The sequence below is a fragment of the Cupriavidus sp. 01L43 genome, assembly GCF_056399925.1.
This window is the reverse complement of the sequence record NZ_JBFTSH010000022.1, coordinates 1-84,358: the sequence shown is the minus strand read 5'-3', so window position 1 is coordinate 84,358 and position 84,358 is coordinate 1. Positions and strand designations below refer to the sequence as shown.

The following is an 84,358-nucleotide window of genomic DNA, read 5'->3' as shown; positions in this document are numbered from 1 at the left end:
CCCCTCATGCCTGGTGACCATAGCGAGTCGGAACCACCCCTTCCCATCCCGAACAGGACCGTGAAACGACTTTGCGCCGATGATAGTGCGGACTACCCGTGTGAAAGTAGGTCATCGCCAGGCTCTTATACCCAGAACCCCCAGCCCCAAAAGGCTGGGGGTTTTGCTTTTGCGGCGACGATTTCGTTCGCGCCGCGAAGCCCTCGTCATTTCAGCTTCGTATCGCTGTTGTATTCAGGGTACCGGAGTATTCCGGCGCGGATTTCGTTCTGTTATGTTTCCTACAAGCGCCGGGTCTAGGCGCGAAGCAGCGACGAGAAATTGGGTTTAGGGGGTTACATGGCGGCCACGAAGTTATGGCCCGCGCTTGCCAGCATGGCAGGCGTGTTGTTGTTGGCGGGATGTGCATCGAGCGGGGGAAATCCTCCCTTCGATCCGACGAAAATGGTCCCAGTGGCCGAAGTGGATTGCAAGACATTCGCGGCTAAAGCCGGCATGAAGTCGGCTGTTCACGTCGATGCGCTGGAGGCGGCGAATATCGCGACCGTGCTGGCCACGCAGCGGAATGCCGATGCTGAGGCTGGCGGCGACTCCGAAGGCGAAGGCGAAGGCAGTGCTGCCGCGCCCGTGGCATTGCCCGAACTCCCTCCATTTTCAGCGTCCGCGTCGCTCGCAAATCTTCCTGCGGGCTGGCAGCCGTGGACGATCAACCGCAACAAGACCCCCACACGCTACACGCTGACCGAAGTGGATCAGCGCCTGGTGCTGCATGCCCAGGCCGACAGTTCCGCATCGGGGCTCTATGTGCCACTGACGCAGCGCGACCCCGGCATGCTTCGCTGGATGTGGAAGACGCGCGACGTGATCCGTAGCGCCGACAACGCGATGGGCCAGCGGGAAGACGCGCCTTTGCGCATCTTCGTCGCCTTTGATGGCGATACGGCCAAGCTGTCGCTGCGCGACCAGCTCATGTACGAAATGGCCCGCATCACCACGGGCCGTGAGATGCCTTACGCCACGCTGATGTACATCTGGGGCGGTCGCCGTCCCGCCGGCGCGGTGTTGAACAACCCCCATACGGATCGCGTCCGCATGATCGTGGTCGATTCGGGCACGCGCCACGCCAATAGCTGGCGCTGCCATGAGCGCGATCTGCGCGCGGACTACCGCAAGGCGTTCGGGACCGATCCCGGCAAGGTCATCGCCGTGGGGCTGATGACCGATACCGACAATACCAAGAGCCGCGCGGAGTCCTGGTACGGGGACATCGTCCTCGATTGACCGGGGACTAGTCCTGGTCGAGTGAGCAGGCGGAGGCCTGGCTTGGCGCCGTGTCCTCGAGCGCGAGCAGGGCGAACGTCGCCAGCCAATGGGTGGCGACGTAGTGGCCGCCCACCGCCTGCGGCAGTGACGCCTCGAGGTGGTCGGACCACGCCCGCACCGCCAGCGGCTGGAGCGTCGGGGGCAGGGCGGGCCCCAGCAGCCGCCAGCACCATGCACGGGACAGGTTCAGGCCGTCCAGGTGCGACATCTTCGGGTCCGTGCGATCCGCCACCGTCACCGGCGTCAGCCAGGTCGCCAACTCGGCCTGCCCTGGCGAGAACATCTCCCACCAGTCCCCGAACGAGCAGTCGTCGTCGGTCACTTGCTGCATCAGGACCGCTTCGATCAATCCACCTGACAGGAACTCGTCGCCGCCCGGCTCGTAGCGGGCGGGATACCGTTGATCATGTCCGAACCAGCGGTGCGCGCGCCGGACAATGGCCTTGCGCAGCGCCAGATGCTGCGTGCTACGCGCGAAATGCAGCGCCATCACGAGCGCAAACGCGCTGTTGAAATGGGTGCCGGTCCGCACCGGGAAATCGGCGATTTCGATGGATTCGATCAGACGCAGCGCGAGGTGGTCGGCCAGGGGCGCACAAGCTGCTGCCCATTGCGCTGCCTGTGGGTCGTCTGCGCCCAGCAGCGTCAGTTCCGACTGGAGGCGCAGCACCCAAGCCCAGCCGTACGGCCGCTCGAACGTGCGCGAGCCCGGACGCTCGAAGTACGCCAACTCCGTCGCCAATGCCTCAGGGCGAAGTTGCGCGTCGAGCGTCTGCCGGATCTGCGGCGCGATCGGCAGGTCCGGGCGCGTCGCCAGCAGTCGCACCAGCAGCCAATGCATATGGACCGACGAATGCCAGTCGTAGCTGCCATAGAAGACCGGATGCGCCACCGCCGGCTCGGTGAGATCGCCGGCACGCGCCATCAGGTGGTCGAGCTTGTACGGATAGGGACGGACGATGTTGTCCAGCGCCACCCGGGCGAAGCCTTCCGCCGTGTTGTCGTCCAACAGCGTATGCGTCATCGCCGGCCTTTCCTATGAGCGGATTCTGAAAAGCTGCCCGCAATCAACGCCAAACTTAGGCGGCAGCGAGCCACTTCTCCACGAGTTTCACGAAGAACGTCGAGCCCACCGGCAGCAGTTCGTCATTGAAGTCGTAGCTGGGGTTGTGCAGCATGCACGGTCCCATGCCGTGGCCGGCCTCGCGGTGCGTGCCCTCGCCATTGCCGATGAACAGGTAGCAGCCCGGCTTTTCCTGGAGCATGAACGAGAAGTCCTCGGCGCCCATGGTCGGCTCGACGTTGCCGTCCACATGGTCCGCGCCCACCACCTCGCTGGCCACGCCCACCGCGAACTCCGCCTCGGCGGCGCTGTTGATCGTCGGCGGGTAGTTGCGGCGGAATTCGAATTCGATGGTGCAGTCGAACGCCGACGCCACCGCGCGCGACACCTCTTCCATGCGCCGCTCGATCAGGTCGAGCACCGGCACCGTGAACGTCCGCACCGTGCCGCCGATCCATGCCTGATCCGGCACGATGTTGGTGGCATCGCCGGCGTGGAACTGGGTCACGGAGATCACGGCCGTGTCGATCGGCCGCTTGTTGCGCGTGATGATGCCCTGCAGCGCCGAGACGATCTGCGTGCCGGTGAAGACTGGGTCGAAGCCGTTGTGCGGCATGGCCGCGTGGGCGCCCTTGCCCTTCACGACGATGCGGAATTCATTGCTCGATGCCATCAGCGGCCCGGCCGTGGTGCCGAACGAGCCCACCGGCATGCCCGGCCAGTTGTGCATGCCGAAGACGGCATCGCACGGAAAACGCTTGAACAGCCCGTCCTTGATCATCTCGCGCGCGCCGCCGCCGCCCTCTTCGGCCGGCTGGAAGATCAGGTTGACGGTACCGTCGAAATTACGGTGCTCGGCGAGGTAGCGCGCCGCGCCAAGCAGCATCGCCGTATGGCCGTCATGGCCGCAGGCGTGCATCTTGCCGTCGTGCTGCGAGCGATGGCCGAAGGTATTGGCTTCCTGCAGGGGCAGTGCGTCCATGTCGGCACGCAGGCCAATCGAACGGCCGCTGTTGCCGTTGCGGATCACGCCGACGAGCCCCGTCGTGCCAAGCCCGCGATGGACCTCGATGCCCCACGATTCCAAGCTTTTTGCGACCAGATCAGCGGTGCGCTGTTCTTCGAAGCAGAGTTCGGGATGGGCGTGGATGTCGCGGCGGAGGGTGCGGATTTCGGCTTGCGCCTGGAGGATTTCTGGGATGAGCTTCATGGTGCCGTACCGGGCAGTGGGATACCCCGATCATACCTGTCTGCCTGCAAAGCGCCAAAGACGGACCTTGGCGCCCCGACTTGGCGCACTGCAGCACGGCACCTCGCGCGCCCGCGCACCCCTCGCCGGGTGGGTTTCCCCGCATGGCGCTGCCGTTCCACTGCTGGAACAGTTCATGCTTGAAGTGCCTGGCCGGTCGCGCCCGGATCCGCGATGCAGAATGGGCCGCACCAAAATGCGGCGATTTCTTATTGCGCAGGCGACGACTGCTCCTTATTGTCATTTCAGACTTCCCACAGGGAGAAACGCGCGATGTCCCTTCGCACTGTCAACAAGGTCAAGATCGCCATGAGCAAGAGGGTCGGCAATACCGCCGCCGCCGTGCTGCTGGCGAGCGCCCTCGGCCTCGGCCTGGCCGCGCCCGCCCAGGCGGTCGACCTGAAGATCGCCATGAGTTCGCCGCCGACCTCGATGGATCCGCATTTCTATAACCTGTTCTCGAACATCAACGTGTCCGAACACGTGTTCGACTCCCTGGTGAAGCTCGACCCGGACAGCCGCATCATTCCGGGCCTGGCCGAGTCCTGGAAGCTCGTGAACAACCTCACGTGGGAATTCAAGATCCGCAAGGGCGTGAAGTGGCATGACGGCACAGAGCTGACGACCGAGGACGTGGTCTGGTCGCTCGACCGCCCCGCCACGATCCTGAACAGCCCGGGCAAGTTCGACGTCTATACCAAGGCGATCATCAACAAGAAGGTGATCGACAAGTACACGCTCCAGCTGACCACCAACCAGCCGTATCCGTTGATGCTGAACGACCTGACGTCGATCTTCATGGTGCAGAAGAAGGCCACGCAGGGCCTGACGTCCGACGACTTCGCGCAGGGCAAGGGCATGGTCGGCACCGGGCCGTTCAAGTTCGTGAGCTACGCCCGCGACGACCGGGTCGAACTGGTCAAGAACCCCGACTACTGGGGCCCGAAGCCGGCCTGGGACAAGGTCACGCTGCGCTTCATCCCGAACCCGGCCACGCGCCTCGCCGCGCTGCTGTCCGGTGACGTGCAGGCCATCGAGAACGTGCCGACGCCGGACCTGCCCAAGGTGCGCCAGGACCCGAAGCTGTCGTTCTTCAGCAAGATCTCGCACCGCGTGATCTACCTGTTTTTCGATGCCAAGCGCGACAAGTCGCCGTACGTCACCACCAAGGACGGCCAGCCGATGGATAAGAATCCGCTCAAGGATGCGCGCGTGCGGAACGCCATCAGCATGGCCATCAACCGGCAGGGCATCAAGGACCGGCTGATGGAAGGGCTTTCCGAGCCGACCAACAACCTCGTGCCGCCCACGCTGTTCGGCTACAACCCGGCCCTGAAGACGGTGAAATACGATCCCGAGGGCGCCAAGAAGCTGCTCGCGGAGGCGGGCTACCCCAACGGCTTCGGCGTCACGCTGCACACGCCGAATAACCGTTACGTGAACGATGAGAAGATTGCCCAGACCATCGCCCAGAACCTGACGCGGATTGGCATCGCCACCAAGGTGGAAGGCATGCCGATGGCCACCTATTCGTCGAAGGGTATCAAGCACGAGTGGTCGTTCGGCCTGCTCGGATGGGGCGCCCAGACCGGCGAGGTCAGCTCGCCGCTGCGTGCGCTGCTCGCCTGCGAGGACTCGAAGAAGGGCTTCGGCACGACCAACTGGGGCGAGTACTGCAATCCAAAAATGGACGTCGTACTAGAGAAGGCGCTGGCCACGGTGGAAGACGCTGAACGGTCGAAGCTGCTGCAGGAAGCCACGGCCATCGCCATCAACGACGGCGGCATCATCCCGATCCACCAGCAAGTCACCACGTGGGCCACGCAGAAGGGCATCACCTACGTACCGCGTACCGACGAGCGCACTTATGCGCATAACTTCAAGCCGCAATAAGTCGGCTGGGGTCAATCGGCTGCACTAAGCTAGCAGCGGATGCCGTCGTGCAACGGTCCCTGACCTGGGGACCGTTGCCGGCGAAAGGATAGTGTCTCCACCATGCTGGTTTTCATCATCCGGCGCCTGATGCAGAGCGTGGTCGTGCTCCTCGTCATGTCGCTGCTCGTCTTTCTTGGCGTTTTTGCGATCGGCAACCCGGTCGACATCCTCATCAGTCCGCAGGCGGACCAGGAGGACATCAAGCGCACCATCGCCGCGCTCGGGCTGGACAAGCCGCTCTGGGAACAGTACTGGATCTTTCTGCAGAACGCGCTGCACGGCAACCTCGGCACGTCGTTCGCCCATGGCACGCCCGCACTGAAGCTGATCTTCGAGCGCATGCCGGCGACCATGGAACTGGCCGTCACGGCCATCCTGCTGGCCATCGTTCTCGGCATTCCGCTAGGTCTCTGGGCCGGGCTCCGGCCCACCGGCGTGGCCGGCAAGTCGATCATGACGATATCGATCCTGGGCTTCTCGCTGCCCACGTTCTGGGTCGGCCTGATGCTGATCATGGTGTTCGCGGTGCAGCTTGGCTGGCTGCCGTCGAATGGCCGGGGCGAGACCGTGCGGGTGCTGGGCATCCCGCTCAGCTTCCTGACCGTGGACGGCATCCGCCACCTGATCCTGCCGGCGGTCACGCTGTCGCTGCTGAACATCGCCATGGTGATCCGGCTCACGCGCGCCGGCACGCAGGAGGCCATGCTGCAGGACTACGTGAAGTTCGCCCGGGCCAAGGGCTTGTCGAACTCCCGCATCGTCGGGGTGCACGTTCTTAAGAATATTCTGATCCCGATCGTGACCGTGATCGCGCTCCAGTTCGGCTCGATCATCGCGTTCGCCATCGTGACCGAGTCGATCTTCGCCTGGCCCGGCATGGGCAAGCTCATCATCGACTCGATCCAGTTGCTGGACCGCCCGGTGATCGTGGCCTACCTGATGGTGATCGTGACGCTGTTCATCCTGATCAACCTCGTGGTGGACATCGTCTACAGCATGCTCGATCCGCGCGTGCGCATTGCCGACAACAAGGGCTGAGCCATGAGCGCGAGCACCGTACCGAACCCAACCAAGGAAGTCGCGATCCCGGCCGTGCCGGCGAAGGAGCAGACGCCGTTCCGCCGCTTCGCCCGGCAGTTCCTGGAGAGCAAGCTGGCCGTGCTGGGGCTGGTGACGCTCGGCCTCATCATCCTGATTGCGATCTTCGCGCCATGGCTGGCACCGCAGAATCCGTACGACCTGGCCACGCTGGACGTGCTCGACGCACGGATGGCCCCGGGCGAACAGGCCGGCAGCGGCCTGACCTTCCTGCTGGGCTCGGACGAGCAGGGGCGCGACATCCTCTCCGCCGTGATGTACGGCCTGCGTATCAGCATCGGCGTGGGGGTGCTCAGCACGGTGATCGCGCTGCTGCTGGGGGCGACGCTCGGCCTGCTGGCCGGCTTCCTCGGTGGCCGCATCGAGGCGCTGATCATGCGCGTGGCCGATCTCCAGCTCTCGTTTCCGCCGATTCTGCTGGCGCTGATCCTGCTGGCCTTCCTGCGGCCGGGCCTCGGCAACATCGTTATCGCCCTGGTGGCGGTGCAATGGGCCTACTACGCGCGCACCACCCGCAGCGCGGCGCTGGTGGAGCGGCGCAAGGAGTACATCGAGGCCGCCACGTGCCTGGGCCTGCCGCCGGGGCGCATCATGTTCCGCCACCTGCTGCCGAACTGCCTGCCGCCGCTGATCGTGATCGCCGCGCTGCAGGTGGCATCGGCCATCACGCTGGAGGCCACGCTGTCGTTCCTCGGGCTCGGCGTGCCGGTCACGGAGCCGTCGCTCGGCTCGCTGATTTCGAACGGCCAGCAGTACATGCTGTCCGGCAAGTACTGGATCAGCTTCTTCCCGGGGATCGCGCTGGTGGTGACCATCGTGTCGATGAACCTCGTGGCCGACCAGTTGCGCGACGTGCTGAACCCGCGCCTGCAAACGCAATGACCGCCCAGGAGCGCGCATGAGCCAACCTACCCTGGTGGTCGAACACCTGAAAACGCAGTTCTTCACGCGCGCCGGCGTGGCCAAGGCCGTGGACGACGTGTCGTTCTCGGTCAACCGCGGCGAGATCATGGGCCTGGTCGGGGAGTCCGGCTCGGGCAAGTCGATGACCGGCTATTCGATCATGGGCCTGATCGATGCGCCCGGCAAAGTCGTCGACGGCCGGATCGCGCTGACCAGCCGCGACGGCGTGACGCGCGACCTCCGCGCGCTCACCCCCGCCCAGCAGCGCGACGTGCGCGGTAACCGCATCGCAATGATTTTCCAGGACCCGATGATGACGCTGAACCCGGTCCTGCGCATCGACACCCAGATGATCGAGGCCGTGCGCGCGCACGACAACGTCAGCAAGCCGGCCGCCCGCGAGCGGGCGCGCAACGCGCTGGCCCGGGTCGGCATTCCCTCGCCGGACGAGCGCCTGACCGCCTACCCGCATCAGTTCTCGGGCGGCATGCGCCAGCGCGTGGCGATTGCCATCGCGCTGCTCAACAAGCCGGACCTGATCATTGCCGATGAGCCGACCACGGCGCTGGACGTGACCATCCAGGGCCAGATCCTCTATGAGATGCAGACGCTGTGCCGGGAATCGGGCACCGCGCTGATCTGGATCACGCACGACCTGTCCGTGGTGGCCGGGCTCGCGGACAAGGTCTGCGTGATGTACGCCGGGAAAATCGTGGAATCGGGCGATGTGCGCCAGGTGCTGGAGCATCCCGAGCACCCGTACACGCACGGGCTGATCGGCTCGGCGCCGTCGCGCAACCCGCGCGGCACGCCGCTGCGGCAGATTCCGGGGATGACGCCATCGCTGCTGAATCTGCCCGGCGGCTGCTCGTTCCGCGAGCGCTGCCCCTACGCGACCGACATCTGCAAGACCGAACCGCCGCTCGGCACCTCGCCAGACGGCCGGGAGCTGCGCTGCTTCCACCCGGTACTTGCCCAGCAGGAGGCCGCATGAGCCAGTCCGTGATCGATACTCCGGCGAGTGCCGCCAACATCACGCCGACCGAGCCCGCGACGCCTCCCGCGCCGCTGCTGGAGCTGCGCGCGGTGTCCAAGCGCTTCGTCAAGACGCTCGACGTGGCGGCCAAGATCGCCAATGTCTTCGGCGCGAAGCAGCGCGTCGAGGTAGTGCACGCCGTAGATCGCGTGGACCTGGCGATCCGCGCGGGCGAGGTGGTGGGGCTGGTGGGCGAGTCGGGCTGCGGCAAGTCCACGCTGGGCCGGATGGCCGTGGGGCTCCATACGCTGACCGAGGGTGAACGGTTCTGGCGCGGCGTGGATCTGGACCGCCTGCCGCCCGACAAGCGCCGCGAGAAGCAGCTCGCCATCCAGATGATCTTCCAGGACCCGTACGCGTCCCTGAACCCCCGGCTGCGCGTGCTCGATATCGTCGGCGAGGCACCCGTGGTGCACGGCATGGTCGAGAAGGGCGCCCAGAAGACCTATGTGGAAGACATGCTCGTACGCGTGGGCATGGATCCCACCGTGCTGCGCCGCTTCCCGCACCAGTTCTCGGGCGGACAGCGGGCGCGCATCGGCATCGCCCGGGCCTTGGCCGTGAAGCCGGAGTTCCTGGTCTGCGACGAATCGGTGGCGGCGCTCGATGTCTCGATCCAGGCCCAGGTCCTGAACCTGTTCATGCGCCTGCGGGAAGACCTGAACCTGACCTACCTGTTCATCAGCCATGACCTGGGCGTGGTCAAGCACATCAGCGACCGCGTGGTGATCATGTATCTGGGGAGGGTGGTGGAGTCGGCGCCCACCGAGGACGTGTTCGCGGCGCCGAACCACCCGTACACGCAGGCGCTGCTGGCCGAGGCGCCCAAGCTAGAAGTGGGCAAGAAGACCTATGTGGCGATCCGGGGCGAGATCCCGTCGCCGCTGAACCCGCCGCTGGGCTGCCACTTCCACCCGCGCTGCCCGCACGCGATGCCGCGCTGCCGGGAGGAACAGCCGATGCTGAAGGAGATCGCGCCGCTACGCTTCTCGGCGTGCCATCTGAACGATATGGCTTGAAAGGGGCCCCTCCGCCCTAGGAGGGGCGCCACAGGTGCGTCAGCGAATCACCACGCCGCGCGAGTTGATGATCGTCATTTCGACGAATTTCGATCCCACGTGGTTCTCTGGCCCGTACTGGACGATGAAGCCGCCCAGATCCACGTTGCGCATGCTTTCCACGGCGGTGATGAACTTCTCGCGCGTGACCTCGCGCCCGGTGCGGCGCAGCCCTTCCACGAACGCCTTGGCGGCGATGAAGCCCTCGATACTGGCGTAGTCGAAGTCGTTCTGCTTGCCGGACGCCTGCAGCAGGCGCAGGTACTCGCGCACCACCGGCAGCGTGGCGTTGCCCGGGTGCGGCATCACCTGCGAGATGATCACGCCGCTGCCCAGCGGGCCCACTTCCTTGGCCAGCGCCTGGGTGCCGACGAAGGACACGTTATAGAACTGGCCGCTATAGCCGCGCCGCAGCGCTTCCTTTACGAACGCGCCCACGGTGCGGTAGGCGCTGATCAGCACGATGGCGTCCGGGCTGGCCTTCATGGCGCCCTGCATCGCGTCGCCGATCTCCACCGTGTTGCGGATCACCGACTCCTGGGCGACCAGCTTCACGCCGCTGTCGGCCGGGAGCGACTTGATCGCCTGCTCCACCCCGGCGATGCCGGCCTTGCCGTAGGCGTCGTCGTTATAGACCACGGCCACGCGCTTCAGGCCCGTGGTGCGGATCTGGCGCACGATGGCGGAAGTTTCCTCGTCGTAGCCGGCGCGCACGTGGAAGACGTAGCGGCTGCGCGGGTCGCGCAGCGACTGGGCGCCCGTGAACGGGGCGAAGAACGGCACGCGCGCCTGGTTGGCCAGTGGCACGGCGGCCTGGCTGGTCGGCGTGCCCACGTAGCCGAACAGCGCGAAGACGCGGTCTTCCTCGATCAGCTTTTTGGTGTTCTTGATGGCATCGTCCGGCTCGTAGGCATCGTCCAGCGCCTTGAGTTCGATCTTGCGGCCGAACACGCCGCCTTGCTGGTTGATGTAGTCGAAATACAGCCGCGCGCCCGAGTTCATCTGCTTGCCGAGCACCGCGGTGGAGCCGGTCAGCGCGGCGGACTGGCCGAGCAGGATGGTGTCGGCCGTAACGCCGGTCTCGGTGGCCGTAGTGTTGGCCGCGCTTGCCGCGCCGGATGCGACGACGGCGCACGCCGCCAGCAGGCCGGCAAAGCGCCGGCGCGTGACCCCAGAATGCAAAACCATGTGAATCCCCGTCAAAAAATCCAAAGTGTTCTTGTGCTTCTGTACCCCGCGGCCCCCGCCCGGTCTGTTGCTTGTGAGGGGGTTCCGGCACGGTGGCCGGACTGTCGGGCGGTTTGCCCGGCAGCGCCGGAACATCATAATCGAATACAATCGGAGCCAAACAATTTCTCCCGGTTCGGAACCCTCCGGCGAGGCGCTTGCGCCACAGTCATGCCCCCAGACATGACGGCCGCCTGGCCCGCTCCGTCGCCAGAAATCCATCGCCCCAGGCCCCAAGGCCCCCCAGCCGCCCCACGTCCGACATCACCATGGCCACCCGTATCGTCCGCGCCGCCTGCCCCCACGATTGCCCCGACACCTGTGCGCTGCTCGTCACCGTCGAGGACGGCCGGGCCATCAAGGTGGCCGGCGACCCCGACCACCCGGCCACCCAGGGCGTGCTGTGCACCAAGGTTTCCCGCTATACGGAACGCACCTACCACCCTGACCGGCTGCTGACGCCGCTGCGCCGCGTCGGCAAGAAGGGGGAGGGCAAGTTCGAGCCGATTTCCTGGGACGAGGCGCTCGACGAGGTGGCCCGCCGCCTCGGCGCCATTGCCGCGCGCGACCCGCAGGCCATCATCCCCTACAGCTACGCCGGCACCATGGGACTGGTGCAGGGCGAAAGCATGGCCGCGCGTTTCTTCCACAAGCTCGGGGCTTCGCTGCTGGACCGGACGATCTGCGCCAGCGCGGGCGCCACGGCGCTGCGCTATACCTATGGCGCCAGCGTGGGCATGGACATGGAATACGTGGCCGATGCCAAGCTGGTGATCATCTGGGGCGGCAACCCGATCGCCTCGAACCTCCATTTCTGGACTCGCGCGCAGGAAGCCAAGCGCCGTGGCGCCACGCTGGTCGCCATCGACCCGTATCGCTCCCTGACGGCCGAGAAGTGCCACCGCCACATCGCGCCGATGCCCGGCACCGACGGCGCGCTGGCGCTGGCGATCATGCACGTGCTGATCCGCGACGATTTGCTCGATCACGACTACATCGAACGGCACACGGTCGGCTTCGCCGCGCTGCGCGAGCGGGCGATGGAATTCTCGCCGGCCCGCGCCGCCGAGATCTGCGGCGTGCCGGTGGAAGACATCGAATGGATCGCCGGCCTCTACGGCCAACTCGCGGTGCGTGAGCGCCAGCCAGTGGCCATCCGCCTGAACTACGGCATGCAGCGCGCCCACGGCGGCGGCCAGGCCGTGCGCGCGGTGGCGAGCCTGCCGTCGCTGGTCGGCGCCTGGCGCCACCCGGCGGGCGGCTTGCAGCTATCGACCTCGGGTTTCTTCCCGATCGACCACGCGGCGCTCCAGCGGCCCGACCTGCTGCCAGACTGGCCGCAGGTGCCGCGCACCGTGAACATGAGCACGATTGGCGACGCGCTGCTCGACGACGGCACCGGCGCCCAGGGCCCGAAGATCGAAGCCGTGGTGGTCTACAACAGCAACCCGGTGGCCGTGGCGCCGGAATCGGCCAAGGTGGCGGCCGGCTTCGCGCGCGAGGATTTGTTTACCGTGGTGCTCGAGCATTTCCGCACCGATACGGCCGACTACGCCGATATCGTCCTGCCGGCCACGACCCAGCTCGAGCATGTGGACGTCCACAAGGCCTACGGCCACACCTACTTCCTGGCCAACAACCAGGCCGTGGCGCCGATGGGCCAGGCGCTGCCGAATACCGAGATTTTCCGCCGGCTGGCCGCGCGCATGGGCTTCACCGAGCCGTGTTTTGCCGATAGCGACGAGGCCATCGCCGCGCAGGCCATCCTGCGCGAGGACAAGCGGGCCGAGGGCATCAGCTGGGATTCGCTGCGCGAGCAGGGCTGGCAGAAGCTGAACCTGCCGGCTGCGCCGTTCGCCGAGGGCGGCTTCCCCACGGCATCGGGCAAATGCGAGTTTTACTCCGAGGCGATGGCCCGCGACGGCCTCGATCCGGTGCCGGCCTATGTCCCGCCTTACGAGGCGCCGGCCTCGGCGCCCGAGCTGGCGGCCCGCTATCCGCTGGCGATGATCTCGCCGCCGGCTCGCAATTTCCTCAATAGCTCCTTCGTCAACGTGGACAGCCTGCGCGCCACGGAGGGCGAGCCGCACCTGGACATCCATCCGCTGGACGCCGCCGCGCGCGGCATCGTCCACGGCGCCATGGTCCGTGCCTTCAACGACCGGGGCAGCATGCTGGCCCGCGCCCGCGTGACGGACCGCGCGCGGCAGGGCCTGGTGGTGGGTTTGTCGATCTGGTGGAAGAAGCTGGCGTCGGACGGCAAGAACGCCAACGAACTGACCAGCCAGCGCCTGACCGACCTGGGCCGCGCGCCGGTCTTCTACGACTGTCTGGTCGAGGTGGCGCCCGCGCCGGCCGAGGCGGAGAGGGAGGCCGTGGCGTCATGATGCGCTGGCCGGCCCGCTGGCGCGTGGCGGGCACCCTGGTGGTGCTGGCCGTCGCGGCGCTGGCGGCCGGCTGCGACACGCTCGGCTATTACTATCAGTCGGTCGGCGGCCATCTGGGCGTGATGGCCAAAGCGGAGTCGCTCGACGACGCCATCGACGCCGCCCGCAACGCCAACGACACCCGCCTGGCCCAGCGCCTCACGCTGGCGCGGCAGATGCGCGACTACGCCTCGCGCGAGCTGAAGCTGCCGGACAACGGCAGTTATCGCCGCTACGCCAACCTGCATCGGCCCTACGTGGTGTGGAGTGTGTTCGCCACGCCGGAATTGTCGATGGAGCTGCGCAAGTGGTGCTTCCCCATCGTGGGCTGCATCGCATATCGCGGTTATTACGATCCCCAGGACGCCGAACAGTACGCCAAGGATCTGCGCCGGGAAGGCTTCGAGGCCTACGTGGCCGGGATCCCGGCCTATTCGACGCTCGGATATTTCGACGATCCACTACTCAATACCTTCGTCTACCAGCCCGAGGGCGAACTGGCCCGGCTGATCTTCCACGAACTGGCCCACCAGGTGGTCTACGTGCGCAACGACACCGCGTTCAACGAGTCGTTCGCCACCGCCGTGGAGACGGCCGGGGTGGAGCAATGGCTGGCGCACGCTGCCTCAGCGGACGCCCGCGCCAGCTACCAGATCTACGACAGCCGCCGGCGCGACTTCCGCGCCATGCTGCTGCGCACGCGCGACAAGCTCGTGGCGCTGTACCGCGCCCCGCTGGACGATGAGGCCAAGCGCCAGGGCAAGGCGCGGATCTTCACCGAACTGCGCGAAGACTATGCACACAAGCGCGCCGAATGGGGCAACTACAGCGGCTACGACCGCTGGTTCGACCAGCCCCTGACCAATGCCCACCTGGCCGCCGTGGCCACCTACCAGCAATGGGTGCCCGCGTTCACCGCGCTGCTGGCCAAGTCGGGCGGCGACTGGACCCGGTTCTATGCCGAGGCGCGCCGCCTGGGCGACCTTCCGCCGGCCGAGCGCGACGCCGCGCTGCGCCGGCTGGCGCCGCCGGCCACGGAGGTCACGCCACCGTCGCCGCCGCAGCCTCCGCCACCCAAGCCCCTGTCGGCACAATCCCCAGACAAGGGCGATACCGGCCGGTAGAACCCGACGCCTTCCCGCCCAATCCGTCAAGCCGCGTGTTTCCCGATGGTGGAGCGCGCGCCGCATGAGAAAATTGCCCTATGCCACCCCCCTCCAGGAAAACCGGCGCCGTGCCGCGCGCCGATGAAGCCGCCACGCTGGCCGACGACGGTCCGGCGCGCTCGCACGTTGCCGAGCGCCAGGAAGCACGCCGCCGCCAGATCCTGGATGCCGCCGCCCAGCTCTTCTATACGAAGGGCTACCCCGGCATGACCATGAACGACCTGTGCCGGGCGCTCGGCGTCACCAAGCCGGCGGTCTATTACTACTTCGCCGACAAGTACGAGATCTTCGACATCCTGTGCCGCGAGTCGGCCCAGACCTGCCTGCCGGTGATCCGCGAGACGGCCGACCCGGCGCTGCCCGTGCGCGAGCGCCTGCACGCCTGCCTGCTGGAGATGGCGCGGCGCTGCGTGCGCTGCCACGTGGCAGCGGCACTGAGCTTCCGCGACAACCAGTACCTGAAGCCGGACACCGTGGCGTGGCTCAACACCATGGCGCGCGACTTCTACCGCGACCTCTACGTGCTGCTCGAGGAAGGGCGCGCCACCGGCGTGTTCGCCTTCGGGGATGCCCGCGTGACCGCGCATTCCATGGGCGGCGTGATCGGTTTCATGTACACCTGGCACGAGCCCGGGCGCATGGACGAGGAAACCCTTGCCCAGGAGCTGGCGTCCAACATGATGAAGCTGGTGCTGCCGAGCTGAGGCCAGGCGGGGAGCTAGGGGTATTCCCTCGCCGCCACCCCTGAGTGGCGCATAATTCACGATTTCACGATTCCGGTGGGTGGAGGACTTCGTCTAACGTGTTGTCTGGCGAGGCGTGCACGTTTAGCATTCCCAAAAAATCGAACGACCATTCAGAAATTCAGGAGACGGTATGGAAAAGCTGTGGCTGAAACATTATCCGGCGGGCGTACCGGCAGAGATCGACGCCAGTCAGTTCCGTTCGCTGGCCCAGTTGCTCGAGGAATCGTTCCGTACCTACGCCGACCGTCGCGCCTTCATCTGCATGGACCGCGCCATTACCTATGGCGAGCTGGACCAGCTGTCCGCGCACTTCGCGGCGTGGCTCCAGTCACGCGGCCTGCGCCCCGGCGCACGCGTGGCCATCATGATGCCGAACGTGCTTCAGTACCCGGTGGTGCTGGCCGCCGTGCTGCGCGCCGGCTACGTGGTGGTCAACGTCAACCCGCTCTACACGCCGCGTGAACTGGAACACCAGTTGAAGGACAGCGGCGCCGAGGCCATCGTCATCCTCGAAAACTTTGCCGCCACGCTCCAGGCCGTGCTGCCGGCCACGCCGGTCAAGCACGTGGTGGTGGCCAGCATGGGCGATATGCTCGGCACCGTGAAGGGCGCCGTGGTCAATTTCGTCGTGCGCAACGTCAAGAAGATGGTGCCGGCCTGGGAGCTGCCGCACTGCGTGCGCTTCAACGACGTGCTGGCCGAGGGCGCCAAAATGACGCTCAAGCCGGTGGACACTGGCCCGGACGACATCGCCTTCCTGCAATACACGGGCGGCACCACGGGGATCTCGAAGGGCGCCACGCTGCTGCACCGGAACATTGTGTCGAACGTGTTGCAATCTGAAGCCTGGATGCAGCCCGCGCTGGCCAAGGGCGCGCCCATCGACCAGGTCATCACGATCACCGCGCTGCCGCTGTATCACATCTTCGCGCTGACGGTCTGCTGCCTGCTGGGCATGCGCAGCGGCGGCCTGAGCATCCTGATTCCGAATCCGCGTGACATCCCCGGCTTCGTCAAGGAACTCCAGAAGTACAAGTTCAACATGTTCCCGGCGGTGAACACGCTCTACAACGCGCTGCTGAACAATCCGGACATCGGCAAGGTCGATTTCTCGGGCCTGCGCGTGGCCAACGGCGGTGGCATGGCGGTGCAGGAGGCGGTGGCCAAAAACTGGCTGGCCAAGACCGGCTGCCCGGTCATCGAGGGCTACGGGCTGTCGGAGACCTCGCCGTCGGCCACCTGCAACCCCACGGACACGGACACCTTCTCGGGCACCATCGGCCTGCCGCTGCCTTCCACCGAGGTCTCGATCCGCGACGACGACGGCAACGAACTGCCGCTCGGCCAGCCGGGCGAGATCTGCCTGCGCGGCCCGCAGGTGATGGCCGGCTACTGGAATCGCCCGGACGAGACGGCCAAGGTCATGACGCCGGACGGCTTCTTCAAGACCGGCGACATCGGCATCATGGACGAGCGCGGCTACACCAAGATCGTCGATCGCAAGAAGGACATGATCCTGGTGTCGGGCTTCAACGTGTATCCGAACGAGGTGGAAGGCGTGGTCGCGGAGTGCCCGGGCGTGTTGGAAGTGGCCGCTGTCGGCGTGCCGGACCAGCATTCGGGCGAGGTGGTGAAGCTGTTCGTGGTGAAGAAGGACCCGGCGCTGTCCGAGGCCGATGTCATCGCGTTCTGCAAGGAACGGCTGACCGGCTACAAGCGGCCGAAGTATGTCGAGTTCCGCACCGAGCTGCCCAAGACCAACGTCGGCAAGATCCTGCGCCGCGAACTGCGCGACAGCCGCAAGGCGGCGTAAGCCACTGCGTCATCCGCTTCCATCAGCCGGGCGCCCTCAGCACTCGTTCGAGGGCGCGATCAGCGGCTGGGGCGCGCCGTCCGGATAGATCACCCGCGCGCAGGCGCCTGGGTCCAGCCCGGCCAGCGCCGGCGCGTTGACGTTCACCACGGTCCCGTCCGCGGCCTGCACCTTGTACAGGAACAGGTCGATCTGCTGCGGCGGCCGGCGGTTGAACAGCTGCGTCAGGTCGATCGAAAATCCCACCCCCACGGCGCTGCCGCCGCGCCCGCCGCCTCCACCCACGCCAGCCGCCCCCACGCCCACGCCATAGCCCGGGTAGCTGCCCCCATCGGGCACCTCCACACGGGTCAGGTACGTTCGCTCGATCACGCGGCCCAGCTTGACCGTGGCATTCATCGGCGCCACCTGCGGGGCGGCTGGCGGCGTCTGGGCACAGCCAGACAGGCCAGCCATCACAGCGGCCGTGGCGAGGGTCAGGATCGGGCGGAACAGGGTTTTCATGGCATCTCAGCCGGCAAGGCTGGTCTTGAGCCGGCCCAGCAGGCGGAACAGCGCGCGGCGGTCCGTCTCGGCCAGTCCGGAAAACAGGTGTTCCACCCAGCTCTCGTGCGCGCGGGCCATGCGCGAGAATGCCTCGCGGCCGGCGGGGGTCAGGCGGATCAGGTAGGCGCGGCGGTCCGTGGGCAACGCCTCGCGCGTGACCAGGCCCTCTTGCTGGAGCTGGTCGGTGATGCCGGTAACGTTGCCGCCGGTCACCATCATCCGGCGGGACAACTCGCCCATCTTGAGGCCCTCGGGGTGGCGGTCGAGCTGGGACATCAGGTCGAAGCGCGGCAGCGTGACCGCGAACTCCTGGCGCAGCCGCGAGCGGATGTCGCCCTCCACGAGGTTGGTGCAGGTCAGCAGGCGCAGCCAGAGGCGCAAGGCCTCGTGGCTGGTCTCGCCGACGCGGGTCTCGAGATCTACCGGCGCAAGGTCGGCACTCGGGGGCGCCGCGTTGGCTGTGGGCGAAGTGGGCATTGCGATACCAGGGCAGGCAAAACGTTTGATACCTCAAGTATATGCGCTGGTCCGGTGCAATGCCCCGGAGATCCGCGTTCTGGATCGACGTCCTTAATCGACCTTGGCGCCCGAGTCCTTCACCACCTTCGCCCATTTGGCCGTCTCGGCCCGGATGAACGCCGCGAACTGCTCCGGCGTGTTGCCGACCGGATCGGCGCCCTGGGCCAGCATGCGCTCCCGCACGGCCGGCGTGGCCAGGCTCTTGGCCACTTCCTGCTGAATGCGATGGACGATGTCGGTCGGCGTGCCCGCCGGCGCCAGCAGGCCAAACCACGAGCTGGCCTCGAAGTTCGGCAGCTTGGCGGCGGCCGCCACGGTCGGCAGGTCGGGCAGGGCCGGCGAGGGCTTGGCGCTGGTCACCGCCAGTGCCTTCAGCTTGCCGCTCTTGATCAGTTGCATCGACGAAGGCAGGTTATCGAACATCAGCTGCATGGTGCCGCCGGACAGGTCGGTCAGCGCCGGGCCGCTGCCCCGGTACGGGAAGTGGACCATGAACGTCTTGGTCTGGGTCTTGAACAGCTCACCGGCCAGGTGGATGGACGTGCCGTTGCCGCTCGACGCCATGTTCAGCTTGCCCGGATTGGCGCGCGCATAGCCGATCAGGTCATTGACGCTGTTGATCTTGTTCTGCTGCGCGAAGGCCGGGTTCACCACCAGCACGTTCGGCACCGACGCCACCTCGGTGATCGGCACGAAATCCTTGATCGGATCGAACGGCAGCTTGGCGTAGAGCGACTGGTTGATGCCGTGCGTGCCGACGGTGCCCATCAGCAGGGTGTAGCCGTCCGGGGCGGACTTGGCGACGATGTCCGTGCCGATATTGCCGCCCGCGCCCGGTTTGTTGTCCACCACGACGTTCCAGCCGGGCAGCTTGGACAGCTCGGCGGCCACGGCGCGCGCGAGGATGTCGGTGGTGCCGCCGGCCGGGAAGGGCACCACGAGCCGGATCGGCTTGTTCGGGTACGGATCGGCGGCAAAGGCGGTGGACGCGGGCAGGGCGAGGGAAGCCAGGGCGGTGGACAGCAGCAGCGCAAGGGCGCGCCGGCGGGGGGGGTGCATGAGGGTCTCCTGTTGGCGGCCGGCTGTCTGGTCTTCCGGTCTCGGGGCCATTCTAGTCTCGCCAGCGCCACTTCGCGGATGAGGTGAAGCCCTTACCGACTGTGCCCGGGCGTGTCACGGAAACGAAAAAAGGCGCCCGAAGGCGCCTTTCTCCCAACCGGATGGCTTCAGGTCAGAACTTGTGGCGGATACCGAGTGCCACGCCGATCTGGCTGTTCTTGCCCTGTTGCATGAAGTAGCCGTTGGCGAAGCTCACGGCCGAGGTGTCGAAGTTCAGGCCCGAGTTCTTGGCGTAGCCGGCCGTCAGGTAGACGTCGGTGCGCTTCGAGAAGTTGTAGTCGGCGATGAAGCTGACCTGCCACGGGTTGGCCGGGTTGTCCTGGACGAATGCCGACGAGGCGCGCAGCGTCTTCAGATCGTCGTAGAAGTACGCAAGCGTCAGACCCAGCGGGGCAGTGACCTGGTAGTTCAGGCCAGCCCAGAAGTAGTCGTCGCGCTGGAGCGTGTTGCCGGCGTTGTCCTCGATCATGCCGTAGCGGTAGCCCACCATCGCCTTGAACGGGCCGAATGTGTAGCTGCCGGCCGTGCCGATCTTGCGCGACTTGCCCGCCGAGCCGATCGTGGTGGCCGGACGCCATTCGTCATAGGCCACCGTCAGGCCGAACGGGCCCGAGAGGTACAGCAGGCCGGCGCCGCCGCCCGCGTTGTTGTTGAAGTTGCCGGGGGCTTCGCCAGCCCCTGCGTTGGCCAGCGGCACGGGGCCGATGGCGGCCACGCCGGTGCCGAAGCTCCAGTGCGCTTCAGCCGTGACCGGGCCGAGCACGGCGGTGTACTTGACCGTGTTGTCCGAACGGAAGTTGGTACCCAGCTGGGCCACCACCGGTTCGTAGATCGTGGCGTAGCCGGTCGGCGAGAAGTTCGCGAACATGTCGAACATCGTCGTGTACTGGCGGCCGAAGGTCAGGCGGCCGAGCTTGTCGCTCTGCATACCCACGTAGGCTTGACGACCGAACAGGCGGCCGCCTTGCTGCGAGCGGCCATCGTCGAGGCCAAAACCGGATTCCAGCACGAACAGCGCCTTCAGGCCGCCACCGAGGTCTTCGGTGCCACGCAGGCCCCAACGCGAGCCGGACAGGCCGCCGCCGGTCTGCAGGCCGACGCGGCTGCCGCCACCGGGCAGCGACGGCGGGCGGCCATTCGGGCCCCACGTCGCCGGATTGGTATTGAAGCCCGGTGCCAGGTGGTTGTTATATTCGATCGGCACGTCCACGACGCCGTACAGCGTCACGCTCGTCTGGGCGTTTGCCGCGCTGGCAAACGCGCCCATCGCGGCAAGCGCGATTAGCGACTTTTTCATGCTGGGTTATCTCCACTTAAGAATTATTAGATGAAGCGCCGAAGAACCTCCTGAGCCCTCTCTCCACTCTTCTGCGCTTAACTTCCATGGAAGCTGTCGGTCACTCTAGCAAAAGCGCGCATTTTGTTGACCCTGAGGTAAACGTCTTGTCTTGTTTTCACAACTCAGGGTTTCTGGGTACGGAAAACCAGTCCAGGCGCAGCGTTCCGGGCTGCTCGCGGCTTGCCGCCGGGGGCGTGCGGATGGGCGCCGGGTACAATGCGGGGAAATCCCGAGGCGCTGCCGGCCCCGGCCTCCCCCGTTGGTGGGGGATTGGATCGGCCGCGTGAAATGCCGCTCAAACGGGTGCTTGAAGCTTGACGCATCACTGATTGACCGAAATCGACAAGACATCGCAGACATGGATACGCTGATCCGAGAATTCGACGTGGCGCTGCGCGCCATCGCGGGCGCGACCCGGGCCGGCCGGCCGAACCCGGCTGACCGCCTGGCGCCGGAGACGGATGAACTGAGCGCGGATGCACGCCGCCATGTGGCCGGGCTGATGCGCATCAACCATGTCGGCGAGGTCTGCGCCCAGGCCCTGTACCAGGCGCAGAAGATCACGGCGCGCACCGCGCCGGTGCGGGCGCAGATGGATGCCGCCGCGCGCGAGGAGGAAGACCACCTCGCCTGGTGTGCCGAGCGACTGCGCGAACTCGGCTCGCGGCCGAGCCTGCTGAACCCGGTCTGGTACGCGGGCGCGTTCGCCATCGGCTTCCTGGCCGGCCGCGCCGGTGACCGCGTGAGCCTGGGCTTCGTCGCCGAGACCGAGCGCCAGGTCGAGCATCACCTGACCGGCCACCTCGACCAGCTGCCGCCCGCCGATGGCCGCAGCCGCGCCATCCTCGAACAGATGCGCGACGACGAGATCCGCCACGGCGATGCCGCGCGCGACGCCGGCGGCCTGCCGCTGCCCGCCCCGGTACGCGCGCTGATGCGTGCCGCCTCGCGCGTGATGACCACCACCGCCTACCGCATCTGATTCCCACCGGCGGCCAGCCGGATCGGCTGCCCGCCCGACCTGTGGAAAAGTCCCGTGAGCCCTTGTGCAATCGGGGCTCGCGGCAAAACGTTGTATCCTTCGCGACAACGCGGAACGGAATTCGCCCAGCGTTGTCGGCCGTCCCTCCCTCGGCAGTTCTCAGGTGGTTTCTCTGCTTTGCTCCCTAAGATCTTCATTTCATTAAGGATTCACTTTCGTGGTGCGTGAAGTCAACGCGCTAAGTCTTTGTTCTGATTCAAAAAACCCCGTTTTTCGCCCGATGGCGAGCCTTGACCCGCTATACCGCTTCCTCTAAAGTGGGAAATAGTGTGAGGAAGTGTATTTTTGTGTGATAAAGCGGCCTGCGTCTGCGATGATTTGAACAGACCGGACAGGATGGTTCGACCTGCCGCACGGCGCGTAAGCCGTCGGCAACCGGGGGGCATAGCTTGTTTCAGGGAGCATCGGCGCTGTCGCTCGATGCCAAGGGTCGGATGTCGATTCCGGCCAGGCACCGCGAAGCGCTGCAACAGCAGGCCGAAGGCCGGGTGACGCTGACCAAGCACCCGGATGGATGCCTGTTGCTCTTTCCCCGCCCCGAGTGGGAGACCTTCCGTAGCCGTATCGCGGCGCTGCCGATGGATGCGCACTGGTGGAAGCGGATCTTCCTGGGCAACGCCGCCGACGTGGAAATGGATGGCGCGGGCCGCGTGCTGATTGCACCGGAGCTGCGCAGTGCCGCCATGCTCGACAAGGAAGTCATGCTGCTCGGTATGGGCAGCCATTTCGAAGTCTGGGACGCCGCCACCTACGCCGCGAAGGAATCGCAGGCGATGGCACAAGGCATGCCGGACGCATTGAAGAATTTCTCTTTCTGAAGAGGTCATGAGCCCTACCGGAACGCCGGGGTCCACCACCCTGCGCCATCGCACCGTGTTGCTGGACGAGGCCGTCGAGGCGCTCGTCTGGCGGCCCGACGGCGCCTACGTGGACGGCACGTTCGGCAGGGGCGGGCACAGCCGGGCGATCCTGGCCCGGCTGGGGCCAGCCGGCACCCTCGTCGCGTTCGACAAGGATCCGGCAGCAATCGCAGAAGCGGGCACCATCGGGGATGCCCGCTTCTCCATTGAGCACGCGAGCTTTGGCGACATGGCCGGGCGGCTGGCCGACCGTGGTCCGCTGGCTGGCGTGCTGCTCGACCTGGGAATCAGCTCGCCCCAGATCGACGAGGCGGCGAGGGGGTTTTCCTTTCGTTTCGAGGGCCCGCTGGACATGCGCATGGACACCACGCGCGGCATGACTGCCGCCGAGTGGCTTGCACAGGCGGACGAGCAAGACATTGCCAGGGTGATACGAGACTATGGGGAAGAACGGTTTGCTGTACAGATTGCAAAGGCGATTGTTGCTCGCCGGAGCGAACCCGGCGATGGCGGAGCACTCGCCACTACTTCAGACCTTGCCGCGCTCGTGGCGAAAGCCGTCAAAACACGCGAGAAGGGTCAGGACCCTGCGACCCGCACCTTTCAAGCTCTACGGATTCACATCAATCAAGAGCTTGCGGACCTCGAGGCCGGGCTGAAGGCGGCTTACGAGCTGTTGCAGGTGGGGGGCCGCCTCGTGGTGATCAGTTTCCATTCGCTCGAGGACCGCATCGTCAAGCGGTTCATGCAGGCGCACGCGCGTCCGCAGCAGGACGCCGATCCCGCGCTGCGCCGCGCGCCGCTGCGCGCCGCCGACCTGCCGCAGCCTACGCTCAAGCTGCTGGGCCGCTTCAAGCCCGGCGCCGATGAGGTGGCCGAGAACCCGCGCGCCCGCTCCGCCGTGATGCGCGTGGCCGAAAAGCTGCCGGAGGCCCGCCCGGCATGAATCGCCTCACCTTCTTCCTCCTGGCTGCCCTCCTGCTCTGCGCGCTGTCCCTGGTCAGCGCGCAGCACCAGGCACGCACGCTGTTCGTGGCGCTGGAGCGCGCGCAGTCCGAGGAGAAGCAGCTCGATATCGACTGGTCGCGCCTGCAGTACCAGCAGAGCGCGCTCGGCAAGAGCGCGCGCATTGCCGATGCCGCGCGCACCCAGCTCAAGATGGCGCCGGCGCTGGCCGGCCGTACCCAATACCTGCAGGGCGTGGTGCTACCCAACACGCCGCCGGATGCCGAGCAACCGGCCGAAAAACCCGCCGCCGGGGGAGCCGCCAAATGAGCATGGCTCGCCCCTCGCTGAACCGCGCCCGCACTGGCCGCCAGGCGGCTGGTGGCGCCGCGCGCCCGCGTACCGGCCAGTTCTCGGCCAGCCCGGTGCTGGGCCTGCGCCTGCCGATGTGGCGCTCCAAGCTGGTGGTGTTCCTGATGTTCGCGGCGTTCGCCGCGCTGGCCGCGCGCGCGCTGTGGATCCAGGGCCCCGGCAACCAGTTCTATGAGGCCGAGGGCAAGAAGCGCTTCCAGCGCACGCTCGAGCTGCCCGCCACGCGCGGCAAGATCCTGGACCGCAACGGGCTGGTGCTGGCCACCAGCCTGCCGGTCAAGGCGATCTGGGCTGTGCCCGAGGACGTCTCCAGCGACATCGAGCCGCAGCGCATCCGCCAGCTGGCGAAGCTGCTGGAGATGTCCGAGAAGGAACTCAAGGCCAAGCTGTCCGAGGACAAGAGCTTCGTCTACCTGAAGCGGCAGGTGCTGCCCGACGCCGCCGACAAGATCGCCGCGCTCAAGATCGAGGGCGTGCACCAGACGCGCGAGTACAAGCGGTTCTACCCGGAAGGCGAGGCGATGGCGCACATCGTCGGCTTCACCAACGTCGAGGACAAGGGCCAGGAAGGCGTGGAACTGGCGCGCGAAGGCGTGCTGGCCGGCCGCTCGGGCGCGCGCCAGGTCATCAAGGACCGGCTCGGCCGGGTGGTGGAGGACGTCGGCATCCTCAAGACCCCGCGCGACGGCGAGGACATGCAGTTGTCCATCGACGCCAAGATCCAGTACCTGGCCTACAACGAGGTCAAGGCCGTGGCCGAGCGCAGCAAGGCCAAGGCGGCCAGCGCCGTGGTGCTCGACGCCCAGACCGGCGAGGTGCTGGCGCTGGCCAACTGGCCCACCTACAACCCGAACGACCGCACGCGCCTCTCCGGCGAGCAGCTGCGCAACCGGGTGCTGACCGATACCTTCGAGCCCGGCTCGATGATGAAGCCGATCTCGATCGGGCTGGCGTTGCAACTGGGCCGCGTCACGCCGTCCACGGTGGTGACCACCACGGGCAAGTACCAGTTCGAGGGCGCCACGATCAGCGACACCCACAACTACGGCGCGCTGACGGTGTCGGGCGTGATCCAGAAGTCGAGCAACATCGGCACGACCAAGATCGCGATGCTGATGAAGCCGCAGGAAATGTGGGATATGTATACCAGCCTCGGCCTGGGGCAGGCGCCGAAGATCGGCTTCCCGGGCGCCGTGGCCGGCCGCGTGCGGCCCTGGAAGAGCTGGCGCCCGATCGAACAGGCGACGATGTCGTACGGCTACGGCCTGTCGGTGTCGCTGTTCCAGGTGGCGCACGCCTACACGATCTTCGCCCATGACGGCGAGCTGATCCCGGTATCGATCTTCAAGACCAACGGCCCGGCGACCGGCGAGCGCATCCTCAAGCCGCAGGTGGCGCGCGACGTGCGCGGCATGCTGGAAACCGTGACCGCGCCGGGCGGCACCGCGCCCGAAGCCCAGGTGATGGGCTATCGCGTGGGCGGCAAGACCGGCACGGCATACAAGCACGTGGGCCGCGGCTACGACCGCAGCAAGTACCGCGCGTCGTTCATCGGCCTGGCGCCGATGTCCAACCCGCGCGTGATCGTGGCGGTCAGCGTGGACGAGCCGACCGTCGGCAGCCACTACGGCGGCGCGGTGGCCGGTCCGGTCTTCGCGGCGATCACCGGCGGGGCATTGCGGGCGCTGAACGTGCAGCCCGATTCGCCGATCCGCCAGCTAATGGTGACGGACAAGGTGCAGGAGAGCGAGCCATGGGCCACGACGCCATGACGGCCAAGCCGCTGCTCCCCCTCGAAGTCTCCGCCCAGGCCAGCAACGCGCTGGCCTGGCTGCGTACGCACGCACCCGCCACGGCCCGCCTCACCGGCGATACGCGCCGCCTGCAGCCGGGCGATGTGTTCTTCGCCTACGTGCTCGGTAACGAACGGCTGGCCACGGACGGCCGGCCCCATATCGACAAGGCTATCGCCGCCGGCGCGTCGGCCATCCTCTATGAAGCCGATGGCTACGCCTGGACGCATGGCGATGCCGTGCCGTATCTGGCCGTCTCCCAGTTGCACGAGCTGGCCGGCCCGATTGCCGCCGGCTGGCATGGTGTGGCCGCGCGCGGCCTGTCCGTGACCGGCATCACCGGCACGAACGGCAAGACCTCGTGCGCGCAATGGCTGGCCCGCCTGCTCCAGGCCACTGGCACGCGCTGCGCGACCATCGGCACGCTCGGCACCGGCTTCCCTGATGCCCAGCAGGCCACCGGCTTTACCACGCCGGACGCCGTCCAGCTCCAGGCCAGCCTGGCCGACCTCCACGACGCCGGCGCGCGCGCCATCGCCATGGAAGTCTCGTCGCACGGCCTGGAACAGGGCCGCGTGGCCGGCACCGGGTTTGCCGTGGCCGTGCTGACCAACCTGACGCAGGACCACCTGGATTACCACGGCACGATGGCCGAGTACGAGGCCGCCAAGGCGCGCCTGTTCCAGTGGGAGGGCCTGCGCGCCGCCGTGATCAACCGCGATGACGCGATGGGCGGCCGCCTGCTGGCCAGCAACGCCGCCGCCGTGGCCGCGCCGCAGGTGATCGAATATGGGATCGACGGCGCCGCCGGCGCCTCGGCCGCCCGTGGCCAGTGGCTGCGGGCCACCGGCGTGCGCGCCACGGCCAGCGGCACCGCCTTCCACGTCGACGGCAGCTTTGGCAGCGCCGACGTGACCACGCCGATGATCGGCAATTTCAATGTCAGCAACCTGCTGGCCGTGCTCGGTGCCGCGCTGGCGCAGGGCGTGGCGTGGGATGCCGCGCTCGCCGCGCTGCGCAGCCTGACGCCGGTGGATGGCCGCATGGAGCTGTTCGGCGGGCAGGACGCCCCGCTGGCCGTGGTCGACTACGCCCACACGCCGGACGCGCTCGCGCAGACACTGGCCGCGCTGCGCCCGGTGGCGCAGGCCCGTCAGGGCCGGCTCTGGTGCGTATTCGGCTGCGGTGGCGACCGCGATGCCACCAAGCGCCCGCTGATGGGCGGCGTGGCCGAGCGTCTTGCCGACGACATCATCCTGACCAGCGACAACCCGCGCAGCGAAGATCCGCGCGACATCCTCGAAGCCATCGCCGACGGCATGCAGGACCGTGCCCGCGCCCGGCTGGTCGAGGATCGCGCCGCCGCCATCCTCTATGCCATCAAGCACGCGGCCACGGCCGATGTGGTGCTGGTGGCCGGCAAGGGCCACGAGGCCACGCAGGAGATCCAGGGCAAGAAGCGCCCGTTCTCCGATCGCGAGCACGTACGCCTGACGCTGGGCACGCGGGGGGTGTCGGCATGAACCAGACCACGATGACCAATTTGCAGCAAGCCGCCGGCTGGATGGCCGGCGCCCGCGTGGTGGGTGATGCCTCGTGCACGTTCACGCGCGTGCATACCGACAGCCGTACCGTCGAGCCCGGCGACCTGTTCGTCGCGCTCCAGGGCGAGCGCTTCGACGCCCATGATTTCCTGGCCGATGTGATCGCGCGTGGCGCGGCTGCCGTGCTGGTCAGCCGTGAGACCGGCCTCGATGTGCCGGCCATCGTGGTCCCGGACACGCGCATCGGCCTGGGTGAACTCGGCGCCGGCTGGCGCCGCCAGTTCACGCTGCCCACGGTGGCCGTGACCGGCAGCAACGGCAAGACCACGGTCAAGGAAATGATCGCGGCGATCTTCGCCGCCGCCGTGGGCGAGCCGGACCGGCTGGCCACGGGGGGCAATCTGAACAACGACATCGGCCTGCCGCTGACGGTGTTGCGCCTGCGCGCGTACCACAAGCTGGCGGTGCTGGAACTCGGCATGAACCATCCGGGCGAGACGGTCTATCTGGCCGGTATCGCCCAGCCGACCGTGGCCGTCATCACCAACGCCCAGCGCGAGCACCAGGAGTTCATGGTCAGCGTGGAGGCGGTGGCGCACGAGCACGCCAGCGCGCTGGCCGCGCTGCCGGCCGATGGCGTGGCCGTGTTCCCGGTGGATGCCGAGAGCGGCGGGGCGCATGCGCAGATCTGGCGCCAGGCGGCTGCCGGACGGCGCGTGATGGCGTTCGGGACCGATGCGTCGGCCGACGTGCGCGCCACGGTGTCGCTCGATGACGGCGTGCAGGTGCTCCATGTGACCGCGCCCGGCCAGACTTTCGACCTGCGCCTGCAGCTGCTCGGCGCTCACAACGTGCGCAACGCGCTGGCCGCCACGGCCTGCGCGCTGGCGGCGGGCGTGGACGTGGCCGCCATCCAGGCGGGCATCGCCGGCTTCACGGCCGTGAAGGGCCGCCTGCAGGTCAAGCACACGGCGGCCGGCACGGTCCTGATCGACGACACCTACAACGCCAATCCGGACTCCATGCGCGCCGCCATCGACGTGCTGGCCGGGTTTGCCGCGCCGCGCCTGCTGGTGCTGGGCGACATGGGCGAAGTCGGCAACCAGGGCCCGGCGTTCCATACCGAAATTGGCGACTACGCGCGCACGCGCGGCATCGAGGCGCTCTGGGCCACGGGCCAGTTGGCGCCGCACGCGGTGCAGGCCTACGGGCCGGCGGGCCGCCATTTCGACAAGGCGGAAGACCTGGCGCAGGCGCTGGGCGAAGACAAGGAGGGCACGGTAGCCGGGGCATCGGCCGTGCTGGTGAAGGGATCGCGCTTCATGCGCATGGAACGGATGGTCGATGCGCTGGTCGCAACACCTTCCGCTCACTAACTGAAGACACACGATGTTATTGGCTCTGGCCCAGTGGCTGCAAAACGATTACAGCTTCCTGCGGGTCGTCAACTACCTGACTTTCCGCGCGGTGGCGGCCAACCTCACCGCGCTGGTGATCGGCCTCGGCTTCGGGCCGTGGGTAATCCGTCGCCTGACCGAACTGAAGATCGGCCAGGCCGTGCGCACGATCGGCCCGCAGACCCACCTCGTGAAGTCGGGCACGCCGACCATGGGCGGGGTGCTGGTGCTGCTCTCGATCGGCATTTCCACGCTGCTCTGGTGCGACTGGGGCAACCGCTTCATCTGGGTGGTGCTGCTGGTGACGGTGGGCTACGGCGCCATCGGCTGGGTCGATGACTACCGCAAGGTGGTGTATCGCGACCCGCGCGGCATGTCCAGCCGCGAGAAGTTCTTCTGGCAGACGCTGATCGGGCTGGTGGCGGCGGTCTACCTGGCGTTCTCGGTTTCCGAGGCCAGCAATGTGCGCGTGTGGAGCCTGTTCCTGAGCTGGATCGAGGGTGGCATGTGGGCCGATGTGCCGTACAAGACCAACCTGATCGTGCCCTTCTTCAAGGAAGTGAGCTACCCGCTGGGCGTGATGGGCTTCATCGTGCTGACCTACCTCGTGATCGTCGGCTCGAGCAACGCCGTGAACCTGACCGATGGCCTCGACGGCCTGGTGATCATGCCGGTGGTGCTGGTGGGCGGTGGCCTGGGCGTGTTTGCCTACGTGATGGGTAACACGGTCTACAGCAAGTACCTGCTGTTCCCGCACATCCCGGGCGCCGGCGAGCTGCTGATCTTCTGCTCGGCGATGGCCGGGGCGGGGCTGGCGTTCCTCTGGTTCAACGCGCATCCGGCCAAGGTGTTCATGGGCGACGTGGGCGCGCTGGCGCTGGGCGGCGCGCTCGGCACCATCGCCGTGATCGTGCGGCAGGAAATCGTGCTGTTCGTGATGGGCGGCATCTTCGTGGTGGAAACGGTGTCGGTGATGCTCCAGGTGACCTGGTTCAAGTTCACCAAGCGCCGCTACGGCGAGGGCCGGCGGCTGTTCCGCATGGCGCCGCTGCACCACCATTTCGAGCTGAGCGGCTGGAAGGAAACGCAGGTCACCGTGCGGTTCTGGATTATCACGATGCTGCTGGTGCTGATCGGGCTGTCGACGCTGAAGCTGCGTTGACCGGATCCACTCTCTAATTAGTAAGGCGGGAAATCGAAGTGTTTGGCGTGTTGCAGAAACCTCATGTGCTGGTACTGGGCCTCGGCGAGTCGGGGCTGGCCATGTCACGCTGGTGCGGCCTGAACGGCTGCCGCGTGCGCGTGGCCGACACACGCGAGGCGCCCGCCAACCTGGCCTTCCTGCAGGCCGAGCTGACCACGGCCGAATTTGTTGCCGGTCCGTTTGCCGCGAACGTGGATGGCCTGCTGGACGACATCGGCCTCGTGGCGATCAGCCCGGGCCTGTCGCCGCTGGAAGCGGGCACGAAGGCCGTGCTCGACGCCGCCGCCGCGCGCGGCATCCCGGTCTGGGGCGAGATCGAACTGTTCGCCCAGGCGCTCGGCTATCTGGAAGGCGTGTCCGGCTACGCGCCGCGCGTGCTGGCCATCACCGGCACGAACGGCAAGACCACCACCACGGCGCTGACCGGGCGGCTGGTCGAGCGTGCCGGCAAGACCGTGGCCGTGGCGGGCAATATCAGCCCGTCGGCGCTGGACAAGCTGTCCGCCTGCATCGCCAGCGCCACGCTGCCGGACGTCTGGGTGCTCGAACTGTCGAGCTTCCAGCTGGAAACCACCCACACGCTGGCGCCGCACGCGGCCACCGTGCTCAACATCTCGCAAGACCACCTCGACTGGCACGGCAGCATGGAAGCCTATGCCGCATCCAAGGCGCGCATCTTCGGGCCTGCCGACAAGGCGTGCGTGCAGGTGTTGAACCGCAATGACCCCATGACGATGGCCATGGCGCGCGCCGGTACGGCGCTCGTCACTTCGGGTGCGCCGCTGGTCACCTTCGGCACCGATCTGCCCGAGACGGCTGGCAGCTACGGCGTGCTGCGCGAGGGCGGCATGCCCTGGCTGGTGCTGGCCGAGCCGGACACCGAGGCCGACGCCGAGCCGAAGCCGCGCCGCCGCAAGGGGGCGCAGGTCGTCGAGGAAGCCGTGCCGGTGCGCCACAAGCGCCTGATGCCGGCCGACGCGCTGCACATCCGCGGCATGCACAACGCCACCAACGCCATGGCCGCGCTGGCGCTGTGCCGTGCCATCGACCTGCCGATGAACGCGCTGCTGCACGGCCTGCGCGAGTATCGCGGCGAGCCGCACCGCGTGGAATGGGTGGCGACGATCGACGAGGTCGAGTATTTCGACGACAGCAAGGGCACCAACGTGGGCGCCACGGTGGCCGCGCTGTCCGGGCTGGACAAGCGCGTGGTCCTGATCGCCGGCGGCGAAGGCAAGGGCCAGGATTTCTCGCCGCTGGCGCAGCCGGTGGCGCAGTACGCGCGCGCCGTGGTGCTGATCGGCAAGGACGCCGGCGAGCTGCGCGCCGCGCTGGCTGACACCGGCACGCAGCTGGTGGACGCCGCCACGCTCGAGGAAGCGGTCGAGAAATCGTCCCATCTGGCCGAGAACGGCGACGTGGTGCTGCTCTCGCCCGCGTGCGCCAGTCTCGACATGTTCCGCAACTACGTGCATCGCGCCGAGGTGTTCCGTGGCGCGGTGGAAGAACTGGCCCTGTCCCGGGGGATCCTGCCATGAGCGACTCGCAGGTCAAGCGCAGCGGTTTCATCGGCGCCACCATCGGCAATGCCTGGGGTGGGCTGCGCGACGCCGTGTCCGGCGTCAAGCCCACTCGCTCCCGGATGATGGAGTATGACCAGCCGCTGCTCTGGGTGGCCATCGTGCTGCTGACGCTCGGGCTGGTGATGGTCTACTCGGCGTCCATCGCGCTGCCTGACTCGCCGCGCTACGCCAACTATCGCGAGAGCCACTTCCTGGTGCGCCACGCGTTCGCGCTGTTCATCGGGCTGTCGGCGGGGCTGGTGGCGTTCCAGATACCGGTCAAGGTCTGGGATAAATACGCGCCCAAGCTGTTCATCATCGCGCTGGTGCTGCTGGTGCTCGTGCTGGTGCCGTTCGTCGGCAAGGGCGTGAACGGCGCGCGGCGCTGGATTCCGCTCGGCGTGATGAATTTCCAGCCGTCGGAGCTGATGAAGCTGGCCGTGGTGCTGTACGCGGCCAACTACACGGTGCGCAAGCAGGAATGGATGCAGACCGTGTCCAAGGGTTTCCTGCCGATGGGCGTGGCCGTGGTGCTGGTGGGCATGCTGCTGCTGCTCGAGCCGGACATGGGCGCGTTCCTGGTGATCGCGGCCGTGGCGATGGGCATCCTGTTCCTCGGCGGCATCAACGGCAAGCTGTTCGCCGGGCTGGTCGGGGTGGCGATCGGCGCGTTCGCGCTGCTGATCACGGCCTCGCCATGGCGCCGCGAGCGGATTTTTGCCTATCTGAGCCCGTGGGAAGAGAGCAACGCGCTGGGCAAGGCGTACCAGCTCACGCACTCGCTGATCGCGTTCGGCCGGGGCGAGTGGACCGGCGTGGGCCTGGGCGGCAGCATCGAGAAGCTGCACTACCTGCCCGAAGCGCATACCGACTTCATCCTGGCCGTGATCGGCGAGGAATTCGGCTTTATCGGCGTGCTGGTGATGATCGTGCTGTTCTACTGGCTCGTGCGCCGCGCCTTCGACATCGGCCGCACGGCGCTCCAGCTCGACCGGACCTTCGCCGGGCTGGTCGCCAAGGGCATCGGCGTGTGGCTCGGCTGGCAGACCTTCATCAACATGGGCGTGAACCTGGGCCTGCTGCCGACCAAGGGGCTGACGCTGCCGCTGGTCAGCTATGGCGGCTCGGGCATCCTGATGAACTGCATCGGGCTGGCGATCGTGTTGCGGATCGACTACGAAAATCGGGTCTTGATGCGCGGAGGGAAGGTATGAGCGATCCGCGCACGCTGCTCGTGATGGCTGGCGGCACCGGGGGCCACGTGTTCCCGGGGCTGGCGGTCGCGCACGCGCTGCGCGACGCCGGCTGGCGCGTGGTCTGGCTCGGCAACCGTACCGGCATGGAAGCCACGCTGGTGCCGAAGCACGACATCCCGATGGAATTCATCCAGTTCGGCGGGCTGCGCGGCAAGGGGCTGATCACCAAGCTGCTGCTGCCGCTGAACCTGCTGCGCGCGTTCTGGCAGAGCATCGGCGCGCTACGTCGGGTGCGCCCGGACGTGGTGCTGGGCATGGGTGGCTACATCACCTTCCCGGCCGGGATGATGGCATCGCTGCTGGGCCGCCCGCTGGTGCTGCACGAGCAGAACTCGATTGCCGGCCTGACCAACAAGGTGCTGGCCAAAGTGGCCGACCGGGTGCTCTGCGCCTTCCCGGACGCGCTGCCGAACAGCGAGTGGACCGGCAACCCGGTGCGCGAGGAACTGGCGAGCCTGCCGGCGCCCGAGGCGCGCTACGACCATCGCACCGGCCCGCTGCGGGTGCTGGTGGTGGGCGGCAGCCTGGGCGCGGCGGCGCTGAACGACGTGGTGCCGAAGGCCATCGCGCTGCTGCCCGAGGGCCAGCGCCCGGTGGTGCGGCATCAGGCCGGCGCCAAGCAGATCGACACATTGCGCGCCAACTACGCCGCAGCCGGCGTGGCGGGCGACACCGTGCCGTTCATCGACGACATGGCGGCGGCCTATGCCGACGCCGATCTGGTCATCTGCCGCGCGGGCGCGATGACGGTTTCCGAAGTGGCCGCCGCCGGTGTGGCGGCCCTGTTCGTGCCGTTTCCGCACGCGGTGGACGACCACCAGACCACCAACGCGAAGTTCCTGTCGAAGCAGGGCGCCGCGTTGCTGGTGCAACAGAACGCATTGACCGCGGAGGGGCTGGCGCAGACGCTGGCCAGCCTGTCGCGGCCACAACTGAAAGACATGGCGCGCCTGGCGCGCGGCCTGGCCAAACCTGAGGCAACCCGGCGCGTCGCCGAGATTTGCCAAGAGATGGCGGGCCACTGACCTATACGAATCAATGAAGCACATCGTCAAAAACATCCACTTCGTAGGCATCGGGGGCGCCGGCATGAGCGGCATCGCCGAGGTCCTGCTGAACCTGGGCTACAAGGTCTCGGGCTCGGACGTGGGCAGCAACGCCGCCACGCGGCGGCTGGCCACGCTGGGCGCGCGCGTCTTCCATGGCCACGACGCCGGCCATGTGGAAGGCGCCAATGCCGTCGTGGTCTCGACGGCGGTCACCAATGACAACCCCGAGGTGCTGGCCGCCCGGGCGCGCCGCATCCCCGTGGTGCCGCGCGCGATCATGCTGGCCGAACTGATGCGCCTGAAGCAGGGCATCGCCATTGCCGGCACGCACGGCAAGACCACCACCACGAGCCTCGTGGCGTCGGTGCTGGCCGAGGGCGGGCTCGACCCGACCTTCGTGATCGGCGGCCGGCTGAACTCGGCCGGCGCCAACGCGCGGCTGGGCACGGGCGATTTCATCGTGGCCGAGGCGGACGAGTCGGACGCCTCGTTCCTGAACCTGTTCCCGGTCATGGAAGTCATCACCAACATCGATGCGGACCACATGGACACCTACGGGCACGATTTCGCCCGGCTCAAGCAGGCGTTCGTGGAGTTCACCCAGCGGCTGCCGTTCTACGGCATCGCGGTGCTGTGCGTCGATGACCCGAATGTGCGCGAGATCCTGCCGTTCGTCTCGAAGCCGGTGGTGCGCTACGGCTTTGCCGAAGACGCCCAGATCCGCGCGGTCAACGCCCGCCCGGTGGACGGCCAGATGCATTTCACAGTCCATCGGCAGCTCAACGGCCATGCCGAGCCGCCGCTCGACGTGGTGCTGAACCTGCCCGGCCTGCACAACGTGCAGAACGCGCTGGCCGCCATCGCCATCGCCACCGAGCTGGAGGTGCCGGACGCCGCCATCGTCAAGGCGCTGCGCGAGTTCCACGGCGTGGGCCGCCGCTTCCAGCGCTATGGCGAGGTTGCCACGGCCGACGGGCAGGGCACCTTCACGCTGGTGGACGACTACGGTCACCACCCGGTGGAGATGGCCGCCACGCTGGCCGCCGCGCGCGGGGCCTTCCCGGGCCGCCGCCTTGTGCTGGCGTTCCAGCCGCACCGTTTCACGCGGACGCGCGACTGTTTCGAAGATTTCGTGAAGGTGCTCGGCACCGTGGACGCGCTGCTGCTGGCCGAGGTCTACGCCGCCGGCGAGTCGCCCATCGTGGCTGCCGACGGCCGGGCGATGACCCGCGCGCTGCGCGTGGCCAACAAGGTGGAGCCGGTCTTCGTCGAGCAGATCGAGGACATGCCGCAGGCCATCCTGACCGCCGTCCAGCCGGGCGACGTGGTCGTGACCATGGGCGCCGGCACGATCGGCACGGTGCCCGGCCAGCTCGTATCGCAACAAGTTACCCAAGTTAGTCCGGCAGGAGGCCAGGCATGAGCTTCGTCGCCCATCCCAATATCGACCCGAAATCGCTGGGCAAGGTTGGCGTGCTGCTGGGCGGCCGTTCGGCCGAACGCGAGGTGTCGCTGATGTCCGGCAACGGCGTGCTGGCGGCGCTGCGCGCGCGCGGCGTGGATGCCCACCCGTTCGACCCGGCCCTGCAACCGGTGGCCGAACTGGCTGCCGCCGGCTTCGACCGCGTCTTTATCGCGCTGCATGGCCGCTACGGCGAGGACGGCACGATTCAGGGCATGCTCGAGATGCTGGGCATTCCGTACACCGGCAGTGGCGTGCTGGCATCCGCGCTGGCCATGGACAAGCCGGCCACCAAGCGGCTCTGGATGTCCCACGGCCTGCCCACGCCGCGCTTTGCGGTGCTGCGCCCCGATACCGATTTCAACGCCGTGGTGGCGGATCTCGGCCTGCCGCTGATCGTCAAGCCGGCGCGGGAAGGGTCGTCGATCGGCCTGACCAAGGTCACGGATGCCAGCCAGATGCGCGAGGCTTTCGAGAAGGCGGCGGTGCTGGATGACGACGTGCTGGCCGAGAGTTTTATCGACGGCGCGGAGCTGACTTGCCCCATCGTGGGCGAGGGCGCGACCGCCGAAGCGCTGCCGGTCATCAAGATTGTTGCGCCCGAGTCGAACTACGACTATCAAAATAAGTACTTTACTGACGTTACCCAATATCTGTGCCCCTCGACCTTGCCTGAGGCGCTCGAGAACGAGGTGCGCGCCCTGGCCGTGGAAGCGTTCCGTGTGCTCGGCTGCCGTGGCTGGGCCCGCGCCGACGTGATGCTGACCCGCGACGGMAAGCCCTACCTGCTGGAAATGAACACGTCCCCCGGCATGACCGGCCACTCGCTGGTGCCGATGGCGGCGCGCGCGGTGGGCATCAGCTATGAGGACTTCGTGATCCAGGTGGTGGCGCAAGCCACGCTGGACCTGCATCCGAACGAGCACTGGAAGCCCTGATAACCGTAATTCGACGAAAACACAGCTCCTGAACCCGACCCATGTGGCATAACGCGCGCCTCCTCAACCTGATCGCCTCCGTGCTCTACGCACTGGTGGCGCTGATGGCGCTCGGGGCGGGCCTGCTGTGGCTGGCCCAGCGGCCGGTGTTCGCCATCACCCATGTGGAGCTGCACGCGATGGACGGCCAGGCGCTGCGCCACGTGAATGGGCCGAGCGTGCGCGCCAACGCGCTGGGCAAGCTGTCTGGCAATTTCTTTACGTTGGACCTGAACACGGCGCGTCAGGCGTTCGAATCGGTGCCCTGGGTGCGGCACGCGAGCGTCCGCCGCGAATGGCCGAACGGGCTGGCGGTGGAGGTGGAGGAGCACGAGGCGCTGGGTACCTGGGGCAGCCCGGAAAGCGGCCGGCTCCTCAATACCTATGGCGAGGTGTTCGTCGCCAACACCGCCGAGGCCGAGGAGGATGCCCAGCTGCTGGCGCTCGACGGGCCGCCGGACAGCGAGGCCGATGTGGTCGAGAAGCTGGAAGTCATGCGGCAATGGTTCAAGCCGCTGAAGGCCGAGCCCCTGTCGGTGGCGCTGTCGTCGCGCTATGCGTGGCGGACGCGGCTGTCGAACGGCATGGTGATCGAGCTGGGTCGTGAGCAGACCGATGAGGATCGGGCAGCCATGGAGGCGCGGGTCAAGCGCTTCGTGGCCGCCTGGCCGCAGGTGACCGAGCAGGTGGGCAAGCAGGTGGACTACGCCGACCTGCGCTACCCCAACGGCTTCGCGATCCGCGCGGCCAACGTCAGGTTCCTGACCGACGCCCAGGCTGCCGCGGCAGCCAAGGCGGCGGCCAAGGCCTCCGCAGGACCGGCCCCGGCAACGGTGCCGGCAGGCAATCCCAATAACAATCCGACGCGACTCAAGAGCAAGAACGCGGAGAAAACCCGATGAGCAAGGAATACAAGGACTTACTGGTCGGTCTCGACATCGGCACCTCGAAGGTGGCGGCGGTGGTCGCGGAACTGCGCCCCGACGGCAGCTACGAAGTGATCGGGATGGGCCAGTCCGAGTCCAAGGGTCTGAAGAAGGGGGTCGTGGTCAATATCGAGGCCACCGTGCAGTCGATCCAGCGCGCGCTGGAGGAGGCCGAGCTGATGGCCGACTGCAAGATCGCCGAGGTCTTCACCGGCATTGCCGGCAGCCATATCCGCAGCTTCAATTCGAGCGGGATGGTGGCCATCAAGGACAAGGAGGTCACGCAGACGGACGTGGCCCGGGTGATCGAGACCGCCAAGGCGGTCAACATCCCGACCGATCAGCAGATCCTGCACATCCTGACGCAGGAATTCATCATCGACGGCCAGGAGGACGTGCGCGAGCCCATCGGCATGAGCGGCATCCGCCTGGAGGTCAAGGTCCATATCGTCACGGGCGCGGTCAGCGCGGCGCAGAACATCGTCAAGTGCGTGCGCCGCTGCGGGCTGGAAGTGCATGACCTGATCCTGCAGCCGCTGGCGTCGAGCCTGGCCGTGCTGACGGAGGACGAGAAGGAACTGGGCGTGGTGCTGGTCGACATTGGCGGCGGCACCACGGACATCGCCATCTTCAGCGAGGGCGCGATCCGGCATACGGCCGTGATCCCGATCGCCGGGGACCAGATCACCAACGATATTGCGATGGCGCTGCGCACGCCGACGCCGGACGCCGAGGACATCAAGATCCAGTACGGCATTGCCAAGCAGGCGATTGCCGACCCGGACGACATGATCGAGGTGCCGGGCGTGGGCGACCGAGGCACGCGCACGCTGAGCCGTCAGGCGCTGGCGGCCGTGATCGAGCCGCGCATCGAGGAACTGTATTCGCTGGTGCACCAGGTGGTGCGCGAGTCCGGCTACGAGGAACTGCTGTCGTCTGGCGTGGTGATCACCGGCGGCACGGCGATGATGCCGGGCATGGTGGAGCTGGGCGAGGACATCTTCCTGAAGCCGGTGCGCGTGGGCGTGCCCGAGTATCGCGGCAACCTGCACGAGGTGGTGAAGAGCCCGCGCTACTCCACGGTGATGGGCCTGCTGCTGGAAGGCCGGGTGCAGCGCATGCGTGGCCGCAAGGTGGCCGTGCAGAGCGGCTCGGTGAAGCAGGTGTGGACGCGCATGAAGGAATGGTTTGTCGGCAACTTCTGACGCTGGACGTGGTCAGGTTGTTTTAGGGATTTTTTTAAACGTTTTACGAGTCAGCCATGCGTCGCGGTCATCGAATCGCGCGATGGCACGTTGAGCAGGTTTTCTTCTTCTATTTTGGTTTCTTGTTCAGGAACCAAGGGCTGCGGCGGGGAGGCTGCAGCGTTTGGGGACTGATTTTTCACGGAGGCAGTGATGGACTTTGACATGATCGAATCGGAGATGCAGGACGGCACCATCATCAAGGTGGTGGGTGTGGGCGGTGCGGGCGGCAACGCCGTGCAGCACATGATCAGCCGTGGCGTGCAGGGCGTGGAATTCATCTGCATGAACACCGATGCCCAGGCGCTCAAGCGCTCCACGGCGTCGCGCGTGCTGCAACTCGGTAATACGGGTCTGGGCGCCGGCGCCAAGCCGGAGGTGGGTCGCAACTGCGCCGAACAGGCGCGCGAGCAGATCGCCGATTCCCTGCGCGGTGCGCACATGGTCTTCATCACTGCCGGCATGGGCGGTGGCACCGGTACCGGCGCCGCCCCGATCGTGGCGCAGGTGGCCAAGGAAATGGGCATCCTGACCGTGGGTGTGGTCAGCAAGCCGTTCGACTTCGAAGGCGCACGTCGCGCCAAGGTGGCTGAACATGGCTCGGGCGAACTGGAGTCGTCGGTGGACTCGCTGATCGTGGTGCTCAACGAGAAGCTGTTCGAGGTGATGGGCGACGACGCCGAGATGGACAAGTGCTTCCAGTGCGCCGACGACGTGCTGCACAACGCGGTGGCCGGCATTGCCGAGATCATCAACGTTGACGGCCTCGTGAACGTCGACTTCGAAGACGTGAAGACGGTGATGGGCGAGCAGGGCAAGGCCATGATGGGCACGGCGACCGTGTCCGGCGTGGACCGCGCCCGCCTGGCTGCCGAGCAGGCCGTCGCCAGCCCGTTGTTGGAAGGCGTGGACCTGTCCGGCGCGCGCGGCGTGCTGGTCAACATCACGGCCAGCCGCTCGCTGAAGCTATCGGAAACCAAGGAAGTCATGAACACCATCCGCAGCTACGCCGCGGAAGATGCCACGGTGATCTTCGGTACGGTGTACGACGATTCGATGGGCGACGCACTGCGCGTGACCGTGGTGGCCACGGGCCTGGGCCGTTCGGCCAAGAAGCAGCAGCCGATGACGCTGCTGAAGACCGGCACGGACAACATCCCGATGCAGATGATGGGCGGCATGACCGCTGCCCCGGCGCATGCCTCGCCGGACTACAGCGGCCTGGATACGCCGGCCGTGTGGCGCAGCTCGCGTGAGTCGGCATCGGCTCACGTGGCGGCGCTGCAGGAAAAGGGTGTGGACACGTACGACATCCCGGCCTTCCTGCGCAAGCAGGCGGACTGAGTTGGCTACCGGCAGGGCGGCGGCTGCGGCCGTGCGCCTGGCGGGTTGCACGTGGTCTGATCCGCGAAGCCTGAGCGCTCCCTATCCGCTCGGCATTCGCCAGGACTGACGTAGCCCGTCAGCGCGCCCGGCTGCGCCGCGCCCGCGTCGGCACTGTCTCCGCCCGCATCCCGTTGCCGGGACAGGCGTGCCTTCGGCCGCCTCCCCGGACTGTTCCCGCCTTCCCGCGGCGGGATGCCTCGTCGTCCGCGCGGCGTGCCGAACCGGTGCGCCGCGCAGTCGTTTTTGTGGCCTATGATTGCAGTCAGGGTTTTCACCAGCCCGGACTTTCGTCTTTTTCGGCCTTTAGGAAATCGCCCCCATGATCAGTGTTGGCCAGCGCGTCCCCGACGCCACCCTGTACGAATTCTTCGAAACCGAGACCGGCGGTTGCGCGCTCGGACCCAATGCCTTCCCGGTGGCCGACCTGGTCAAGGGCCGCCGCATCGTCGTGTTCGGCCTGCCCGGCGCGTTCACGCCGACCTGCTCCGCCAAGCACGTGCCCGGTTTCGTCGAGCAAGCCGACCAGTTCCGGGCGGCTGGCGTGGACGAGATCTGGTGCCACGCGGTCAACGACGCCTTCGTGATGGGCGCCTGGGGCCGTGAGCAGCAGACCGGCGGCAAAGTCCGCATGATGGCCGACGGCGCTGCACAATGGGCCAAGGCCCTCGGGCTGGACCAGGACCTGAGCCAGCGCGGCCTGGGCGTGCGCGCCAAGCGCTACGCGATGGTGCTGGACGACGGCGTGGTCACCCACCTGTTCGTGGAAGCCCCCGGCGAATTCAAGGTCAGCAGCGCCGATGCCGTTCTTGAGGCGTTGCGCGCCTGACACGGATTGGCTCGGCCGGAGTGATGTCTGGCCGACTTTGGTAACACTGGTTAACAACCCGACACAAAGTGGTGCGGCGCAATACACCAAGCGGTGGTAGTATGGCGTTATTAAAATTTGTGCCCAATAGCTTTTTATAATGTGGGCCACCTAAGAGATTGAGGCTGTCATGCTCAAACAGCGCACCATCAAATCCCTGGTGAAGACGGTTGGCATCGGTTTGCACTCGGGTCGCAAAGTGACGCTGACCCTGCGACCGGCCCCCGTCGATGCAGGCATCGTATTCACCCGTGTCGATCTGCCGGAACCGGTAGAGATCCCCGTGGCCGCCAGCGCCATCGGCGACACGCGCCTGGCGTCCGTGCTCCAGAAGAACGGCGCGCGCGTCTCGACGGTGGAACACCTGATGTCGGCCTGCGCTGGCCTGGGCATCGACAATCTCTATGTCGACGTGGATGCCGAGGAAATCCCGATCATGGACGGCAGCGCCGCGTCGTTCGTGTTCCTGCTGCAGTCGGCGGGGATCGAGGAGCAGTCGGCCGCCAAGCGTTTCATCCGCGTGAAGAAGGCCGTGGAAGTGCGCGAGGGCGACAAGCTGGCCCGGCTGGAGCCGTACTTCGGCTTCAAGCTCTCGTTCACGATCGACTTCCGCCATCCGGCCGTCGACAAGACCGGCCAGGCGTTCTCGATCGATTTCGCTGACACGAGCTACGTGCGCGAGATCGCCCGGGCCCGCACCTTCGGCTTCGCCCACGAGGTGGAAGCGCTGCGCGAAATGGGCCTGGCCCGTGGCGGCAGCCTGGACAACGCCATCGTGCTGGACGAGCACCGCATGCTGAACAATGAGGAACTGCGCTACGGCGACGAGTTCGTGCGCCACAAGATCCTCGATGCGATTGGCGACCTCTACGTGGTCGGCCATCCGCTGATTGGCGCCTACGTGGCCAACAAGTCCGGCCACGGCCTGAACAACCAGCTGCTGCGCGCGCTGCTGGCGGACCAGGAAGCGTACGAAATCGTGACCTTCGACAAGCTGGAAGAAGCGCCCGCCGCCTTCCTGCCGCAGGTGCAGCCGGCGTTTGCCTGAGCACCGCGCCCCCGGCGCAAACGACAACGGCCTCCCTTGGGAGGCCGTTTCTATTTAGTACGGCGGCGTCAGCGGTTGCGATGCCGCGCCAGCAACGCCTCCACCGCTTCCTTCAGCGGCGAGGATTCCAGGCTCTGCGCCAGTTGATCCATGCTGGTCAGCCCCACCGGCGGCAGGTTGGCCGTGCGGGGCTGGCGCGTGACCGGACCGGTGTCCCAATCCCCCCGCCCGACCTCCGGTTGTACCCGTACCCGGATTGCGGTAACCTGCGAGCCCCGCTGTTGCAGCCGGGTAAGCAGGGTCGGCACCACTTGCCGCACCCGCGCAGCCGCCGCGCCATGCGCGGCCAGCAACAGCAATGTCGCTTCCGCCTGCGGGCCCCGGTTGTCATGTTTGACACCGGCCACGGCGATCCCGTCCTGCAGGCCGCGGGGCAGGAGCGACAGGACTTCCGCTTCCAGTGACGCCAGTTCGCGCGCCGTCTGCATGAGCGCCGAAACCGGCCCGGACTTGTTCAGCCAATCGTTGAGTGGCTTGGCAACCGGCGTCTGGAGAGCGTGGTGAGTGAACATGCGCATGCGCGCATTCTAGCGCGCAATCCTGGCCACCGAGAGCCGGGATGCCCCGCCCGCATGCGCGACGAGGCCGGTCGGCCTCTTTTTGTCGGCGAAGGGGGTAGGTCATGCAAATCATCGTGCTGCATCCGCGTGCGCCGCGGGTGTTCCGTCTTCAGCTCACGCCGTTGCGCGCCGGGCTGCTTGCCATCGTGCTGTGCCTGCTCGTGGCCGCCGCATCTTCCGCTATCACCTGGTATGTCGCCCGTGCCCAGCCGGCCGGCGAAGCCTCCGGGCAGGCGCGCGACAACGCCTACCTGCGCGCCAACCTCGCCGTGCTGGCTGCCCGCGTCGGCGAACTCCAGGCCCAGATGGTCCGGCTCGATGCGCTCGGCGAGCGCGTGTCCGGCCTGGCCGGCATCGCGCCGCAGGACTTCGACTTCCGCCATCGCCCGGCCCGGGGCGGCCCCGCCGCGGTCGAGCGATCCACCGCGCTGACCCTGCCCGACCTGCGCGACGAACTGGCCCGGCTCGGCAAGCAGGCCGACCATCGCGTCGATTTCTTCGATGTGATCGAAGGGGCACTCATCGACCGCCAACTGCGCGAGCGCCGCACGCCGAGCGTGATGCCGGTGGCGGTGGGCTACGATGGCTCGAGCTTCGGCGCCCGCATCGATCCGTTCTCGGGCCGGCGCACCCGGCACGATGGTGTGGATTTCGTCGCCCCGATTGGTACGCCGATCGTCGCGGCGGCCGGCGGGGTGGTCGTGGCGGCCGAGTGGCACCCCGAGTACGGCAACATGATCGACATCGACCATGGCAACGGGCTCAAGACCCGCTATGCGCATGCGTCGAAGTCGCTGGTGAAGGTGGGCGATCTGGTCCGCGCGGGGCAGGAAGTGGCGCGCGTGGGCAGCACGGGCCGGTCCACCGGCGCGCACCTGCACTTCGAGGTCCACGTCAACGGCGTGCCGCGTAACCCGATTGGGTTCCTGACCGCCGCCGCGCCGAACCCGGCCCCGGCACCGGCCATTGCCACGGCGCCCGTGCCGACCGATCGCACTGCCATCCGCTAACTGCGCGGAACATTGAAGGCGGCGGGAGAGTCCCAACCTGTCGAAGGTGGTCTGGCGGCTGTTGCGCCAGCGCAGAAGGAGCCTGTTTGGGTCCCGGCCACGACACCGCCACATGATAAACTCGGCGTTTTGCGCCAATCCACCCATTCCTCGCCGTCGTCCAAGCTGTATCCGGGCCGCGCGCGCAGGGGAAAGCACTCGATGATCACGGGCCTTCTCAAGAAAGTCTTCGGCAGCCGCAACGAACGGCTGATCAAACAATATCGCGGCATGGTCGTGAAGATCAACGCGCTGGAGCCGAAATTCGAACAGCTTTCGGACGACGACCTGCGCGGCATGACCGAGACCTTCCGCCAGCGCCACGCGGGCGGCGAATCGATTGACGCGCTGTTGCCGGAGGCGTTTGCCGTCTGCCGCGAGGCCAGCAAGCGCGTCATGAAGATGCGCCACTTCGACGTGCAGCTGATCGGCGGCATGGTCCTGAACGACAACAAGATCGCCGAAATGCGGACCGGCGAAGGCAAGACGCTGACCGCCACGCTGGCCGTGTACCTCAATGCCATTACCGGCAAGGGCGTGCACGTGGTGACCGTGAACGACTACCTGGCCCAGCGCGATGCCGAGTGGATGGGCCGCCTGTACAACTTCCTGGGGCTGTCGGTGGGGGTCAACCTCTCGCAGATGCCTCATGATGAGAAGCAGCGCGCTTATAACTCGGACATCACCTACGGCACGAACAACGAGTTCGGCTTCGACTACCTGCGCGACAACATGGTCTACGACCCGTCGCAGCGCGTGCAGCGCCCGCTGCACTACGCGATCGTCGACGAAGTGGACTCGATCCTGATCGACGAGGCGCGTACGCCGCTGATCATCTCGGGTCAGGCCGAGAACCAGACCGACCTGTACCAGCGCATGAACGGCATTCCCAAGCTGCTCGTGCGCCAGATCGGCGAGGAAAAGGCCGACGGCACCGGCGTGGAGACGCCCGGCGACTACTACGTCGACGAGAAGGGCCATCAGGTCTACCTGACCGAAGCCGGCCACGAGAAGGCGGAAGAGATCCTGAACCAGCAGGGCCTGATCGGCGAGGGCGAATCGCTCTACGCGCCGCAGAACATCACGCTGATGCACCACCTGTACGCCGCCCTGCGCGCGCACAGCCTGTTCCACCGCGACCAGCACTACGTGGTGCAGAACGACGAAGTGGTGATCGTCGATGAATTCACGGGCCGCCTGATGACGGGCCGCCGCTGGTCCGACGGCCTGCACCAGGCCGTGGAAGCCAAGGAAGGCGTGACGGTCCAGCAGGAAAACCAGACGCTGGCGACCATCACCTTCCAGAACTACTTCCGCATGTACGAGAAGCTGGCCGGCATGACCGGTACGGCGGACACGGAAGCGTACGAATTCCAGGAAATCTACGGCCTCGAGGTCGTGGTGATCCCGACCAACCGCCAGGCCCAGCGCAAGGACCTGCAGGACCAGATCTACAAGACGTCGAAGGAACGCTACGACGCTGTGGTGCGCGACATCCGCGACTGTTTCGAGCGCGGCCAGCCGGTGCTGGTGGGCACGACGTCGATCGAGACGTCCGAGTACCTGTCGGACCTGCTGAACAAGGAAAAACTGCCCCACCAGGTGCTGAACGCCAAGCAGCACGAGCGCGAAGCCGAGATCGTGGCCCAGGCGGGCCGCCCCAAGATGATCACGATCGCCACGAACATGGCCGGTCGCGGTACCGACATCGTGCTGGGCGGCAATGTGGAGAAGCAGGCCGGCTTCATCGAGATCGACGCAAGCCTGTCGGACGCCGACAAGGCCGCCCGCATCGCCCAGCTCAAGGACGAATGGCAGTCGCTGCACGATCAGGTCAAGGCCGCCGGCGGCCTGCATATCGTCGGCACCGAGCGACATGAGTCGCGCCGGATCGACAACCAGCTGCGTGGCCGTGCCGGCCGCCAGGGTGACCCGGGTTCGTCGCGCTTCTACCTGTCGCTGGACGACCAGCTGCTGCGCATCTTCGCCGGCGACCGCGTGCGCGCGATCATGGAACGGCTGAAGATGCCCGAAGGCGAGCCGATCGAGGCTGGCATCGTCACGCGCTCGATCGAATCGGCGCAGCGCAAGGTGGAAGGCCGCAACTTCGACATCCGCAAGCAGCTGCTCCAGTACGACGACGTGGCCAACGACCAGCGCAAGGAGATCTACAAGCTCCGCAACGACGTGCTGGAATCGAACGACGTCGGCGAGATGGTGGGCAACCTGCGCGAGAGCGTGCTGGTGGAGCTGTTCCGCGACCACGTGCCGGCCGAGACCATGGAAGAACAGTGGGACATCGCCAGCCTGGAAACGCGCCTGCGCGACGACTGGGGCCTGGATGTGCCGCTGGCCAAGACCATCGAGGGCGCCCAGAGCATCGAGGATGAAGAACTGCTGAATCTGGTGATGACCACGGCGCGCGAAACCTACGACGCCAAGGTCAACCAGGTGGGCCGGGAGTCGTTCGCAGGCTTCGAGCGCTCGGTCATGCTGCAGAGCATCGACACGCACTGGCGCGAGCATCTGGCCGCGCTGGACCACCTGCGCCAGGGTATCCACCTGCGCGGCTATGCGCAGAAGGACCCGAAGCAGGAGTACAAGCGCGAGTCGTTCGAACTGTTCGCGCGCCTGCTGGACGTGATCAAGAGCGAAGTCACCCGCGTGATCTTCAATGTGCAGATCCAGTCGCCGGAGCAGCTCGAGCAGGCTTCGGAGCAGATTGAGGAAGGGCTGGCGCACCTGGAGAACGTGCAGTACAAGCACGACGAGTTTGCCGAACGCGCCGAGCCGGTCGAGGACGCCTCGCTGGCGCGCCGTGGCACCGCGCAGGCGGCCATGGCCGCGATGGGCGCGGACATGGCGGTGGCCGGCATGCCGAAGGTTGGCCGTAACGATCCGTGCCCGTGCGGATCGGGCAAGAAGTTCAAGCAGTGCCACGGCAAGCTTAGCTGAGCCGGGGACCCTCTCCCTCTCCCGCGACATCGTCCGGGAGAGGGGAGTCACAGACCGCACAATGCCCGCGCAAGCGGGCATATTTGTCAGATGCAACCAAGGAGCCGCACATGCCCGTGAACCTGCCGCTGCCCCAGGCAGAGAATTTGAAATCCGTTGCCGGCGTGGAGCTGGGTTGGGCCGAGGCGGGCATCCGCAAGGCCAATCGCAAGGATGTGCTCGTGGTCCGCGTGGCCGAAGGCAGCACCGTGGCCGGCGTGTTCACGCAGAACCGCTTCTGCGCCGCGCCGGTGCAGGTTTGCCGCGAGCACCTCGCCACGGGCCCGGGCATCCGCGCGCTGGTGGTCAACACCGGCAATGCCAACGCCGGCACCGGCGAACCTGGCCTGAAGGCCGCGCGCGCCACGTGCGACGCCCTGGCCGCCCAGCTTGGCATCGCCGCCAACCAGGTGCTGCCGTTCTCGACTGGCGTGATCCTGGAGCAGCTTCCGGTCGATCGCCTGACCGCCGCGCTGCCGGCTGCCATCGCCAATGCGCGCGCTGACAACTGGCTGGCCGCCGCCGAGTCGATCATGACCACCGACACGCAGCCCAAGGCCGCGTCGCGCACGGTGCAGATCGACGGCAAGACGGTCACGCTGTCCGGCATCAGCAAGGGCGCCGGCATGATCCGCCCGAACATGGCGACCATGCTCGGCTTCATCGCGCTGGACGCCGCCGTGGCGCAGCCGGTGCTCCAGGCACTGGTTTCGCACGCCGCCGACCATTCGTTCAACAGCATCACCATCGATGGCGATACGTCGACCAATGACTCGTTCGTGCTGATCGCCACGGGCAAGGCTGGCGTGTCCATCGACCGCGCCGACGGCCCGGCCTTCGCCGCGCTGCGCGACGCCGTGACGTCGCTGGCGCAGGAACTGGCCCAGATGATCGTGCGCGATGGCGAGGGTGCCACCAAGCTGATGACGATTCACGTGGAAAGCGGCAAGAACGTGGCCGAATGCCGCCAGATCGCCTACGCGGTGGCGCATTCGCCGCTGGTCAAGACCGCGTTCTACGCCTCGGACCCCAATCTGGGCCGCATCCTGGCCGCCGTGGGCTATGCCGGTGTGAACGACCTCGACGTCGATCGCGTGAACCTGTGGCTCGATGACGTCTGGGTGGCCCGCGACGGCGGCCGCAACCCCGACTACCGCGAGGAAGACGGCCAGCGCGTGATGAAGCAGGCCGAGATCACCGTGCGCATCGCGCTGGGCCGCGGCAACGCCGAAGCCACCGTGTGGACCTGCGACCTCTCGCACGACTACGTGTCGATCAACGCCGACTATCGTTCGTAATTTTCTGAATTCGCCCCTGCCATGTCTGACCTTGCTGCCCGCCTCGATAGCTTTCTCGCCCGACTGGAACAATGGCTGCCGCCGCAACTGAGCGACGCGGACTGGCAGGAGGCGGTAGCGTTCCGCTGGCGCAAGCGTCAGAGCCTGTTCGGCAACATCGGTTATCTGCAGGCGATCAAGCAGCTTCCGCCGATCTATCTGGATGATCTCAAGAACATCGAGCGCCAGAAGGACGCCATCGTCGCCAATACGCGCCAGTTCGTGCAGAAGCTGCCGGCCAACAACGTGCTGCTGACCGGCGCGCGCGGTACCGGCAAGTCGTCGCTGATCAAGGCCTGCCTGAACGCGTACGTGAAGCAAGGGCTGCGGCTGGTGGAGGTGGACAAGGACGATCTGGGCGACCTCGGCGATATCGTCGAGCAGCTGGCCCAGCGGCCCGAGCGCTTTGTGATCTTCTGCGATGACCTGTCGTTCGAGGAAGGCGAGTCGGGCTACAAGTCGCTGAAGTCCGCGCTGGACGGCTCGGTGGCCGCCCAGTCGGACAACGTGCTGATCTACGCCACGTCCAACCGCCGCCACCTGCTGCCCGAGTACATGAAGGACAACGAGACCTACCAGCACACGGCCGATGGCGAAATCCATCCGGGCGAGGTGGTCGAGGAGAAGATCTCGCTGTCCGAGCGCTTCGGGCTGTGGCTGTCGTTCTATCCGCCCAAGCAGGACGAGTACCTGGCCATCGTCGGCCATTGGCTCGGGCACTTCGGCTGCAGCGCCGAAGACATTGCCGCCGCGCGTGGCGATGCGCTGGTCTGGGCGCTGGAGCGCGGTTCGCGCTCGGGCCGGGTGGCGTGGCAGTTCGCGCGCGACTGGGGTGGCAAGCACGGCAAGCCCTTCGTGGCCGACGTGGGACCCCAGGCATGAGCGGCGCCGGCACGGTAGTGTCCCCGGACGGCCAGGCGCGCCCGGTCACCGAGGTGGCCGTCGGCGTGCTGGTGCGGCCCGATGGCCGCTTCCTGCTGGCGCAGCGCCCGGCGGGCAAGCCGTACGAGGGCTACTGGGAATTCCCGGGCGGCAAGCTGGAGCCGGGCGAGACCGTCGAGGCCGCGCTGGCGCGCGAGCTGCACGAGGAACTCGGCCTCGACGTCACGCGCAGCGAGCGCTGGCATACGCTCGAACATGATTACCCGCACGCCTATGTGCGGCTCTATTTCTGCAAGGTCACCGACTGGGTTGGCCAGCCGGTCGGTCGCGAAGGCCAGGCGTTCTCGTGGCAGTACGCCCCGGTCGATGTCGGCCCGCTGCTGCCGGCGACGATCCCCGTCGTGGCATGGCTCGCAGAGGAGCGCCCCACGCCCTGAGTGGCCGCATGCCAGTCCCGTCGCCCCCGTCACCAGAAGTTGAACAACAAACACTGGAGGCCCAATGCAACGTGTCGACCGCATCGACGATGCCATCTCCCTGCCCGAGCTGACGTTGCGCGGCATCATCCTGGGCGCGCTGATCACCGTGGTGTTCACCGCGTCCAACATCTACCTCGGCCTGAAAGTCGGCCTGACCTTCTCCTCCGCCATTCCAGCCGCCGTGATTTCGATGGCCGTGCTGCGGCTGTTTCCGGGCGCCAATATCCTCGAAAACAACATGGTGCAGACGCAGGCGTCCGCCGCGGGCACCTTGTCGTCGATCATCTTCATCCTGCCGGGGCTGGTCATGCTCGGCCACTGGCAGGGATTTCCGTTCTGGCAGACGCTGTCGATCTGCGCGGCGGGCGGCATGCTCGGCGTGATTTTCAGCATTCCGCTACGTCACGCGATGGTCGTAAAGAGCGACCTGCCGTACCCCGAGGGCGTCGCGGCTGCAGAGATCCTGCGCGTGGGCAGCGCCAGCGAGGCGCCCGGCGAGGCCAAGCAGGCCACCGGACTGGCCGATCTGCTAGCCGGCGGCGTGGCGGCGGGGCTGTTCAGCTTCGCCGCGGGCGGGCTGCGCGTGCTGGCCGAAGGGGCCAATGCGTGGCTGGCGGCGGGCGCGTCGGTGGTGCGGCTGTCGATGGGGTTCTCGCTGGCGCTGGTCGGTGCCGGGTATCTGGTCGGCATCGTCGGCGGGCTGGCCATGCTGCTGGGCCTCGTGCTCACATGGGGCGTGGCCGTGCCGTGGCTGACCGCGATCACGCCGATGCCGGCTGGCGCCACGCTGGCGAGCTTCGGCACCTCGGTCTGGAGTACGCAGGCACGCTTTATCGGTGCCGGCACGATCGGGATTGCCGCGATCTGGACGCTCGCCACGTTGTTCAAGCCGATGGTCGAGGGCGTGCGGGCGTCGATGGGTGCGCTGCGCGGGAGCAGTGCCGGACAAGGTGCCGGGCAGGGCGGCGAGATCCCACGGACCCAGCGCGACCTGCCGGCGGTCTGGATCGGCGCCATCACGCTGGTGCTGCTCGCGGTGCTGGCGGTCACGTTTGGCCATTTCCTCGCCCCGTCGCCGCTCGATGACGGCGCGATGTGGCGGCTCGTGGCCTGCGCCGTGCTGTTCGCCTTTGTGTTCGGTTTCCTGGTGGCGGCCGCCTGCGGCTATATGGCGGGGCTGGTCGGCTCGTCTGCCAGCCCGATCTCGGGCATCGGCATCATCGCCGTGATCCTGGTGTCGCTGCTGATCCTCGGCGTGGGCACGCTCGATGGGCTGATGGGCACGCCGGAGGGCGGCAAGTTCGCGATTGCGCTGGCGATCTTCACGACGTCGGCGGTGGTGGCGGTGGCGTCCATCGCCAACGACAACCTCCAGGATCTGAAGACCGGCTGGCTGGTCGGCGCCACGCCGTGGCGCCAGCAGGTAGCGCTGCTGATTGGCTGCGCCGTGGGCGCGGCGGTGATTCCGCCGGTGCTGGAACTGCTCTACAACGCGTACGGCTTTGCCGGCACGCTGCCCCGGGCCGATATGGACCCCGGCCAGGCGCTCGCGGCGCCGCAGGCCACGCTGATGACGGCCATCGCCACGGGCATTTTCACGCACCAGCTCAACTGGACCATGATCCTGATCGGCGTGGCGCTGGGCGTGGTGCTGATTGCCATCGACGAAATGCTGCGCCGCCGGGGCGGTGTGGCGCGCCTGCCCGTGCTGGCGGTGGGCATCGGCATCTACCTGCCGCCGACCATCAGCTCCGCGCTGGTGGTGGGCGCGGTGCTGTCGTGGTGGCTGCTGCGGGCCGAGCGCCGCCGCGCCGAGGCGCGCGGCGATGACGTGACGCTGGCGGTGGCACACGCCGAGCGGCGCGGTACGCTGCTGGCGTCGGGGCTGATCGTCGGGGAGAGTCTGGTCGGCGTGGCGCTGGCGGCCATCATCGGCCTGTCCGGCAAGGAGGCGCCACTGGCGCTGGTCGGCGCAGGGTTTGCCACCACGGCCGAGTGGCTGGGGCTGGCGGTCTTCGTGCTGGTCTGCGTGGGGTTCTGCCGGCGCGTGCTGGCGACGCGGTAGGGCGCGGCGGGCGCCGCTCAGTCTTCCTCTTCTTCAGGCAGGTCCGCCGAGGGCGTCTCGCCGGGCTTGCCGCCAATCACATACTTCTCGGCCGCCCAGGCGCCAAGGTCGATCTGCTTGCAGCGGTCGGAACAGAAGGGACGGAACTTGTTTTCCTGCACCCACGGCACATCCTTGCCGCAGGTGGGACATTTGACGACGGCTGGCATCGGGAAGACTTCAGAAATTGCAGAGCTTGAGCAGGAACGGGATGTCGGCATCGACCGAACGCGGTCGCATGTCGCCGTCCTGCTGGGTGAAACGGACCCAGAGCATGTACTTGTTGGCGCTCATCTCGGGAATGAAGGCCAGCAGCGAGTCGTCGAGGTAGACCTGCATCAGCTGGTAGCTGCGGCCCGACAGCATCTGCTGGTAGCTGCCGCCCGTGGCGATGACCTTGCCGCTCTGGCCGGACTCGCGCAGCAGCCGCAGCACGATCGACGTGCCCATGCGCAGCGACGTGAGCGGGCGCGCCCACTTGAGGATATCAGCCTGACGGTCCTCGGCGGGGCGGTGCTGCCACGCGAAGTAGGCCGGCAGGTCGAATTCGCAGGTGCCGCCCGGGATGATGGCGCGGCTGCGGATGCTCGTGAGCCACTCGTTGTCGGCCAGCAGCTGGCCAGCCTTGCCCACGGTCTGGTTCAGCGCGGTAATGCCCTGTTCGATCTCGGCAATGACGTTGGCCAGCGCGTCCTGGTCGATCTGCGGATTGGCGCGCAGCGGCGAGAGCGCCTGGCGCTGGCGCTCCAGTTCCTTGATCAGGTCAGTCTTGAGGTCGGCGCGGCCGGCCACATCGATGATCTCGAAGATCGTCGTAATGGCCACGTGATGCTGCTGGGGGTGATCCTGCCCGAGGAAATAATCCAGCCGATCGAACAGGTCTTCCAGGCGCAGGAGCGTCCTGATGCGTTCGTTGAAAGGATATTCGTACAGGATCAAGGGAGGTATCCGTGCTGCGCGCCGAGGGGCCGGAAGCCGAAAGGCAGATTCAATCGAGTGCCCGAGGTCGGCGGTCTGGCGGAACTTCGGAAAATCCGTCAGTTAGCACGCTTTTCCCGGCATGTTCAGCGCATTCTATGCGAGTCGCGCCTCAAGGACAAATGCAATCTGCCCGTGCGGCGTTCTCGGGGCGCGCCACGCTAGCCGGCGTGCTGACGATAGTAGGCGTCGAGCCGTTCCACCTGGGGCGCGAGGGCCTCGGGCGGGCCGTCGTTGTCGATCACATCATCGGCCACGGCCAGCCGCGCGGCGCGCGTGGCCTGCCGGGCCATGATCGCCAGCACCTGCGCGCGCGTGAAGCCGTTGCGCGCCATCACGCGGGCGATCTGCGTCTCTTCCTGGCAATCGACCACCAGCACGCGGCCCACGCGGGCGCGCCAGGTGCCGGATTCCACCAGCAGCGGCACCACATAGATCAGATACGGATGCTGGCCGCCCGCACGGACGGCGGCGGCGCGCGACTCGGTCAGCGAGCGGATCAGCGGATGGGTGATGCCTTCGAGCGTGGCCTTGGCCGTGGGGTCCGAGAAGACCAGGGCGCGCATGGCGTCGCGGTCCATGGCGCCGTCCGGGCGCAGGCAGCCCGGGCCGAACGCCGCCACCAGCGGGCCGATGGCGGCGCCGCCGGGCGCGGTAATCTCATGCGCGAGCAGGTCGGTGTCGATCAGCGCGGCGCCGCGCGCGGCAAACATGTCGGCAACGCGGGTCTTGCCGGAGCCGATGCCGCCCGTGAGTCCGATTTCCAGCATGGAGAAGCGTGTCGGTAGCGTGGAGGAATGGCGCCAACGATACCAGCTTTCCGGGCAGCGGCTGTCGGTCAGCGGCTGAAGGTCAGCCCCAGCGGCAGCACATCGGCGCCAAAGAACAGCACGATCAGCCCCGCGCCGGCGATGAACGGCCCGAACGGGAACGGCGTCTCGCGGCCCTGGCGCCGCACAATCAGCAGCACGATGCCGAACACCGCGCCCACCACCGACGACAGCAGCACCAGCGCCGGCAGCGCCTGCCAGCCGAACCAGGCGCCCAGCGCGCCCATCAGCTTGAAATCGCCATAGCCCATGCCTTCCTTGCCGCGCACGAGCTTGAACAGCCAATAGACACTCCACAGCAGCAGGTAGCCGGCGGCGGCGCCAATCACGGCATCGGCCAGCGGCGCGAAGGCGCCGTTCAGGTTCAGCAGCAGCCCGAGCCAGAGCAGGGGCAGCGTGATCTGGTCTGGCAGCAGCTGGGTGTCGGCGTCGATCATGGTCAGCGCGACCAGGCTCCAGACCATGACGATCGCGGCCAGCGCCTGCACGGTCGGGCCGAAATGCCACATCGCCAGCCCGGTCAGCACGGCCGTGGCCAGCTCCACCAGCGGATAGCGGACACTGATCGGCGCCTTGCATGCCGAGCATTTCCCCCGCAGGAACAGATAGCTGACCACCGGCACGTTTTCCCAGGCGGCGATCTGGTGGCCGCAGTGCGGGCAGGCCGAGCGCGGCACCATGAGGTTGTAGCGGTCCGGGTGGGGTAGCGGCTCGTCTCGTAGTTCGGCCAGATAGTTGGCCTCGTCGTATTCCATCATCCGGGGCAGGCGATGGATCACCACGTTGAGGAAACTGCCCACCAGCAGGCCAAGCAGGCCGGCCGCCACGATCAGGAACAGCGGCGGCACGGCTTCAAGCGCGGATACAGCCTGCATCGGTCACACCACCTGGCCCAGCTTGAAGATCGGCAGGTACATCGCCACCACCATGCCGCCAATCAGCACGCCCAGGATCACGATGATCAGCGGCTCGATCAGGCTGGAGATGGCCGCCACGGCGTCATCGACCTCGCGCTCGTAGAATTCCGCCACCTTGAGCAGCATGTTGTCCAGCGCGCCGGACTCCTCGCCGATCTGCGTCATCTGAAGCACCATGTTGTCGAACACGTGCGTGGCCTGCATCGCGTTGGTCAGGCTGGTACCGATCCGCACGGCCTGTTCGATTTCCCGCGTGGCATCGTAATACAGCCAGTTACCGGCGGCGCCGGCCACGGATTCCATCGACTCCACCAGTGGCGTGCCGGCGGCGAACATCGTGGCCAGCGTGCGGGTCCAGCGGGCGATCACGGCCTTGCGGAACAGGCTGCCGAAGATCGGCAGCTTCAGCAGCGCCTTGTCGTGCCAGCGCTGGACCTTTTCCGAGGTCTTGCGCGCCCGGAGGTAGAAGATGATCGAGGCAATCGGTATCCCGATCACCAGATACCAGTACGTGACGAAGAAGTCGGACATGTTGATCACGACCATCGTCGGCGCGGGCAGTGCGGCGCCGAAGCTCGAGAACACGCCCTTGAACGCCGGAATCACGAACAGCATCAGCACCACGGTCACGGCGAAGGCCACGCAGAGCACCGAGATCGGGTAGATCATCGCGGACTTGATCTGGCTCTTCAGCGCGATCGTCTTTTCCATGTAGAGCGAGAGGCGCTCCAGCAGGGCGTCGAGAATACCGCCCTGTTCACCGGCGTCGATCAGGTTGCAGTACAGCGTGTCGAAGTACTTCGGCTGGCGCCGGAACGCAGTGGCCATGCTGCTACCGGCCTCGATGTCGAAGCGGATGTCGGCCAGCAGCTGCGTGAAGTTGGGGTTGGCGTGGCCGCGCGCGATGATGTCGATCGATTGCAGCAGCGGAATACCGGCCTTGAGCATCGTCGAGAGCTGACGCGTGAAGTACGCGATGTCCTTCTCGGTGATCTTCTTGCCGCGCGCCGCCTTGCGCTTCTTCATCTTGACGACGGTCAGGCCCTGCTTGCGCAGCGTGGCGACGACCTCCGCCTGGCTTTCGGCCCGTTGCTCGCCCTTGAAGCCCTTGCCCTTCCGGTCCTTGGCTTCCCACTCGAAGATGTACTGCGTGGGCGCCTTCCGCCCTGATTTGGCCCGCGACGGCGCTGCCGTCCGGGCGCCCGCCGCTGGTGCGCGCGTCGCCATGATTTGACCCCCGACTAATGTCTATTGACTATTGTTTTACGTATTTGTGGTCGCCAGCACTTCTTCGAGTGACGTGACGCCCTGTTTGACCTTGAGCAGGCCAGCTTCCCGCAAAGATAGCACGCCGTCCCGACGCGCCTGCTCGGCGATCTGGAGCGCCGTGCCGTGCGACAGAATGATCTGCTGCATCGCTTCCGTGATCGGCATGACCTGATAAATACCGCAGCGGCCCTTGTAGCCGCTGCCGTTGCAGCGCTCGCAGCCCACCGGGTGGTAGGGCTGCCAGCTGCCGTCCGTGTCGGCCTCGGTGAAGCCGGCGTCGAGCAGGGCCGGCTTGGGAATATCGCCGGCGCGCTTGCAGGTGCAGAGCCGGCGCGCCAGCCGCTGCGCCGTGATCATCAGCACCGAGGACGCGATGTTGAACGGCGCCACGCCCATGTTCATCAGGCGCGTGAGCGTGGTCGGGGCGTCGTTGGTGTGCAGCGTGGAGAGCACCAGGTGGCCCGTCTGGGCGGCCTTGATCGAAATATCGGCGGTTTCCAGGTCACGGATTTCGCCGACCATGATGATGTCCGGATCCTGCCGCAGGAACGACTTCAGCGCCGCCGCGAAGGTCAGGCCGGCCTTGTCGTTCACGTTCACCTGGTTGATACCGGGCAGCTGGATTTCCGCCGGATCCTCCGCCGTGGAAATGTTGATGTCGCCCTGGTTCAGCATGTTCAGGAACGTATAGAGCGACACCGTCTTGCCGCTGCCGGTGGGGCCGGTGACCAGCACCATCCCGTACGGCCGCTTGATCACCTCCAGCAGCAGCGCCTTCTGCGCGGGCTCGTAGCCGAGCTGGTCGATGTCGAGCTTGTCGGACGAGGATTCCAGAATCCGCATCACGATCTTCTCGCCGAACAGCGTGGGCAGCGTGGAGACCCGGAAGTCGATCGCTTTCTCGATGACCTCCTTGGCGTCCTTGTCCTTGGGCAGCGAGAGCAGCAGCTTCATGCGGCCGTCCTGCGGCACGCGCTTTTCCGAAATGTCCAGGCGCGACAGCACCTTGATGCGGGTGGCGACCTTGTCGCGGATGTCGAGCGGCGGGCGTGCCACTTCCTGCAGCACGCCGTCCACGCGGAAGCGCACGCGGTAGAAGAACTCGAACGGTTCGAAGTGCAAGTCCGACGCGCCGCGCTGGAACGCCTCGGTCAGCAGCTTCTGGAGGAAGCGCACCACGGGGGCGTCGTCGATCTCGTTGCCCGGCCCGCCCTTGCGGACGCCGGCCGCGGCCGCCACCGGATCGTATTCGATCATCTTGGTGGCGGTGGGCGTCACGGGCGAGATGTTCTTCATCGTCCCGAGCGCCTCGCCGGCGGCGCGCACGTGCTTCATCAGCTTGTCGTGCTCCACCACCACGGTTTCCACCGGCAGGTTGAACTTCTGCTTGATGGCGTCCACGCCGGCCTGGTTGGTCGGGTCGGACAGCGCCACGATGAGCCGGTTCTCACGGCGGCCCAGCGGCAGCAGGCGGTGGGCGTGGAATTCGCGATTGCCGGCCAGCGCGGGCGGCACGCGATTGAGGTTGTACTGGGCCAGGTCGAGCAGCGGTAGCTGGTACTTGTCGGCGGCGAAGATCGCCACGTCGTGGGCAGACATGGTGCCGCTGCCGATGATCTCGTCAATCAGCTGCGACTTCTTCTCCCGGGCCGATTGCTCGAGCTGCGCGAGTAGCGCGGGGGCGATCCGTCGGCTCTGGGCGAGCGCAAGGCCTAATGTCATGGCGAAATACGAGCGATGAGCGCGCGATCGGATGAAGCCGGCCGGCGGCGCGTTTGACTGCGGCGGGATCGGGTGCAGAGGGTCCCGGACCGGGGCAGTTTGCCGCCGGGGTCACTTTTTGTAAAGCGACGGGGCGGGCGCGTTGGCGTTTGCGCGACACGTCCGCAACCCTACTTGCGCGGGGGAGGGGGAAGGGGGGCGGGAAACGAAAAAAGCCGCACATTGCTGTGCGGCTTTTTCGTGGACATCACGCTGGCGCATGACATCGAAATCTGGTCGGGGTGAGAGGATTCGAACCTCCGGCCTCTACGTCCCGAACGTAGCGCTCTACCAGGCTAAGCTACACCCCGATTTCTTGTTACTGCTAGGGTTTTTTCGCGCTGACTTGTCGGTGCGTTGTTACGACTGACGTTGCAGCGAGAAAGCACACAAGTGTATCAGCGTTTCCTTCAGTTGGGAAGGGGGAAATTGCATTGCCGCCTTTTCCGCGGCTTCTGCTTCGCGCTGCGCGGCGGCAAACGTCACCTCCAGCGCGCCGCTGGCATGGATGGCCGAGAAGACTGCATCAAAGTGTTCCGTGCCGCCCTGGACGATGGCCTCGCGCGCGAGTTCGCGCTGTTCCGCGGTGCCGTGCTCGAGCAGGTGGAGCAGCGGCAGCGTGGGCTTGCCCTCGCGCAGGTCGTCGCCGGCGTTCTTGCCCATCTGCTCGGCGCTGGCCGTGTAGTCGAGCATGTCGTCGATCAGCTGGAATGCCGTGCCGATGCGGCGGCCGTACTCGGCCGCGGCTTCTTCCATGGCGGGGTCCGCGCCGGCCAGCACCGCGCCCAGTTCGGCCGAGGCTTCGAACAGCTTGGCGGTCTTGTAGCGGATCACCTGGAGGTAGCGCTCCACGGTCACGTCCGGGTCGTGCATGTTCAGCAACTGCAGGACCTCGCCCTCGGCAATCACGTTGGTCGCATTGGAGAGGATCTCCATGATGCGCATGCTGCCGGCCTCGACCATCATCTGGAAGGCGCGCGAATAGAGGAAGTCGCCCACCAGTACGCTGGCCGCGTTGCCGAACACCGCGTTGGCGGTCTGGCGGCCACGGCGCAACTCGGATTCGTCCACCACGTCGTCGTGGAGCAGCGTGGCGGTGTGGATGAACTCCACCACAGCGGCGAGTTCGTGATGGCGATGGCCCTCGTAGCCGAACGCGCGCGCCGAAAGCAGCAGGATGACCGGACGCAGCCGCTTGCCGCCCGCGCCGATGATGTATTCGCCGATCTGCTCGATCAGGGGCACTTCAGAAGACAGGCGGCGCCGGATGACGGCATCGACGGCGCGCATGTCGGCAGCGACCGGGGCAAGCAAGGCAGTGGCGGAAGACTGGGACAAGATGGAATCACCGGTTCGCAAAACCGGTGGATTATATGCGATCGCGGTGTCGCCATGGCCGCTTGCATGCGGCCAGAACGGCCCGGAAGGGGCGGCGCCTATCTATAATGACGGCATGAACAAGGCCCCTGCCTCCCGCAGGCAGGTCCGCCGCACCGCCTGGTGGGTGGCGTTTGCCGCCCTTGCCGGGTTCCTGCTCGCCGACCTGATCTGATCCGCATTCCGGCGCGAAGTGCGCCAGTCGCCGCTGCGCAACGCTCCGGCAGGCTATGTATTTGTTTCCGTTGGCTTTTCTTTGACCTTTCCGTATCGCGCCCTTTGCGCTTTCCGGAAAACTGGTCTACAATCGCCGGTTCCTTCGGTTGGTTTGCGCTGTATACGGCGAGCCGCCGGACGGCAAAGCAGCAAGTCGGCGCACGAAACGGCGCCGGTCCCGTGAGATACCGGGGCAGCATTCAACGTTTCATTCACATCGAGAGGTTCGACAATGTACGCGGTCGTAAAAACCGGCGGCAAGCAATACAAGGTTGCTGCTGGCGAAAAACTTAAAGTAGAACAGATACCGGCAGACATTGGCGCAGAAATCACGCTGGACCAGGTGCTCGCAGTGGGCGCCGGCGACCAAATCAAGTTTGGTACGCCGCTGGTGAGCGGGGCTTCCGTCAAGGCTACCGTGATCTCCCAGGGTCGTCACGACAAGGTGAAGATCTTCAAGATGCGCCGTCGCAAGCACTACCAGAAGCGCCAGGGCCATCGTCAGAATTACACCGAACTGCGCATCGAAGCCATCGTTGCCTGAGCATTGCTCGGACAACAGGTATTCAACGCAATCAGGTAAACAGGAGTTAAGACATGGCACAGAAAAAAGGCGGCGGTTCCACGCGGAACGGCCGTGATTCGGAATCGAAGCGTCTGGGCGTGAAGGTGTACGGTGGCCAGGCCATCAACGCCGGCGGCATCATCGTTCGCCAACGCGGCACCCGCGTGCACGCTGGTGATAACGTGGGTATCGGCAAGGACCACACCCTGTTCGCACTGGTGGACGGTCACGTGCAGTTCGCCGTCAAGGGCGCTGCCAAGAAGCAGCAAGTCAGCGTCGTTCCGGCGGCCTGATAACAGCCTTTGCAGCCCGAAGGCCCCGCAACACTTGCGGGGCCTTTTCATTTCTGGCATGAATAAAGCCGGCCCGATCCATCTGGGAAGACCAATATGAAGTTCATCGACGAAGCCCGAATCGAGGCGATTGCCGGCAATGGCGGCAACGGGAGTGCGTCGTTCCGGCGCGAGAAGTTTGTGCCCTTCGGTGGCCCCGATGGCGGTGACGGCGGGCGGGGCGGCAGCGTGTTCGCGCAGGCCGACCGCAATATCAACACCCTGATCGACTACCGCTACTCCAAGAAGCACGTGGCCCGTAACGGCGAGAACGGCCGTGGCGCGGATTGCTACGGCGCTGCCGGCGAGGACGTCACCCTGCGCATGCCGGTCGGTACGCTGATCATGGACATGGACACCGGCGAGGTCATCGCCGACCTGACCGAGCACGGCCAGACCGTGTGCCTGGCCGAAGGCGGCATGGGCGGCTGGGGCAACCTCCACTTCAAGTCGAGTACCAACCGCGCGCCGCGCCAGCAGGTCGACGGCAAGCCCGGCGAGCGCCGCATGCTGCGGCTCGAACTCAAGGTGCTGGCCGACGTGGGCCTGCTCGGCATGCCGAACGCAGGCAAGTCGACGTTCATCTCGCATATCTCGAACGCGCGTCCCAAAGTGGCCGACTATCCGTTCACGACGCTGCATCCGAACCTCGGCGTGGTCCGTGTGGACCACGAGCAATCGTTCGTGGTGGCGGACATTCCCGGCCTGATCGAAGGCGCCGCCGAAGGTGCCGGGCTGGGTCACCAGTTCCTGCGCCACCTGCAGCGTACGGGCCTCTTGCTGCACATTGTGGACATCGCCCCGTTCGACGAGAACGTCGATCCGGTGGCCGAGGCGCGTGCCATCGTCAACGAATTGAAGAAGTACGACGAAACGCTGTACGAGAAGCCGCGCTGGCTGGTGCTGAACAAGCTCGATGTGGTGCCGGATGAAGAGCGCGCCACGCGCATGAAGGACTTCGTCAAGCGCTACAAGTGGAAGGGGCCCGTGTTCCACATTTCGGCGCTGACTGGCGAGGGCTGCCGTGAGCTGATCTACGCGATCAAGGACCATCTGGCCGCGATCAAGGCCGAAGAGGCCGCCGCGCTGGCCGAGCCCGATATCCGTCTGGACGACCGCCTGCACAACGTGGCGCCCGATTCCGGCGCTGGCGATCAGGGTGATCAGGGCAACCAGGCCTGACGCCTTGCGGCGAGGGCTAGCCAGTACCGCAGAATAACCAGAACACCCCGGCACCCGGAGACAGGATCCTCGCCATGCAATCGGTCATCGCCCAGGCAAAACGCATTGTCGTCAAGGTAGGCTCGAGCCTGGTCACCAATGATGGGAAGGGGCTGGACCACGACGCCATCGCGCGCTGGGCGGCCCAGATCGCCAAGCTGCGCGGCGCCGGCAAGGAAGTGGTGCTGGTCAGCTCCGGCGCCATCGCCGAGGGCATGCAGCGCCTGGGCTGGGTGCGCCGGCCCAAGGAAATCCACGAATTGCAGGCCGCTGCCGCCGTCGGGCAGATGGGGCTGGCCCAGGTCTACGAAAGCCAGTTCGGGCGCTACGGCATCCGCACCGCGCAGGTGCTGCTGACCCACGCCGACCTGGCCGACCGGGAACGCTACCTGAACGCGCGCTCCACGCTGCTGACGCTGCTCTCGCTCGGCGTGGTGCCGATCATCAACGAGAACGACACGGTCGTGACCGACGAAATCAAGTTCGGCGACAACGACACGCTGGGCGCGCTCGTCACCAACCTGATCGAAGGCGACGCGCTGGTCATCCTGACCGACCAGCGCGGGCTGTACACGGCCGATCCGCGCAAGGACCCGAACGCCAGGTTCGTGGACGAGGCGCTGGCCGGCACGCCGGAACTGGAAGCCATGGCGGGCGGCGCCGGGTCGTCGATCGGGCGGGGCGGCATGCTGACCAAGATCCTGGCGGCCAAGCGCGCGGCGAAGTCCGGCGCGCACACCACCATCGCCTCGGGCCGTGAGGCCGACGTGCTGGGCCGGCTGGCCGAAGGCGAAGCCATCGGCACCCAGTTGCTGGCGCCGACCGGCCGCCTGACCGCGCGCAAGCAGTGGATGGCAGATCACTTGCAGCTGCGCGGCCGGGTGGTCATCGATAACGGTGCGGTGGAGAAGCTGACCAGCGGCGGCAAGTCGCTGCTGCCGATTGGCGTGGTGGAGGTGCAGGGCGAATTTGCGCGTGGCGAGGTGATCGCCTGCGTGAGCCCGGCTGGCCACGAGGTGGCGCGCGGCATCACCAACTATTCGAGCGCCGAGGCGCGGCTGATTGCCCGCAAGCCTTCGTCCGAGATCGAATCGGTGCTGGGCCACCTGAACGAGCCGGAGCTGATTCACCGGGACAACCTCGTACTCGTCTGATTTCTGACGACGAACCGAGGCAAGATGAAGCAAAACGGCGAGGCCCCAGGGCCTCGCCGTTTTGCATTCCAGCCTTGCCGAAGCGCCGGGTTAGCGGCGCGGCGCGTAGGCGCGCAGGTCCTTGATCATCTTCTCCGGGCTGCCGGCCACGGTGCGGCCTTCGCAGAAGAAGTCGGTGGCCAGCGCGGCCGGGTAGGCGTTGCGGGCGCGGGTTTCCATCCGATACCAGGTGTCGCGGTCGTCGGCCCGGTTCGGAATCCAGGCCGTGGCGCCCTGCGGCAGGGTGGCGTAGAGCTTGCGCTCGAACGCGTCGCAGCGCATGCCTTCGTAGTTCACATTGCGTCCGCCACCGGGGCTGGTGATGACCACGGTGAAGCGCACCACCTTGTCCGGGCCCACGCTGATGGACTTGCTGTCCACTGCGAAGCGGAAATCCCCGCTGCCGTTGACCGAGAACGGAATCAGGTCCGCTTCCTGGGGCAGCGCCGGCAGGCCGGTGTCGGCCTCCTTGAATACCTTTTCCTCGAACGGGTTGACCCAGGTGGACTCTTCCTCGGGCAGGCCCTTGCTGGTGGTCTTGCAGCCGGCCAGCGCCAGGCAGGCGGCGGCGAGCAACAGACCGGCGCGCACGCGCCGGCCGGTGAAACTAGTCATCGGAACTCCGTTGGGTAGGTGCCGGGCTGGCCGGCGAAGCGGGCACGGCTTCCTGGATCGCCGTGGCGGCGGTCTCAGGCACGACGCCGGACACAGCCATTGGCTCTTCCGGGCGTGCGTCGTCCCCATGCCGGCCCTCGCCGCCATGGTGCCCGTTGTGGCCAGGATGGCCGTGATTCCCGTGGAAACCATGGTGACCATGGGTGCCATAGGGACTCAGCGGCGCGCGGCCACGATTCAGGAAGCGCGACAACTCGGTCAGCGCCATCTGGTAGACATCGCGCTTGAATTCGATGACCGCGTCCAGCGGCACCCAGTACTGGCTCCAGCGCCAGGCGTCGAATTCGGGATGGTCCGTGGCACGCAGGTGGATGTCGCAATCGCGGCAGACCATGCGCAACAGGAACCAGATCTGCTTCTGGCCCTTATAGTGGCCGCGGATTTCGCGGCGGATGAACTTGTCCGGCACCTCATAACGCAACCAGTCGCGCGTGCGACCGACGATCCTGACGTGCTCCGGAAGCAGGCCGACTTCTTCCTGCAGCTCGCGGTACATGGCCTGTTCCGGCGTTTCGCCGTACTTGATGCCGCCCTGCGGAAACTGCCAGGAGTGTTCGCCGATTCGCTTGCCCCAGAAAACCTCGTTGCGTGCGTTGATGAGGATGATGCCGACGTTCGGGCGAAAGCCTTCACGATCGAGCATGACTGCACCTCGAATCCTTTAGAATTACGTCGATTATAAAGGAAGCGCGCGGGTCGGCCTGACGCCGGGAATGCTGGTTTTCCCCGAGCGGGAAGGGCAGTTTCCGGCGCGTCCCGCCAAATGAAATGCCGCGCCTGGCCAGGCCGGCGCTGCCGGGCACTGCCCGACTCACGAGAAAGCAACGGATGAAAGCCTCGCAATTCTTCATTTCCACCCTCAAGGAAGCCCCCGCCGACGCGGAAATCGTGTCGCACAAACTCATGATGCGGGCTGGCATGATCAAAAAGGTCGGCGCCGGCATCTACAGCTACATGCCGGTGGGGCTGCGCGTGATCCGCAAGGTGGAGAACATCGTCCGCGAGGAAATGAACCGCGCCGGCGCCCTGGAACTGTCGATGCCCGTGATCCAGCCGGCCGAACTCTGGCAGGAGACCGGCCGCTGGGACAAGATGGGCCCCGAGCTGCTGCGCCTGAAAGACCGCCACGAGCGCGATTTCGTCATGCAGCCGACTTCCGAGGAAGTGGTCACGGACATCGCCCGCAGCGACATCCGCAGCTACAAGCAGCTCCCGGTGAACTTCTATCAGATTCAGACCAAGTTCCGCGACGAGCGCCGGCCCCGCTTCGGCATCATGCGTGGCCGCGAGTTCACCATGAAGGACGCCTATTCCTTCGACCGGGACCTGGACGGCCTGAAGGGCTCGTACCGCAACATGTACGACACCTACACGCGCATCTTCCAGCGTTTCGGCCTGGAATTCCGCGCTGTGGCGGCCGATAACGGCGCCATCGGCGGCTCGGGCTCGCACGAGTTCCACGTGATCGCCGATACCGGCGAGGACGCCATCGTCTACTGCCCCACCTCGGAATACGCCGCCAACATGGAAGCCGCCGAGGCGCTGCCGCTGGACGCCGCCCGTCCCGCGCCGGCCGAGGCCATGGCCAAGACCCACACCCCGGGCAAGGCCAAGTGCGAGCACGTCGCCGAATTCCTGAACATGCCGCTGGTGCGCACGGTGAAGTCGATCGTGCTGGCCAAGGACACCGACGCCGGCGCCGAGATCTGGCTGCTGCTGTTGCGTGGCGACCACGAACTGAACGAGGTCAAGGCGTCGAAGGTGCCGGGCCTGCTAGATTTCCGCTTCGCGACCGAGAACGAGATCGTCGACACCTTCGGCTCGCCCCCCGGCTACCTCGGCCCGATCGGCACGAAGAAGCCGGTGAAGCTGGTGGCAGACCGCACGGTGGCCAACATGGCCGATTTCTGCTGTGGCGCCAATGACCGCGACTACCACTACACCGGCGTGAACTGGGGCCGCGACCTGCCCGAGCCGATCGTGGCGGACCTGCGCAACGTGGTGGCCGGCGACGCCTCGCCGGACGGCAAGGGCACGCTGGAGATCTGCCGGGGCATCGAGGTGGGCCACGTGTTCATGCTCGGCACCCGGTATTCCGAGTCGATGAGCGCCACCTACCTCGACGAGAACGGCAAGACCCAGCCGATGCAGATGGGCTGCTACGGCATTGGCGTGACGCGGATTCTTGGCGCTGCCATCGAACAGAACTACGATGAGCGCGGCATCATCTGGCCGGCCGCCATCGCCCCGTTCGCGGTGGTGGTCTGCCCGGTCGGCTACGACCGCAACGAAGCTGTGCGCGCGGAAGCCGACCGCATCCATGCCGAGCTGCTGGCGGCCGGTGTCGATGTGATCCTGGACGACCGTGGCGAGCGCCCCGGCGTGATGTTTGCCGACTGGGAACTGATCGGCGTGCCGCACCGTGTGGTGGTGGGCGACCGTGGCCTGAAGGAAGGCAAGGTCGAATACCAGGGCCGCCGCGACGCCCAGGCCACCCCGGTGGCCGTGGCTGACGTGGTGGGCCATGTGCGCACCCAGCTGGCCAGCTGAAATCCGCTGTTGAAGTAAGGAAAAGGAAGCCGATGCACGCGTCACGCCTGTTCACCCCCCGCCGCTGGTCCGTGCTGGCCGGCGGCCTGCTGCTGGCCGTCGCGGCGGCCACGGCCCATGCGGGGGCGCAGAAGGAGGAGGCGCTGGCCGACTCCGTGCGCGGCGCGCTGGCGGCGGCCATTGCCGATGGCAGGCCCGTCCGCCCGGCGTTCGCCTCGGGCGGCGAGCGGCTCGGCTACCTGAAATGGCTGGGCGAGATGTCGCGCCGGCTCGAATCCCGGATTCCCGAGCCGCAGATCCGTGTGGAACTGATCGAAACGGTCTACTACGAGGCCAAGCGGGCCGGACTGGAGCCGTCGCTGGTGCTCGGGCTGGTCCAGGTGGAAAGCGGCTTCCGGAAATATGCGATCAGCTCGGCCGATGCACGTGGGCTGATGCAGGTCATGCCGTTCTGGGTGCGTACCATCGGCGACAGCGACGTGCGCAAGCTGTTCCACCTCCAGAGCAACCTGCGCTACGGCTGCACCATCCTGCGCCACTACCTGGACCGCGAGAACGGCGACCTGTTCCTGGCGCTCGGCCGCTACAACGGCAGCCGGGGCCGGCCGGAGTACCCGAACGCCGTGCTGGGCGCGTGGAAGCGCTGGCAGTATTCGGAATCGACGGTGACGATCGCCGGCGACCCGGGCGCAGCCGCCGTGCCGCCGCCGGCCACCTCGCGCCGCCTGCCGCCGGAGTCCCCCGCGCGCAACCCGTTTTCGCCGCAGCGACTGGCCAATCCGTCATGACATTCGACTCCCGCACCGACGCTGCCGGGGCCGCCGGGCAGGGCTACCACGCCTCCTCGCCGGAACTGGAGCGCTGGCTGGCCCGCCATATCAAGCAGGGATTCAACGCCGATGCGCTGGTGCTGTCGATGCAGCGCGCCGGCTACGACGCGACCTTCGCCCGGGCCATGGTGGCCGATGCGCTGGGCCAGCCGCACCCGGCCACCACCGACGCCACCAAGGCGCCCGCCGCCCGGGTACGGCCGAAGTCCGACATGGTGGGCCCGGACCCCGCCGGCAACGCCATCCGCGACGCGGGCCGGGACATCCCGGTGCTGTTCCGCATCGAGGCGCCGCGCGTGATGCTGCTCCAGGGCCTGCTCAGCGAGGCCGAGTGCGAAGCCCTGGTGGCGCTCTCGCGTGACCGCATGCAGCGCTCGTCCGTGGTCAATCCCGCCACGGGCGACGAGAACGTCCACGAGGCCCGCACCAGCACCGGCGCGATGTTCCAGGTCGGCGAGCACCCGCTGCTCGAAGTGCTGGAGGCACGCATCGCCGCCGTGACCGGCGTGCCGATGGAGCACGGCGAGGGCTTCCAGGTGCTCAACTACAAGCCTGGCGCCGAATACCAGCCGCACTACGACTATTTCAATCCGAAGAATCCGGGCGAGGCGCGCCAGATGGCCGTGGGCGGCCAGCGCGTGGCCACGCTGGTGATCTACCTGAACAGCACGCCGGCTGGCGGCGCCACCACCTTCCCGCGAATCGGGCTGGATGTGGCCCCGGTCAAGGGCAATGCGGTGTTCTTCAGCTACAAGCTGCCGGACGGCACGCTGGACGACCGCACGCTGCACGGCGGCATGCCGGTGGTGTCAGGGGAGAAGTGGATTGCCACCAAGTGGCTGCGCGAGCGGCCGTACCGGGTCGGAAGCTGAGTCCGACGGACGGCCGCGCGCCGTAAATCAGGCCAGTCCGGGAGTCAGACCAGCGCGCGGATGGCGCCGAGGTTGCGCCAGTAGCCCTTCACATCCATGCCGCAGCCGAAGACGTAGCGGTCTGGCACCTTGAAGCCGCAGAAGTCCGGGTGCATCGGCTTGGCCTTGAGCAGGGTCTTCTCGCACAGCACGGCGGCGTGGAATTCCTTGGCGCCCATGTCGAGAATGCGCTCGCGGATGGCCGCCATGGTCTCGCCTTCGTCGAGGATGTCGTCCAACACCAGCACCACCCGGTCCTTGACCGACTCGCGCGGCGCCACGCGCCATTGCATCTCGCCGCCCACCGTCTTGTTGTTGTAGCGCGACAGGTGGATGTAGTCGAATTCCAGCGGAAACTGCAGCTTCGGCAGCAGCATGCCGGTGAAGACCACCGCGCCGCCCATCACCGACAGCACGAGCGGGAAGGCATCGCCCATGCGCGCGGTGATGTCATCGGCCATGCGGTCCAGCGAATCCTGCACTTCCGCGGCGCTAACGATTTCCTCGGAGCTGGCCCAGAGTTCGCGGGCCTGGTCTGCGGTCATCATCATGTCTCTGTCCTTATATCTGTGGGTCTGGGCGATCCTTAGCGGTTGAACAGGCCCTTCATGCCGCCCTTCATCCCGCCCATCTGGCGCATCATCTTCATCATGCCGCCGCCCTTGAGCTTCTTCATCATGCCCTGCATCTGCTCGAACTGGTTCAGCAGGCGGTTCACTTCCTGCACCGGCACGCCGGCGCCGGCCGCGATGCGGCGCTTGCGGCTGGCCTTGATCAGCTCCGGCTTGGCGCGCTCGGCGGCGGTCATGCTGTTGATGATGCCCTCCATGCGGCGCACCGACTTCTCGGCCTGATCCATATTGGCGCCCTGCGCCTGCTGGGCGAACTGGGCCGGCAGCTTGTCCACCAGGCTGCCGATGCCGCCCATCTTCTTCATCTGGCCGATCTGCGCCTTGAAGTCCTCGAGATCGAAACCGCCGGTCTTCTTGATCTTCTTGGCGAGCTTCTCGGCGGCGTCCATGTCCACGCCGCGCTGGGCTTCCTCCACCAGCGCGAGGATGTCGCCCATGCCCAGGATGCGCTGGGCCATGCGGTCGGGGTAGAACGGCTCCAGGCCGTCGAGCTTCTCGCCCACCCCCACGAACTTGATCGGACGGCCCGTAATGTGACGTACAGACAACGCGGCACCGCCGCGTGCGTCGCCATCGAGCTTGGTCAGGACCACGCCGGTCAGCGGCAGCGCGTCGTTGAACGCCTTGGCGGTGTTCACGGCATCCTGGCCGAGCATGGCGTCGACCACGAACAGCGTTTCCACCGGCTTCAGCTCGGCGTGCAGCGCGGCGATTTCCGCCATCATCGCCTCGTCGATACCGAGCCGGCCGGCCGTATCGACGATCAGCACGTCGTGGTAGTGCTTGCGGGCCCAGTCCAGCGCCGCGCGGGCGATGTCCACGGGCTTCTGGTCCGGCTCGGACGGGAAGAAGTCGGCGCCAACCTGCTCGGACACCGTGCGCAGCTGGGCGATGGCGGCGGGACGATACACGTCGCACGACACCGTCAGCACCTTCTTCTTCTTGTTCTCCTTAAGCCACTTGGCGAGCTTGCCGGAGGTGGTGGTCTTGCCCGCGCCCTGCAGGCCGGCCATCAGGATGATCGCCGGCGGCTGGACGTTCAGGTTCAGTTCGCCAGATTTCTGCTCGCCCGGCTTGGGGTCGACGGCTTCGTCGCCGCCGATGACCGCGGTCAGTTCGCGCTGGACCACGCCGACGAGGGCCTGGCCCGGGGTGAGGCTGCTGACGACTTCCTCGCCGAGCGCCTTTTCCTTGACGCGGGCGACGAACTCGCGCACCACGGGCAGCGCCACGTCGGCTTCGAGCATGGCAAGGCGCACTTCGCGCAGCATCTCGGCGGTGTTGGCCTCGGTCAGTCGGGCCTCGCCGCGCATGGTCTTGACGACCCGCGCCAGGCGTTGTGTGAGGTTATCCAGCATGGCAGTGGGGAGAGGTTCGGCTCGTGATTCGGCGTGGATGGGGCGCGCGCGTGGCGTTGTCGTGAGGCATCACGGACAAGGGCACGAGGGACAGGCCCTAGGGTAAACTGCGCAAATGGCCATTGTACTGTATGCCTTGACGGCACTTCTCTATTGCGGCCTGGCCTTTCACGGCTGGGCAACGCGCAACCCCCGGCTGGCGGCCGCTGGCGGGGGAGCTGTCGGTCATCCGGGCCATCCGGGCCCCGGCGGGCGCCCTGGCGCCGCCACGGCCGTGCTGATGGCGCCGCCCGGCGATGGCCGCGCGGACGGCCAGCCCGCATGGTGGCACGCCGTGGTGCTCGGCGCGCTGGTCAGCCACGGCATGCTGCTGCACGAAACCATCTTCCCGGCGGACCGCATGATGTTCGGCTTCGCCTTCGCGCTCTCCGCCATGCTGTGGCTGGGCGTGGGCATCTACTGGATCGAAAGCTTCTTCTTCTCGCTGGCCGGGCTCGGCCTTATCGTCTTTCCGGTGGCGATGCTGGCCGGCCTGATGCCGCTGGCCTTCCCGGGCGCGCAGATCCTCGGCTACGCCGCGCGGCCGCTGTTCAAGCTCCATTTCGTCATCGCCAACGTGGCCTACGGGCTGTTCACGCTGGCGGCGTTCCACGCCTTCCTGATGCTGCTGGCCGAGCGCCGGCTCCATGGCTTCAACCGGCCGGGCAGCGCGGATGCGTCGTCCGGGCAATGGCTGGGCCGCTGGCTGGACCTGCTGCCGCCGCTGCTGACGCTGGAAAAGCTGCTGTTCCGGCTGATCGCGGCGGGCTTCGTGCTGCTGACGCTGACCATCCTGTCCGGCTTCCTGTTCTCCGAGCAGCTGTTCGCCCGGGCCTTCCGCGTGGACCACAAGACCGTGTTCGCGATCCTGTCCTGGGCGATGTTCGGCGGCATCCTGGTCGGCCGGCATTTCCGGGGCTGGCGCGGGCGCACCGCCCTGCGCTGGGTCATCGCCTCGTTCGGCATCCTGCTGCTGGCCTACGTGGGCAGCCGCTTCGTGATCGAAGTGGTGCTGCACCGCCTCTCCTGATCTCCTGATCGTCATCGCCCCATGGCAAGAATCTTCCTCCTGCTGGCCGTTGTGCTGGCGATCATCTGGTGGCTGCGCCAGCGCGCGGCCGCCCGCGACGCGCACGAGCAGCCGACCGCCCGCCCTGGCCCGGCGCAGCGCAAGACCGAAGGCGCGGCATCGTCCGAGCCGATGGTCCAGTGCGCCCAGTGCGGCGTGCACCTGCCGCGTGGCGAGGCCATCGGCTGGAACGGCCTGCACTACTGCCGGCGCAGTCATCTGCCCGATGGCTCGGAGATGTCCGGCCACGGCGACACCGACGCGCGCCCATGACCTCGCGCCGCTCGGCCTGGTCCCGCCTGAACGGCTGGCGCGTGCTGGTCGAGCTTTGGCGCCAACCCGAGCCGCCTGAATTCCACTGGCGCCTGCTGCGCTATTTCTGCTGGACCCGCGCGGCCGTGGCGCTGCTGCTGGTGGGCTACGTGTGGCTGCCGCTGGAACGCGCCGCGCCGGATCCTGGCGTGGCCGCCGGTGCCGCGGCCACCCTCGCCGCCAATCCGCGCATGGCCGCCGCGCTGCCGGTGGTGCTCCCCTACCTCTGCATCGCCATGGTCACGCTGGTGGGCACGCTGTGGCGCCGCCATTTCCATGTGCGCGTGCGCGTGCAGGTGATGGTCGACCTGGCGCTGCTGGCCGGGATCTTCGCGGTGGTGGGCCGGCTGGGCAGCCACGCCGAAGGTCTCGCCATGATCTTCCTGCTGCCGGCGCTCGAGGCCGGGGCGTTGACCAGCCTGATGTTCGCGCTGTTCACGGCGGCAGTGTCGGCGCTGGTGGTAATGGGCCAGCCCTTCGTGCAGACGCTGCTGGTGCGCCAGGCCGATGCCAACCTGCTCGGTTCCGGCCTGTTCGGCCTGGTGTTCATGATCGCCGCGCTGGTGATGTACATGCTCGCCAACCGGCAGATCGCCCAGGAGCAGATTGCGCTGGCGCGCGAGCAGGAACTGCGCCTGCAGCAGCTGGTGAACCGGCTTATGGTCAACGACATGCAGGACGGCGTGATGCTGGTGCGCGCCAACGGCGTGGTGGTGGCCGCCAACCCCGCGGCCGTGGTGCTGCTGGGCGTGCAGCCGCACGAGCGGATCCGGGAAGGGCAGGTGCGCGCCGGCGAGCGCGACAAGGTGCTGTTCGACCTGCGCCGCATCCCGCGCCTGCAGCCGCTGATGGAAATGCTGCGCGACTGGATCCAGACCAATGACGATGTGCCGCGCATCCTGCAGCTACTGCCGCTGCCGTCGCGCCCGTCGGCGCTGGGTGGGCCGATGCTGCATACCCGCCTGCGGCTGCGCTTCGTGCTGCCAGGGCTGGCCGGGCTGCGCTCCACGCTGGGCGGGGCGCTGACCGCGCCGAGCGCGCTCGATACCGTCGGCTGGAACGACATGTCGCCCGAAGGCGCGGCCCGGCTGCGTCTGGCCATCGCCCAGAACGAGGCCATGGCCTGGAGCCCCGAGGACGAGACGCTGCTGCGCAGCGAGATGCGCGACACGGTGCTGGTCCACATCGAAAGCTGGGAACGGATTGCCGAGCAGGTGCAGCAGGAGAAACTTGCCGGCATGGGCCGACTGGTGGCCAGCGTGGCGCACCAGATCCGCAACCCGCTCGCGGCCATCAGCCAGGCCAACGAGCTGCTGGCCGATTCCGGGGCGGGCGAGGGCAATATCGACGCCCGGCTGCTGCGCATCATCAGCGACAACGTGCGCCGGCTCGATCAGGTGGTGTCCGATGTGCTGCAACTCTCGCGCCGCCCCCGCACCGGCCACAGCGCGGTGGAGCTGGGCCAGGCGCTGCCCGAGATCGTGGAACGCTGGCGGCTGGAGATGCGCTCGCGCGGCGGCCCGCGCGCCGATATCAACGCCAATGCCATCCGCCTCGCCGTGGACCTGCAACGCCCGGTGATCTTCGATGCCGCGCAACTGCAGCAGGTGCTCGGCAACCTGCTCGATAACGCCTGGCGCTATTGCAGCCGGCTGCCGGGCGCCATCCGTCTGCTGGCCCATGCGCTGGACCAGCACCATGCCGAACTGATCGTCTGGAACGATGGCGCCGAGGTCACGCGCGAGCAGCAGCGCAGCCTGTTCGAGCCGTTCTTCACCAGCAACGCCCAGGGCACCGGGCTGGGCCTGTTCATGGCGCGCGAGCTGTGCGGCGCCAATGACGCCCAGGTGCGCTACGGCACCATCGCGCTGGAACCGTTGCTGGATCGCACAGGGCTGCTCGGGCCCGGCGCTCGCGATACACTGCCGGCCAAGGCGTTCGTGCTGACGATGCGGATCGAGACGCCCGACGTTGTAACGGCCGCCCAGGCCTGATCCGCCGCCCCCGCAACCCAACCCCCACGCCATGTCCGCCAGACCGCCCGTTCCCGATCCGATTCTCGTCATCGACGATGAGGCCGACCTGCGCGAGCTGCTGGACATCTCGCTGCGCCGCATGGGGCACGACGTGGTGATGGCCGGCTCGCTGGCCGAGGCGCGGCTGCGCCTGGCGGAGCGCCGCTACAGCCTGGTGCTGACCGACATGCGGCTCGGCGACGGGCTGGGCATCGACATCGTGCGGCAACTGTCGGCCTCGCCCGAGCGCACGCCGGTGGCCGTGATCACCGCCTACGGCAGCGCCGACAATGCCGTCGATGCCCTCAAGGCCGGGGCGTTCGACTACATCGCCAAGCCGGTGTCGCTCGACCAGCTACGCACCCTGATCCTGAACGCGCTGGGCCGCCAGCAGCGTGGCGCGGCGGAGGGCGGCGCGCGCAGCGCCGAGGCTGCCGAGGCCGCTGAAGCCGCCGACCGCGCCGCCGGCCTGCTGCCGGGGCTGTCCCCGGCCATGCAGGACGTGCGCCGCTCGCTGTCGCGGCTGGCGCGCAGCATGGCGCCGGTGGTGATCAGTGGCGAATCGGGCAGCGGCAAGGAGCGCGCGGCGCGCGCCATCCACGCCGTGAGCGCGCGCGCCGCGCACCCGTTCGTGGCCGTGAACTGCGGGGCGATTCCCGAGACGCTGATGGAGTCGGAATTCTTCGGCTACGTGAAGGGCGCGTTCACGGGCGCCGACGCCGAGCGCGGCGGCTTCTTCCACGCCGCGCACGGCGGCACGCTGCTGCTGGACGAGGTGGCGGACCTGCCGCTGACCATGCAGGTAAAGCTGCTGCGCGCGTTGCAGGAGCGGCGCGTGCGCAAGATCGGCGCCAGTCGGGAAGACACCGTGGACGTGCGCGTGATGTGCGCGAGCCACAAGGATCTGGCTGCGATGGTCGCCGCCGGCTCGTTCCGCCAGGACTTGTACTACCGCCTGAACGTGCTGGAGCTGCGCATGCCGACGCTGCGCGAGCGGGGCGAGGACATTCCGGTGCTGGCGCAGGTCATCCTCGAACACCTGGCCGTGCGCTACGGCGATGCGCGCCCGCGCCGGCTGTCCGGCCCGGCGCTGGCGCGGCTGGCGGCGTACCGCTTCCCCGGCAACGTGCGGGAACTCGAAAACCTGCTGGAACGCGCCTACGCCTTCGCCGAATCGGACGAGATCGCGGTGGCGGACCTCGGGCCGCTCGAAGCCGGCGTGGATCGCGCCGGCCTGCTGCAAGGCGCGCCCGTGCCCGTGCCGGAGACCGCGCCGACCGGTTATGAGACCTGGGGCAGCCCGGCCTGGTCGGCGGCCAGCCTGACGGCGCCGGAGGCGGGGGGTGCCGTGGCCGAGGCGCCGCCGCCCCAGCCCCAGCCATCCATCGATCCGATGGTCGATGCGTTGCGCGACGTCACGTTCCCCATCGACCTGCCGGCCCGGCTCGAGGCCCTCGAGCGCGAATTGATCCTGCGCGCGCTGCGCCAGACCGGCTTTAATCGCACCACGGCCGCGCCGCTGCTGGGTTTGAATTTCCGCCAGCTGCGCTACCGCATCCAGCAACTCGAGATCCGCGACGAACGCGAAGGGCGCGATGGCCGGGAAGGGCGCGACGACAGCGAATCGATGGCGGAAGGCGAGGGCCGCGATGGCTAACGTGGCCGCAGACTGGCTGCCAGACGCCGACGGCTGGGTGCCGGCCGCGCGCCGCGTGCCATCGCCCAACTTCGACACCCGCCCCGAGGGCATGCCCGTCGACGTGGTGGTGCTGCACAACATCAGCCTGCCGCCGGGCCAGTTCGGCACGGGCGACATCGAGGCGTTCTTCCAGAACCGGCTCGACACCGCCCGCCACCCGTTCTTCGAAACGATCCGCGACGTCCGCGTCTCCGCCCACTTCCTGATCACCCGCGAGGGCGAGTTGGTGCAATTTGTGGCGTGTACGCAACGTGCCTGGCATGCGGGCCAGTCAGCCTACTGCGGCCGCCAGCGCTGCAACGACTTCTCCATCGGCATCGAGATCGAAGGCGCCGACGACCAGCCCTTCACCCTGGGCCAGTACGACACCGCCGCCCGCATCGTCGCCGCCCTGCGCACGACCTACCCGATCACCGGCATCGCCGGCCACAGCGACATCGCCCCCGGCCGCAAAACCGACCCCGGCCCGCACTTCGACTGGGACCGATTCGCCAGACTGGCCGACGTGACGCCAGCGCTGCTGCCTTATCGACGGGGGGGTTCCTGACCCGCCGCCCCCTTGTGCACGATGCCTCATATTCAGGCATTCGCCCGCGTGACAGCGATGTGAAATCCCCACACTTGGGCCGCCTATCGGCGACTCGCCCCGATTAAAAAATTTTAGAAAATTTGTGCGGTGGCGCACGGGCCGCCGCCATCCCTTGGCGTAGCGCGGCTTGCGGGAATGTGGCGCCGCCGCACACCCCGTCCCCAGACCGGCATCTGACTTGTCAAGACTGGTCTTTCCGATTCATTTCACTATACTTAGCCCAGTTTTTCGCAGTGACCACTATATCTAGTGGTACTACCGGGGAACCGGCCGAGGTGTGAAGCCTGCGCCGCAATGGATTGCGACGCAGGCGCCACAGTAGTGACGCGGCCGGCGGTATCGCAAGAGTCCCTAGCAGAATGAACGCCTGTGCAGTTTGGTTCTCGCCCCGGCAAGGCCGGTGTCGAGTGTCTTCTGAAGCGCATTTTGCTAGGGACTTTGTCACTTCATTACAAGGGTTAAAACAGGAGTTACCTCATGCAAACGGCCCAGAACGAACAACAAAACAAGGGATCGGCTGGCGTTGTCGGCGCCGCCGGAACGTCGCAGCAGACCCCCGCCGCTGCCGGCGCCAACTATCAGGACTACAAGCTCATCCGCCGCAATGGGGCCGTGGTGGCGTTCGAGCCGAACAAGATTGCCGTCGCCGTGACCAAGGCCTTCCTGGCCGTGAACGGCGGCCAGGGCGCTGCCTCCGCGCGCGTGCGCGAGATCGTGGAACAGGTCACCCAGAACGTGGTGCGCGCGCTGCTGCGCAGCCGGCCGAACGGCGGCACCTTCCATATCGAGGACGTGCAGGACCACGTGGAACTGGCGCTGATGCGCTCGGGCGAGCATGAAGTGGCCCGTGCCTACGTGCTGTATCGCGAGAAGCGCACCCAGGAGCGCGCGCAGGCCAATGCGCAGACCGTGGCGCGTGTGCAACAGGGCGTGGCCTTCAACGTGAACGACAACGGCGTGAGCCGCGTGCTGGATCTGGCCGCGCTGCACGAGTTGATCGACACCGCCTGCAGCGGCCTGGGCAACGGCGTGAGCGCCGAGCCGATCCTGAAGGAAACGCTCAAGAACCTGTACGACGGCGTGCCGCTGAGCCAGGTGTACGACTCCGCCATCCTGGCCGCGCGTACCCTGATCGAGAAGGACCCGGACTACAGCCAGGTCACCGCCCGTATCCTGCTGCACACGATCCGCAAGGAAATCCTCGGCGGCGAAGTGACGCAGGCCGAGATGGGCTCGCGCTACGCCGAGTACTTCCCGAAGTTCATCGCCCGCGGCATTCAGGCCGAACTGCTGGACGAAAAGCTGGCCACGTATGACCTGGCCCGCCTGGGCGCGGCGCTGGACGCCTCGCGCGACTTCCAGTTCAACTACCTCGGCCTGCAGACGCTGTACGACCGCTACTTCCTGCACGTGGAAGAGCAGCGCATCGAAATGCCGCAGGCCTTCTTCATGCGCGTGGCCATGGGCCTGGCGCTGGAAGAGCGCGACCGCGAAGCCCGCGCCATCGAGTTCTACCAACTGCTGTCGTCGTTCGACTTCATGTCGTCCACGCCCACGCTGTTCAACTCGGGCACGCGCCGCTCGCAGCTCTCGTCGTGCTACCTGACCACGGTGTCGGACGACCTGGAAGGCATCTACGAAGCCCTCAAGGAAAACGCGCTGCTGTCGAAGTTCGCCGGCGGCCTGGGCAACGACTGGACCAACGTGCGCGCGCTGGGCTCCCACATCAAGGGCACCAACGGCAAGAGCCAGGGCGTGGTGCCGTTCCTGAAGGTGGTGAACGACACGGCCGTGGCCGTGAACCAGGGCGGCAAGCGCAAGGGCGCCGTCTGCGCCTACCTGGAGACGTGGCACCTGGACATCGAGGAATTCCTCGAACTGCGCAAGAACACCGGCGACGACCGCCGCCGCACCCACGACATGAACACGGCCAACTGGATTCCGGACCTGTTCATGAAGCGCGTGATGGAAAACGCCGAATGGACGCTGTTCTCGCCCGCCACCTGCCCGGACCTGCATGACAAGGTCGGCAAGGCGTTYGAGCAGGCCTACGTCGCCTATGAAGCCAAGGCTGCCAGCGGCGAACTGAAGCTGTTCAAGAAGGTGCCGGCCATCCAGCTCTGGCGCAAGATGCTGGGCATGCTGTTCGAGACCGGCCATCCGTGGATCACGTTCAAGGATCCGTGCAACATCCGTAGCCCGCAGCAGCACGTGGGCGTGGTGCACAGCTCCAACCTGTGCACGGAAATCACGCTGAACACGAACGAGAGCGAAATCGCCGTGTGCAACCTGGGTTCGGTGAACCTGGTGGCCCACCTGAAGCAGGAGGCCGACGGCACCCACGTGCTCGACCACGCCAAGCTCCAGAAGACCATCCGCACCGCGATGCGCATGCTCGACAACGTGATCGACATCAACTACTACGCGGTGGACAAGGCGCGCAATTCGAACCTGCGCCACCGCCCGGTGGGCATGGGCATCATGGGCTTCCAGGACTGCCTGCACGTGCTGCGCACGCCGTACTCCAGCGACGCCGCCGTGAAGTTCGCCGATACGTCGATGGAAGCGGTCTGCTACTACGCCTACGAGGCATCGAACGAGCTGGCGCAGGAACGTGGCCGCTACAGCACCTACGAGGGTTCGCTGTGGGACCGTGGCATCCTGCCGCAGGACTCGCTCAAGCTGCTGGCCGACGAGCGCGGCGGCTACCTGGAAGTGGACATGTCCTCGTCGATGGACTGGGACAGCCTGCGCGCCAGCATCAAGCAGCACGGCATGCGTAACTCGAACTGCATCGCGATCGCCCCGACCGCGACCATTTCGAACATCATCGGCGTGTCGGCCTGCATCGAGCCGACCTTCCAGAACCTGTACGTGAAGTCGAACCTCTCGGGCGAGTTCACGGTGGTCAACGACTACCTGGTGCGCGACCTCAAGGCACGCGGCCTGTGGGACGAAGTGATGGTGGCGGACCTGAAGTACTTCGATGGTTCGCTGGCCCGCATCGACCGCATTCCGCAAGACCTGCGCGACATCTACGCCACGGCCTTCGAGGTGGAGCCGAGCTGGCTGGTGGAGGCCGCGAGCCGCCGCCAGAAGTGGATCGACCAGGCCCAGTCGCTGAACATCTACATGGCTGGCGCGTCGGGCAAGAAGCTGGACGATACCTACAAGCAAGCCTGGCTGCGCGGCCTGAAGACCACTTACTACCTGCGCACGATGGCGGCCACGCACGTGGAGAAGTCCACGGTGTCGCGCGGCTCGCTGAACGCGGTGTCGTCGGGCAGCGACGGTGGCGTGTCGGCGCTGGAAGCCGCCGCCGCCTCGGCCCCGGCCATGCCGGAAGCCGAAGGCGCGGTCTGCACCATGCGCCCGGGCGACGCCGGCTTCGACGAGTGCGAAGCCTGCCAGTAAGCAAGACGTAACAAGCCCCCCAACGGTTTGCACCCCTCGCCCGCTTGCGGGAGAGGGGCCGGGGGAGAGGGCCGGCGCCCCCATGACGCGGGCGCCAGTGCTGGCCACCGCCAGCCATCGACGAATAACGGAGAAATAACATGCTGAGCTGGGACGACGACGTTCAAGCCAAGCCGCAGGCTGCCCCGCAGCCCGCGCTGCAACCTGCCACCCTGGCCGCCGCTGACGAGCAGGGCGCACTGCCGCCGGCCGCCACGCAGCCGGGCATCCTGGGCAACAACCCGAACGCCGCCGCCGTGCAGAGCGAGCGCCGCGTGAACGCCGCCGACAAGCGCGTGATCAACGGCTCCACCGACGTGAACCAGCTCGTGCCGTTCAAGTACAAGTGGGCGTGGGAGAAGTACCTGGCCGGCTGCGCCAACCACTGGATGCCGCAGGAAATCAACATGTCGCGCGACATCGCCCTGTGGAAGGACCCCAATGGTCTGACCGAGGACGAGCGCCGCGTCATCAAGCGCAACCTGGGCTTCTTCGTCACGGCCGACTCGCTGGCCGCGAACAACATCGTGCTGGGCACCTACCGCCAGATCACGGCGCCGGAATGCCGCCAGTACCTGCTGCGCCAGGCCTTCGAGGAGGCCATCCACACGCACGCCTACCAGTACATCGTGGAGTCGCTGGGCCTGAACGAGGCCGAGATCTTCAACGCGTACCACGAGGTGAAGTCGATCCGCGACAAGGACGAGTTCCTGATCCCGTTCATCGACACGCTGACCGATCCGTCGTTCAAGACCGGCACGCCCGAGAACGACCAGAAGCTGCTCAAGAGCCTGATCGTGTTCGCCTGCATCATGGAAGGCCTGTTCTTCTACGTGGGCTTCACCCAGATCCTGGCGATGGGCCGCCAGAACAAGATGACCGGTGCCGCCGAGCAGTACCAGTACATCCTGCGCGACGAGTCGCTGCACTGCAATTTCGGCATCGACCTGATCAACCAGATCAAGCTCGAGAACCCGCACCTGTGGACGGCCGACTTCAAGGCCGAGATCGCGGAGCTGTTCAGGCAGGCCGTGGACCTGGAATACAAGTACGCCGAAGACACCATGCCGCGTGGCGTGCTGGGCCTGAACGCGCCGATGTTCAAGTCCTACCTGCGCTTCATCTGCAACCGCCGCTGCCAGCAGATCGGCCTGGAGCAGCTGTTCCCGAACGAGGAAAACCCGTTCCCGTGGATGAGCGAGATGATCGACCTGAAGAAGGAGCGCAACTTCTTCGAGACGCGCGTGATCGAGTACCAGACCGGCGGGGCGCTGTCCTGGGATTGAAGTGATGGTGCGCTGACATCCCGGCGAGACAAACAGGCAGGCGACGCGATTGAGCGTCGCCTGTTTTGTTTTGTGGCCACCCGCCGCATTTTTCAGAATCGGCTCACATACCCGGGCCGGAATGCTCCCTACCATCGTCGACAGAGAGGTTCGCTTTCCCTGTCCGATGGACGTTCCAACTAGGAGTTTTCCGATGCAAGCCGTGGTTCTGCACCACCTGGGCGATATTCCGCGCTTCGAGACCTTCCCCGACCCCGACCCCGACACCACGCACTGCGAGCGGCTGGTGGGGGTGAGCGCCGCCGCCATCCATGCGATCGACCGGCAGGCCGCCGCCGGGATGCACGCCAGCAGCCCGCTCACGCTGCCGGTGGTGTGCGGGGTGGATGGCGTCGGTCATACGGCCGGCGGCGAGCGCGTCTATTTCAGCGCCACGCGGCAGCCGTTCGGCGCGATGGCCGAGTTCGCGCCGGCGGACTGGGTCGTGCCGCTGCCGGACGGCCTGCCGGGCGAGTTCGCGGCGGCGCTGGTGCGGCCGGCGCTGATGGCGTGGCTGCCGCTGGCGCACCGCGCCGAACTGGAGCCCGGCGAGACGGTGATGGTGCTTGGCGCCACCACGGCGGCCGGGCGCATGGCGGTTCAGGCGGCGCGGCTGCTCGGCGCCAGGCGGGTCATCGCCGCCGGGCACCGCCAGGAGGCGCTGGCCACGCTGGAGGTGGATGCGATGATCGACCTGCGTCTGTCACGCAACGCGCTCGAACACACGTTCTCGGCCTATGCGGAGGAGGGGATCGACGTGATCCTGGACTACATCTGGGGGGAGCCGGTGGAGTTGCTGGCGGCCGCGCTGGCCCGCTCGGACCACGTCGTGCCGTCTCCCGACGACCGCGGCGTGCGGCTGGTCTCGGTGGCCGAGCGGCCCGGGGGCGACATCGTGCTGCCCGCCCAGTCGCTGCGCGAGTCGCGGCTCCGGCTGATGGGCTACGGGCCGTCCAGCTACCCGCCGCTGGACTATCTGCAGGCGTACGTGGAGGACATCCTCATGTACGCGCTGGATGGCGACCTGCGCCTCGACGTGGAGACCCTGCCGATGGCCGAGGTGGCCGAGGCATGGGAGCGGGCGGGGCGGCAGGACCGGCGCATCGTGCTCACGCTGGACGAGCGCGAGGCATGAGGGCCAGCGCCGCCGCCGGAGGCGGGCGCAGGCCTTCCGGTCCCTCCGGGCCGTCAGGCAGCCTTGCGGACCTCGGGCTGGCTGGCGGCGCTGCCGTCGGCCTTGCGCTCGCCGCCGAGCGCGTCGGTCAGGTCGCGCAGCAGGCCGGCCAGTTCGCCCGCCATCAGCGCGAAATCGGCGTCGAAGCGCTCGGCTTCGTCATGCAGCGTGCTGTCGGCCTGTTCCTTGATCACGTCCAGCGGCGCCACGCGCTTGACCGCCAGGTTCTCGGTCAGCACGAAGGACACGCGGTCGTTCCAGGTCATGGCCAGCCGCGTGCAGCGCTTGCCGGCGGCGATATGGCGGCGCAGGTCCTCGGGGTCGAGCGGATGGCGCACGTAACGCACCGTGGCCTTGGATTCGGCGCTCGATTGCAGCTCGATTTCCTGGTCGACGGTGAACCCGGCGGGCGCGGTGTCAGTGGACAGCCATTCGGTCATGGCCGCCACCGGCGACTGGTTCACGTGCAGGCCCGCCACCGGCAGCGGATCGATGGCTTTGAACAGCATGCCGCGCACTTCATCGGCCTTGGCCGTGGCGGCGGCGTCGATGGCCAGCCAGCCGTTCACGGGATCGATCCAGACGCGGGTGTCGCGGCGGATGCTGAAGGCGCGCGGCAGCAGTTCCTCGGTGATCTGTTCCTTCAGTTCCTTGAGTTGCTTGCGGCCCGGCTTGAAGCCCTGCTGCTCTTCCAGCTCGGTGGCGCGCGCCTTGGTCACCTGATTGACCACGGTGGCCGGCAGCAGCTTCTTTTCGGTACGGAGCACCAGCAGCATCTGCTTGTTGACGCAGTGCACAAGCTGGCCGTTGTCGCGCGGAGATGCCCAGCCCTGGGTTTGCGGTTCCAGGCTGGTGCCGGGGAAGAAGGCGTGTTTCGCCAGGCTGGCCTCTACGTCTTCGGCGCTGAGGGTCCACGGGGCGGTGAAGCGATGAATCTGGAGATTCTTAAACCACATGAGTATTCGGCCACGAGAACGGAAAGGGTCGAATTCTATCTGGTTGAGCGGGCGGTGCCGAGAAATGGCGGGAAATGGGGCGGGAAATGGGGCGGCAAGAAAAAGGCGCGCACGGCGCGGAGGTCACGCTCTCCGCGTCAGTGCGCGCCATGCCGCCGGGCCAAGCCGGCGGTGTCGGTGCGGATCGCAATGCGAATGCAAAGCGATCTCAAATATCGAGCTTCGAGATCTTGGTGCCTTCGAGGCTCAGGCCGGCCATCAGACCCGCGTTGGTCATGGCGAAGCCGACAATCGGATGCTGGGCCGTATTGGTGTCCAGCTGCCCGTTGGCGCCAATGGTGGCCAGTGCCACGGTGGCGTCGGCGCCGACCTGCCATCCATTGCTGCGCACGAACTTGTCGTACGAATCCTGCGTCAGGAACATCAGCACGAACGCCTTGGATTGCGCGCCGATCTGCCAGCCGATGGACCCCGAGATGGCGCGGTAGTAGCCGCGATTGGCGCCGCCGGAGCGCAGCACCCCATCGCCATACTCGCCGCCCACCACGAAGCCTGCCGACAGCAGTTTCGGGAAAACCAGGATGCCGCGTGCCTTGTTGCCAAGGTCCTGCGACCCCTTGACCGTGGAATACAGCCGATTCAGCGTGTCCGTGGCGCCGGCGTCAATCTCGCGCCGTTTGGCGGTCTTGTCGCCCGAATCGCCCGGGCCCGTGGTAGTACAGCCGGCGAGCGAAAGCGCGCCAAGGGACAGACCGGAAACCGTGACAAGACCGGCACCGCCAGCGGACAGGAAGGTTCGACGTTTCATTATTTCCTCCAGGAGGGTGGTGTGTTGCAACCGCCTCTAAAGCATAGGCGTCAAGCGCACATTGTTAAATGCGATTTTGTCTGACACTGGGCAGGAGAGACTCTGACACGCGGGCTGACATACTTTCTTGCAAATGCGCCAGCGCACTTTAGGAACCGCCCGCCCGTGCGGACGGTCTGTCGACCATGAAAAAGACATTCGCCCCCCTCTCTCCCTTGATTTCCTTCGGCGCGATCGTGCCCGTGGTGCTGCTGGCGGCGTGCGCGTCCCCGGCCTCCGTGGAGACCCCGAGCCAGAAGCAGGAAGTCGCCACGCTGAACTCAGGCTGGCAGGCCGAACGGGCCAAGTACATGGAATGCGTGCAGGACAAGGCCGACGACGGCGCGAAGGGGAAGGGCACCTCGAAGGATGTGGCCGCCGGCGCCCTCGACGCCTGCAAGGCGCAGCTCGGCGTGATGCACGACGCCTTCCAGTCCTATCTCTCGGCCCAGATGAGTTCGGCGCACGGCCAGACCAGCGCCCGGCAGGCGGCTGACCGCGTGACCACCGACACCCGCGAGAAGGCGCGCACCTACCTCACGCGCTACGTGGAGGTGGAGCGCTACAAGTCCGGCCAGCGCTGATCGCCGGGTCGGACGCTCCCATCCCCCTATATATATAGTCAGAGCATCGCCAGCGGTTCGGCCCGGCGTGGCGGCGGAAACAGCTTGTCGAGTTCGGCAAGCTGTTCTGCTGTCAGGGGGTGCTCCAGCGCGCCGAGGTTCTCGCGCAGGCGGTCGCGGCTGCCGGTCTTGGGAATGGCGATGATGTCGTCCGAGGCCAGCAGCCAGGCCAGCGCCGCCTGGGCCGGCGTCATGCCGTGCGCCTTGGCAAAGCGCTGGAGCCCTGCATGGCGCAGCAGCCGGGCCTGCTCGATCGGGGAATAGGCCATGACCGGCACGCCGCGTGCACGCTGCCATGGCAACAAATCGAATTCGATGCCGCGCCGGCTCAGGTTGTAGAGCAGCTGGTTCGCCGCCACTTCGTCGCCGCCCGGCACCTCCCACAGCTCTTCCATATCGGGCAGGTCCAGGTTGCTGACGCCGAATTGTCGGATCTTGCCGGCCTCGCGCAGCGCCAGGAACGCCGCCATGGTCTCCTCGAGCGGCACGCCGCCGCGCCAGTGCAGCAGGTAGAGGTCGAGCCGGTCGGTGCCCAGCCGGCGCAGGCTGCGCTCGCACGCGGCCACCACACCCTCGTGGCTGGCGTTGTGCGGGTAGACCTTGCTGACGAGGAACACCTCGTCGCGCCGGCCCGCGATGGCCTCGCCGATCAGCGATTCGGACAACCCCTCGCCATACATTTCAGCGGTGTCGATCAGCCGCAGCCCGAGGTCCAGCCCGAGCCGCAGCGTGGCGATTTCCTCGGCCCGCGTGTTGCGGTGATCGCCGATATTCCAGGTACCCATGCCCAGCGCGGGCACGCGCTCGCCGCCGGGCAGCGTGACGGTCTTCATCGATTGGCTCCGGTGTCATGAGGCGGCGTGCCGGCCACGCCGCGCCCCATCACACTAGTTAACAATGCCGGCCGGCACAAGAGCGCCGGCGCGGCAGAGCCACTCAACCGTGCTGGTGCCGGTATTCCTGGCTCAGTCCGCCATAACCGTAGGCGGCCGCGCGGGCGTCGATGACGTGGATATACGACACCTTGTTCACATCGCCAATCACCTCGGAGAGCGCGGCGAACGTCTCCTTCAGGTACTGCGCCTTCTCGGCCTTGGTGTTGGTTTCGTCGGTCACGCTGATGTCGAGCTGGAAGGCGTTGCGGCCGTCGCTGCGCTCGGACAGCGCCTTGCCGCCGATGATCCATTGCTCGCGCGGCAGGTAGCCCACCGTGACGGCGATGACGTTCTCTTCCTTGCGCAGGATGCGCTGGGTCAGCTCGGCCACGGTGGCTGCGGCGCGGCGGGTCAGTTCGGCGTCGGGCTGGCCGGAGATCTGGAGGTTGATGTGGGGCATGGCTGGCTCCTTGTTCTGGATGGTGCGAACCGGAAATCGGTGTCGTGGAAACTATCGTAGCGGTCGCCGTTACATCGGAAAAGCAGGAATATGCGATACCATCCATCGGTAACACCGAATCGTAAAAATGCGAGATAGTGGGGTGTGACCAGGGACGGGAGCAGGCGCCATGCGGGGATTCGAGACCGATCAGTTGGGGGTGCGGATGAAAACTTGGACTACTTGGAGGTAGTTCATGTATTCGTACGAGGATCGCATCAGGGCGGTCAAGCTATATTTCAAGTACGGGGGAAAGACGGCAACGGTCGTTCGTGAGCTGGGCTATCCGTCGGGCAAGAACCTGA

General features: G+C 66.9%; 75 protein-coding genes, 1 tRNA gene and 1 rRNA gene. 52 read left to right on the top strand and 25 right to left on the bottom strand.

Going from position 1 to position 84,358, the window contains the following annotated elements; translation table 11 throughout:
• Positions 1-9: 9 nt before the first annotated feature.
• Together rrf and AC1DP9_RS26080 are read left to right on the top strand one after the other, a co-directional pair.
• Positions 10-123: ribosomal RNA gene (gene rrf / locus AC1DP9_RS26085) — 5S ribosomal RNA — on the top strand.
• A gap of 216 nt (positions 124-339) precedes the next feature.
• Complete coding sequence (locus AC1DP9_RS26080; RefSeq protein ID WP_477108897.1) at positions 340-1,281, top strand: DUF3047 domain-containing protein; 942 nt, start codon at positions 340-342, stop codon at positions 1,279-1,281.
• 7 nt (positions 1,282-1,288) lie between these two features.
• Here AC1DP9_RS26080 and AC1DP9_RS26075 read toward each other — a convergent pair whose 3' ends face one another.
• Both AC1DP9_RS26075 and AC1DP9_RS26070 read right to left on the bottom strand, forming a co-directional pair.
• Positions 1,289-2,347 carry a DUF2891 domain-containing protein gene (locus AC1DP9_RS26075; RefSeq protein WP_477108896.1) on the bottom strand — a complete coding sequence of 353 codons (1,059 nt, stop codon included), beginning with the start codon at positions 2,345-2,347 and terminating at the stop codon, positions 1,289-1,291.
• Positions 2,348-2,402: 55 nt separating this feature from the next.
• Entirely contained in the window at positions 2,403-3,596 is a 1,194-nt protein-coding gene (locus AC1DP9_RS26070) for a M20 aminoacylase family protein (protein WP_092298490.1), read from the bottom strand.
• 348 nt (positions 3,597-3,944) lie between these two features.
• Between AC1DP9_RS26070 and AC1DP9_RS26065 the strand changes: the two genes are divergently transcribed.
• The 5 genes from AC1DP9_RS26065 (at position 3,945) to AC1DP9_RS26045 (ending at position 9,626) form a co-directional block, all read left to right on the top strand.
• Positions 3,945-5,528 carry an ABC transporter substrate-binding protein gene (locus AC1DP9_RS26065; RefSeq protein WP_092298966.1) on the top strand — a complete coding sequence of 528 codons (1,584 nt, stop codon included), beginning with the start codon at positions 3,945-3,947 and terminating at the stop codon, positions 5,526-5,528.
• 102 nt (positions 5,529-5,630) lie between these two features.
• On the top strand, positions 5,631-6,608 hold the full coding sequence (locus tag AC1DP9_RS26060; RefSeq protein WP_477108895.1) for an ABC transporter permease: 978 nt from the start codon (positions 5,631-5,633) through the stop codon (positions 6,606-6,608).
• A gap of 3 nt (positions 6,609-6,611) precedes the next feature.
• Entirely contained in the window at positions 6,612-7,550 is a 939-nt protein-coding gene (locus AC1DP9_RS26055; RefSeq protein ID WP_092298496.1) for an ABC transporter permease, read from the top strand.
• Between the two features lie 16 nt (positions 7,551-7,566).
• On the top strand, positions 7,567-8,565 hold the full coding sequence (locus AC1DP9_RS26050) for an ABC transporter ATP-binding protein (protein ID WP_092298499.1): 999 nt from the start codon (positions 7,567-7,569) through the stop codon (positions 8,563-8,565).
• A complete protein-coding gene (locus AC1DP9_RS26045; RefSeq protein WP_441592184.1) occupies positions 8,562-9,626 on the top strand; it encodes an ABC transporter ATP-binding protein in 1,065 nt (354 codons plus the stop codon). The genes AC1DP9_RS26050 and AC1DP9_RS26045 overlap by 4 nt, the downstream gene beginning before the upstream one ends.
• A gap of 39 nt (positions 9,627-9,665) precedes the next feature.
• Here AC1DP9_RS26045 and AC1DP9_RS26040 read toward each other — a convergent pair whose 3' ends face one another.
• On the bottom strand, positions 9,666-10,853 hold the full coding sequence (locus AC1DP9_RS26040) for an ABC transporter substrate-binding protein (protein ID WP_477108894.1): 1,188 nt from the start codon (positions 10,851-10,853) through the stop codon (positions 9,666-9,668).
• A 308-nt stretch (positions 10,854-11,161) separates the two neighbouring features.
• Here AC1DP9_RS26040 and AC1DP9_RS26035 point away from each other — a divergent pair, with 308 nt between their 5' ends.
• From AC1DP9_RS26035 to AC1DP9_RS26020, 4 genes are all read left to right on the top strand, one after another.
• Positions 11,162-13,279, top strand: a complete 2,118-nt coding sequence (locus AC1DP9_RS26035) for a molybdopterin-containing oxidoreductase family protein (RefSeq protein WP_477108893.1) — start codon at positions 11,162-11,164, stop codon at positions 13,277-13,279.
• On the top strand, positions 13,276-14,442 hold the full coding sequence (locus tag AC1DP9_RS26030; protein WP_477108892.1) for an aminopeptidase: 1,167 nt from the start codon (positions 13,276-13,278) through the stop codon (positions 14,440-14,442). Before AC1DP9_RS26035 ends, AC1DP9_RS26030 begins: the two co-directional genes overlap by 4 nt.
• 80 nt (positions 14,443-14,522) lie before the next feature.
• On the top strand, positions 14,523-15,188 hold the full coding sequence (locus tag AC1DP9_RS26025; protein ID WP_092298513.1) for a TetR/AcrR family transcriptional regulator: 666 nt from the start codon (positions 14,523-14,525) through the stop codon (positions 15,186-15,188).
• Between the two features lie 172 nt (positions 15,189-15,360).
• Positions 15,361-17,043, top strand: a complete 1,683-nt coding sequence (locus tag AC1DP9_RS26020; protein ID WP_092298515.1) for a long-chain fatty acid--CoA ligase — start codon at positions 15,361-15,363, stop codon at positions 17,041-17,043.
• 36 nt (positions 17,044-17,079) lie between these two features.
• Here AC1DP9_RS26020 and AC1DP9_RS26015 read toward each other — a convergent pair whose 3' ends face one another.
• From AC1DP9_RS26015 to AC1DP9_RS26000, 4 genes are all read right to left on the bottom strand, one after another.
• Positions 17,080-17,547, bottom strand: a complete 468-nt coding sequence (locus AC1DP9_RS26015; protein WP_092298518.1) for a hypothetical protein — start codon at positions 17,545-17,547, stop codon at positions 17,080-17,082.
• Between the two features lie 6 nt (positions 17,548-17,553).
• The gene (locus AC1DP9_RS26010; protein ID WP_092298520.1) at positions 17,554-18,066 is read right to left on the bottom strand and encodes a MarR family winged helix-turn-helix transcriptional regulator; all 513 of its coding nucleotides are present in this window, start codon (positions 18,064-18,066) and stop codon (positions 17,554-17,556) included.
• 93 nt (positions 18,067-18,159) lie between these two features.
• Positions 18,160-19,167, bottom strand: coding sequence for a tripartite tricarboxylate transporter substrate binding protein (locus AC1DP9_RS26005; RefSeq protein WP_477108891.1), 1,008 nt, complete (start codon positions 19,165-19,167; stop codon positions 18,160-18,162).
• Between the two features lie 172 nt (positions 19,168-19,339).
• Positions 19,340-20,524 (bottom strand): porin, encoded by a 1,185-nt coding sequence (locus AC1DP9_RS26000; RefSeq protein ID WP_477108890.1) that lies wholly within the window; start codon positions 20,522-20,524, stop codon positions 19,340-19,342.
• A gap of 400 nt (positions 20,525-20,924) precedes the next feature.
• On the opposite strand from AC1DP9_RS26000, the gene coq7 reads away from it, so the two are divergent.
• The 15 genes from coq7 (at position 20,925) to ftsA (ending at position 38,160) form a co-directional block, all read left to right on the top strand.
• Positions 20,925-21,548, top strand: coding sequence for a 2-polyprenyl-3-methyl-6-methoxy-1,4-benzoquinone monooxygenase (gene coq7 / locus AC1DP9_RS25995; protein ID WP_092298526.1), 624 nt, complete (start codon positions 20,925-20,927; stop codon positions 21,546-21,548).
• A 449-nt stretch (positions 21,549-21,997) separates the two neighbouring features.
• The gene (mraZ, locus tag AC1DP9_RS25990; protein ID WP_092298529.1) at positions 21,998-22,426 is read left to right on the top strand and encodes a division/cell wall cluster transcriptional repressor MraZ; all 429 of its coding nucleotides are present in this window, start codon (positions 21,998-22,000) and stop codon (positions 22,424-22,426) included.
• Positions 22,427-22,433: 7 nt separating this feature from the next.
• A complete protein-coding gene (gene rsmH, locus AC1DP9_RS25985; protein WP_092298532.1) occupies positions 22,434-23,414 on the top strand; it encodes a 16S rRNA (cytosine(1402)-N(4))-methyltransferase RsmH in 981 nt (326 codons plus the stop codon).
• Positions 23,411-23,743: a cell division protein FtsL gene (gene ftsL, locus AC1DP9_RS25980; protein ID WP_092298535.1), complete on the top strand. Its 333-nt coding sequence runs from the start codon at positions 23,411-23,413 to the stop codon at positions 23,741-23,743. The genes rsmH and ftsL overlap by 4 nt, the downstream gene beginning before the upstream one ends.
• On the top strand, positions 23,740-25,557 hold the full coding sequence (locus AC1DP9_RS25975; protein WP_092298538.1) for a peptidoglycan D,D-transpeptidase FtsI family protein: 1,818 nt from the start codon (positions 23,740-23,742) through the stop codon (positions 25,555-25,557). The genes ftsL and AC1DP9_RS25975 overlap by 4 nt, the downstream gene beginning before the upstream one ends.
• Positions 25,554-27,101: a UDP-N-acetylmuramoyl-L-alanyl-D-glutamate--2,6-diaminopimelate ligase gene (locus tag AC1DP9_RS25970; RefSeq protein ID WP_477108898.1), complete on the top strand. Its 1,548-nt coding sequence runs from the start codon at positions 25,554-25,556 to the stop codon at positions 27,099-27,101. Before AC1DP9_RS25975 ends, AC1DP9_RS25970 begins: the two co-directional genes overlap by 4 nt.
• Complete coding sequence (locus AC1DP9_RS25965; protein ID WP_477108889.1) at positions 27,098-28,498, top strand: UDP-N-acetylmuramoyl-tripeptide--D-alanyl-D-alanine ligase; 1,401 nt, start codon at positions 27,098-27,100, stop codon at positions 28,496-28,498. Before AC1DP9_RS25970 ends, AC1DP9_RS25965 begins: the two co-directional genes overlap by 4 nt.
• 13 nt (positions 28,499-28,511) lie before the next feature.
• Complete coding sequence (gene mraY, locus AC1DP9_RS25960; RefSeq protein WP_092298544.1) at positions 28,512-29,681, top strand: phospho-N-acetylmuramoyl-pentapeptide-transferase; 1,170 nt, start codon at positions 28,512-28,514, stop codon at positions 29,679-29,681.
• A 38-nt stretch (positions 29,682-29,719) separates the two neighbouring features.
• The gene (gene murD / locus AC1DP9_RS25955) at positions 29,720-31,261 is read left to right on the top strand and encodes a UDP-N-acetylmuramoyl-L-alanine--D-glutamate ligase (protein WP_092298547.1); all 1,542 of its coding nucleotides are present in this window, start codon (positions 29,720-29,722) and stop codon (positions 31,259-31,261) included.
• Positions 31,258-32,499 (top strand): putative lipid II flippase FtsW, encoded by a 1,242-nt coding sequence (gene ftsW, locus AC1DP9_RS25950; protein ID WP_092298550.1) that lies wholly within the window; start codon positions 31,258-31,260, stop codon positions 32,497-32,499. Before murD ends, ftsW begins: the two co-directional genes overlap by 4 nt.
• Positions 32,496-33,566: an undecaprenyldiphospho-muramoylpentapeptide beta-N-acetylglucosaminyltransferase gene (murG, locus tag AC1DP9_RS25945; protein ID WP_441592197.1), complete on the top strand. Its 1,071-nt coding sequence runs from the start codon at positions 32,496-32,498 to the stop codon at positions 33,564-33,566. The genes ftsW and murG overlap by 4 nt, the downstream gene beginning before the upstream one ends.
• A 13-nt stretch (positions 33,567-33,579) precedes the next feature.
• The gene (gene murC / locus AC1DP9_RS25940; protein WP_092298556.1) at positions 33,580-35,013 is read left to right on the top strand and encodes a UDP-N-acetylmuramate--L-alanine ligase; all 1,434 of its coding nucleotides are present in this window, start codon (positions 33,580-33,582) and stop codon (positions 35,011-35,013) included.
• On the top strand, positions 35,010-35,990 hold the full coding sequence (locus tag AC1DP9_RS25935; protein ID WP_477108888.1) for a D-alanine--D-alanine ligase: 981 nt from the start codon (positions 35,010-35,012) through the stop codon (positions 35,988-35,990). Before murC ends, AC1DP9_RS25935 begins: the two co-directional genes overlap by 4 nt.
• Before the next feature lie 41 nt (positions 35,991-36,031).
• Complete coding sequence (locus AC1DP9_RS25930) at positions 36,032-36,931, top strand: cell division protein FtsQ/DivIB (protein ID WP_092298562.1); 900 nt, start codon at positions 36,032-36,034, stop codon at positions 36,929-36,931.
• A complete protein-coding gene (ftsA, locus tag AC1DP9_RS25925; RefSeq protein WP_092298565.1) occupies positions 36,928-38,160 on the top strand; it encodes a cell division protein FtsA in 1,233 nt (410 codons plus the stop codon). The genes AC1DP9_RS25930 and ftsA overlap by 4 nt, the downstream gene beginning before the upstream one ends.
• A gap of 50 nt (positions 38,161-38,210) precedes the next feature.
• On the opposite strand, the gene AC1DP9_RS25920 is transcribed toward ftsA, so the two are convergent.
• Positions 38,211-38,366 carry a hypothetical protein gene (locus AC1DP9_RS25920; RefSeq protein WP_177219980.1) on the bottom strand — a complete coding sequence of 52 codons (156 nt, stop codon included), beginning with the start codon at positions 38,364-38,366 and terminating at the stop codon, positions 38,211-38,213.
• Between AC1DP9_RS25920 and ftsZ the strand changes: the two genes are divergently transcribed.
• The 3 genes from ftsZ (at position 38,353) to lpxC (ending at position 41,498) form a co-directional block, all read left to right on the top strand.
• The gene (ftsZ, locus tag AC1DP9_RS25915; protein ID WP_092298568.1) at positions 38,353-39,543 is read left to right on the top strand and encodes a cell division protein FtsZ; all 1,191 of its coding nucleotides are present in this window, start codon (positions 38,353-38,355) and stop codon (positions 39,541-39,543) included. The genes AC1DP9_RS25920 and ftsZ overlap by 14 nt on opposite strands.
• 361 nt (positions 39,544-39,904) lie before the next feature.
• Positions 39,905-40,411 (top strand): redoxin family protein, encoded by a 507-nt coding sequence (locus AC1DP9_RS25910; protein ID WP_477108887.1) that lies wholly within the window; start codon positions 39,905-39,907, stop codon positions 40,409-40,411.
• A gap of 169 nt (positions 40,412-40,580) precedes the next feature.
• Complete coding sequence (gene lpxC / locus AC1DP9_RS25905; RefSeq protein ID WP_092298574.1) at positions 40,581-41,498, top strand: UDP-3-O-acyl-N-acetylglucosamine deacetylase; 918 nt, start codon at positions 40,581-40,583, stop codon at positions 41,496-41,498.
• Positions 41,499-41,566: 68 nt separating this feature from the next.
• Here the strand turns inward: lpxC and AC1DP9_RS25900 are convergent, their stop codons facing one another.
• Positions 41,567-42,076 (bottom strand): DciA family protein, encoded by a 510-nt coding sequence (locus AC1DP9_RS25900; protein ID WP_092298577.1) that lies wholly within the window; start codon positions 42,074-42,076, stop codon positions 41,567-41,569.
• A 104-nt stretch (positions 42,077-42,180) separates the two neighbouring features.
• Here AC1DP9_RS25900 and AC1DP9_RS25895 point away from each other — a divergent pair, with 104 nt between their 5' ends.
• The 6 genes from AC1DP9_RS25895 (at position 42,181) to AC1DP9_RS25870 (ending at position 50,924) form a co-directional block, all read left to right on the top strand.
• Positions 42,181-43,128, top strand: a complete 948-nt coding sequence (locus AC1DP9_RS25895) for a M23 family metallopeptidase (protein WP_477108886.1) — start codon at positions 42,181-42,183, stop codon at positions 43,126-43,128.
• Between the two features lie 201 nt (positions 43,129-43,329).
• Positions 43,330-46,122, top strand: coding sequence for a preprotein translocase subunit SecA (secA, locus tag AC1DP9_RS25890; protein ID WP_092298583.1), 2,793 nt, complete (start codon positions 43,330-43,332; stop codon positions 46,120-46,122).
• 110 nt (positions 46,123-46,232) lie between these two features.
• Complete coding sequence (argJ, locus tag AC1DP9_RS25885; protein WP_477108885.1) at positions 46,233-47,459, top strand: bifunctional glutamate N-acetyltransferase/amino-acid acetyltransferase ArgJ; 1,227 nt, start codon at positions 46,233-46,235, stop codon at positions 47,457-47,459.
• Positions 47,460-47,480: 21 nt separating this feature from the next.
• Positions 47,481-48,380, top strand: a complete 900-nt coding sequence (locus tag AC1DP9_RS25880) for an ATP-binding protein (RefSeq protein WP_092298590.1) — start codon at positions 47,481-47,483, stop codon at positions 48,378-48,380.
• Positions 48,377-48,817 (top strand): NUDIX domain-containing protein, encoded by a 441-nt coding sequence (locus tag AC1DP9_RS25875; RefSeq protein WP_092298593.1) that lies wholly within the window; start codon positions 48,377-48,379, stop codon positions 48,815-48,817. The genes AC1DP9_RS25880 and AC1DP9_RS25875 overlap by 4 nt, the downstream gene beginning before the upstream one ends.
• 64 nt (positions 48,818-48,881) lie before the next feature.
• Positions 48,882-50,924, top strand: coding sequence for an OPT family oligopeptide transporter (locus AC1DP9_RS25870; RefSeq protein ID WP_477108884.1), 2,043 nt, complete (start codon positions 48,882-48,884; stop codon positions 50,922-50,924).
• Positions 50,925-50,941: 17 nt separating this feature from the next.
• Here AC1DP9_RS25870 and AC1DP9_RS25865 read toward each other — a convergent pair whose 3' ends face one another.
• From AC1DP9_RS25865 to ispB, 8 genes are all read right to left on the bottom strand, one after another.
• Positions 50,942-51,133, bottom strand: a complete 192-nt coding sequence (locus AC1DP9_RS25865; RefSeq protein WP_092298599.1) for a DNA gyrase inhibitor YacG — start codon at positions 51,131-51,133, stop codon at positions 50,942-50,944.
• A 10-nt stretch (positions 51,134-51,143) separates the two neighbouring features.
• Entirely contained in the window at positions 51,144-51,902 is a 759-nt protein-coding gene (gene zapD / locus AC1DP9_RS25860; RefSeq protein ID WP_092298602.1) for a cell division protein ZapD, read from the bottom strand.
• Between the two features lie 200 nt (positions 51,903-52,102).
• A complete protein-coding gene (gene coaE, locus AC1DP9_RS25855) occupies positions 52,103-52,711 on the bottom strand; it encodes a dephospho-CoA kinase (RefSeq protein WP_092298605.1) in 609 nt (202 codons plus the stop codon).
• A gap of 68 nt (positions 52,712-52,779) precedes the next feature.
• A complete protein-coding gene (locus AC1DP9_RS25850) occupies positions 52,780-53,646 on the bottom strand; it encodes a prepilin peptidase (protein WP_477108883.1) in 867 nt (288 codons plus the stop codon).
• Positions 53,647-53,649: 3 nt separating this feature from the next.
• Positions 53,650-54,915, bottom strand: a complete 1,266-nt coding sequence (locus tag AC1DP9_RS25845) for a type II secretion system F family protein (protein WP_477108882.1) — start codon at positions 54,913-54,915, stop codon at positions 53,650-53,652.
• A gap of 36 nt (positions 54,916-54,951) precedes the next feature.
• Positions 54,952-56,679, bottom strand: a complete 1,728-nt coding sequence (gene pilB, locus AC1DP9_RS25840; protein ID WP_477108881.1) for a type IV-A pilus assembly ATPase PilB — start codon at positions 56,677-56,679, stop codon at positions 54,952-54,954.
• Positions 56,680-56,952: 273 nt separating this feature from the next.
• Positions 56,953-57,029, bottom strand: a tRNA-Pro gene (locus AC1DP9_RS25835).
• Between the two features lie 49 nt (positions 57,030-57,078).
• A complete protein-coding gene (gene ispB / locus AC1DP9_RS25830) occupies positions 57,079-58,008 on the bottom strand; it encodes an octaprenyl diphosphate synthase (protein WP_092298617.1) in 930 nt (309 codons plus the stop codon).
• Here ispB and AC1DP9_RS25825 point away from each other — a divergent pair.
• From AC1DP9_RS25825 to proB, 5 genes are all read left to right on the top strand, one after another.
• Positions 57,986-58,270, top strand: coding sequence for a hypothetical protein (locus AC1DP9_RS25825; protein WP_143093927.1), 285 nt, complete (start codon positions 57,986-57,988; stop codon positions 58,268-58,270). The two genes, ispB and AC1DP9_RS25825, sit on opposite strands and share 23 nt — an antisense overlap.
• A gap of 273 nt (positions 58,271-58,543) precedes the next feature.
• Entirely contained in the window at positions 58,544-58,855 is a 312-nt protein-coding gene (gene rplU, locus AC1DP9_RS25820) for a 50S ribosomal protein L21 (protein ID WP_006576525.1), read from the top strand.
• A gap of 53 nt (positions 58,856-58,908) precedes the next feature.
• Positions 58,909-59,169 (top strand): 50S ribosomal protein L27, encoded by a 261-nt coding sequence (gene rpmA / locus AC1DP9_RS25815; protein WP_061955320.1) that lies wholly within the window; start codon positions 58,909-58,911, stop codon positions 59,167-59,169.
• A 96-nt stretch (positions 59,170-59,265) separates the two neighbouring features.
• The gene (gene cgtA, locus AC1DP9_RS25810; protein ID WP_477108880.1) at positions 59,266-60,390 is read left to right on the top strand and encodes an Obg family GTPase CgtA; all 1,125 of its coding nucleotides are present in this window, start codon (positions 59,266-59,268) and stop codon (positions 60,388-60,390) included.
• Positions 60,391-60,464: 74 nt separating this feature from the next.
• Positions 60,465-61,583 carry a glutamate 5-kinase gene (gene proB / locus AC1DP9_RS25805; protein ID WP_477108879.1) on the top strand — a complete coding sequence of 373 codons (1,119 nt, stop codon included), beginning with the start codon at positions 60,465-60,467 and terminating at the stop codon, positions 61,581-61,583.
• Positions 61,584-61,673: 90 nt separating this feature from the next.
• Here proB and AC1DP9_RS25800 read toward each other — a convergent pair whose 3' ends face one another.
• Positions 61,674-62,237, bottom strand: coding sequence for a CNP1-like family protein (locus AC1DP9_RS25800; RefSeq protein ID WP_092298626.1), 564 nt, complete (start codon positions 62,235-62,237; stop codon positions 61,674-61,676).
• The gene (locus AC1DP9_RS25795) at positions 62,230-62,940 is read right to left on the bottom strand and encodes an RNA pyrophosphohydrolase (RefSeq protein ID WP_092298629.1); all 711 of its coding nucleotides are present in this window, start codon (positions 62,938-62,940) and stop codon (positions 62,230-62,232) included. The genes AC1DP9_RS25800 and AC1DP9_RS25795 overlap by 8 nt, the downstream gene beginning before the upstream one ends.
• Before the next feature lie 185 nt (positions 62,941-63,125).
• Here AC1DP9_RS25795 and AC1DP9_RS25790 point away from each other — a divergent pair, with 185 nt between their 5' ends.
• Genes AC1DP9_RS25790 through AC1DP9_RS25780 form a run of 3 tightly spaced genes read left to right on the top strand, consistent with a single transcriptional unit; the run spans position 63,126 to position 66,549 of the window.
• Positions 63,126-64,847 (top strand): proline--tRNA ligase, encoded by a 1,722-nt coding sequence (locus AC1DP9_RS25790; protein ID WP_441643920.1) that lies wholly within the window; start codon positions 63,126-63,128, stop codon positions 64,845-64,847.
• Positions 64,848-64,879: 32 nt separating this feature from the next.
• Positions 64,880-65,635 carry a lytic transglycosylase domain-containing protein gene (locus AC1DP9_RS25785; protein WP_092298635.1) on the top strand — a complete coding sequence of 252 codons (756 nt, stop codon included), beginning with the start codon at positions 64,880-64,882 and terminating at the stop codon, positions 65,633-65,635.
• Positions 65,632-66,549: a 2OG-Fe(II) oxygenase gene (locus AC1DP9_RS25780; protein ID WP_477108878.1), complete on the top strand. Its 918-nt coding sequence runs from the start codon at positions 65,632-65,634 to the stop codon at positions 66,547-66,549. The genes AC1DP9_RS25785 and AC1DP9_RS25780 overlap by 4 nt, the downstream gene beginning before the upstream one ends.
• A 44-nt stretch (positions 66,550-66,593) precedes the next feature.
• On the opposite strand, the gene AC1DP9_RS25775 is transcribed toward AC1DP9_RS25780, so the two are convergent.
• Together AC1DP9_RS25775 and ffh are read right to left on the bottom strand one after the other, a co-directional pair.
• Complete coding sequence (locus AC1DP9_RS25775) at positions 66,594-67,136, bottom strand: hypoxanthine-guanine phosphoribosyltransferase (protein WP_092298972.1); 543 nt, start codon at positions 67,134-67,136, stop codon at positions 66,594-66,596.
• Between the two features lie 38 nt (positions 67,137-67,174).
• Positions 67,175-68,578, bottom strand: a complete 1,404-nt coding sequence (ffh, locus tag AC1DP9_RS25770) for a signal recognition particle protein (RefSeq protein WP_092298641.1) — start codon at positions 68,576-68,578, stop codon at positions 67,175-67,177.
• A gap of 115 nt (positions 68,579-68,693) precedes the next feature.
• Between ffh and AC1DP9_RS25765 the strand changes: the two genes are divergently transcribed.
• The 8 genes from AC1DP9_RS25765 to AC1DP9_RS25730 all read left to right on the top strand — a co-directional run bounded on the left by AC1DP9_RS25765 (position 68,694) and on the right by AC1DP9_RS25730 (position 80,214).
• Positions 68,694-69,647: a cytochrome C assembly family protein gene (locus AC1DP9_RS25765; RefSeq protein WP_477108877.1), complete on the top strand. Its 954-nt coding sequence runs from the start codon at positions 68,694-68,696 to the stop codon at positions 69,645-69,647.
• Positions 69,648-69,668: 21 nt separating this feature from the next.
• Entirely contained in the window at positions 69,669-69,959 is a 291-nt protein-coding gene (locus tag AC1DP9_RS25760; RefSeq protein WP_092298645.1) for a PP0621 family protein, read from the top strand.
• Positions 69,956-71,992 carry a sensor histidine kinase gene (locus AC1DP9_RS25755; RefSeq protein ID WP_092298647.1) on the top strand — a complete coding sequence of 679 codons (2,037 nt, stop codon included), beginning with the start codon at positions 69,956-69,958 and terminating at the stop codon, positions 71,990-71,992. Before AC1DP9_RS25760 ends, AC1DP9_RS25755 begins: the two co-directional genes overlap by 4 nt.
• A gap of 31 nt (positions 71,993-72,023) precedes the next feature.
• Positions 72,024-73,670, top strand: a complete 1,647-nt coding sequence (locus AC1DP9_RS25750; protein WP_477108876.1) for a sigma-54-dependent transcriptional regulator — start codon at positions 72,024-72,026, stop codon at positions 73,668-73,670.
• Positions 73,663-74,259, top strand: a complete 597-nt coding sequence (gene ampD / locus AC1DP9_RS25745) for a 1,6-anhydro-N-acetylmuramyl-L-alanine amidase AmpD (protein WP_477108875.1) — start codon at positions 73,663-73,665, stop codon at positions 74,257-74,259. The genes AC1DP9_RS25750 and ampD overlap by 8 nt, the downstream gene beginning before the upstream one ends.
• Before the next feature lie 519 nt (positions 74,260-74,778).
• Positions 74,779-77,715, top strand: coding sequence for a ribonucleoside-diphosphate reductase subunit alpha (locus AC1DP9_RS25740; RefSeq protein ID WP_477108874.1), 2,937 nt, complete (start codon positions 74,779-74,781; stop codon positions 77,713-77,715).
• A 140-nt stretch (positions 77,716-77,855) separates the two neighbouring features.
• Positions 77,856-79,040, top strand: a complete 1,185-nt coding sequence (locus AC1DP9_RS25735) for a ribonucleotide-diphosphate reductase subunit beta (protein ID WP_477108873.1) — start codon at positions 77,856-77,858, stop codon at positions 79,038-79,040.
• 193 nt (positions 79,041-79,233) lie between these two features.
• Positions 79,234-80,214: a quinone oxidoreductase family protein gene (locus tag AC1DP9_RS25730; protein WP_477108872.1), complete on the top strand. Its 981-nt coding sequence runs from the start codon at positions 79,234-79,236 to the stop codon at positions 80,212-80,214.
• A 53-nt stretch (positions 80,215-80,267) separates the two neighbouring features.
• Here AC1DP9_RS25730 and AC1DP9_RS25725 read toward each other — a convergent pair whose 3' ends face one another.
• Entirely contained in the window at positions 80,268-81,209 is a 942-nt protein-coding gene (locus AC1DP9_RS25725; RefSeq protein ID WP_477108871.1) for a recombination-associated protein RdgC, read from the bottom strand.
• Positions 81,210-81,417: 208 nt separating this feature from the next.
• Positions 81,418-82,017, bottom strand: a complete 600-nt coding sequence (locus AC1DP9_RS25720; RefSeq protein WP_092298659.1) for a BPSL1445 family SYLF domain-containing lipoprotein — start codon at positions 82,015-82,017, stop codon at positions 81,418-81,420.
• Positions 82,018-82,202: 185 nt separating this feature from the next.
• On the opposite strand from AC1DP9_RS25720, the gene AC1DP9_RS25715 reads away from it, so the two are divergent.
• Complete coding sequence (locus AC1DP9_RS25715; RefSeq protein ID WP_255370931.1) at positions 82,203-82,640, top strand: hypothetical protein; 438 nt, start codon at positions 82,203-82,205, stop codon at positions 82,638-82,640.
• 38 nt (positions 82,641-82,678) lie between these two features.
• Here the strand turns inward: AC1DP9_RS25715 and AC1DP9_RS25710 are convergent, their stop codons facing one another.
• Entirely contained in the window at positions 82,679-83,512 is an 834-nt protein-coding gene (locus AC1DP9_RS25710) for an aldo/keto reductase (protein WP_477108870.1), read from the bottom strand.
• A 103-nt stretch (positions 83,513-83,615) separates the two neighbouring features.
• Positions 83,616-84,014, bottom strand: coding sequence for a tautomerase family protein (locus AC1DP9_RS25705; RefSeq protein WP_441642841.1), 399 nt, complete (start codon positions 84,012-84,014; stop codon positions 83,616-83,618).
• Positions 84,015-84,358 lie beyond the last annotated feature (344 nt).

What these genes read in the sequence shown, in the direction of transcription:
- AC1DP9_RS26080 (WP_477108897.1), top strand. Translation starts at nt 340, where the DNA reads ATGGCGGCCACGAAGTTATGGCCCGCGCTTGCCAGCATGGCAGGCGTG.
- AC1DP9_RS26075 (WP_477108896.1), bottom strand. Translation starts at nt 2,347, where the DNA reads ATGACGCATACGCTGTTGGACGACAACACGGCGGAAGGCTTCGCCCGG.
- AC1DP9_RS26070 (WP_092298490.1), bottom strand. Translation starts at nt 3,596, where the DNA reads ATGAAGCTCATCCCAGAAATCCTCCAGGCGCAAGCCGAAATCCGCACC.
- AC1DP9_RS26065 (WP_092298966.1), top strand. Translation starts at nt 3,945, where the DNA reads ATGAGCAAGAGGGTCGGCAATACCGCCGCCGCCGTGCTGCTGGCGAGC.
- AC1DP9_RS26060 (WP_477108895.1), top strand. Translation starts at nt 5,631, where the DNA reads ATGCTGGTTTTCATCATCCGGCGCCTGATGCAGAGCGTGGTCGTGCTC.
- AC1DP9_RS26055 (WP_092298496.1), top strand. Translation starts at nt 6,612, where the DNA reads ATGAGCGCGAGCACCGTACCGAACCCAACCAAGGAAGTCGCGATCCCG.
- AC1DP9_RS26050 (WP_092298499.1), top strand. Translation starts at nt 7,567, where the DNA reads ATGAGCCAACCTACCCTGGTGGTCGAACACCTGAAAACGCAGTTCTTC.
- AC1DP9_RS26045 (WP_441592184.1), top strand. Translation starts at nt 8,562, where the DNA reads ATGAGCCAGTCCGTGATCGATACTCCGGCGAGTGCCGCCAACATCACG.
- AC1DP9_RS26040 (WP_477108894.1), bottom strand. Translation starts at nt 10,853, where the DNA reads ATGGTTTTGCATTCTGGGGTCACGCGCCGGCGCTTTGCCGGCCTGCTG.
- AC1DP9_RS26035 (WP_477108893.1), top strand. Translation starts at nt 11,162, where the DNA reads ATGGCCACCCGTATCGTCCGCGCCGCCTGCCCCCACGATTGCCCCGAC.
- AC1DP9_RS26030 (WP_477108892.1), top strand. Translation starts at nt 13,276, where the DNA reads ATGATGCGCTGGCCGGCCCGCTGGCGCGTGGCGGGCACCCTGGTGGTG.
- AC1DP9_RS26025 (WP_092298513.1), top strand. Translation starts at nt 14,523, where the DNA reads ATGCCACCCCCCTCCAGGAAAACCGGCGCCGTGCCGCGCGCCGATGAA.
- AC1DP9_RS26020 (WP_092298515.1), top strand. Translation starts at nt 15,361, where the DNA reads ATGGAAAAGCTGTGGCTGAAACATTATCCGGCGGGCGTACCGGCAGAG.
- AC1DP9_RS26015 (WP_092298518.1), bottom strand. Translation starts at nt 17,547, where the DNA reads ATGAAAACCCTGTTCCGCCCGATCCTGACCCTCGCCACGGCCGCTGTG.
- AC1DP9_RS26010 (WP_092298520.1), bottom strand. Translation starts at nt 18,066, where the DNA reads ATGCCCACTTCGCCCACAGCCAACGCGGCGCCCCCGAGTGCCGACCTT.
- AC1DP9_RS26005 (WP_477108891.1), bottom strand. Translation starts at nt 19,167, where the DNA reads ATGCACCCCCCCCGCCGGCGCGCCCTTGCGCTGCTGCTGTCCACCGCC.
- AC1DP9_RS26000 (WP_477108890.1), bottom strand. Translation starts at nt 20,524, where the DNA reads ATGAAAAAGTCGCTAATCGCGCTTGCCGCGATGGGCGCGTTTGCCAGC.
- coq7 (WP_092298526.1), top strand. Translation starts at nt 20,925, where the DNA reads ATGGATACGCTGATCCGAGAATTCGACGTGGCGCTGCGCGCCATCGCG.
- rsmH (WP_092298532.1), top strand. Translation starts at nt 22,434, where the DNA reads ATGAGCCCTACCGGAACGCCGGGGTCCACCACCCTGCGCCATCGCACC.
- ftsL (WP_092298535.1), top strand. Translation starts at nt 23,411, where the DNA reads ATGAATCGCCTCACCTTCTTCCTCCTGGCTGCCCTCCTGCTCTGCGCG.
- AC1DP9_RS25975 (WP_092298538.1), top strand. Translation starts at nt 23,740, where the DNA reads ATGAGCATGGCTCGCCCCTCGCTGAACCGCGCCCGCACTGGCCGCCAG.
- AC1DP9_RS25970 (WP_477108898.1), top strand. Translation starts at nt 25,554, where the DNA reads ATGACGGCCAAGCCGCTGCTCCCCCTCGAAGTCTCCGCCCAGGCCAGC.
- AC1DP9_RS25965 (WP_477108889.1), top strand. Translation starts at nt 27,098, where the DNA reads ATGAACCAGACCACGATGACCAATTTGCAGCAAGCCGCCGGCTGGATG.
- mraY (WP_092298544.1), top strand. Translation starts at nt 28,512, where the DNA reads ATGTTATTGGCTCTGGCCCAGTGGCTGCAAAACGATTACAGCTTCCTG.
- ftsW (WP_092298550.1), top strand. Translation starts at nt 31,258, where the DNA reads ATGAGCGACTCGCAGGTCAAGCGCAGCGGTTTCATCGGCGCCACCATC.
- murG (WP_441592197.1), top strand. Translation starts at nt 32,496, where the DNA reads ATGAGCGATCCGCGCACGCTGCTCGTGATGGCTGGCGGCACCGGGGGC.
- murC (WP_092298556.1), top strand. Translation starts at nt 33,580, where the DNA reads ATGAAGCACATCGTCAAAAACATCCACTTCGTAGGCATCGGGGGCGCC.
- AC1DP9_RS25930 (WP_092298562.1), top strand. Translation starts at nt 36,032, where the DNA reads ATGTGGCATAACGCGCGCCTCCTCAACCTGATCGCCTCCGTGCTCTAC.
- ftsA (WP_092298565.1), top strand. Translation starts at nt 36,928, where the DNA reads ATGAGCAAGGAATACAAGGACTTACTGGTCGGTCTCGACATCGGCACC.
- ftsZ (WP_092298568.1), top strand. Translation starts at nt 38,353, where the DNA reads ATGGACTTTGACATGATCGAATCGGAGATGCAGGACGGCACCATCATC.
- AC1DP9_RS25920 (WP_177219980.1), bottom strand. Translation starts at nt 38,366, where the DNA reads ATGTCAAAGTCCATCACTGCCTCCGTGAAAAATCAGTCCCCAAACGCT.
- AC1DP9_RS25910 (WP_477108887.1), top strand. Translation starts at nt 39,905, where the DNA reads ATGATCAGTGTTGGCCAGCGCGTCCCCGACGCCACCCTGTACGAATTC.
- lpxC (WP_092298574.1), top strand. Translation starts at nt 40,581, where the DNA reads ATGCTCAAACAGCGCACCATCAAATCCCTGGTGAAGACGGTTGGCATC.
- AC1DP9_RS25900 (WP_092298577.1), bottom strand. Translation starts at nt 42,076, where the DNA reads ATGCGCATGTTCACTCACCACGCTCTCCAGACGCCGGTTGCCAAGCCA.
- AC1DP9_RS25895 (WP_477108886.1), top strand. Translation starts at nt 42,181, where the DNA reads ATGCAAATCATCGTGCTGCATCCGCGTGCGCCGCGGGTGTTCCGTCTT.
- secA (WP_092298583.1), top strand. Translation starts at nt 43,330, where the DNA reads ATGATCACGGGCCTTCTCAAGAAAGTCTTCGGCAGCCGCAACGAACGG.
- argJ (WP_477108885.1), top strand. Translation starts at nt 46,233, where the DNA reads ATGCCCGTGAACCTGCCGCTGCCCCAGGCAGAGAATTTGAAATCCGTT.
- AC1DP9_RS25880 (WP_092298590.1), top strand. Translation starts at nt 47,481, where the DNA reads ATGTCTGACCTTGCTGCCCGCCTCGATAGCTTTCTCGCCCGACTGGAA.
- AC1DP9_RS25875 (WP_092298593.1), top strand. Translation starts at nt 48,377, where the DNA reads ATGAGCGGCGCCGGCACGGTAGTGTCCCCGGACGGCCAGGCGCGCCCG.
- AC1DP9_RS25870 (WP_477108884.1), top strand. Translation starts at nt 48,882, where the DNA reads ATGCAACGTGTCGACCGCATCGACGATGCCATCTCCCTGCCCGAGCTG.
- AC1DP9_RS25865 (WP_092298599.1), bottom strand. Translation starts at nt 51,133, where the DNA reads ATGCCAGCCGTCGTCAAATGTCCCACCTGCGGCAAGGATGTGCCGTGG.
- coaE (WP_092298605.1), bottom strand. Translation starts at nt 52,711, where the DNA reads ATGCTGGAAATCGGACTCACGGGCGGCATCGGCTCCGGCAAGACCCGC.
- AC1DP9_RS25850 (WP_477108883.1), bottom strand. Translation starts at nt 53,646, where the DNA reads ATGCAGGCTGTATCCGCGCTTGAAGCCGTGCCGCCGCTGTTCCTGATC.
- AC1DP9_RS25845 (WP_477108882.1), bottom strand. Translation starts at nt 54,915, where the DNA reads ATGGCGACGCGCGCACCAGCGGCGGGCGCCCGGACGGCAGCGCCGTCG.
- pilB (WP_477108881.1), bottom strand. Translation starts at nt 56,679, where the DNA reads ATGACATTAGGCCTTGCGCTCGCCCAGAGCCGACGGATCGCCCCCGCG.
- AC1DP9_RS25825 (WP_143093927.1), top strand. Translation starts at nt 57,986, where the DNA reads ATGACGGCATCGACGGCGCGCATGTCGGCAGCGACCGGGGCAAGCAAG.
- ispB (WP_092298617.1), bottom strand. Translation starts at nt 58,008, where the DNA reads ATGCGCGCCGTCGATGCCGTCATCCGGCGCCGCCTGTCTTCTGAAGTG.
- rplU (WP_006576525.1), top strand. Translation starts at nt 58,544, where the DNA reads ATGTACGCGGTCGTAAAAACCGGCGGCAAGCAATACAAGGTTGCTGCT.
- rpmA (WP_061955320.1), top strand. Translation starts at nt 58,909, where the DNA reads ATGGCACAGAAAAAAGGCGGCGGTTCCACGCGGAACGGCCGTGATTCG.
- cgtA (WP_477108880.1), top strand. Translation starts at nt 59,266, where the DNA reads ATGAAGTTCATCGACGAAGCCCGAATCGAGGCGATTGCCGGCAATGGC.
- proB (WP_477108879.1), top strand. Translation starts at nt 60,465, where the DNA reads ATGCAATCGGTCATCGCCCAGGCAAAACGCATTGTCGTCAAGGTAGGC.
- AC1DP9_RS25800 (WP_092298626.1), bottom strand. Translation starts at nt 62,237, where the DNA reads ATGACTAGTTTCACCGGCCGGCGCGTGCGCGCCGGTCTGTTGCTCGCC.
- AC1DP9_RS25795 (WP_092298629.1), bottom strand. Translation starts at nt 62,940, where the DNA reads ATGCTCGATCGTGAAGGCTTTCGCCCGAACGTCGGCATCATCCTCATC.
- AC1DP9_RS25790 (WP_441643920.1), top strand. Translation starts at nt 63,126, where the DNA reads ATGAAAGCCTCGCAATTCTTCATTTCCACCCTCAAGGAAGCCCCCGCC.
- AC1DP9_RS25785 (WP_092298635.1), top strand. Translation starts at nt 64,880, where the DNA reads ATGCACGCGTCACGCCTGTTCACCCCCCGCCGCTGGTCCGTGCTGGCC.
- AC1DP9_RS25780 (WP_477108878.1), top strand. Translation starts at nt 65,632, where the DNA reads ATGACATTCGACTCCCGCACCGACGCTGCCGGGGCCGCCGGGCAGGGC.
- AC1DP9_RS25775 (WP_092298972.1), bottom strand. Translation starts at nt 67,136, where the DNA reads ATGATGACCGCAGACCAGGCCCGCGAACTCTGGGCCAGCTCCGAGGAA.
- ffh (WP_092298641.1), bottom strand. Translation starts at nt 68,578, where the DNA reads ATGCTGGATAACCTCACACAACGCCTGGCGCGGGTCGTCAAGACCATG.
- AC1DP9_RS25765 (WP_477108877.1), top strand. Translation starts at nt 68,694, where the DNA reads ATGGCCATTGTACTGTATGCCTTGACGGCACTTCTCTATTGCGGCCTG.
- AC1DP9_RS25760 (WP_092298645.1), top strand. Translation starts at nt 69,669, where the DNA reads ATGGCAAGAATCTTCCTCCTGCTGGCCGTTGTGCTGGCGATCATCTGG.
- AC1DP9_RS25755 (WP_092298647.1), top strand. Translation starts at nt 69,956, where the DNA reads ATGACCTCGCGCCGCTCGGCCTGGTCCCGCCTGAACGGCTGGCGCGTG.
- AC1DP9_RS25750 (WP_477108876.1), top strand. Translation starts at nt 72,024, where the DNA reads ATGTCCGCCAGACCGCCCGTTCCCGATCCGATTCTCGTCATCGACGAT.
- ampD (WP_477108875.1), top strand. Translation starts at nt 73,663, where the DNA reads ATGGCTAACGTGGCCGCAGACTGGCTGCCAGACGCCGACGGCTGGGTG.
- AC1DP9_RS25735 (WP_477108873.1), top strand. Translation starts at nt 77,856, where the DNA reads ATGCTGAGCTGGGACGACGACGTTCAAGCCAAGCCGCAGGCTGCCCCG.
- AC1DP9_RS25730 (WP_477108872.1), top strand. Translation starts at nt 79,234, where the DNA reads ATGCAAGCCGTGGTTCTGCACCACCTGGGCGATATTCCGCGCTTCGAG.
- AC1DP9_RS25725 (WP_477108871.1), bottom strand. Translation starts at nt 81,209, where the DNA reads ATGTGGTTTAAGAATCTCCAGATTCATCGCTTCACCGCCCCGTGGACC.
- AC1DP9_RS25720 (WP_092298659.1), bottom strand. Translation starts at nt 82,017, where the DNA reads ATGAAACGTCGAACCTTCCTGTCCGCTGGCGGTGCCGGTCTTGTCACG.
- AC1DP9_RS25715 (WP_255370931.1), top strand. Translation starts at nt 82,203, where the DNA reads ATGAAAAAGACATTCGCCCCCCTCTCTCCCTTGATTTCCTTCGGCGCG.
- AC1DP9_RS25710 (WP_477108870.1), bottom strand. Translation starts at nt 83,512, where the DNA reads ATGAAGACCGTCACGCTGCCCGGCGGCGAGCGCGTGCCCGCGCTGGGC.
- AC1DP9_RS25705 (WP_441642841.1), bottom strand. Translation starts at nt 84,014, where the DNA reads ATGCCCCACATCAACCTCCAGATCTCCGGCCAGCCCGACGCCGAACTG.